We start from the raw sequence: 115343 nt of genomic DNA, 5'->3' as shown, positions 1-115343 counted from the left end.
GATCCGCCTGGCCAGCCAAATCGGCGCCGGTCTGGTTGGGGTGATGTATGTACTCGATGAACCTTCGATTGGTCTGCACCAGCGCGACAACGAGCGCCTGCTCAACACCCTCACTCACCTGCGGGACTTGGGCAACACTGTGATAGTGGTCGAACACGATGAAGACGCCATCCGCATGGCGGATCATATTATCGATATCGGCCCAGGTGCCGGGGTTCATGGCGGTGAAGTGATCTGTGACGGTGACATCAACGCCATTATGGCCTGTGAAGAGTCTGTCACCGGCCAATATATGTCCGGCAAGAAAAAGATCACTGTGGCCGGAGGTCGGGTGCCCTGTGATCCTGGCAAGATGATCAAGCTGTTCGGTGCCAGTGGCAACAACCTCAAGCAGGTGGATCTGGAGATCCCGGTCGGGCTGCTGACCTGTGTCACCGGGGTATCCGGCTCGGGTAAATCCACCCTGATCAACGACACCTTCTTCAAGATTGCCCATCGCATGCTCAACGGCGCCACCGCCGAAGAGCCGGCGCCTTATGAGCGTATCGAGGGCATGGAACTGTGCGACAAGGTGGTGGATATAGATCAAAGCCCCATAGGCCGCACGCCGCGCTCCAACCCGGCCACCTATACCGGCATATTTACCCCGATCCGCGAGCTATTTTCGGCGACTCAGGAATCCCGTACCCGCGGCTATCAGCCGGGGCGTTTCTCCTTCAACGTCAAGGGCGGCCGCTGTGAGGCCTGTCAGGGTGACGGCCTTATTAAGGTAGAGATGCACTTCCTGCCGGATGTGTACGTGCCTTGCGATGTCTGTAAGGGCAAGCGCTACAACCGTGAAACGCTGGAAGTGAAGTACAAGGGCAAGAACATTCACGAAGTGCTGCAAATGACGGTCGAGGAAGCCCGTGTGTTCTTCGATGCGGTGCCGGCCATTGCCCGTAAACTGCAAACCCTGATGGATGTTGGTCTGTCTTATATACGTTTGGGCCAGAGCGCCACTACCCTTTCCGGCGGCGAGGCTCAGCGGGTCAAACTGGCTAAAGAGCTATCGAAGCGGGATACCGGCAAGACCCTCTATATTCTGGATGAACCCACTACAGGGCTGCACTTTGCCGATATCCAGCTGCTGCTGGATGTACTGCACAGACTCAAGTCCCAGGGCAACACCATAGTGGTGATTGAACACAATCTGGATGTGATCAAAACCGCTGACTGGATAGTGGATCTGGGGCCGGAAGGCGGTTCGGGTGGCGGTACCATTCTGGTGGCCGGCACCCCGGAGCAGGTAGCCGAGCATCCAGAGTCCCATACCGCCCGCTTCCTTAAACCTATGCTGTGAGGTGACTGTGACAGGCAACAGACTGCTGTTATTGGCCCTGGTTATCTGTATGGCGGGTTTATTGCTGGCGGCTTTTGATCCCTTGGTGGGTAACTGCAAACGCTATTTGGGTGAAGTAGTGCATTCCGGCCCGGACGGCACTACGGTTGCCCTACCCGATGGCCGCACGGCGCTGGTTGAACCCAGTGCCCTGCCCCCGGCGACTCTGGTCACCATAGGCGCCAAGCGCCATTTGGTATCGGGTATTGAGGTGTTCAAGCTCAAGGGCCGAGCGGAAACCGAGACACCTTCGGCCAGCCGCGGCGGCAACACCCCACCGCCCGGCTATCAGGGCGGCATGGCACAACTCGCCAAATAAGCAGGCAAAGCCGTCTTGGGGAATGGTATAAACTGCAACATAGCTTGAGTTGATTTCCCTTGCCGGAGGCTGGATGCCGATGACACTCTCTATCCACCCGCCGCTGTGGGCACTCTCTATTCGCTCTCCGCTGTGGGCACTCCTATTGATATTGCCGATGCTTGCTGCCGGTTGCAGCAGTTCGCCCGAACGCTGCGGCGCTGAGATTCAACTGAACTGGGCCGAGACAAAGCAGCTGCAACAGGATATCGAAATGCTTGCCTCGCCCAGGCTGCAAGGTCGGCGCAGCGGCACCCAAGGCGCTGCGCTGACCCGCGAGTACCTCACAGAGCGCTTTGAACAAATCGGCCTGCAGCCGCTCACTTCGGTATTTCCGCCCCTGGCCGAGACTCTGAGCGGCTTTCAACACTCATTCAACTATGTCGATGGCTTTGCCGACGCTCGGGGCATCAACCTTTTGGGCTGGCTGCCGGCTGCCGAACCGACCACTGAGTGGCGCCTGCTGATTGCCCACTATGATCACCTGGGCGATCGCGGCCCGGGCTTTTATCCGGGAGCCGACGACAACGCCTCTGGCGTGGCGGCCTTGTTGGCCATAGCCCGAAGAGTCAAACAAGCGCCCAGTCGCTATAACCTGCTGTTTATTGCCAGTGACGCCGAAGAGCCGGGACTCTATGGCAGCAAGGCCTTGGTGAGCGCATTGCAACAAAGCGGTTTTGCCGAGCACATCTCGCTGGCGGTCAATCTGGATATGATAGGCAGACCCGGGCTTCCCTATGCCATCTACCTCGAAGGCAGCCGCTATTTCCGCCACTATGATGACTTCAGCGCCTATCTGATGGCGGGCACAGGGCTGTGCATTCGCCCCAGTCATCCGCGCCCTATTGGTCGCAGCGTGCAGCGCAGCGACTGGCTCAGGGCCTCGGATCATTATCCCTTCCACCAGGCTGGGATCCCATGGCTCTATTTCGGCGTTCCCGCCCACGCCCAGTACCATACCCGTGATGACACGCCCGACAGACTGGATTATCCTTTTATCGGCGCCGTGACCGAAGCGGCCGATCTGCTGCTGCGACTGCCATCGGAACAGCTACAAAACCGATAGTTGGCCTACTATTTGCTTTAAATTTGCCATAAAAACACCTTTAGTCGTGGAAAATAGCAGATTTCGCTGTTATAATCTGGCGTTTTCGGTGCGGGAAATCGACACGGGGTTGATTTTCTGTCTGTGAAACTTTCTGCGTCATCCAGACGCGTCCACAAGGCTACAACCCATGTCATCCAGTGAAAAAACTTTCCGAGAACTCGGCCTCTCCGAGGCATTGCTGCGTGCTCTAGATGAGCTCGGCTACGAGAACCCGACCCCAATTCAAGCCGCGAGTATCGCCCCCCTGATGGCGGGCCAGGATATTCTTGGCCAGGCACAGACAGGTACAGGTAAAACCGGTGCCTTCGCTCTGCCTCTGCTTAATGCAACAGATCATAACCTCAACGCACCGCAAATTCTGGTGCTGGCACCGACCCGCGAACTGGCGGTACAGGTAGCTGAAGCTTTCTCAAGCTATGCCAAATTCATGAAAGGTTTCCATGTACTGCCTATCTATGGCGGTCAAAGCATGCACCAACAGCTGCAGGCGCTGCGTCGCGGCCCTCAGGTAGTCGTTGGTACTCCAGGCCGGGTCATGGACCATATGCGCCGTGGCACCCTCAAGCTCGACAGCCTCAAGGCTCTGGTGCTGGATGAAGCCGATGAAATGCTGAAAATGGGCTTTATCGACGATATCGAGTGGATCTTGGATCATACTCCGGCCGAGCGTCAGCTGGCACTGTTCTCTGCCACCATGCCTGAGCAGATCAAGCGGGTTGCCAACAAGCACCTGAACAACCCTGCCACCATCAGCATTGCCGCCAGCCACACCACAGTTGACTCCATCGAGCAGCGTTTTGTACAGGTGTCTCAGCACAACAAACTGGAAGCCCTGGTACGTGTGCTCGAAGTGGAAAACACCGAAGGTATCATCATCTTTGTGCGTACCCGTAACTCCTGTGTGGAACTGGCCGAAAAGCTGGAAGCCCGCGGTTACGCCTCATCACCACTGCACGGTGATATGAACCAACAGGCCCGTGAGCGCGCCGTGGATCAACTCAAGTCCGGTAAGCTGGACATTTTGATTGCCACCGACGTTGCCGCCCGTGGTTTGGACGTTGAGCGTATCGGTCACGTGGTCAACTATGACATCCCTTACGATACCGAAGCCTATGTACACCGTATTGGTCGTACCGGCCGCGCCGGTCGTACCGGGATGGCTATTCTGTTTGTGACCCACAGAGAGATGCGCATGCTGCGCACCATTGAGCGTGCCACCAACAGCCGTATTTCCCCGATGAAGGTTCCAAGCCCCGAGACTGTGGCCGAGCGCCGTCTGTCACGCCTGGGCGAACAGGTTGCTGCCATCATAGCCAACGAAGAGCTGGACTTTATGAAAGGCGCCGTGGCTCAGCTGTGTCAGCAGTTGGAAGTGGACACAGATATTCTGGCTGCTGCACTGCTGCACCAGGTACAGCAAGAACGTCCGCTGCAGTTGCCTCCGATCCAGGAGCGTCAGCGTGATAGCCGTGATGATCGTAGCTCACGCGACGATCGTGGTTCACGGGAAGATCGTGGTTCGCGCCGTCGTGACTCTCGTCCGGTTCCCGGCGATCTCGGCAAGGCCGATTCCCTGAAGGACAACCCGGATCTGCAGATGTGCCGTTACGTGCTGGATGTGGGTCGTGAACACGGTGTAGGTGTAGGCAATATCGTGGGTGCCATCGCCAATGAAGCTAGCATAGACAGCCGTTACATAGGCCAGATCCAGTTGTTCGATACCCTGACCACAGTCGATCTGCCCGCCGGCATGCCTAAAGACGTACTGGCACACCTGAAGAAAGTACGGGTATGTGGCAAACCTATCAATATCCGTGAAGCCGGCAGCCAGAGCTTCGAAGGTGAACAGCGCCCGGCTCGTCGCCCTCGCAAGCACTCGGGCGAACGCCGTCCGGATCGTAAGCCCCGTCGTCGTGATGACCGCAGCTGATCCAGCGGATTAAATCAACTCGGTAAAAATGCCGCTCACTCATAGTGAGCGGCATTTTTCTTTATATTGATTAAGCAGTGTCGGCAGATACAACTGTGCTTGGGAATATCCCGCAGGGTCAGTTCCAGGTAACTAAAATCAGCCTTCATGCACCAGCAAAGCGCAGGATCTGTCCCGGCCGCCATGGCGCATTGGTTGGCTTGTTGACATACAGGGCAACGAGCAGCAGACTTTTCGGTCATGAAGCCTCCCTGTCAGCGGGATGATTGATGCCATCCATCACGGGAGCATCCTTGAAGGTAAAAGGATCCAAGTCGTCGATGCACCCCAGATTAACGCCATACTCCTCTGGATTCGAGCGCCTTTGATGGTGAGTATAGATACCGCAGCGACTACAGAAATAATGTTTGGCGGTATGAGTATTGAACTGATAACAGCTGAGCAGCTCTGCACCGCTAACCAGCTTGAGATTGGCCAAGGACACAGAGGCTACCGGCGCGCCGCGGCGGCGACACATGGAGCAATCACAACGGCGAACATTGTTCACTCCTTCGGGAAAAGTGAGCGCCAACTGAACCCCGCCACAATGGCAACGGGCAATATAGTGAGTCTGAGTCATGACAATCCCTGTAATCCTGATTGAACGGGCAAGCTTATGCTGAAAATTCGAGCAAAACGGCATACGGCTGAATTCATCTTGCCCCAGGGAAAAACCCTTGCCAATAGACAGAAGCTGAACTGCCAAGCTAAAGAAAGTAATCTTCCCAACAAAGAGTAAGCATTTCCCCCGATATTGCTGCAGCCAATAGCCAAGACTCCCTATCATAATGGAGCAAACTGCGGCCCACATCTACTGCGCCCCAGCTCAAGTCAATGCCGAATTCCCCCCCCCAGGAGTCAGTGATAAGGCGCGGCGACCACTGCCTCAGTATGACGCTAAGCATAGCGGCCAAGCTGCTTACCGCCCCTATAACAGCGAGGATTTGTCATCGCCGCTAGAGAGTTGCCAACGAGTGTTTCTATTCGCGAACAAATAGCCTGTCACCGGACAGAAACAACCAACCTCATTGATTAGCTGAGTTTTTAATTTATTTTTAAGGAAGCATTTTTCGGTTATAACCCTATGGATCCCATGCCACAAAATAGGTAGACTGGCCCCGGTTTACCTCCTTGGAAACAAACCAAGGGATATGATTTGGGGGCGTAAATCGGTTGCTTGAATAGCCAGTACGCGCTCTCCTCAACTTATAGAGAAGGAAATAATGGGTTTACAAGAAAAACAATGGAAGCGCTCTATCGAAGAGCAGTATGTGGTTGAGTTCAAGCAGGACATAAAAAGCATTCTGGATGCCGACCTGGACGTAACCTTTGACTGGGACAGCTTCGACAGCGCCAAAGAGATCATGTACGTGCCCACCTATGCACTGGATCGTGTCAAATCCGCGTTCAGAGAACTCGCCAACGACCAGGACGCCAAGGAAGAGATTGTTGCGCAGATCAAAACCCTGCATATAAAGAACATCAACGACAATGCCGAAGAAGCCAAGAACATGCGTATCGGCGATGGCGTTTTCGCTCTCGAAGTCGGTTTCGGCGGCAACCATGCCTGTGTCTTCAACGACACAGCTATCCGCCAGTACCTGGAAAACAACCTCTGATCATCTAAGCAGAGCGTGATACCTGGGCTCATCTCCATTTGAGGCCCATCTGTATCCAAGGCCGGTCCTCCCCCTGAGACCGGCCTTTTACTTTTTAGTGGCTTAAGCCAGTCCATTGCCAGCCCCTAGGGCTAAAGCCACAGAGTCAAGTTCCCAACCCTCTACTGCCAAACAAAAAAAGCGCGCCTGATGGCGCGCCGAATAGATTAAGGCTCTTGCCTTACTACTTCTTGGGGAAGATGGGATAAGCCTCCTGGCCCAGCAAGGTACCCTTTACCTCTTTGCCGTAGTAACCGGCATGCTTGTGATACTTGCCTTGGGTTTCCTCGAGCTTTCCTTTGAAGCGGGGATCCTGAGGACGCTCATGGGAGTTGATATAGGCAGCCACATCCCAGGCTTGCTGAGTGGTTAGCTGCATACTCTTGCCCAGCGGCATATTCTCGTGGATAAAGAAGGCCGCTGTGTTAACCCTGTGCATTCCGGCGCCCCAGTTAAAGCTCTGAGGCCCCCAAAGCGGTGGCAAGGCATATACACCGGCTATCGCTTGGCCCTGACCATCGGCGCCATGACATGCTTGGCAATGAGCCTGATAAACCTGCTCACCACGGGCAGGGTCATAGGCCTGCTCAGGTTTGGGGATTGAAGGGTAACCCCGGCCCGGCAGATTGGCGCGTTGCTCTACCGTCAATTGCTGCTTAATGGCTTCAGGAATAGGGAAGTCTTCCCGTTTGCCGCCCTTGATAAGCTCGGCATCGGCCAATTCAGGCACTTCGCCTTTGACGCCGTATTGATCCATCAAGCCACCTACCCCAAGCCAATAGGCATAGGCAGACAAGGCCACCAACTCAGGGCTGCCGCTCTCTGGCGCCTTGCCGTTCATTGAATAGGTAAAACAGCCCTGGATACGCTCTTCGAAGCTGTTGACCTTATCATTCTTCTTCCGATAAGCAGGATAAGCGAAATAGGCACCCCAGATAGGAGAAGCGTTGGGCTTACGGCCGGCATCCATGTGGCAGTTGACACAATTCAGCTCATTGCCGACGTATTTATCCCGCAGTTGCTGAGTATTGACGAACAGCTGATAGCCCTGACGTACCTTATCACCAAAAGCACCGGCCGGAATGGTATCCAGCGGTCTGGGGATAAGATATTCCTGTCCCTCCACCTTGGGAGAAGAAGGCAGTTGCGCCTGGCGATCGGGAAGATTCTCGGCCTGGGCCTGAGCTGTCATTGCGGCCACAGCACCCATGATAAACAGAGTAGATTTTTTCATGCTGCGTCCTTACTTGAGATTGGCAAAATAACTGGCGATGGCGTCGATTTCGGCGCTATTGAGCTGTTTGGCAACATGCTCCATCATGCCATCGACATCACCTTTACGGCTGCCATCCTGCCAGGCGTGCAGTTGAGTCTTGATGTAGCTGGCTTGCTGACCGGCAAGCCTTGGGAAAGTGCCGCCACCCAGACCTGACGGGCCATGGCATGTTACACAGGCGGGTAGGTTCCGGGTCCAGTCGCCCTGATACACCAGTTTTTCAGTCGGATCGGCAAATACCACTTGCTCACCTCTGAGCTTGGGTTTGACCTCGGCGACGCTCTGGGCAGAGAAGTAATCCGCCACCTGGCCGATAACCTCATCACCCTGCAGAGTCATGGCCATGGGCATCATAGTGGCGTTTTGGCGGGTCCCCGCCTGGAACAGCTTGATCTGTTGTTGAATATATTGGCTGGAAAGTCCGGCGAGCCTTGGGCCCAGCGGCTCTACGCCCTGTCCCTGAGGGCCGTGGCAACTGCCACAAAGCGCGGCCTGTGGTGGCATAGCCGGTTGTGCTGCCATAGCGTTTCCTATGGACTGAGCCAACAGCAGCAGGCCACCTGCGGCGAGCGTGATTGATTTCATCTGTTATCCCCCATTATGAGTAAGGGCTATAGCATAGATCCAAATCACATATATGAGAAGTTTGCGATAAATATCAAAAAACCAGGGTAACCGGGCACAATCCAGATGCCATAAGGTTTGCAGCTCATATGAATCCCAGGCTTTGAAATATTTGCTTACGATTTGAGTTTTATAAAAAACCCTTTTCTAACAATGTATTGGATAACGATTCTCGTTTAGAGGTAATTACTCTCCAAAGCGGGTCGCCTCAAAACTATTGAGAAAATGATGTAACAGGTAACAGGCCAGTAAAGTACCGACTATGGCCACCAGAATGCTGCTCACCCGATACAGGGCACTGAAGATCAGATCATTCCCCGGAGTCAGGTATTGGCCGAACAGTATTCCCAAAGTGGTCATGGCACCAAAGCCCACCGCCGAGCCGCTGGCCTCTTTGACATGGGCTTGGGCAAACAACAGGGTACCAAACCAGAGCATGGGTACGACCAACAAAAGCACACCGGACCAATCATACAGAAACAGCTGCACCGCCATCCCGTATACCACCCCGAGTACAGTGCCCATTGCCCGTTTGCGGGCGTAGTCGAGAGCCCCATTCCAATGCATGGGGAACAGCAACAGTAAGGTAGTTGCCTGAGCCGACATGGAGTCGCGCAGATCAAAAGCCTGGAATATCAGAAAGGACAGGGTTGCAACACTGGCCCCCATCAGCGCTTCATGGCGCATTCTGTGGGGCTGCTTGGGCCCGGGCACATAAGCGCTGCGAGGTTCAACATCCGGGATCAACACTGTCATCAAATAAGCTATCAGCACAGACAGTACACTGGCCCAAAAGTTACCGAAGATGAGATCGTTAAGATCGGTATCCGGATAGCTGGCAAAATGCAGCATGATGCTGAGGCTGATCACCCCATTGGCACCAAATAGAAACAGAGCGCCACGGGACATACAGGCAAAGCGATACAGAAACAGTACGAAGACAATCAAGGTCATCAGTGCCGGATGGCTGCCAAGCAAACCGCCTATGATGCCAACCTCAATCCCACAGATGGCCGCAGCGGCCAGCAACTGACGCGCCGCATGGCCGTTCATCACTGGCACCAGCCCCAGCAACAACATGGGGGTGACAGTGTAAAACACCCCGTAATTCCAATTCATCAGCTTACAGATCAGAAAGCCCAGGCTGGCGCCGGTGGCTATGCGCAGGCACTGGCGCAGCTCATTCTGAGTCAAGGGGTGGTGACGCAGGATCATCGGCCACCTCAATAGATGTAGTGCAGCAGGCTGATTGCCTTGATCTGCAGCTTGGCCATGAAACGGTAGAAACTATTGTCCGGCAGTAGTTGTACCGTAGCACGGGAGCCGGCGGCCAACATGGGGTGTTCTTCACCCAGGAGTTCAAAGTGCAAACGCAGACGCTGGGCATCCCGCACCCAACGATCCGACTCGGTCGGTGTCGCCAACATACCATTGGCGTCGAATTGTCCGGCGCTGACACCAGCATCGCGGCTGCTGACCCTGGCGGGGTAGAGTCTGCCTGGCTCGGCATCGAACGCCACCCAGGCTTCAGTGCCCGGTTCGACTCCCCTGAGGGTTTTCTCGCGAAAATCGGCAATGATGTCCAGCTGTTCCGACACCAGGGCTAATACAGGTTGGCCCTTGTTGGCCATGCTGCCACTGGCCAGTTGCAGATTGGTCACTATGCCTTCGTTTTCTGCCAGCACCTTGGTGTAACTCAGATCCAATTCCGCCTGAACCAAACGGCTGCGGGCCTGGCGCAACTTGAGATTCTCTGTCCCGGCTGTTCCCCGGGAAACCTTGAGTTTGGCCAACTGCGCCTTGGAGGCTGCCAACTTGGCTAGCGCCGAACTGGCATCGGTATCTGCCTGATCCTTGAGTTGGCGTGACACACCATTGCTGGCATAGAGTGCATCCAGGCGCCTGGCCTCACGTTGTTTTTGTTGCAACATGGCCTCATTGGCGCTGACATCGGCTCTGGCAGCCTCTATGGCGGCATCCAGCTCGGCGTTATCCTGCATCGCTTGCTCCAGCGCCAATTTGGCTTGCTCAAGCGCGAGCTCAAAGGGGGCCGGATCTATGGCGAAGAGCAACTGACCGGCCTCTACATGTTGATTGTTGGCCACGGCCACAGATTGCACCGGGCCGCTCACTTGAGGAGCTATCTTGACCACAGTGCGGGTCGCCATCGCCTGCGGCGTCAGCGGCATCTCCAGATCCGCCAACATGAAATAGGCAAAGACCAGCACAAAGCCTGCCATGGAAATTTTAACGAGTCTGGCAAATTGTTGATCTGGCGTCATAAAGTCTCTCTCATTTATCTTGTTCTTGCTGCAGCTGATGCTGGGCGTTATCGCAAATCCTGGTGATCACGGCTTCAAAATGGGCCAGCTCATCCGGATCTATACCCACCAGCAGCTTGGCCCTCACCTGGATGATTCTGGCTTCCATGGAGCGAATAACTTCCTCTCCTTGGGCCGTCATGGAAACGATGCGAGCCCTTTTGTCGTGCTCGCAGCTGTGGCGGGTGATCAACCCCTGCTGCTCCAACTGCCCCAGAGTACGCATCAAAGAAGGCAGCTCTATCTCCAGAGACTCGGCCAGCTGCTTCTGACTGATGTGGTCGCCCATGCGTCTCAGCTTCCACAGCGCGGTCCAGCGAGGATGGGTCAGCCCCAGAGGCGCCAACTCGTTATCGGCGACCATGCGCCACAACCTGTGTAAACGCCCCAAGCGCTCTCCCAGAGAAGTCTCGGTCAGCTGTTCTATATATCTGTGCATCTTGATTAACTGATTAATTAGCAGGCTAAGTATTTTATTTATTTAGCCTGCTAAGTAAATAGCCGATCGAAAATAAACCCGATCTGCCTCGCACATCTGTTCAGTAAGTAAACGGATCGGGACAAAAATTTGTCATACGTCGCAATCAGTTAACACAAGGGCCACTATAATTTTCCAACCTTGTTTGACCCGGTGAAGGTACAATGAGCCCAGCGCAAGGTCGGTGGCTATTACAAGGCTATTGAGATCCTGCGCCCTCGTTTTAATCACTCCCATGCCTGGAGGCTAACTTGTTCTCACATTTGAAAATCGGCACTCGAATCGTGCTGGGGATCTGCGTCGTGCTTATCGCCATGATGAGCTTTATCATGCCCTTGGTACTGTCGGAATTTTCCGGCCAAATTGACAATGCCGAGCAGCGTGAACTGCATAAGCTGTATCAAACTGCGATTGCTGAAATTGACTCTTCAGGCAAATTGGCCGAGGCGTTGGCCACAGTGGTGGCCAATACCCCGGAAATGCAACAGGAATTCGCCTTCGGCGACAGGGATTCGCTCAACAACCGCAGCCAACAACTGTTTGTCCCGTTGAAGCGGGATTTTGCCGTGCAGCAGTTTCAATTCCATCTGCCACCGGCCATCTCTTTCCTCAGGGTACATAAACCGGAAAAGTTCGGTGACGATCTCTCAGGGTTTCGCCAAACCGTAGTGCAGACCAACAACAGCAAGCAGCCGATAATGGGACTCGAGAAGGGGGTGGCCGGCCTCGGGATCCGCGGCCTGGCGCCAATGACTTATCAGGGACAGCACACAGGCTCGGTTGAATTTGGCATGTCATTCGGCCAACCTTTCTTCGATGCCTTCAAACAGAATTACCAGGCCGAAATTGCCCTGCTTACACCTGACAGCAGCGGTTACCGCCGTTTTGGCGGAACCTTTGAAACCGCGGCTTTCAAAGACACGGCGCTGCTGCAGAAAGTACAACAGGGGAAAGCTGACAAGTCTTTGATAAGTCTGAATAACAATAGTCATGTCCTCTACCTGCATCAGGTGACTGACTTTTCCGATAATCCCATTGGCGTACTGGCGATCGCCATGGATCGCAGCCACTCGGAAGCCAGCCTCTGGTATATCAAACTCAAGTTGGTGGCCATTGGTGCCATAGCGCTGTTGGCGGGCGCCGTTATCGCCTTCTTTATTGCCCGCAGCATCACCCGCCCTATCGCGCAAACCACCAGCGCCATGGAAGATATCGCTCAAGGGGAAGGCGACCTGACCAAGCGTATCGAAGTGAGCAGCAAGGATGAAATTGCCGATCTGGCGCGGGCATTCAATCTGTTTGTCGCCAAAATCCAGCAAACTATTCAGCAGGTGACTCAAGCCACAGACTCACTGGCAACCTCAGCCGAAGAGATGTCCGGCATCACCAGTGACAGCCGCCAAAGCGCCGAGCAGCAGCAAAGGGAAACCGAACAAGTGGCTACCGCCATGAACGAGATGGCTGCCACGGTTCAGGAGGTCGCCCAAAATGCCACTGTTGCCGCCGACTCGGCAGAGCAAGCCGATGCCGCCACAGATTCAGGTAAACAGGTGGTCAACAGTGTGGTTGAACTGATGGCCGGGCTGGAGTCAGAGATCCGCGGCGCCGCGGCTGCTATCGACAAGCTCGAGCAGGACAGTCAGGCGATAGACTCAGTGTTGGAAGTGATCCGCAATATTGCCGATCAGACCAATCTGCTGGCACTCAATGCCGCCATTGAAGCGGCCAGGGCCGGCGAGCAGGGGCGGGGCTTTGCCGTGGTGGCCGATGAAGTACGCACCCTGGCGAGCCGCACTCAGGCATCGACAACCGAAATTCAGCAGATGATTGAAACCCTGCAACAAGGGGCACAATCAGCCGTCGGTGTGATGCAAAGCAGTAATCAAACCATGGATAAGTGTGTTGCCGAAGTGCAAAACGCTGATGCGGCTCTCAATGAGATCCGCGCCGCGGTTTCCGCCATCACCCAGATGAATATCCAGATAGCCAGCGCCGCCAATGAGCAGTGCGCCGTCTCGGCAGAGATCAATCGCAATCTCAACAATATCAATGATGGCGTGGCTCAGGGCAGTGAAAGCGCCGCCCAGATAGCCGTCGCCGGTGAAGAGCTGGCGCAGCTGTCGGTACGCCTCAAGCAGTTGGTCAGCCAATTCAAGGTTTAACTCACTAAAGACAAGCCCACCGATTGGTGGGCTTCCTTTTATCAAAGGTTCACTGAGAGGCCATCACTTGCCTGGACGCACTCCCAGTGTATGGCAGATGGCATAGGTGAGCTCGGCGCGGTTCAGGGTATAGAAGTGGAAATCTTTCACCCCTTCACGGGAAAGCACCTTGACCATGTCGATGGCCACGTTGGCGCCCACCAACGCCCGGGTTCCGGGATCGTTATCCAAACCTTCAAACTGGCGGTGCAGCCATCCCGGCAAAGACACATTGGTCATGGCGGCGAAACGCTTGAGCTGGTTGAAGTTGCCCACAGGCAATATCCCGGGAACAATTTCCACATCAATGCCGGCGGCCACACAACGGTCGCGGAACCTGAGATAAGACTCCACATCGAAGAAAAACTGGGTGATGGCACGGCTGGCACCGGCCTCAATCTTGCGCTTCAGGTTGATAAGGTCAGCCTGGGCATTGGCCGCATCCGGGTGCACCTCAGGATAGGCAGCCACCGAAATATCAAAGTCGGCGACCGAGCGCAGCAAACGCACCAGATCTGAGGCAAAACGTGTCGGCTTGGGGCTGCCTTCCGGCAGATCGCCCCGCAGCGCCACTATGTTGCGAATGCCGCTGTTCCAGTAATGACGCGCCAACTCCAGTAACTCTTCATCACTGGCATCCACCAGCGTCAGGTGCGGCGCCGCCACCAGCTCGGTTTCCTGCTGGATCCGCTCGATCACGCTGTGAGTGCGATCCCGCACTCCTGAGTTGGCACCATAGGTGACAGAAACAAACTTGGGATTCAGTGGCTCCAGGCGCTGAATTGAGTTCCACAACAAGGTTTCCATCTCAGGCGTTGAGGGCGGAAAGAACTCGAAAGAAACATTGATGTCGCCGTTGAGCTCGGACAAGCTCTGGTTCAGCGAGTGCGCATGTTGTGCGTGATGAAAAGCCATTGAAAATTCCCTCAACTGTCTATCTGGACGTTTGGACGTCTATATGTCCACATACTAGAGAAACTGTCATTGAAGTCAAGCCCAAAGATGGCTTCAAAGGTGTATTTATCTTAATCAGTATAAAAGCCACTAATGAGTGTTTCTGCAAAGCCTCGGCTTTACACCTGGGGAGAGCTTTCGCACAGGTGATCCTGTGCCTGGAAAATAGGCGTATCTCTGCAGATATATAAGCAATTTCAAGCAACGCTATGATTGCAGAATTGCACCAATTCCCCCTTCGGAGCCGCCGCTGGCGTTGTTGCAAATTGGCGTAGCCGAGACAGGGATGTCGAGGCTCGAAGGTCGAGCAAGGATGCGAGTCCTGAGTGTAGCCAATTTGTTTCATAAGCCAGCGGGGATTTCGGCTACGTTGGGGTGTCCTTGGGGATGCAAGGGGCTTTGGACAAGCAAAGCCCCTTGCCCGGTGTGGTTTGGCGAGAGTTGCGTAGCAACGTGCTTTCGAGCGAGAGCCAGGGATGGCGAACTGGCCCTTGTGCTTGGAGGCATTTACACCACGACTTTAGGCCGCTGGAACAGCGGCTATCATAGCTTCCAGCTAAGAGTATCTAAGTTAGTATTGGTCGAGCTTCTGAACCATGATGCAGCCCATCACCTGCGGTGCGCTTTTCGCACAGGCGATCCTGTGACTCGCTGTGGACCCATCCCTGGGCGCTCGACGAAAACGTCCCTGTTTTCGACGGTCACAGTTCCGCCAGTGCCTGGAAAATAGGCATATATCTACAGTTTAAAACAACTCTGTGTGGAAAGAATTGCACCAATTCCCCCTTCGGAGCCGCCGCGGGCGTTGTTGCAAATTGGCGTAGCCGAGACAGGGATGTCGAGGCTCGAAGGTCGAGCAAGGATGCGAGTCCTGAGTGTAGCCAATGTGCTTCATAAGCCAGCGGGGATTTCGGCTACGTCGGGGGTGTCCTTGGGGATGCAAGGGGCTTTGGACAAGCAAAGCCCCTTGCCCGGTGTGGTGTGGAACACCACGACTTTACGCCGCTGGCACAGCGGCTAGCATGGCTTTAAGCCAAAGCTCACCAATGAACTTGATCTCAGCTTCCAGCTAAACCGCAGCCTATCACTTGCGGTACGGATAGGCTGAAAGCCCGAATACCGTGAAGGACAGGACGTCCGAGAACGGCCTCTAACACAGGCTTTCCTAGCCAGGAGTCAACCAACTTCAAACATGACGCTAATACCAGCCCTACTCCTGCAGCAGATCGCGACAGATCTGCACCAGATCCGACTGTACTGCCGCGGCAGTCACTTCCCTGCCGGCACCTGGGCCGCGAATGATCAGCGGATTACCCTGGTAGAAGGCCGAGCGGATGACAAACACATTATCTCCCGGGGTCAGGTTGGCGTATGGATGTTGACGCTCGACCCATTGCAGAGAGACTTCGGCGTTAACCTGGCCATCTTGCTGCTCCAGTGAAGCCACATAGCGCAGCACCTTGTTTTGCTCGGCCGCGGCGGCAAACTGCTGCGCGAGAGTGGCATCCAATTCGGGGATCCGCTGCAAGAACTCATCCAGCTGAATGTCGGCCAGCGCCTCAGGCACCAGAGAGCTTAAGCGAATATCTTCAAGCTCCAGTTCCAGACCTATTTCACGAGCCAAAATCAACAGCTTGCGCTGCATGTCACGCCCGGAAAGATCGTCCCTGGGATCCGGCTCAGTGATCCCCAGCTCTTTGGCCTGCAACACCAGCTCGGAGAAAGGTTTGATGCCATCGAAATGCTCAAACAGCCAGCAGAGCGTGCCGGAGAAGATACCGCCGACAGCCTCTACCCTGTCGCCGCTGTTGTGCAAATCATTGAGCGCGTGCTGCACCGGCAGCCCGGCGCCGCAACTGGCGTTGTAACGCCAGAACAGTCGGCGGTTACCCAACTGCTGTTTCAGCTCGCGGTAGAAAGGCAATGGCCCGGAGCCGGCCAGCTTGTTGGCACTGACCATATGAATGCCACGGGCAAAAAACTCAGGATACTGTAGTGTCAGTCCAGCGCTGGCACTGATATCCAACGCCACCAGTTCATCGGCTTGCAGCAACGCAAGCTGTTCGAACAGATGTTCATACTGCCAAGGGGTAGCTTCGGCTTCAAACCTTGCCTGCCAGTCTTCTCCAAAGATCCCTTCATTGCAGATCCAGGCGCGGCTAGAACTCGCCAAACCAAGTAGTTCAACACTGGCCTCCAGCTCACGTTTGAGGCCGTCGCGGGCTCGGCCGAACAACTCCACCCAGGCTTCGCCTATGTTACCCACCCCCAGCAGAATAACGCCTATGCGTTTGCGGGGGCCGGCGCAGCGCCTGTGCACCTTCTGGGTCAGCAGGTTCACCTGCGATTTTGGCACCAGGGTGACCAGGCTGAGTTGGTCCTGATACAGAGGCCGCGCTTCACGGCTCAGCAAGCGGGCAAAGCTGCGGCGATAACTGCCGGCGCCACTGCTTACCAGGGCCACCAGCCCAAGCTCTCTGTCCTCGGTAATGCTTTGAATTTTGAGCTCGGATGTCTGCGCTTCCAGCAACTGCCAGACTTGGCGGGATAATTCGGGAGTATAGGCCAGCTCCAGTTTGTGTTGCCCCTGAGACCAGTAGGCCAGCGGGGTCAAACCCGCCTCATTGAGCACATCGAGCGTCTGAGCCTGGGTGCCATTGAACTCCAGGCTCAAGAGGGACACCTGATTGAGATTGGTCACCACAGGGGCGCTTGCGGCATCACTCTTGGGGGCTATAAGGGTAAAGTCGGTATGAGAGGCGTAGCTAGAACGCACCGCCAGGCTGACCTCGGTATCAAACAGCGGCTGCAGGGTACGGCAATGCAGTACCGGGGAGCCGAGCCGCGCCAGGCGGTCGGCCTCAGCCAGCGACATACTGCTCAGTAGCCTGGCATCGGCAATCTTGTTGGGATCGGCATTGAACACCCCTTCGACATCTGTCCAGATAGTCACCCTGTCGATATCGGCCAGGCTGGCTATCAGAGTGGCACTGAAGTCGGAGCCGTTGCGACCGAGCAGCAGAGTTTCGCCTTGGCTATTGGCGCAGATAAAGCCGGTGATCACCAGGCGCTCATCGGGATGCTCGGCCAGCAGTCGCTGCACCCTTTCACGGGACTCATCGAGGCGAATCCTTGGTACTGCGCCCTCATCGGCAATCAACAAACTGCGGGCATCCACATGGGAAGCGGCGACACCGGACTCCCGCAGCAGCGCCGCCATCAGTCTGGCCGACCAGCGTTCGCCGAAACCCACCACCTGATTGCATTGGTATTCGCTGAGTTCAGGCAAGGACAACAAACTGGCCAGTTGCGCCTTATCTGTAGACAGACGCTCCCGCAGTTGACGCGCCTGTTCATTGCCCAGCAGCTGTTCAATCAGATTCTGCTGATAACCGACAAGCACCTGTAGCTCTTCCTGCCACAGAGCGCCAGATTCCTTCAGGTTCAGCAATTTATAGAGAAAATTGGTACTCTTGCCGGCAGCGGAAACCACTACAAGATCATCTGCATGACCATGGGTCAGCAAAATATGGGCGACCCGTCGGTAGCAATCGGCATCGGCGAGACTGGAACCGCCAAACTTATGTAGGTGACAACGTGCCATCTCAAGCTCCTTCAATTCAACAGTTTGCGGCTGCAGCCAATCCGGCGGCGATATCATCCAGCAGATCCCGGCCATCTTCTATGCCCACAGACAAGCGGATAAGCGTGTCTTTAATACCGGCTTCGGCGCGAGCATCACACGCCATGGCTCTGTGGGTCATAGTGGCGGGCACGGCCACCAGGCTCTCAACCCCTCCCAGGCTCTCGGCCACGGAAAACAGCCTGAGCGCGCCGAGGAAGGCAACCACCTGCGCCTCATCACCCTTGAGTTCAAAACTCAGCATAGCGCCAAAGCCACTCTGCTGCCTGGCGGCAATTTCATGACCTGGGTGGCTCTTAAGCCCCGGATAGTAAACTTTGTCTACCACGGGACTCTGGCTCAGTAGCGCCACTATGCGCTCGGCATTGGCCTGATGCTCGCGGATCCTCAGCGCCAGAGTACGCAGGCCACGCAGGGTCAGGTAGCTGTCGAAGGCGCCACCGCTCAGCCCGAGCGTGTTGGACCACCAGTGCAGCTGCTCTGCCAGTTCAGGATCTTTGGCAATCACGGCGCCGCCCACCACATCGCTGTGGCCATTGATGTATTTAGTGGTCGAGTGCACCACTATATCGGCCCCCAACAGTAAAGGCTGTTGCAGCGCCGGCGATAAAAAGGTGTTGTCGACCACCACCAATGCCCCCTGCTGGTGGGCCGCCTCGGCAATGGCGGCAATATCCACTACCCGCAGCAGCGGATTGGACGGCGTCTCGAGCCACACCATGCGCGGCTTTTGCGCCAGGGCAGCGGCGAGTGCTTGCGGGTCGGTTTGATCCAAAACCTGCAAACGAAACTGGCCCTTGGCGGCCAGATGGGTGAACAACCTATAGCTACCGCCATAACAGTCATGGGGCACCAACAAGAGGTCATCCGGCCCCAGCAGGTTGACCACCAGAGTAATGGCCGCCATGCCGGTCGCTGTGATTGCCGCACTGCAGCCCTGCTCCAGCTCCCCCAAGGCATCCCCCAAAATGGAGCGGGTAGGATTACCCGAGCGGCTGTAATCAAAGGCTCTTGGCTGAGTGTGACCATCAAAGGCATAGTTGGTCGACAGATAGATGGGTGGCACCACGGCCCCGTGCTGGCTGTCTGATTCGATGCCCTGCCGGACCGCTGTGGTTGCTAATCGCCGCTCTGTCATAATCGACTCCTGAATGCTGAGGTTCGACACCATAAAGATGTCTGGACGTCTAAATCTAACCAATGACCATCCAGCCGTCAATAGGCATCAAGACGTTTGGACGTCCAAATGTATGGATTTCTGTTCATATTGCACAGATTTTGCAGGCAATCATTTGACTGTATCCTGTAAGGGTTTAAAATCTGCTGCGAATTAGTGAGATCACAGGTGAATCAATGACTGAATGGAATGGCGAATACATCAGCCCTTATGCCGAACACGGCAAGAAGAATGAGCAAGTGAAAAAAATCACTGTCTCTATTCCGTTGAAGGTACTGAAAGTATTGACCGATGAGCGCACCCGGCGCCAGGTGAACAACCTGCGGCACGCCACAAACAGCGAACTGTTGTGCGAAGCCTTCCTGCATGCCTATACCGGCCAGCCACTGCCCAATGATGAGGATTTGTCCAAAGACAAACCCGACAGCATCCCGGAAGAAGCCAAACGCATGATGGATGCCATGGGCATTGAATGGGAAGACATGGAATAAGTGTCTTATTCCTCTGAATTATCTTATTGTTGAACAAGGATCGCTGCGCGATCCTTTTCTTTTGGGGGCTTGCGAATGCTGTCACTGATAGATCCCGTCACCCTGTTACTGGCATCCCTGATCATATTTACCGGCGCCCTGACCCAGTCGCTGATAGGCTTTGGCTTGGCCGTGGTAGCCACACCTTTGCTGTATATCGTCGATCCGGAACTGGTTCCCGTCCCTGTGATTGTGATGGGATTTTCTATCGCCCTGTTGACCTTGATACGCGAACGCGGCCACCTGGAATTCAACGGCTTGCAATATGCCTTGCTGGGACGACTCCCCGGCGGCCTGATTGGTGCCACCCTGCTGTTGCTGGCGCCGCAGCCTATTCTGGGCTTGACCATAGCCTTGATTGTGGCCGTAGCCGTATTCCTCAGCCTTAGAAAGTACAGCATCAAGATCAACCGCCTCAGCCTGTTTATTGCCGGGATATTTTCCGGGATCTTCGGTACCGTGGCCGCCATAGGCGGACCGCCGATGGCCCTGCTGCTGGCGGGTAAGGATGCCAGTCAGTTCCGCGCAGCGCTGTCGGCCTTCTTCATCTTCAGCTCATTGATAGCCTTGATTATTCTCGGCTGTTTTGGCCTCTTGACCTTGAGACACCTATGGCTTTCACTGTTGCTGCTGCCTTCGGTATTTCTCGGTTTTCTGGTGGCTGGCCGCTTGGTGGGCCGGGTGGATAAAGAGAAGACCCGAGTCCTGACGCTGGCGCTGTGCGCGCTGAGCGCCCTGTTGCTGACCATCAAATCAAGCCTGGCGCTCATCAACGGTTAATTTTAGAAGTGATAGCTGGTTTGCAGTACGCCGCCTATGGCGTCATCGCTGCCAAACATGCCGGTGAGATCCAGCCGGAAACTGTTGCCTATGGCGAACCCTGTCCCGAGTGAATAAAGATCGGCGGTGTGATCATTGAGATCCTGGCGATAACCGAGCCGTAAAGCAACCCAGTCAGCAGGCCGGTATTCACCGCCTAAACGCCAATAGCGGCTGCCCTCAAGCTCGGCAAACTTGTCGTTGTCGGTAAGATCCAAGTCGCTGCTGAGCGAAAAGGCCGCCCAGTCATAGGCCACCCCTGCGGTAACCATAGGTTTCACCTGATAGGTAAGCTGCACGCCGCCGGCCTCTATGCTGCTTAAGTCCCGCTTGATGAGGTTGCGACCACTGACACCGATAACCAAACCATCCAATGGCTGGAATGCCAGACCGATATCCAGGTTAAAGCCTGTGTCATCGCTTCGATAATCATCATCGTTGAAGTCATCGGCATCGAAGTTGTTGGCGCTGACGGCATAGTTAAAACTGTCCAACCGTTGCAGCTTGGGGGTAACTCCCACTGTCACCGGTATATTGACGATAGATAGCGGATAGCTCACGGCAACCCCGAGCTCGGAAACCGCCCCGGCCACCACTCGCCCCTGGGAGGTCAAATCTTGGATTTCCGGCGGATTATTGGGGTCCAGATTATCCAGGGCATCAATATCCGCGGCGGCGATTTCGGCTATTCCCAAGGCATCGAGATAACTCTTGAATACAAAGGCATAATTAAAACCATCCGAGGGCATGACCAAAGCCATATTGATACCGGCACTGACGTAAGCGCTATTGCCCTGCAGCGATTTCAAGTCACCACTGAGGCGCTTTCGGTAGTCATCGATAGCCGCTGTGTCGGCGGCGTCTATGGCATTGACCAGGGCGTCATAGTTATCCTGCAGGGCGTCAAACTTATCGATCATCTGATCTTTATCGGCGCCATCGGCGCCGATGATTGGAATGAGTAAACTGAAGTCATTGCTGCGGCGCGAAGGCAAAGCCAGCAGTGCCGGATTGGAAAAGGCCGCCGCCTCACGATTACCGGCTGCCACGGCAACCCCGCCCATGGCATCTGAGCGGGCCTCATAAACATCCTGACCTGCCAGTGCCAATGTGCTGGCAAGTCCCGTGGTAAGCAGTGTCAAAAGACTCAGTTTCATCTCATCACCCTCTTGCTTTTATCTGTAACCTGACACACGCGGTTACCTGGGTTAAAGATAGTCCAAATCTCGATGAAACTATGGCATCAAACACAAAAAAGCCCGTACCAAATGATACGGGCTGAGGCTCAAACAGGTTCAGAAGTGCTTGTTAACCAAGATAGCTCTGACCTGCATAGAGAATAAAGTGTCTAAGTGCCAGCACGCCGGTCAGGCTGCAGCAGGCTACCGCCAGCATGGCTCCCTTGGTGTGACGGGTACTCGCAGGCAGCAACAACATTGAAAGCAGTGGGATACCAAAGCCTATACCCACAACCCCAATCCAGAACACGCTGGCCCAGACGCCACTTGTCAGTGATGCCAGCGCTGCCGCCGCTGCACCGCCCTTGAAATAGAGCGCGCAGAACAGCATAAACAGGAACAGGATTTCTGCCGCCATTATGGGCAATTCCAAACCGTGCATCCGTCCCAGCTGTGGGCAGTGCTTGTCTGTCTTGAACAGCAGCAGCGCCACTACCGCATTGGCGGCCGCACCGGCCGACAAGCCGGATACCAGGAACAGCGCCGGTAATACGGCAGTGTTCAGCATGGGGTAAGCGTTCATGGCAGAGATCAGGAAGCCGGTATAGGCACCCACGACAATCGCCAGCACGAACAGCAGCACTTCCATAGTCTTGCGAAGGCCAGTCAGTGATTCTGCAATCCCTTTAAGAAAGCCCAGGCCCCAGTTACCGAGATCATCTTTCAGCACCACCAGTGCATAGGCAAAAGTCAGCGGAATATAGGCCAGCAGCGCCAACACCCCGATGGACATCACGGATGTCAGGTTGTAGTTGATCAGGATCAGCCAGAAGTGGAACGGCTTGGTCAGGTCAAACACCAGACACAGCATCCCCAGACAAATAGCCACTGGCGCTATCAAGGCTGCCGCCTTGAGAATGCCGCTGTCACCCTCTGTCTTGTTTTGCACCCAACGCAGCCCGATACCAATCAGCAGACTGCCTGCCGATAACCCAGCCAAGAAGAGGTAAACCGCAATGACCCAGTTCCAGGTTACAGGGTCGTATTGTGTCATATCGCCCCAAGTATTGTTCATGATTGGATCCCCCCTCTCTTGACAGGAATACGGTAGATTCTGGGCTTGGTACCCAGATGGGTCTTGTCCTGATAAGTCACGCGAGTGTTAAGCAGAGTCGCCACCTCGCTGCCGACCTCATTGGCATCACCGAACACCAGGGCATCGGTAGGACATACGGTCACACAGGCGGGTTGTTCGCCGCGCGCCAGTCGGGTGTCCTTACAGAAGTTGCACTTGTCGGCTACCTTGGTTTCCGGGTTCATAAAGCGCACTTTGTAGGGGCAAGCAGCCACACAGTACATACAACCGACACACTTTTCCGCCTTGATGGAGACTATGCCATCCTCGCCCACATAGGCCGCTCCGGTAGGGCAGACCTTGACGCAAGGGGCATCTTCACACTGCTGACAGGAAACCCTGTGATACTTGAAGTGCAGATGCGGCGCATCCCCGAATGGACCTTCTACCCTTACCTGCAGGCGAGTTACGCTCTCAGGTACACCGTTTTCGCTGCGGCAGGCGACGTTACAGGCCTGACAGCCGATGCACTTATTCTCGTCGTGCACCATCACATATCTTTTAGTCATCTTCGCCTCCCCTTATGCCTTTTCCAGCTTCACACCTGTGGTGTGTACGTTCATACCGCACACAGGTGCAGTCACGTTGGGCAGCAGGTTGCCGCAATGCACACCCTTGCCGGTCGCCCGTGCCAGCTCCTTGTTCTTGGAACCAAAGCCCATGTAGGCGAATACAGTGTCGGGACGTATACCCTTGGTCACCAGCGCGTGGCCCTCTTCACTGCCGACACTGGACGTGAGACGAATGGCATCCCCATTCTCAATGCCATGCTTGGCGGCGGTGTCAGGGTGGATCCAGACGGCGTTGTCGGACATCAGGTTGGCCAGCATAGGCACATTGTGAGTTGCGCCATTGGTATGCACCGCCACCTTGCCCTGAATAAAGTAGAGCTCATCCGGCTGTTTCAGGGTCACTTCGCGATAAGCGATAGTGCCGCGTCCAGGCGCCATGCCTTCCACCTTGGCGGAGGTCAGTTCAATCTTGCCGCTGGGAGTCTTGAACTTAAGCGCGCTGCCGTAGGTACCATCTTCATCCATGGCTCTGGCGTTGGGGTAGGCGGCGACAAAGTCGGCCACCATCTTGGGTTCGCGCAGCATCAGCGGTTTGCCGTAGCTGACAAAGCCCTTGTCCTTGATGTGCTGTAGCAGCTGGGCGTCTTTATTCACCTGCAGGAATTGCAGGGTTTCCATGTTTTCCCAGGGATAGTACTGCTCCAGGCCCATCTCTATGCCCAGTTCACGGAAAATTTGCCAGGAAGGCTTGGCATCGCCAATCACATCCACCACTTGCTGACGCAGGTAGTAGGCCGGGTTCTTGCCGGACTTGTCGGCCACCTCTTCATCCCGCTCCAGATAAGTACACTCAGGCAGTATGATGTCGGCCCAGGCGGCGGTTTCACTGATGTAAACATCACAGGAAACCACAAACTCCATCTTCTTCAGGCTCTCAACCACCTTGGCGCGGTCGGTCATGGTCTGCATGGGGTTGGTGCGGCTCATGACCCAGGCTCGCAGTTGGTAAGGCTTGGCTTCCAGAGTCGCATCTATGATTGATTGATAGATACCACCGCCGGACCAGGCCATGGCAAACTGCTCATCCATCTGGTCGATGCGTTTGGCTTGCGGTTTGGGCAGTTTGACGCCCGGCTTACCCAGCTCTGGGGCCACAGCCTCACCGGCAAACTTGTTGTAGCTGCCGGCCTTCTTACCCATGTAGAGGCCACCCTTACGTTCCAGGTTGCCGATCAGCACGTTGGCGGCATACAGCGCCCGGCGCATATCAAACTCTTCCGGAGTGAAAGTCGATCTGTGGCCAAAGTCGACCACGGCATGAGGCGCAGCGGCGGCATACTCATGAGCAATACGGCGGATATCTGCGGCGGGTACGTCGGAAATTTTCTCAGCCCACTCAGGGGTGTAGGCTTTAACCTCGGCGGCAAAGGCCTCAAAACCTTCAACATAGCGCTCGATAAAGGCCTTGTCATAAAGGTTGTCGGCAATCAGCACATGGCACAGCGCCAGGGCCACGGCCACATCCGAGCCGGGACGAATGGCATACCACTCATCGGCCTTATCGGCCACCACAGAGAACCTGGGTTCAAACACCACCAACTTGGCGCCTTTGTCGGCCTGGGCCTTCATCATTCCCCGGGTTTCGGACATATTGATCCCCTCATAGAGGTTATGACCGAAGTTGATGATGTACTTGGAGTTGGAGAGATCCCGCTTCACCTTGGTGCCGAACATCGCTTTGGCGGCGACCACATAACCGCCCGGGCAAGTGGTGTTGTGGGTAAAGGAGTTGGGGCTGCCGTAAGCCTGCCCCAAATAGAACAGGTGTCCGGATAGCGAACCTGACTTGGAGGAAAACGCCACGGCTTCAGGGCCATGCTCGGCCTTGATTTGATTCAGCTTACTGGCGATGGTTTGATAGGCTTCCTGCCAACTTATTTCAGCCCACTTGCCTTCGCCGCGCTCACCGACGCGCTTGAGTGGTTTGACAATCCTTTGTGGATCGTACAATAAACTAAGGCCGGCGCCGCCACGGGCACAGACCTTACCGCCGAATGATTTAGCTTCTTTATTGCCAGAAATAAAGACGTTTTTGCCATCGACTATCCGCGCCGAAATCGGGCAACGGGTCGAACACATCTCACACATACTGGCAATTTCAGTGGCACTGCCGGTCAGAGGGCTGCGCCCCAAAGCCGCCAGCGAACCGGGCAGAACTCCGGCCAGGGCACAAGTTGCCCCTCCGGCTCCAGCCCCTTTCAGAAAGGTGCGCCTATCAAGCTCTATCATGGTTACCTCCATCCTCTCCCCCTTGGGAAAAGGTCGCTCACACAGGTTATTGTTTGAATTGGATTCCGCTTGACTACAGCGGCTTGAGCTCATTGTTTACCCATTAAATTTCTGTGGGTATTGTGGTAAACCACATAGGGGGAGCGAGTGTGATCCAGCCCCCGCAAAGACGCCGGAAAGGGCGTGAAAGTGTGAAGGGAATCCTGCCCCGGATTGATGAGAAAAGAGTCTGTAGATGCACCCCAGGAGTTAACAAATGCAACTTTAGCCGCGACAAATATTCACAAACGTTAAGCTGATCACGCCTAAAAAACCGCTATAAATCCCACTCACGGCTTCTCTAACAGGTCAACAGATAAAGATTAAAAACAAAACAAATCAATATATTGCAAATATAAAACCACCCAATCCATTAGATTTATTTCAATGACGCTTTTATCAATTAGATTATTTTTATGAAGGTGATCCAGTTCAAAGCTGACGCACCTCAGGATTGCTAAATTGACAACCGCAAGGACACATAAAATAACAGCCCATTAACGGAGCGGGCGGTCACCCCAGAGGAATAGATGATGAACACCAGCAGCAAACTCGGCCTTCTGCTTTTAGCCTGTGCATTGGCCACAGGCGCCACCGCAGCCGACGGCGGCAACCCCAAGAAAGGCAAACACCTGTACAAGAAAGTCTGTAAAGAGTGTCACAGCAAAGCAGGCATAGGTGGCGAACTGACTCCCATGAGCAAGACCATGAGCCAATGGGACAGATTCTTCGCCAGAGACAAACACAAAGCCAAACCCGAGGCGTTTCAGCCTTTAACTGAGCAGGAACTCAAGGATATTCAACAGTTCCTGTACGACCATGCCGCCGACTCGGATCAACCCCAGACCTGCGGTTGATAGCGCGTAATCACTTAACTCATTAACAGTCAGTAAGCCAAGTATGGGGTTACCCCAGGGCTGCTTGCTGCCTGAAAACGACCGGCAAGGCCGGTCAGGAGAATCAACTATGCGTACTCTTATCGCACTGGCGGTGGCCCAGGCACTGGGTTTGGCTCTGCTCGGCAGCCCCCAGCTTCAGGCCGGAGAACTGGATGACAGCACCAAGATCCGCGAGCTTAAACAGCAACTGCAGGAGATCACCGAAGAGCTGGATATACTCAACAGCCGGGTGGACAAAACAGAGCGGCACACGGCGCTCGATCGACTGGAGATCAGCGGCGACTTTCGCACCCGAGCCCACTCGCTGCACTATGGCAATGTCACCTGGCATCCGGCGATCAAGATGGATTTCAACGACTTCGGCGCCAAAGCCATGGCCGGCGAACTGGGCAACCCCATGGATCCCACCTCACCCCTTGGCAAGATGATGGCCGCCAACCCTGAGCTGGCCAACGCCTTTGCCCAGGGACAACTGCAAGGCGTTATGCCCTATGTGCTGGCACCTTATAGCAGTGGCGACATAGACAATGACATCTTCTACACCACCCGGCTGCGGCTCGATCTCAAGGCCAAGGTGTGGGACAACGTCAGCTTTGCCGGACGCCTGACCATGTTCAAGGACTGGGGCGATTCCACCGGTGTGCAGGTGTTTGATTCCTGGCGCTCTTTCACCATGGACGGCACCAACTCAGGCAACCCCAGCGGCGACTGGCTGCGGGTCGAGCGCGCTTACTTTGACTGGAAAAACATCGGCGGCAGCGAGTTTTATCTGTCTGTCGGCCGTCGTCCCTCCACCTATGGCCCGCCGAGCCACTACCGGGAAAATGAAAAACGTGGCGGCACCCCTTCCGGGCACCTGGTCAACTTCAACTTTGACGGCGCCACTCTGGGCTACAAGCTTGGAGAGCTCACCGGGATAGAAGGCCAGGTGGTGCGTTTCTGTTACGGTCAGGGCTTTGAGTCCCAATGGGGCAATGGCGAGCTCTATGGCGATACCGTCAGCAAGGACACCCATCTGGGCGGTTTCAACATTGATGTGATCAACGACGGTAACCACTTCCTGCAGCTGACCCTGTTTGCCGCGCGGGACATCAACGACGGCTTCAAGGGTTCCATGGCCTTCCCCAACGAGTTGGCCGGGATTTTCGCCCCCACCCTCTACAGCGATCTGCAGAAATTCGACAACTTCAACTTTGTTACCCGGGTGCAACCCAGCGGGGTCATAGGCGACATGTACCTCGGCGGCCTGGGCTATGCCTATGAATCCGATGACGATCTCAAGCTGTTTGTCTCCTTCGGCTGGACCCGCGGCGAGAGCAACGGCAACGCCGGCATGTTCGGCGGCATGTTGACCGACGCCGTGTTCCAGGCAGAGCTCAACAGCAGTGGCGATGAACTGCTGATGGTGCCATCCAGCGCCGAGTCCGATGCCTCCCACGATGGTTACGGCATCTATATCGGCATGCAGATCCCGGCGCCTTACGGTAAGTTCGGTCTGGAATACAACTATGGCTCCAAGTACTGGACGCCCTTCACCCAGGCCCAGGACGACCCGGTCGGCAGCAAGCTGGCCACCCGCGGCCATGTGGCCGAGGCCTACTACATCTTCGATATCAACCCCAGGATGTTTATCAAGCTGGCGGGGCTCTACTACGACTATGAATACACAGGTTCGGGCACGCCCGTGGGTGCACCTGTAAAGGTGGATGAAGTGCTGGACGGCAACGCCTATTCGCTATTGCCCTTGGTGGATACGGCGCTGGATATCAACGCCTCACTGACAGTGAATTTCTAGGGAGGAACACAGATGAAAACATTTTATCTGCCATTTATAGCCACGGCACTCTGGCTCGGTCTCCTGAGCCCAGCCCAGGCCAGCGGCCCCCACAAAGAGGTGCTCAAGGGCCCTTTTAACACAGGCTCGGAAGTGACCCAGGCCTGTCTCGAGTGCCATGAAAAAGACGCCGATGACTTTATGCTGTCATCCCACTGGACCTGGGAACTGGAGCAGGAACTGCCCGGACGCACGGTCAAACGGGGCAAGAAAAACTCCATCAACAACTTCTGTGTTTCCATCGCCGGTAACGAACCGCGCTGTACCGGCTGCCATGCCGGTTACGGCTGGAAAGACAACAGCTTCGACTTCAAGGACAAGACCAAGGTGGACTGCCTGGTGTGCCATGACACCACGGGTACCTATGTCAAAGATCCCGTCGCGGCCGGAGAGGTATTCAAGACAGTGGATCTGCTGCGGGTCGCCCAGAATGTCGGCAAGCCGGTGCGGGATAACTGCGGCAGCTGCCACTTCTACGGTGGCGGCGGAGATGCGGTCAAGCATGGCGACCTCGACTCTTCCATGGCCTACCCGGACAAGGCCACGGATGTGCACATGGACAGCGATGGCAACGACTTCCAGTGTCAGGACTGCCACACCACCCAGAAGCATATGATCAGCGGTAACGCCATGGGTGTGTCCCCAGGTGGTGAAGATCATATCGGCTGTGACAATTGCCACGACGGTGCACCACATGGCAACAAACAGTTGAACAAGCACGCAGCCACTGTGGCCTGTCAGACCTGCCACATTCCCTTCTTTGCCCGCCATGAACCCACCAAGCTGCACTGGGACTGGTCAACTGCCGGTGAAGACAGGGAAGAGAGCCTGGATCAATATGGTCGTCACAGCTACGCCAAGAAAAAGGGCAGCTTCGTTTGGGGCAAGATGGTCAAGCCCAGCTACGCCTGGTACAACGGCCGTGCCGATGCCTATATGGCCGGTGACAAGATGGATCCCGAGCAGGTCACCCGTCTGACCTTCCCCCTGGGTGACATTCAGGATCCCAAGGCGAAGATCTACCCCTTCAAGGTGCACACAGGCAAGCAGGTGTACGACAAGGTCAACAAGGTGCTGCTCAATCCCAAGACCTATGGCAAGGGCGGTTTCTGGTCTGAGTTTGACTGGGATAAGGCGATTCGCTTAGGGATGGCCGCCAGCGAGCCCATGCAGGCCAAGGGTATCAGCTACAGCGGTCAGTACGGCTTTGCTCAAACCGAAATGTGGTGGCGTATCAACCACATGGTCTCGCCCAAGAGTGAAGCACTCAAGTGTGCCGACTGCCACAACGGCGGTGACCGCCTCGACTGGCAGGCGCTGGGCTATGAGGGCGATCCCATGAAACACAAAGGCGGCGCTCGCCACGCCCGCTGATCCGATTCAGGTAAGTCCTGAAGACCGGCTCCCGCATCTCCCACCTCCCGGGAGCCGGTCACTCTTAACATCCCCACCCCCAATAAAGTCATAAAATCACTGAGCCCCAAAAGACATTTAGACCCAGTTCCAGGTCAAAGTGTCCAAGCGGCGCTACACTAAATTAGACTATGGCGGTAAATTCGGGTCATTGATGATGCAACTCGCGGTAAAAAATGGCATTTTTCTTGCGTTGTCTGGGCATCCTTTTCTGTGGCAAGTGCAATGACAACAAACGGCAAGACTTTTTCCTCATTAAACCGCTCCCTGGGTGAGCTCAGCGGCGCCTTTGCCGATCTGGGAACCTTTCTTCCTCTGGTGCTTGGGCTGATCGCCCTGAATCAGTTTTCTCCCCAAGGCATTTTTCTCGGTTTCGGTCTCTTTGCCCTGGCCACCGCCCTGTTTTATCGCCGCCCCATTCCCGTGCAACCCATGAAGGTGATTGCCGCCCTGGTCATCGCCCAGGGGCTGACACCCGGCATGATGCAAGCCAGCGCCATGCTGATGGGAGTAATACTGCTGGTACTGGCAGCCTCCGGCGCCATCAGTTGGCTGTCGCGGCAAATATCCCAGGCTGTCAGTGTCGGTATCCAACTGGCCATAGGGCTGCAGCTGTTGTGGATGGGTTTCAAGATGATGGCCGACGAGCCTGTGCTGGGATTCGGCGCCTTCGCACTGATTTTCTTTGCCCGCTTTATCCCGCTGCGCTATCTGGCCATGCCCTTGGTGATTGCCCTCGGCATGCTGTGGCAATACCAGCAAGGCGGCAGCGACAGCAGCTTTGTGTTCAACAACACGCCTTGGCACTTGAGCTGGCCCGAGTTAAATGACTGGGGCGCCGCGGCGACCCTGTTGGTGCTGCCGCAACTGGCGTTGACTTTGACCAATGCCGTTATCGCCACCTCAGTAATGGCCAAAGAGAAGTTCCCCGAAGACAGCAAGCGTTTCAGCCCCAAGGCCTTTGCTACCAGCTCTGGCCTGGCCAATCTGCTGCTGAGCCCCTTCGGTGCTTCGGCCATGTGCCACGGTGCCGGTGGGTTGGCGGTGCAATACCATTTCGGTGCCCGCCACCTATGGGCGCCGCTGATCTTCGGCGGCAGTTGCCTGCTAATAGCCCTCTCCTGGGGGGAAAACGTGGCCTGGCTGCTGAGCCTTATTCCGCTGGCTATTCTCGGTAGTCTGCTATCCACCGCCGGCTTGCAGTTGGCCTGGTCCAAACGCCTCTTGGACGGCAAGCCTTTCTGTATCTTTGTTATCCTGGCGACCGCTGTGGTGAGCCTGGCCGTCAATGCCGCCGCCGGTCTGGCTGTAGGTGTGGTGCTGGAATTCGGCCGCCGTCAGTGGCAAACCCTGAGCGCACTGCGCTGATCTCAATCCACAAAGCCACCATCCCAGGTTCAAACTGAGCCCGGGATGGTGGCTTTAGAGTCGATGGAAGGCGTTATCTGCCGGGCCACTTAGCCTGCCGGGAAGCGGCGCGGCGGATTAAGCGGCACATCGTTTTGGCTCAAGGCCCACCTGGCAATCTCATCCTTACGCATAAAACCGACATCTGCATGAGACTTGGCATACTCGAGGAAGGAATTGAGTGCGCTGACGATTCCGGGGGCACCGCCTATCCTATCGTGAACACTGATGGACATCATGCGTCTGCGGTCTGCCCCTTCGAGATAGAGGCAGTCAAACTCATCCTTGAGTTCCTGCAGGAAGGCCGCGGCTGTCATGGCTGTATTGCCGCCGAAGCGGCCTATATCGTTGTTGCGCAGGCTATAGGGCACCACGGCAAACGGCTTTCCTTTGACAGGGATCAGCGACGGCTCGTCGCGGCCCAGATCATCTATGTGATAGATAAAACCGAGCTGCTGCAGTATCTCCAGCGTCTTGGGGGTATGCCGCATCCAAAAGGCGTTGAACCCCAACGGCCGCTGGCCGGTAATCCGCTCCAGAGTGGCAATACTCTGCTCATAGGAGGCGCGCTCTTCGGCTTCACTCATGCTGTACTGCGGCGTCCAACTCTGACCATGGCCGGAGATCTCATGACCATGCTCGGCCACGGCTCTGGCAAGCTCAGGAGCCAGTTCGGCAGCCCGCCCCACCATGTGCGACGTCACCTTGATACCGTGTTTGTCCCACAGCCGCAAAAGCCGGGGGATCCCCTCATTCATGCCGTAGGCGTACCAAGTCGGCGTGATGGTATCAACATAACCCGGCTCCATTGGGGGAAACGGCCCTTCGGCATTTGCCCCTTGGGCTCCCGCTTCAAACTGCATTGAGATGGAGATAACCAGGCGCTCACCATTGGGCCAGAAATGGCGCTTGCCTGCTGGGTTATTTTTGCCATCAGCGGCCGCTGCCCCTGGAAGCAACATGGGCGTGCTCATACCACCAGCGGCCACGGCGGTTTGACTTAGACCCAAACCGGCAGCCAGAGCGCCGCCGGCCATTAAAAATTGTCTGCGTGAATGCATACTCTTTGCTCCTTAAGGCTTGAGATTCATCTGGGAGAAAAGACTCTGATAGTCTTCCAGATGCCAGTTGTCTGTAATACGGCCTTGCTTAACCCGGTAGAGATCCACCGCCTGAAAATTTATCGCCTGCCCCTGACCCTGCTGTTCGCCAAATTGGCCACTGAAATGACCACGAAACCTCAGACGCACAGTGACATAGTCATCGGCCACCAGGAGATGCTCAATCTCAGCACTGAGATCCGGCACCGCCCGTCTGAAGCCCTCTGATGCCTGTAATACCCCGCCGAGTCCCTGGGATCGCCCGCTTGGCAGCGTACGATCGACAAAGTGCTCACTCAGGGCTGCACGGGCAAAGGCCGGATCGCCACTGTTCCAAAATGCGGCGTAAAGACGTGCCGCCTGGACAATCTCGGCCTCAGTTTGACTGCCATCTGTCACCAGAACCTTGGGCACAGGCAAGTTTGTTGCCAAAGCAGCCGGTCTGGCCACTACTGATGCAGCACTTAAGGCCAAAGCGCTACAGAGCAAGGCCGGCCAAATGGCGGCGCGGCTCAAGGGCCGAGACGCATTGAGCGCCGGGCTTTCCCGCTTCATTGACCCACCTCAAGAGGCTGCAACGCCGGATAATCTGTGTATCCCTCGGCGCCGCCTCCAAACAGTGGGCCAGTGCCGAGCGGCGCCAGCGGCTTACCGAGCTGTAAGCGTTTGGGCAGATCCGGGTTGGAGATAAAGGGGCGACCAAAGGCCACCAGATCGGCATAGCCTTGCTCCAATACTGTTTCGGCGCGTTCAAGATCGTAGCGACCGGCCACTATGATGCAGCCTGGAAAGGCATGACGCAGGCTGCGACGAAAGCTTTCGGGAATCTCAGGAGCATCGTCCCAATCGGCTTCAGACAAGTGCAGATAAGCGACTCCTCGCTTGTTAAGCTCGGCTGCCGCCAGGAGTATGGTGTCGACGATTTCCGGGCAAGCCATATCCTTAAAGGTGACATAGGGCGCCAGGCGAATCCCCACCCGCTCCGGGCCTATGCGTTCGACGATGGCATCTACCACCTGCAGCAGGAAACGTACTCTGTTGACCTTAGTGCCGCCGTAAGCATCGTTACGCTTATTGGAGTTGGTCCGCAGAAACTGATCGATCAGATAACCGTTGCCACCATGTACCTCAATGCCATCAAAACCCGCTTCAACGGCATTGACTGCGGCATTGGCAAAATCATTCACAACCCGGTCGATATCAGCCTGGGTCATGGCTCTGGGTTCCGGACAATCCACCATCTGGCCGCCATCACTGCCGTTTGAAACCCACACCTGAGTCGCCGTCGGTGCTATGGCCGAAGGGGCTATCGGCGCTTCTCCCTTCTGGAACACGGGATGAGACACCCTGCCAACATGCCAAAGCTGATTGAAGATTCGTCCCCCGGCGTCATGCACGGCGCGGGTAACCAAACGCCACCCCTGCAGCTGTTCTTGGGTGTAGATCCCGGGTGTAAAGGAATAGCCCTGGCTGTCGTCGGAAATCTGGGTGGCTTCTGTGATGATAAGCCCTGCCGAGGCGCGCTGACGGTAGTATTCCGCCATCATGGCATTGGGAATATTGCCCGGTTGACTGGTGCGCGAACGCGTCATGGGGGCCATGACCACCCGATTGGACAGATACAATCCCTTGAGGGAATATGGAACGAACAGTGACATATGAAACTCCTGATGACTGAATGGCGAGCTCGCCGGAACACTTCACAGGCTCATTGTCTATCTTTCGAACTTGATTGATAATTGGGCTATTACTTAACTTATTTTCAAATAATTTTTGAATGTATCATCTCAATGATCTGCAACTGGCCTTACGGGTGGCCGAACTTCAGAGCCTGTCTGCCGCCGGACGCGAGCTGGGCATGACCCCGGCCGCCGCCAGTGCCGCACTGCAGCGGCTGGAAAAGAAGCTGGGCAGCCAGTTGTTTGCCCGATCCACCCGGCGACTGCAGCTCACCGAAGAGGGACAAGTGTTTGTCGATGCCGCCCGTCAGGCGATGGGGCTTTTGGACAACGCCGCCATGGCGTTGGCGGAAAGCCGCGGTGAGCTCAAAGGGGAAGTCAGGTTGGCACTGCCTTCGGACCTGGGCCGCAGCCTGATCCGTCCCTGGCTGGACCAACTGATGGCCGGGGCGCCCGAGTTGTCACTGCAGTATTTCTTCGGCGATCAGCTGACAGATCTCATCGGCCAGAATGTTCACCTGGCGCTGAGGTACGGCCATTTGAGCGACTCAAGCCTGATGCGGCGGCATCTATTGTATGTGCACAGGGTGGCGGTGGCCTCGCCTGAGTATCTGGCCCAATATGGTCGGCCCAAGACGCCCCATGAACTGAGCCAGCATAAGGTGCTGATCCTCAATCGTGGCGGTGAACCTTGGCAACGCTGGGGCTTCACGGAAGCCGGTAACCCATTGGCCGTCGAGGTGAAAGGCAGGCGAATAGCCAATGATGGCGCCGTCATTCGCGACTGGGCCCTGGAGGGCCAGGGCATCGCCTTCAAGAGCTGGTTGGATGTCGCCGAAGATGTGCATGCCGGACGACTGATTAACCTTTTTTCGCCCCAGCAATGCGAAACTGTGCCGCTGCAAATCCTGTACCTGCATACCGACTACCCCAGCTTCAAGGTGCGGCGGGTGATAGATTTTCTGGCCGACAGGTTTCAGACATTTGAGCGGCGCTTTCCGTTGATTTGAACCGAGCCCATTCTTGCGCAACGTTGCCGGGATTAGCGCCGGGCTTTCTATTCGCTCTGGGCTTTTTTCTCGCTCTGGGCTTTCTATTCGCTCAGGGCTTTTTCTCGCTCAGGGCTGTTGCCCCCAGAGGCAGCCACACCCGCACTCGGCAGCCGCGGCACTCGCGGCGGTTTTCCAGCTCCAGATGACCATTATGCTGGGTCACCACGTCGCGGCAGATAGCCAATCCCAGCCCCAAACCATCCTCCTTGGTGGTGGCGAAAGACAGCATTAATTCCGCCGCCGAGGCACTCAACCCCGTGCCTGTATCCAAGAGTTCCAACAGCAACCACTCTCCCTTGGTCCCGGCGGCTGGGGGCGCGGCCTGATAGTCGAGTTTGAGTTGGATCTCCCGTTTACCCGATACCGCATCCAGGGCATCCATGGCATTTTTCAGCAGGTTAACCAGCATCTGACTCAGCCCCACTGCATCTCCCAGCAATGGCCGCTCCGGCCCGCGACGACTTATTTTGAGCTCGACGCCCTGCTGCTCCATCGGCCGCTGAAACAGCGCCAGTGCATCCCTGAGCAGCGACTCTATCACCACAGGCTCAGATTCGGCCCGGCGCCGACGCAACAAGCCGCGAATACGATGCACCACGGCTCCTGCGCGGATAGACTGATTATTGATCTTGGTCAGCACCTCACGCATGGCATCGGCGCGCTCACCACAGCCCTCGGCGGCGCGCTGCTCCAGCACCATCATGGCGCCTTCGCTGTATTGGGTAATGGCGGCAATCGGCTGGTTGAGTTCATGCGCCAGCCCGGCACCAATTTCGCCCAGAATAGCGGCACTCTGCATTCGTTCCAGTTGCAACTCTTTATCCCGCAGTTGTCGCTCTGTTGCCAGCAAGAATTCGCTCTTCTGGCGGAACTTGTACTCCAGCCACAGGTGGTAGAGAGTGGAGATCAGGAACAGTAACAGCAGCGCTCCGCCCCACTCTTTGTTCTTGCGTACCCAGTCAATGGCGGCTTCATACAAAGGGGGTGGGCCGCCGTGGAGATCCAGCTCCTCATACAGCTTGATCACCTTGAGCTGACTGATAGGAGCTGTCCAGCCCATGGTGTCGGCCTTGATCGCCGCTTCAGAGTCGGAAGGCAAGTCGAACAGCGCCCGGGTCACCGACTGGGTGATATGGCTGGGCACCAAGTCAGAGGCGGCAAATGACCAGTTGGGATAGAGGGCACTGCTGGTTTCACAGTCATAGCCCTCGGGCTTGACGCCGTTGATCACCCGATAGTCCTGGCGCTGCACCAAGCCGGTTTCCACCATCTCTTCCAGGGTACAGAAGGGGGTGATGGCGGCATCCACTGTGCGGTCACGCACCTGGTAAACCAGAGGCTCCAGCGGAAACCCCAGAAAACGCACCTCACCGAAAAAACGCTTGGCGGCAAAGCCACGCTTATTCAGCAAGCCTACTGTCGCCTGATATCCCCCCAGCGCCTGAGGATCGCTGGCCACCACAGTGGCGCCGCGCAGCTCCTCAATATTACGCACCGGGCTGTCGGCCCGCACTATGATCGCCGAGCTGATGGCAAAGGTGGTTCCCTGATGCTTGCGGCTACGCATGGTGGCCAGCCAGGACAGGGGCAGCTTGCTGCTGAGGCTAAGATACTGCCCTGGGTTGGTCACAATAAAGTGGATCCTGTGCTCCAGCAGTTGCTGGCTCATTTGATCAAAGGTCAGCGGCTCCACCTCGAAACGATTGCCGGGCAGCTGTTGGCTGAGATAACGCATCATGGGGCGCCATCTCTCTTTTGCCTGGGCAACCCCGTGATTGGCCAGTACCCCGACCCGGAACACAGCCTCTATGGGCTCGTCACCCATTTCGGCATCGGTCGCCGGTTCATACAGTTGCGCCGAAGCCGAAGCACACCCGGCCCCCAACAACAGTATCAAGATTAATATTCTGGCCATTCCAACTCCCCTTTCATCCATGAAGATAAGCTAATACAGACGGCGAAAAAATAACTTGATGGAGGGCAAATGTCGGCCAACACCTCAGTGATCTGGCTCTAAAAGCCAACAACCGGGTTTGAGCCCAGTCGCGACAAAGATTAGGATTGGCTTATTCACCCGAGAGAGGCAAGTATGTGACTGACACAGCGCTTTATTTGGTGGACGACGATGCCGCCGTCCGGGATTCACTCGGCTTTATGCTGAGCCAATTCGGTTACCGGCTGCAAGCCTTTGACAGCGGCCAGGCATTTCTCCAGGCCGCCGAGTTGGAGGCGCCTGGCTGCGTAATCCTCGACAGCCGCATGCCGGAACTCACCGGCCAGCAGGTACAACAGAGATTATTGGAGGCCAACAGCCCCTTGGGGATCATCTTTCTCACCGGCCATGGCGATCTGCCGATGGCCGTTGACGCCTTTCGTCAGGGAGCCTGCGACTTTTTCCAGAAACCGGTTGCCGGCAAAGCGCTGGCAGCCGCCATCGAAAAAGCCTTCGACTACAGCCTCAAGACCCATGAACAGCAGCAACTGCAGCAGAAATACGCCACCCTGACCGAGCGGGAGCAACAGGTACTGCAGCTTCTGGTGCAGGGAATGACCAATAAACAGATGTCCGAAGCTCTCTATCTGTCGCTGCGAACCATAGAAGTGCATCGCGCCAAGATCATGAAAAAGCTTGGTGTTCACAGTATTGCCGAACTGATTAAGTTCACGCCCTTGGTTTGACCCTCTCCCGGGTGCGACAGCTTGTCGCACTTTGGCTGTTTAGCTTTGCCCCATCCGCGCACAAGACCCAAAATGGGTCATTCAAAACAACCAAAATCAATAAGATATGCGCTTTTCACCTTCTCCTCTCGCTCTGGCTTTACTGCCAATAATCGGTCTGGGCTCAGCCGCCAAGGCCAGTGATTCTCCCATGGAAGTGCTGGTGGTGCGCGGCAGCGTACAGAGCAGCGTGCTGCAGACCTCGCCAGAAGCCACCGCGCCCAAGGCCGATATCAGTGGTCTGCTCAAGTCACTGCCCGGCGCCAACGTCAACAGTAACGGTCCACTAACCGGCATAGCCCAGTATCGTGGCCTCTTTGGCGATAGAGTCGAAACCCAGGTCGGCGGCATGAGCATGGCCGGTGCCGGTCCCAACGCCATGGATACCCCCTTGAGCTATGCCGTACCTGTGATCACAGAGCAGTTAGAGCTGGATCGCGGCATAGCCCCGGTCGCCAGCGGCGTCGATACCTTAGGTGGCAGCATCCGGGTAGTGGAGTCCCAGGCACGTTTCGATGAAGTCAGCGGCCTGGTCAGCGGCCAATACCAGCACAATGGCGAGCAGAGCCGCATCGGCGTCAAGAGCAACTTCGGCGGCGAGCGGCAGGCACTCATGTTGTATGGCGACTTGTTCAAGGGCAATGATGTGCCCGAGAGCGGCGATAACCACCCACTGCTGCCAGGAGTCTACGACAAGCAGGTGTTTGGTGGTGAATACAGGTTCAACCTGGCCGACAGCAACGCCGATGATGAGTCGATAGCCTTCTCGTTCCAGCATCTGGAAACCACAGATGCCGCCACCCCGGCGCTGCCGATGGATATCGACTATATCCGTACCGACAGGTTCAAGCTCAGTGGTGAGCACCTGCTGGCCGATTGGCAGACACGCTGGCATCTGGGCTACAGCGATGCCCGTCACGGCATGGACAACTTCAGCCTACGGATGAAAATGCCTACCATGGCACCGCGCTACACCATAGCCGATTCCAAGAGTTTCGACGGCCATTGGCAAATGGCGAAAGACAGCTGGGAATTTGGCTTGGATTGGCGCCATGCCGAGCACGACACTGTGGTGACAGACCCCAGCAACAGCAAGTTCCGGGTGGATAACTTCAACGGTGTCAACGACAGCGTTTACAGCCTCTACGCCCAATGGCAGCAGGATTTTGGTCGTTGGAGCTGGCAACTGGGTAGCCGGGTGAAACACTACAGGTTTGATGCCGATCCCGTGAGTCACTCTATGGCGGCCATGAAACCGGCAATCAAGACCCTGATGGACAGATTCAATCAGGCCGATCGCAGCCAAAACGATACCGGGCTGGACTTGGTGATCAACGGCCGCTTTGAAATCGACAGTGAGCTGGATGCCATAATCGGCCTGGCGCGTAAACAGGCCAGTGCCAGCTATCAACAGCGCTATCTCTGGGTGCCAATGCAGTCCACCGGTGGCCTGGCCGATGGCCGCACCTATGTAGGCCAGATGGACTTGGATCTGGAAACCGCCTGGCAACTGGAGCTGGGGCTGGATTTACACCGTCAGGATTTCAACCTGACCCCTAGGGTATTTGTCCAAAGGATAGACAACTATATTCAGGGCCTGCCCACGGATGACCCCGCCGTTATCGCCGCCGGCGATGCCAACACCTTGGTGTTCAGCAATACCGACGCCCTGCTCTACGGCATGGATGTCAACGCCCACTGGCAGTTGCATGAACAGTGGAGCCTGGATCTGCAGGCGGCCTATACCTATGGTGAGCGCCGCGACGTGGAAGACAAGCTTTACCGTATCGCCCCCCCAAACCTGACTCTGGGACTCAACTGGGATCAGGGCAGCTGGTTTGCCCGCCTGGAGACAGTAGCGGTTGCCGCCCAGGATAAGGTGTCGGCCACTCAGCTGGAGCAGGAAACTGCAGGCTATGGCTTGGTGAATCTGGCGGCCGGTTACCGCGGTGACAGCTTTATGCTCAAGGCCGGGGTCGATAATCTGCTGGACAGAGAATATGTCGATCATCTCGCCGGTTATAACCGGGTAATGGGCGGTGATATCGCCGTTGGCGAGCGCTTGCCACAACCCGGTCTCAACGCCTGGGTCATGGGCGAGTACCGTTTTTAAGGGCGCCCCGGTTGCCCGCTTAAGGGTTCATCCTCACCGTGCTCCCGCAGGCCGTTGAGATTTCCACTGCAATTGAACCTGCCCCGGCCTTTTCTCGTCTCGAAAGGCCGGGATTTTTTTAAGCAACTGGCTTCTTGGCCAGCTTGCGTTGCAGGGTGCGGCGATGCATTCCCAACTGGCGGGCGGTGGCCGAGACATTGCCCTTATTGGCATTGAGTACCTGCTGAATATGTTCCCACTCCAAGCGCTTGGGGTGCAGCGGGGTTTCATCAGGCAGGGATGAAGCCGTGTGGGATTTAGGCTCGACTTTGAGTGCCGCCAGCAGTGTTCGGGTGTCGGCCGGCTTGGCCAGATAGTTGTCTGCCCCCAGTTTCACCGCCTCCACCGCAGTGGCTATGCTGGCAAAGCCTGTTAGCAGCACAATACAGGCCTTGGGCAGGCTGGCTCGCAGCGGCACTATCAGGTTGAGGCCGTTGCTTTGCGCCAATTTCATATCCAGCAGCACATGGCTCGGTTGCCAGCTACGGGCGCTGAGCAGTGCTTGGCTGGCATCTTCGACATGGCAGCACTCGAAATCATGCCGCTGCATACGCCGCTTCAGAATGGCTGCCAGCGCCAGGTCATCTTCAACTATCAATAACCGCTTCATGCCGCATCTCCTTTACCGGCAGAAACCGGCAATAAGGGCAGACTGATACGCGCCTCACAGCCCTGTGGGCCGTTGTGCAACACCAGCTCGCCCCCCAGCTTCTCCAGGCTGGCGTGACTCAAGAGCACGGCAACCCCCATACCTGTGCGGCTCGCCACCGGCATCAGCCCAAGCTCGCCCAAGAGATGCGCCTCTATGCCGCGGCCATAATCCTTGATGTTAATTTCAAGCCGAGTGTCACCTAGGGAGTCGAAGCCAATTTCAACCTTGGGCTCGCCTGTATTGTTGAGGCTGGCCTTGGCGGCGTTATCCACCAGCGCCAGCAGCGCCGGCAATAGACTGGCATCTGTGATAATTTCACGTTCAGTCAGGCCAGCAGGCAGGGTGAGGCTGAAATCCACCTCGGGCATCAACAGCATGAGTTGCTGGCGCATATTTTGCCCCAGTGCCGCCAATGTCACGGCCTGGCGGCGACGTTCACGAATCGATTCGGTGGCGCGGCGCAGTTCATTGAGAGTGACTTCACAGCGGGACAGCGCTTGGCCCATTTGCGCCTGCGCCTCGGCATCCAGGCCCTCTTCCATGGCTTCATCCAGCAGTAATCTCAGGCTCGCCAGCGGCGTTGCCAACTGGTGTGCCATCTGCGCCGAAGCTGTGCCCAACGCCAGCAGTTGTTCCTGCCGCAGCTGATTTTCCCTCAGCCAACCAAGCTCGGTATCCTGGCGCCGCAGACGACGGCTTATCAGAGCGACACTGGTGGTCAACACCAGTGCCGATACCACAAAGTTAAGCCACATCCCCAGGAAGTGAGAGCTCATATCCATGCCGTGATGGCGCATATGCCCTTCCGGCAAGCTCAAGATCATCAGGCTGTAGGCCAGGGTCGACAGCGCCGCCAGGCTCCAACTGCCCCAGGCGGGCAAGGTGACCGCCGCCAGCGCAATCGGCACCAGCAGCAGCGAAATAAAGGCATTGGTGGCCCCACCTGAAAACCACAGCCAGGAGATCCAAAACAGGGTATCCAGCAACAGGGCGATAAAGATACCGGCACTCTGGCGATAGAGGGGATGACGCAGCCACAGGGTCAAGGCCAGATAGGCGCTTTCCAGCCCAAACACCCACCACAAGGGTTCAGGCTGCAGCGTCAGGCCAAAGGCATCGCTGCCGAGCAGGGTCAGCCCCAGTTGCAGCAGCAACCCCAAAACCCGCAGCAACGCCAGTTGATCGGCCGCCGCCAGGCCACCGGTTCGACCAAATATGCCATCCATTCCCATCCGGGTGCTTTTCATTCGTCTATTATCCGAAAACCTGCAAAGGCATTGAGGCGGCAGATATGCCAAGTTGGCTGTGGTGTCACAAGACTCAGGGATATCAATGCCTGCCGCTATCGCCTTGGCACAGCTGCTTTACATCATTAACAAGGCTTCACATTTTAGGGACTTTTCAAAGCCAAAGCACTTGTTTACCCTGTGGATTCACCTTTTTTCATACCTGAGAGGCTGCAGAACCCGCCGATGACCACTTCCTCTTCCTTGCCGCTGATCCTGGCCGGCCCGATATTGCGCCACTGCGACCGGGACCATTTCACCCTCTGGTGGGTCAGCAGCAAGCCGTTGAGCCCGCAATTGACGCTTAAGTTGAGTCACAAATCGGCGCCCTTGCCGCTGAATGAAGAACAAGTGCACAGAGTACAACTCGGTGAACATGCCTGGCAGTATCTGCTGCACCTGGAGGTTCCAGGATTGCTGCCCCAAGGGCAAGCCGTGGGTTACAGCCTGGAAGATGCCGATGGTCAGTCGCTGTTCGCCGATATCGAAGGTCTGTGTTATCCGGACAAATCCACTCCCGAACTGGTGCTGCAGCCCAGGCTGGATCGTTTGCTGCACGGCTCCTGTCGCAACCCGCATCATCACAGCGGCGACGCACTGGTGGCGGCCGATACTCAGCTGGAGCAAAACAATGCCCCGGCAGAGCGACCGGCGCTGCTGATGTTGAGCGGCGATCAGCTCTATGTCGATGATGTGGCCGGCCCCACCCTGGTGGCCATTGCCCAGGTAATAGCGCTGCTGGGACTAAAACAGGAAAGCTTTAGCGACGCCCCGCTCAAAGACTCGGCGCAGATAGATTATGGCCCAGACTCCCTCTACCTGCGGCCGAAACAGCTCTTGCCCCGTACCCAGTATCCGGCCAAGACAGCACTCTGGCGCTGGTATATCAATCACCCCATATTCACCTCCTCGATGGCAGAAAACCATCTGCTGAGCTTCGCCGAAGTCACTGCCCTGTATCTTTTAATCTGGTCGCCGGAACTGTGGCAGCAACTGGAACTGCCGCAACAGTTGCCCGGGCTGAGCGGTAAACGGGCACAGGAGTGGCAGACCCAGTGGCAACATCTGTTGGAGTTCAAGGCGGGCCTTGGCAAGGTCAGGCGCCTTTTGGCGCATCTGCCCACCTATATGATTTTCGATGATCATGACATTACCGACGACTGGAACCTGACGGCCCGCTGGGAAGAGGCCGCCTATGGTCACGCCTTCTCCAAGCGCATCATAGGCAATGCCTTGCTGGGGTACACCCTGTTTCAGGCTCTCGGCAATCAACCCAAGAGGTTTACCGACTTTTTCGAAGAGCTGAGCGGCCTCTATCTGGCCGACAGCGAGCGCCAGGATGCCCTGATAGACAAGCTGCTCAAATGTGAAAACTGGCACTACACCCTGGATACTCAACCCAGAATGGTAGTACTGGATACCCGTACCCGCCGCTGGCGCAGCGAATCCAACCTGGCCAAGCCCTCGGGGCTGATGGATTGGGAGGCGCTGATGGATCTGCAGCAGGCACTGCTGGGGCAGGATAAGGTCATCATAGTGTCGGCAGCGCCGATTTTCGGGGTCAAGCTGATTGAGGCGGTGCAGCGCACGGCCACTCTCATCGGGGCTTCGCTGCTGGTGGACGCCGAAAACTGGATGGCGCACCCTGGCGCCGCCAACGCCCTGCTGTCGATCTTCATGCACAGACGTACCCCGCAGGAGTTTGTGATCCTCTCCGGCGATGTGCACTACTCCTTTGCTTATGACATAGGGATCCGCTTTCGCCGCGCCAGTCCCAACATCTACCAAATCACTGCCAGCGGCATCAAAAATCAGTTCCCGGAAAAGCTGCTGCCTGTGTTTGATAAGCTCAACGGTTGGCTCTATGGGCATTTCTCGCCGCTCAATCTGCTGACCAAACGCAAACGTATGTCGATCCGCGGCCGCCGCCCCAATGGGGAACGCAGCAAACGCCTGGTCAACCAAAGCGGTATCGGCCTCCTGGAACTGGCAGAAAACGGCGCCCCCCAGCGGATAGCCGTACTGCATGCCGATATGAGCCTGACCGAGTTTCAAGCACCCAAAGAGAGCCGCGACTGACACTTTGTGCCAGAACAGTTCCCATTGAAGTAATGGCGCGTTGCCCGGCTTATGGCATACTCAGGCGAAACCACCTTGGGAGCCTAAGATGCATCTGTGTCACTGCCAACTTGAGCAACATGGCGAGGCGATACGCGCCATCTTCAACCATGCCATTGCCCATACCACAGCCCTTTATGAATACCAGCCAAGGAGCGAACAGCAGATCCGCGACTGGTTCGGCGCCAAACAGCAAGGCAGCTGGCCAATTCTGGGCGCCGAGGATGAGCAGGGGCAACTGTTGGGATTTGCCAGCTTAGGCCCGTTTCGCGGCTATCCGGCCAATCTCTATTCGGTGGAACACTCTGTGTATGTGCACCCTGAGCATAGAGGCAAAGGGGTGGCGCGCTTTCTGATGCAGCATTTGATAACCCAGGCCCGGGAGCGCGGCATCCACACCATGGTGGGCGCCATAGATGCCGGAAACCAGGCCAGTATTGCCCTGCACCTGAAGTTGGGGTTCAAGCACTCAGGCACCCTGCCCCAGGTGGGCTATAAGTTCGGCCGCTGGCTGGATTTGGCGTTTTATCAGCTTATGCTGCCTGGACCTGCCGAGCCCTAACCCTTTCGGGCGCGAGTCGATTTTCGTTTTATGCCCCTGAAAAAAATCATCATTCCCGGGCAATCCGCCAGCGGCCATCTACACTTATTCAAGCGTATTTACGAATAAGGGAACCCGATTAGATGACACTGGATTATATCGCGCTGGGGATGCTGATCTTTGTCGCCCTGGTGATCTTCTACGGGGTGATAGTGATCCACGACATCCCCTACGAGCTGGCCAAGAAACGCAACCACCCCCATCAGGACGCCATTCACTACGCAGGCTGGGTGAGCCTGTTTACCCTGCATGTACTGTGGCCGTTTCTGTGGATCTGGGCCACGCTCTGGCGCGAGGACAGGGGTTGGGGCTTTGACAAAATTCAACAGGAGCAGCAATCACTGCACCATGAAACCGTACTCCTGGCGCAGCAGTTGGAGCTATTGAGTGAAAAAGTCGCCGCCCTGGAAGCCCAAAAGCATGCCGCAGAGGCTCTTGCAGCGCCGAGTGCCCAAGTCCAAGTCCAAAGCCAAAACCAAGCCCCAACCCAAGTCCAAACATCTTCAGAAGAGCCCGCAGTCAATCCCAAACCCAACAGCGGCGTGAACTTGGATACGGCAGCAGACTCGACCGACATTCCAGCTACAGATAATCAGAGCCAGAGCAATAACAAGAATGAGGAGAACAGATAAATGGATCTCTTGCTTATCCTCACTTACACCGCCATCTGTGTCGCCATCTTCAAGATTTTCCGCATCCCGCTCAACAAGTGGAGCGTGCCTACCGCCGTGCTCGGCGGAGTAGTACTGATAGGCACCTTGATTTTGTTGATGAACTACAACCATCCCCATACCGCCATGGGCAGCCAGATGTATGTCACCACCCCGCTGATCCCCTCGGTGCGCGGCAAGGTCATAGAAGTGCCCGTCATCCCCAACAAACTGCTGAAGGAGGGCGAGCTGCTGTTCCGGGTCGATCCGACTCCTTATCAGACAGAAGTCACCCGGCTGGAGGCCAGCCTGGAGCAGGCCAAACAGGCGGTATTGGGGCTGGACGCCGCCTATAAGGCCGCCGAGGCCAGTCGCATCAAGGCCGAGGCCGAACGGGACAGAACCCAACTGGAATATGAGCGCTACCGCAGCGGTTTTGAAAAAGGCGCCTTTACCCGCGCCGATGTCGACAACCGTCGTCAGTATTATCTCGGCGCCCAGGCCTCAGTAGAGGCGGCCGAGGCCGAAGCCCGGCGCGCCAAGCTGGCACTGGAAGCCGAGTATCAGGGGCAAAACACCCAGGTGGCCGAAATTGCCGCCATGTTGGAAAAAGCCAGATTCAATCTGGAAGAAACCAGCATGCGCGCCCCCTCAGACGGTTATGTGACCCAGTTGACCCTGAGACCGGGAATGATGGTGGTGCCCATGCCCCTCAGGCCTGTGATGACCTTTGTCCATCAAGAGGAGCGCTTCTTTGTCGGCGCCTTTAGGCAAAACTCGCTGCTGCGGCTGAAACCCGGTTTCAAGGCCGAGCTGATCTTCCGCGCCCTGCCGGGCAAGGTGTTTCAAGCCGAAGTGGTCGAAGTGCTGCCAGCCATAGGTGAATCTCAGGTGCAGGCGCAGGGGCAGCTCTATGGCTCGTCACAGATTCGCCTCAACGGCCGGCCACTGGTCAAACTCAAGCCGCTGGATGATCTGAGTCAGTATCATTTGCCACTGGGCACCAATGTGGAGATCGCCATCTATTCCGATAGCTTTGAGCATGTATCAATCATGCGTAAAGTCTTGATAAGGATGAAAAGCTGGCAGAACTATCTCTATCTGGATCACTGATACTCCTTATCGACGCGCAAACCTTTGGCAAGAGTAAAAAGCCCCAGGAACACTCCCGGGGCTTTTTTGGTATCCCATCTCAGCCTCAGCCGATGGCGGCCTCGGGAGCCGCCTGGAAGCGCCTGGCGTGATAGAGGCAGAAGAGTGCAAACCAAGCGGCACTCACCAGGAAACCGGCCAGGGTGGAATGCAGCAGCCCCATGGCCAGATACCCCAGCGCCGCCCCGAAGGCGACGGTCAGGGCATAAGGCAACTGGGTCAGCACATGATCTATATGGTGACAGCCGGCGCCGGTGGCCGACAAAATACTGGTACTGGAGATGGGCGAGCTGTGATCGCCAAACACAGCGCCGGCCAGCACAGCCGACAACATGGGCAGCAGGAGTTGGATATCGCTGGCGGCGGCCATATCACCGGCGAGTGGCAACATGATACCAAAAGTGCCCCAGCTGGTGCCTGTGGCAAAAGCCATTGCACAGGAGAGCACAAACACCACCACAGGCAGCAGCCCTGTGGGCAGGTTGCCGTTGGCCAGGCTGGCGAGATATTTGCCGGTTTCCATGTCACGCACCACGGCGCCTATGGTCCAGGCAAACAGCAGTATGTTGATCGCCGGCAACATGGCCATAACCCCTCTGGGGGCGGCGCGCAGCCAAGTGGATATCCCAAGACCGAGACGCAGAGCCAACAGGCCGGACACCGCCAGGCTGCAAAGGGCGCCATAAACCAAAGACGAACCCACATTGGTATGTTCAAAGGCGCCCAGCACACTGAAGGCCTGACCATTGGCGGCCAATACCTGAGCCCCGGAGTCCAGCATGAAATAGATACTCGCCGCCGTCAGTGTCACTATCGGCAACACCATATCCAGCATGCCGCCGCGGCTGTCGGCCGGGGCTTCCATATCCAGCCCTATTGGCCTGCCCTTGGATTCATCCCAGAGCTTGCCTTCGAGCGCCCGCTGCTCATGCTGTCGCATCGGCCCAAGATCCAGTTGGAAGGCGATGACTACCACCACCATGATCAGGGTAAATACCGCATAGAGATTCATGGGGATCATCTGCACAAAGGCGGCGATCGGGCTCTGCTCTGTCACCCCATGGGCCACGAGTATGCCGCCCACCAGGGCGATGATATAGGCCCCCCAGGAGGAGATGGGCATCAATACGCACACGGGCGCCGCGGTTGAGTCCAGCAGATAAGCCAACTTGGCGCGGGAGATCTGGAATCTGTCGGTCACAGGGCGGCAAATGGGCCCCACCGACAAGCTGTGGAAGAAGTCGTCAATAAAGAAGGCAAACACCATCAAGCCGGTGAGCGACTTGGCGCTCTTGCGGCTCTGGCAGCGCCTGGCGGCCCATTCGGCGAAGGCCCGGGTCGCCCCCGAGGCGGTCATCAAGCTGATAAGCCCACCCAGCAGCAGCATAAACAGCAGCATATTAAGGTTATCGCTGTTGGGAGCACCATCGACCCAGAAGATTTTCAGCACACTGTCAAACAGGTAGCGCAGCGATTGCAGCGGTGAAAACTGCTGTAACATCAGGCTGCCGGCGACTATGCCTACCCCGAGGGAGAGCAGTACTCTACGGGTGATGATCGCCAGCGCAACCGCCAGCAGAGGAGGAACTATGGACCAGGGAGAGTCCGCAAAATGCATGATATTCATGATCTCTTTACACCTAAAACAACTAAGGTGGAGATCTACCGATAGGATCGAAGAAACTCAGACCAAGGAGGGCAGAAACTTCTCAGCTCCTTCAGGTAGCGCTCCATAGTGGATGACTATGGCAGTCCTGCACCTGTTAGATACAGAACCAGCAGCTAGGTTTGATGACCTGGCTACTTCGGCGCCGACTCCTTTCCCCGGGCCTCAAAGGCATCACCCTCTTCCCGGTTACTCTTAGGCAGCGCGCCTCTACTCAAAGGTATTCGACTGGCATTCTAACTATCACGGCCCCAATAGCAAGCCAGATTGTGCCTCTGGCGGTAAATATCCCGCCCGGTTGGCATTAAGCCTTTGGCAAGTGACTCATGTCTGGGCTCGCAAATGCCAGCTCCGGCTGTTGACGGCAACCACAGCTGCACCTAGGATCGCCCTCCCCTACCGCGACACTGAAATAACAATTAAAGGTGTGCAAATGACTCTGTTACAACGTTTTTGTGTGGCACTCTGTGCCTTGTTCTCCAGCCATTCCATGGCAACCCCCGCCCGGGCACCTATACTGCTGCAAGGTGCCATGGATGTCGAAGTCGACACCCTGGTTCAGGCCCTGAAAGACCCCAAACAGACAACTCTTGGTTCCTGGACTTTCTGGCAAGGCACTCTGGATGGCTATCCTGTCATAGTGTCCCGTACCGAAATAGGTATGGCCAATGCCGCCGCCTCCACCACGCTGGCAATAGAAAAATTTCAACCCGGTTTTATCATCAACCAGGGCACTTCCGGCGGCCACGACCCTGCGCTGCACCGCGGCGACATAGTGCTGGGGAAATACAGCTTCAATATGGGTTCCTATCGCAGCGATCTACACCCCAAAGGCCAGGGCATAGATCCCAAACGCTGGCATAACTTCGATGTCACCATGCGTTTGCGTCAGGATGGCAAGCTGGTGAAACACAAGCGCTTTGATGCCGATCCCAAGCTACTGGCTCTGGGACAACAACTGGCGTCAGCTTATCGCCATGGCAAGGTAGTGACCGGCGTGATCGGCAGTGCCGATGAGTGGAACCGCGAAGTCGACCGCATCGAGTGGCTGCACCAAACTTATCAAACCTCGGCCGAAGAGATGGAAACCGCTGCGGCCGCCCTGGTTGCCAAGGCATATGAGATCCCTTTTATCGGGATTCGGGTACTCTCCAATACCGACCTGCACGGCGAAGAGTTTGAGCCACAAACCGCTATCCACTGTCAGCAGTTTGTCATTGAGTACACCAAGAAGTTGATCGCAGGTTTGGAAGGTAAATAAGTTTCGAGGACTTCAAAGTAAAAGCCGGTGATATTGTCCACCGGCTTTTGTTTTTCAGGCCCTCATCTTAAGCTAGCTCGCCGGCGATAAGAAAATGGCCTCCACCTCTTTGGCCAGTGTCTGCCAGCCCAGTTTCGAATAGCCTTGCTGGTAACGGTATTCCCAAACCTTGGTTTCCGACTCGGGTGCTTGTTTTCGCTGGATAACCAAGCGGTAGTCATCCATCGTTGGTGACTCTGGCTCCGGCAATGACAGGCTGGCAAAAGTCTGCTTGCTCTCGGCACAGCTCTGGCCGCGATACCGAATAAACACCTGCAAACCCGTATCGAAATCCTTGTCATTAATTTGGGATTGGATCTCGCTGCCGGGCACAGTGTATTCCGTCTCATTCACCAGGCAGAGTCGTTGTTTGTGGGTCTTTCCGACTTGCGCTGTAACATTGGCGAATACGGTTGATGGGCTGGCGACCAGGCTGAATAAACCTATTCCCAGTAGTGTCAGACGGGTCAATTTCATCGGCACACTCCTTATGCAAGATTGATTGGCTCTGGCTCATTCAAGCATAAAAAGCGTCCAGAGACTGCCTCAAAGGAGCAACAAATTGTATCTGCTGTTTCAAAATCACCTACAACTCACCAACATCAAACAAGCGATATTGGCAGATAAAACAAACAATGCGGGCACCACCAGGGGGCCCGCATAATAACTGTCAGACAGGATAACTTGGGTTCAGTCACGCAGCTTGTAGCTGACCTCGACCCTGTCGGAGAAAGTTACCTGGCCATACTCATAGCTCTGGTTGATAGCGCCTTCAGCCATCATGGCGGCCTTGTACATCACAGGGCGCACCGGGCCTTGGTCGAAATAACGAATCGACCAGACGCCATCGAGTTTCTCGCCAAATCCGGCCGCCAACTCACTGGCCTTTTGCTTGGCATCTTCAATGGCCGCCTGCCGCGCCTGCTTGCGCATCTCGGCTTCTTTACTGGACTTAAGGTTGATCTGGTTCACCTTGTTGATCCCGCCTATTAACGCCGAGTCCAGTATGGGATTGAGCTGATCCAACTGTTTCACCAACACGGTCACACTGCGACTGGCGCGATACCCCTTGAGCTCGGGCGCCTTGTCCTTGAGGTAAACATACTCAGGTTGCAGATTCAGATTGGCGGCGGCAATCGACTCCTTGGCGACCCCGGCCTTGAGCAGGCGCTCGATAAAAGCGGCCACCGCCTTGTCGGATGCGGCCTTGGCCGCCTTGGCATCAGATTCGCTTAATGACACTTCAACATGGATTTCAGCCATATCCGGCTCAACCTGTATCTGGCTGACGCCTGTAGTTTCCAGCAGAGGTCTATCCTGAGCCAGTACTGAGTGGCTCATCAGAGTAGCGGGTAACAGTGCGCCTATCAGCGCCAGATTCAGCAGAGATTTTTTCATCTTGGTTCTCCAAAAAGTTCGCTTTCGTTGACCATAGAAACGCAGCCGGCTGACAAAAGGGTTAAAAAAATCAAAAAATTTTTCAACGACGTTTTGAAGCAGCAACCGAGATGGCAACATAGAACATAAATTAACCAGCCCAACTGTACCTTTTCGATGGCTGAGGTATAATCGCCGCCAATTTTACCGGCACCCAAGCGTGCTCCATCAGCTTTAGCATTGCGGAAAACAGCTCTTGAAGAAATCAGTCGACATTTTTGATCCCAAGCAGACCACGACTCTGGACACTCCGGCCAAGACTCTGGCACAGGAAAACAGCCCTGCCGAGGCCCAAACCAGCGGCAATCGCATCGGCTTTGTCAGCCTGGGCTGCCCCAAAAACCTGGTGGATTCCGAGCGGATCCTCACCCAACTGCGCATCGACGGCTATGAGGTTACCAACAGCTATGACAATGCCGACCTGGTAATAGTCAACACCTGTGGCTTTATTGATGCCGCGGTGGAAGAGTCGCTGGATGCCGTGCGTGAAGCGCTGGAAGAAAACGGCAAGGTTATAGTCACCGGCTGCCTGGGCGCCAAGGAAAACCAGATCCGCGAAGTGCATCCGGATGTACTGGAGATCACCGGCCCCCACAGCTATGAAGCCGTGCTGAACCATGTGCACAAATATGTGCCCAAGCCAGAGCACAACCCCTTCACCTCGCTGATCCCGCAAGCCGGCGTTAAGCTGACCCCCAAGCATTATGCCTACCTGAAGATTTCCGAAGGCTGCGACAACCGCTGTACCTTCTGCATCATTCCGGCGCTGAGGGGCGATCTGGACAGCCGCAGTGTCGGCAGCGTGCTGGATGAAGCCAAACGCCTGGTGGAAAGCGGCGTTCAGGAGATTCTGGTCGTCAGCCAGGACACCTCGGCCTACGGCAAAGACAAGGGCGGTCGCACCGACTTCTGGAACGGCATGCCGGTGAAGCAAGATATCACTACCCTGGCCCGCCATTTGGGCAAGATGGGTGTGTGGGTGCGCCTGCACTATGTCTACCCTTACCCTTGGGTCGATGAGCTGATCCCGCTGATGGCCGAAGGACTGATCCTGCCCTATCTGGATCTGCCGCTGCAGCACGCCAGCCCTCGCGTGCTCAAGATGATGAAGCGTCCCGGCCGGGTCGACCGCCAGTTGGACTCCATCAAGAAATGGCGTGAGATCTGCCCGGATCTGGTGATCCGCTCAACCTTTATCGTTGGCTTCCCCGGTGAAACCGAAGAGGATTTCGAAATCCTGCTGGACTTCCTGCGTGAAGCAAGGCTGGACCGCGTAGGCTGCTTCAAGTACTCGGAAGTCGATGGCGCCGTGGCCAATACCTTGGCAGAGCTTATCAGTGAAGAGGTCAAGCAGGACCGCTATGAGCGTTTCATGCAGGTGCAGGCCGAGATCAGTGCCGAGCGGCTGGCGCGCCTGGTAGGCCGTGAGCTGGATGTCCTTATCGATGATGTGGACGAGGAAGGCGCCATTGGCCGCTGTTATGCCGATGCGCCTGAAATCGACGGCATGGTATTCCTCAACGGGGAAGTGGAACTAAGCCCAGGGGACATGGTGCGCGCACTGATCACTCATTCTGATGAGCACGATCTGTGGGCCGAACTGGTGCAGATGCCGGAATAAACTCTCCCAACACCTTGGGGAAATCTTTCTTGAGGTGTCAGCAGGGTGAAAAGATTAGAGTCATAAAATCAAAAGGGGCAACACCCTGTTGCCCCTTTCCATTGCGTCTTTTACGACTGTATGATCCTTTGCCCTTCTTCGGCTTCTCGCTGCGACAGCGAAACAGTGAACTGGTCACCACGGCCTTGAGGGCGTTATCTTTGATCTGTCCACGACCGGATTCATGTTCCAGCAGTGCGGTCTGCTTAATATGTTTGGCCATATCGGCTCCTTATTTCAATTGGATGAGACTTGCCCGGCCATACCGGACAAAAATCGCGCAAATACTACTCCCTTTTGTACCAATAACCAAATATCTTAATCTTGGCCCAAAGTACAATGTCGCGTTTCGCCTTATTCATGTTATTAAAAACAATCACTATTCAGTCTGTTTCAGTCAATCCGGGAGGGTTTGTTCTGTGATATTCAGGTTCTGTTGTCTGGCGCTGCTGGCACTCGCTTGTTCACCACAGCAGCTTGCCGCAGAAACCTGTGAGCTGACCATGGGGTATCGCACCAATGCCAGGGCCCCCTATATTGCTGAAGCACCGGATAACAGTGGCCTCTATCTCAGCCTATATCAAGACGCAGCGGCAAGAATAGGTTGTAGTCTCAAGGTAGTGCGAGCGCCGAAAAAGCGTATTCTCTGGGAAATTGCCAAGGGCAATATCGACTTCTATCCCGGGCTGGCCTTCTCCAAAGAGCGCCACGACTACGCGCATTTCATCGCCAACGGCCTGTCTGAACGCTATATCGGCGTCAGCCGCGCCGACTTGAGTGACATCACCTCGTTGCAGCAATTGGTGGATAAGCAACTGGTGCTGCTTATCTCCCCCGGCAGCTATCAGTTGGGTGGTTTACCGGACAAATTGATAGTGCGCAAGCCACCGGACATGAGCACAGACTCGGCGATAGCCTTTCTCAAACAGCATCAGGGTGATTTCTATGTCTACGATGAATCAACCCTGAGATATTGGCTGAAAACCCATCCTCAGCACGGGCTTAAACTGCATCCCTACTGCTGCGATCACAGGCGACAAGGACACCTGGGCTTCTCACGCAAGAGCCGTTATTTCAGTGCCGGAACCAATCCAAATTATATTGCCGACAGGCCGATATCCATTGACAACAGCCCTTGGGAGTTGCAGCCGGACAGCCTGGCCTACGCACTGCAGCAGGCCTTGCAAGACATGGCCGAAAGCGGTGAAACCGAGCGGCGTTATCAATACTATATGCAGCAGGTATCACAAGCGGCGGCTGTGCCCTAATCCTCCTGTTCATACAAGGAGTATTGCCTCCTATTCCATTGATACATTTTGGATCAATTCAGCCTGAGTCCAGCATCTAATGGGTACACTGCTGCTTTTGGGTCGCAAAGAGTTGTAATATGTTTTCCCGCAAGCCGTTGACGCCACAGGCACAGCTGGACTTGGCCATGACCTTGATGGCCGAGGAGGAGCAGCGCCTGCATAACGCCCTAGAGCTGGTACTGCACAGCAGTCAGCAAGCGATAACAAAGCGCCTGCAACGGGCCAAAATCGATGCCGATATCTTCCCGCCGGTTCATCAGGACTATCTCAATGCCATGGCACTGCAACATCTGTTCACCATGCTGCATCAGGGAGACGAGCAAAGAGCCAACAGCATCTGCAATAACCTAAGAGAACTCAGCCAATGCCTACAGCCCGCCATTCAGGACAATGCCCACTGCGAAGAACAATATCGGCCGGTTTAATGCTGCTTTGTGGCTTGGCGCTACTTCCCGCTTCCAAGGCCCAGAGCAAACCGCCCCAAGTCACTCCCGACCAGAGCACATCCGAGTTGTTGTTACAACTGGATCAGCGGCTGCTCGCCAGCCGTAGCGCAACCAAAACCTTGAGCGACTGGTGTGATGAATATCAACTGGCCACAGACGCCAGCATTCGCGCCGAAGGAGAAAAGCATTTTATTCATGATGCTCCCAAGGAGGTCTACCGTCAGCTTAAAGTGGCGCCGGGAAGCCGACTAGGCCATCGCAAGGTGCGTCTTATCTGTGGCGATAGAGTGTTATCTGTCGCTGACAACTGGTATGTGCCCGAGCTCCTTACCCAGGAGATGAATCAACAGTTACAGCATACAAAAACCCCGTTCGGCACCGCCGTCAAGGCGCTGGACTTCAGGAGAGAAAACCTCCAGAGCCTGAAGCTGTGGCAAGGGAGCAAGGTGCTGCCGCCATTTGTATTGCAACACAAGGCGCTGCTTTTGCGAGCCGATGACAAGCCCTTTAGCCTGGTCATTGAACGTTACACCAGTGAACTGCTTCCCAAGTCGTCCGCAAATAAGCCGTCCGCAAAACAGCCAAGCATGGCGCAGTAATCCCTCAAAAACAGTAATCCAAGTTGATAAAAAAGCCCGCTTTAACTGCGAGCTTTCAGTCTTTGGCAGGCTCAGTTACCGGCTATCTTCATCTCATCGAGCAATATTGCCCCGGTACGGATGCTGGAGCGCAGATCCCTGTCGCTGGAAACCGCCTGCATGGAGCGGTACATCTGCTTCAGGTTACCGGCTATGGTGATCTCCTCGACCGGGAACTGGATTTCGCCATTCTCGACATAGAAACCGGCGGCGCCACGGGAATAGTCGCCGGTGACCATATTCACGCCTTGGCCCATCACCTCAGTGACTATGATCCCGCGGCTCATGGAACGCACCAACTCATCAAAACTGTGGCCGGTATCGGCCAGCGTCCAGTTATAGATGCCGCCGGCATGGCCGGTATTGACCAGTCCCAGCTTGCGCGCCGAGTAACTGGTCAGCAGATAACTCTCCAGTATGCCGTCACGGACTATGTCCCGCTCACGGGTCGCGACCCCTTCGCTGTCATAGTTGGCACTGGCCAGGGCACCCTTGAGATGCGGCTGCTCGGCAATGCTGAACCATTCAGGGAAAATCCGGGTGTGGATAGCATCCTGCAGGAAGCTGGACTTGCGATACAGGCTTGAGCCACTGATGGCGCTGACCAGATGCCCCACCAGACCTGTGGCCACTTCGGGCGCAAACAGCACGGGCATTTTGCCGGTTGCCAGTTTGCGGGCACCGAGACGGGCAACCGTCTTATCGGCGGCCTTAATCCCCACCTGCTCCGGGCTCAACAAGGCGTCGAAGCGGCGGTTGATACCATAGTCATAGTCACGCTGCATATCGCCGTTTTCTTCGGCGCCAATCACCACACAGCTGAGGCTGTAGCGCGAGCTGCAGTAGCCCTGCAGGAAACCATGGCTGTTGCCATAGACCTTGACGCTGTTGTGGGCGTTGGCACTGGCACCATCCGAATTCTTGATCCTCGGGTCTCTGTCCAGCGCTGCAGCTTCGGCGCGAATGGCCAACTCGGCCAACTCTTCCGGGCTGGTGTGACGGGGATGATAGAGAGCCAGATCGGGAAAATCTTTCGCCATCAACTCAGAGTCGGCCAAACCGCTGGCAGGGTCTTCACTGGTATAGCGGGCGATACCATCGGCGGCCTTAACCGCCTGGCGAATCGCCTCCGGCGACAGATCCGAAGTGGAAGAGCTGCCCTTGTGTCCATCGCGATACAGGGTGATTCCCAGCGCGCCATCCTTGTTGAATTCGACCGTTTCCACCTCCTTGAGGCGTGTGGAAACACTCAGACCCTGTTGCTTGCTGATGGCCACCTCGGCAGCACTGGTGCCCAGGCTATTGGCATACTCCAGCGCCATTGCCACCGCGTCTTTCAACGCACTCAGTTCACTATCAATAAAATTTGCAGACACAGGTTTACTCTTGAATTGGCTAAACTGCCCCTAGCATAACAAAAGCCGGCTTTATTCACATAACCACGACAGATCAATTTTGCTGCCGTAGAAGACGAGGCGCCAAGGGGGATGCTACAATCAGCGCCAGTATCAGAGGAAAGACTTTATGAAAATAGTTGGCGATTCAGAGCATTTTAAACAGCCTTATGATGAGGACGAGGACTATATCAGCAAGACCTCGCTCAAACGCGACAGTGAAGAGGCTCAGGATCTGGGCAAGCAGCTGGCAGCGCTGAGCAAGAGTCAGTTGGCCAAAATTGAGCTAGGTGAGTCCCTGTTTGATGCCATCATGCAAACCAAGAACATCAAGCCCAATACCGAGGCCTTCCGTCGTCAGTTGCAGTTTATCGGCAAGCTGATGCGCAACGAAGATCTCGAGGCGATTCAGACCTCGCTTGAGCGGGTACTGAACAAGAACAACGAAGCGGCCGCCAAGGCTCAGGTATTTGAGAAGTTGCGTGACCGTTTGCTCAGTGGTGGCGATGCCAAAGTGCAGTCCTTGCTGGAGGAGCACCCGCAACTGGACAGACAAAAACTCAGGCAACTGGTGCGTCAGGCCAACAAAGAGCTGGCCAAGGGGCCTCAGTCCAAGTCCTCTGCCGAGCTGTTCAAGTATTTGCGCAGCGAATTGGAAGACTGATTCAGTCTACCATACCATAAAAAACGCCGGCCTTGATGCTGGCGTTTTTTGTTGCCAAGACGTTATAATCCGGCGCGGATAACACGGAAAAGTAATACCCCACAGATATCGCATCCAATAAAGGACGGATTAATGCGTAAATTGACTCTTGCCTCACTGGCTTGTACCGGCGCACTGCTGGCAGGCTGTAGCTCAACCCCACAACCCATCATAGCCCAGGAAAAAACCGTCGAAGTGAAAGGCCAAACGCTGAAGCTCGGTGGACGCTATTTTTCCGATAAAAAGAAACTGGAACTGACAGTCAACGGTGACCCCATAATGCGCGGCACCTTCCCCCCATATACTCCAACCCAAAACCTGGGTGGTCGCTATAAAGAGATGGAGATCGACGGCAAGTGCTACTTCGGCTCCGTGCTCGGTAGTCAGGGCGGCGCCTTTGGCATTATTGCCAGCGCGGTGCAATCCTCAAAATCCAGCAACGGCGACAAGTGCGAAATCCTGGTTGACGGTAAAGCCGTCGAAAACCTCTATTTCTAACGCTCAACCCAGCTAGATGTGTCCGTGTTATCCCGCACCACATCTGTGAAATTGGCTGAAGCTGTGCCTAAGGAAGGTGCGAACAAGTCCCATGTGTGCTCTGCGTCGGCTTACAGGCCTGGATGCAAGGCGTGGTTCGCAGCAAATGGCCCTAGTCCTTTGCAAGAAGCACAACACAGCAGGCAGGCCTGTAAGCCACGCCCTTCGGGGCTTTCACAGCAACCGGCTCTCTGCGTTATCCGACTTCGACAGGCCTCGGCATGCCTTCAGTCAGATGCCTTGAACGCCAATTGCTGTGCAAGCCAGAGTGCCACGAGGACTTATTTGCACCTTCCCTAAGTCAAAAAGTCCCATGCCCCTGTTTCACCGGCTAATTTCATCATATTTCATGTAAAAACTTGTGAAATCTCAAGGCTGATCTGCTTTGGATCACAGATAGCGACAAGCCATTCCCTATAATCCCTCCGCCCTTTCCCAAGGGGTATAGCTTTTACATAAGCAATTAGAAAATAAGAATATTATCACGTAAAAAGGAACGCATTGCCATGACAGCAACCAGCTATCAGCCGGGAGAGATCCGCGGACTGATCCAGATAGATGCGCTCAAATGCAAAGGGTGTGACGCCTGCAAACAGTTCTGTCCCACCCATGCTATTGAGGGCGCATCCGGTGCCCCCCATAAGATTGATGAAGAGCGTTGCCTGAGCTGCGGCCAGTGTCTGATCAACTGCCCGTTCGGCGCCATTCATGAAACCCAGAGTGCCTTGGATACTGTGCTGACCAAGCTCAAGGATCCCGATACTCAGGTGGTCGGTATTCTGGCTCCGGCGGTACGGGTTGCCATAGGTGAAGCTTTCAACCTGCCCAAGGGACAACTGCTGACCAACAAACTCTACGGCGCCATGCACCAGGCCGGATTCAGGATCTTCGACTGTAACTTCGCCGCCGACCTGACCATTATGGAAGAAGGCTCTGAGTTCATTCACAGGCTGCATGCCAATGTGCGCCAGGAGCCAGGCGCCGGCAAGCTGCCGCAATTCACCTCCTGCTGCCCGGGCTGGGTTCGCTTCCTGGAAAACGAATACCCCAGCCTGCTGCCACATCTTTCCACCGCCAAGTCGCCGCAGCAGATGGCCGGGACTGTGGCCAAAACCTATGGCGCCAAGGTGTATGAGATGGCTCCGGAAAAGATCTTCACAGTGGCAGTTATGCCCTGCACCTCGAAAAAACTCGAGGCCTCACGCCCTGAATTCAACTCTGCCTGGCGCTTCCATCAGCAACACGGCAGTGATGCCGCCCCTTACGCCGATGTGGATGCAGTGCTGACCACCCGCGAGATGGCTGAGCTGCTCAAGCGCCTCGATATTCATCTGCCGGATGTGGCCGAATATAAGGGTGACAGCCTGTTTGCCCAATATACAGGGGCCGGCACCATTTTCGGTAACACTGGTGGCGTGATGGAAGCCGCGGTGCGTACCGCACACAAGGTGCTTACAGGTGAAGAGCTGGCCAAGCTGGAACTGGCACCTGTGCGCGGTCTGGAAGGCGTCAAGGAAGCCGAACTCACCATTCATGACCAACAGCTCAAACAAGATGTGCAGCTGAAAGTCGCCGTGGTGCACGACATGGGCCGCAATATCCGCCCCTTGCTGGAGCAGGTGATGGCCGGCACGTCCCCCTACCACTTTATCGAAGTGATGAACTGCGCCGGTGGTTGCGTCAACGGTGGCGGTCAACCTATCAACGGCTCAGGCACATCCTGGGTTGCCCAACTGTAAGGAATTGCTCATGACAGACAAGTATCAATTTACCGAAGATGGTTTTCTGTTGTCACGGCGCCGTTTCATGGCCGTGGGCGCTGCGATTCTGGCGCTACTGGCCCTGCCTGTGGGCTGGCTCGGCAACCGTATCGCCAAGCGCAACGAATACATCAAGGCCAGGGCCGATGCCCTCTATATGGATGATGCCATTGCCAAGTACCGTGTCAGCCATGCCAACCCGGCCATTGCCCGCTATTACAGCGAATTTGGCGGTGAGCCGCTGGGGCATCTGTCGCACGAGTTGCTGCACACCCATTTTGTCGATCGCACTCAACTGAAATCCTAAGGAGTCGGCTATGCATCAGGACAATCGTCCCATTCTCAAGCACCCGCTGAATGTTCGGGTGTTCCACTACATCTTGCTGCTGAGCTTCCTGCCACTGGCGGCAACCGGGCTGTTGTTGTTCTTCAAACCCTTGAGCGACAGTGCCATGGGGCTGACCTATGACATTCATATTGTTGCCGGTGTCATCATGGCGCTGGATGCGGTGGCCTTCACCCTGATGGCATTCGACCGTGTCGTACTGTTCACCAACAGAGTATTCACCTTCGGTGGCAACGATGTGGGTTGGTTCAAGGTACTTGGCGGCTATCCACAGAAGTTTCTGTTGGGCAAGAAGGTCGCCGTGCCTCCTATGCGCAAGTACAACTCTGGACAGAAGCTGTTCGGGGTTTGTGTCCTGCTCGGTGGTACTGCACTGATCATTACAGGCTTGGCGCTGTGGCTGGTTCCCTATGCAATCCCACGCGATACCGCCTGGTTGCTGGGGATGATCCACCTGGGTTGTGGCCTGCTGCTGACGGCGTTTTTGCCTGTGCATCTGTTCCTGGCGGTTTATCGCTTCGACGATTTCAAGGCGATGATGCTGCACGGCAAGGTGCCCTACCATGACGCAGCCGAGTACACGCCACTATGGGTGCAGGAGGAGGTCGTTCCGGTTGCCGCCAAACGCGCCGAGTAACGCCATAAGTTCCATTTTCCAAGGAGCGCAGTTTGACTGCGCTCCTTATCTACAGGAGAGCCACTACAGATGTCAGGCCCTTTGATATCAGACCCGCTTGTATCGGGCCATACAGAAACGATTCAAGTCAAAGACTATAACCCCGCCGTAAATTTTATCGATGATGACGCCATCTGGGGCTTGCTCAATAACAACCGGCAACCCAGCCCGGATACCGTGCGCCAGGTGCTGGAAAAAGCCCGCCGCTTGCAGGGGCTGACGCTGGAGGAAGTGGCGGTTTTACTGCAAAACCAGGATGCCTCCCTGGACGAAGAGCTATTTGCCATTGCCCGTGGCATCAAGGACGCCATCTATGGCAATCGCATAGTACTGTTCGCCCCCCTGTATGTTTCCAACTTCTGCGCCAACGCCTGCAGCTATTGCGGCTTCAGCGCCGACAACCATAACTTGCCACGCAAGACTCTGAGCGAGCAGGAGCTGATCGCCGAGGTGGAAACCCTGGAAGAGATGGGCCACAAAAGGATCCTGGCGGTCTACGGTGAACACCCGCGCAATAACGCCCGCGCCATAGTCGACTCTATCAAGACCATGTACAGCGTGCGCAAAGGCAAAGGCGGTGAGATCCGCCGCATCAATGTCAACTGCGCTCCCATGGACACAGAAGACTTCAAGCTGCTGAAGACGGCCGCCATAGGCACCTATCAGTGTTTTCAGGAAAGCTACCACAGAACGACCTACGAACAGGTGCACCTTAAGGGCCGCAAGAAGGACTTCCTCTATCGTCTCTACGCCATGCACAGAGCCATGGAAGCCGATATCGACGATGTGGGCATTGGCGTGCTGTTCGGTCTCTATGACCACAAATTCGAGCTGCTGGCCATGCTCACCCATGTACAGCAACTGGAGCAGGATTGCGGCATAGGCCCGCATACCATCTCCTTCCCGCGGATTGAGCCCGCCGATGGCTCCAGTTTGTCGGAGCGGCCACCCTATGTCGTCGATGACGCCACCTTCAAGCGCCTGGTGGCCATTACCCGCCTGGCCGTGCCCTACACAGGACTGATTATGAGCACCCGTGAAAGTGCCGAACTCAGACGTGAACTCCTGAGCCTGGGGGTATCACAGATCAGCGCCGGCTCACGTACCACCCCAGGTGGCTACAACCAGGAAGACGATGCGGCTCAATTCAGCCTGGGCGATCACCGCAGCATGGATGAAGTGGTATTGGATCTGGTCAAGCATAGCCATTCCATCCCCTCATTCTGCACCGGTTGTTACCGCAAAGGCCGCACCGGCGATCACTTTATCGGCCTGGCCAAGCAGCAGTTTATCGGCAAGTTCTGCCAACCCAACGCCCTGATCACCTTCAAGGAATATCTCAACGACTACGCCAGCGAGCAGACCCGCAAAGCCGGTGAGGCACTAATAGCCGCCGAGCTGGATAAACTCAGCCCCGCCAGAAGACGTAATATCGAGGCCTGCCTCACGCGCACAGATGCGGGCGAGAGGGATATCTATCTGTGAAAGGCAAAACTCTGGTACTGGCACCCGGCTGCCGTCTCTATGCCGGGCTGCCAAAACAACAGCTGAAATCGGCACTAAGCCGCGCCCGGCGAGTGGCCCTGCATGCCGGCCACTATGCCAATTTCAGCGAAGGGGCGATAGATCAGCTGCTGCGGCAAAGACTGCAAAGCAGTCAGCTGTCGCAGCTGTTGATAGTGACACAAGAGTTACAAAGCGAAGCCGGGCTGGCGTTTGGCAAAATGTTGCGCCCGGAATCCACCGAGGCGGAAATCCTCGAGGAATACCGGGTGTCTCAGCATTGGAGCAATCAACTCGCCGCCTCCTGGCCCGAGCAGGTGACGGCGCTCAGCAGTAAACTGGCCGCCAGCGCGCCACTGTTATTGCTCGATGATCAACTGTTTGTCGGCCACTATGCCCATAGCCCACATCTGGCGCCTTTGGGATTGTGGCTCAAGTTGGACAGCCGCGAGCTGGGGCTGCCACCAGCGGGCCTATGGCAACGGATGCAAGGCCGCACCAAGGTCGCTGCCACGCCCTGGCAACAGGCCTTGTATCGCTACGCCGATGAGCTGGCGCAGGTGTTGAAACAGGCGGGATCCCAAGCATGAAACCGGCCGAAAATCTGGGTTCAGCAGAAATCAGAGCCTTGCTCTGCGGCGAAGCCGATGACTGGCTGTTTGCCCGCGCCGATGCGGTCAAGCGCCAGTACTTTGGCAAGGAGATCTGGCTCAGAGGCATAGTGGAGTTTTCCAGCTATTGCCGCTGTGACTGTCACTACTGTGGCCTGAGAGCCGCCAATCGCGACATTGAGCGTTACCGGCTCAGCCACCAGGAAATCATCGACTCGGCCCTCAAAGTAGATAAAGCCGGCATCGGCACCCTGGTGCTGCAATCCGGTGAAGACAGCCGCTTTCGCCAGGATGGCATAAGCCGCATCCTCAGTACCATCAAACAGCAAACCCAGTTGGCCATCACGCTATCTTTGGGTGAACGCAGCCACAGTGAGCTGGCGCTCTGGCGCGAAGCCGGCGCCGACCGCTATCTGTTGAAACTGGAAACCCTGGATGCCGAGCTCTATAGCCGTCTGCGTCCGGGAAGAGTGCTGGATAACCGCCTAAGGCTACTGGAAACCCTCAAGAGCCTGGGATATGAGACCGGCAGTGGCATTATCTGTGGCCTGCCGGGCAGCAAGAACGATGACCTGGCTGACACCCTGTTGGCGCTCTCAGCCATGGAACTGGAGATGTTGGCGGTCGGTCCCTTCGTCAGTCATCCACAAACCCCGCTGGCAAACACAGCCAACGGCAAGGTGCTTGAGTGCCAGCGAGCCTGCGCCATACTCAGGCTACTCAATCCCGGTGCCAACATTCCTGCCACCAGCGCCCTGGACGCCTTGCAAAAAGGCGCCAGGCTCGAATCCCTGAGCCGCGGCTGCAACGTGCTTATGCCCTCGTTCACGCCACAGAAAGACAGCAGCAAATACCTTATTTACCCCGGCAAGAATGCCTCCGGCTGCCCGCTGGAGCAGCGTCTCGCCGATATCAGACTCAGCCTTAAAGCCCGCGGCTTGTATTGCTCTGCGGACAGAGGCAACGCCAGGAGACAAATTAATGTGTAATTCGGCCCCCAATGCAGCCCCCCGCGGGGTCAGACTGCACATAGTATTGTGTGGTCGTCGCAACGCCGGGAAATCCTCCCTGCTCAATTACTTATCCAACCAACAGAGTGCCATAGTCTCTGAGACCAAGGGCACCACCACAGATGCGGTGCGCAAGCCCTTTGAACTGCATCCGGTCGGCCCGGCTACCCTGATAGATACCGCCGGACTGGACGATACCGGCGCCCTGGGGCTTCAGCGAATAGCCGCCAGTCGCCGGGCGTTGCAACAGGCCGATATCGCCGTCTATGTGCTGGATGAACAGGGGTTGGATGAGTTTGACCGCGACTGGCTGTTACTGCTGCAAAGCTGGCAGCTGCCAATCCTGGTGGTAGCGAACAAGCAAGATCTGGCCCCGTTGCCCGCAGAGCATCAGCACTGGCTCAACGACCAGGGCATCAAGTTCTTATGCCTGTCGACCCAAGAGGCAAAACACCGGGAAGACTTGGTCGAGCAACTGGTTCAACTGGTACCGGCAGATTTTCGTTGCGACCCCGTGCTGGCCGCCGACTGTTACCGCATAGGAGAGCAACTGCTGCTGGTCGCCCCGATAGATTCGGCGGCCCCCAAGGGCAGATTGATTTTGCCCCAGGTGCAGGTTCTCAGAGAAGCGCTGGATAACGGTGCCATTGCCAGCATCTGCCGTGAGTCTGAGCTGGCCACGGCCTTGGCCGCCATGCCCACGCCACCGGCGTTGGTTGTGACCGATGCCCAGGCGGTGAGACAAGTGGCCGCTCAGGTACCCGACAGCATTCCTCTGACCACCTTCTCCACCCTGTTTGCCCGGGCCAAGGGCGATCTACCGGCCCAGCTGCAAGGCGCCGAGATGCTCGAAAGGCTCGAGGATGGCGATCGGGTACTGATCGCCGAGGCCTGTAGCCATGAGGTGCAGGATGAAGATATAGGCAGAGTGAAGATCCCGGCGGCCATCGGCAAATTGACCGGCAAACAGTTGCAGTTCAGCGTCTGTGCCGGCCATGACTTTCCGGCCGATTTGGAACGCTACAAACTGGTAGTGCACTGCGGCGCCTGTATGTTGGGGCGGGTGGAGATGCAGCGGCGCATTCTCGAATGTCGCCGCCGCGGCGTCGCCATCACCAACTATGGGCTGGTGTTGGCCAAGGCCAGTGGCGTGCTGGAAAGAGTCAGTTCGCCGCTGCTGCCAGTTGACGCCGACGCCAACTAACGCCCCAAACCGCCAGAGGGAAGAACAGCAACAATAGCCCCCAGAGCTGTAACCATTTGGGGGCAATAACCGCCCAATCGGCTCCCATCTGGTTCAGCTGCAACATTCCCATAATCGCCGGCACAGCCGGGATCACCTGCGACAGCCATACCAAGGGCTCAGGGATCAGTGCCAAGGGCCAGACAAAGCCACTGACAAACAGGATGGGCATGGATACCAGCAGCAGGATCTGGGTCGGCAACTCGCGCCTGACAAACAGGCAGCTGAGCGCTACCCCGGCGCTGGCAGTGGTCAGCAGGAAAGGCAACATCAGCAACAATACCTGACCAAGACTCGCCTGCAGACTCACCTGATAGAAGTAATAACACCAGCCAATATAGAGCGCACTGAACAAGCAATAGAGCAAGCCGAAGGCCAACACCCGGGCACTGACCAGCATCAAGGGGCTAACCCGGTTCCAATAGCCCGGCTGGCGCCACTGACCGGCGCCGAGTATGCCTGTGCCTATCAGCAAGGTCTGGTGCAAAATCAGCAGAAACAATCCTGGCACCACATAGGGGGTATAACCCAAACCTTTATTGAATGCGGGCACGGCATTGAGTTTAATCGGCGCCAGACTCTGGGCCGCGGCCTCAGGGCTCTGGCCCGAGGCCAATAGTCCCTTGAGCTGGATTTGCTTGCCGGCATCCATACCGGCACTCACCAAACCTTCAACCACAGCGGAATAGATCAGGAAGTAACTGGCATCACCGCCGAAGCTCAAAGTCGCGCCCCGTCCCAGCAACAGATCGCGGCGAAAATCAAACGGGATCACCAATAAACCATGGGCGCGGCCATCGGTGACCCAGGCCTTGGCTTCGTCGATGGAGCCGACCCGACCGACGACCTGGATACGGGCACTGGCATCGGCGTGACGGATAAGCCGCCGTGACAGCGAGGAGTTATCGTGATCCACCACCACCAACTGCTGCTCTGTGGGCACCTGATGCAGATAAGGCAAGGGATAGAGCACGGCATAGAAGAGCACGCCGCCAAACAGGGTCAAAGAGATCGCCTTGTCACGCACCAAGGCGCGTAAATCCAGCCAGATCAACTGCCATAACGAGAGGGACTTGGCTGTCATAACGTCTCCTCAAGCGGCAACTGCGACTGCAGCACCCTGGCATAACGACGGGCAAAGAACCAACTGGGGATCAACAGCAGCAGAAAGCCGAGATAACCCAGCGCCTGAGGCAGCAAGCTGGCCGGACCGGCGCCATAGCTCACCAACGCAACATGAGACTCTATATAGTGGCTTGATGGCATCAACAGACGCCACCACTGCGCCAGCAGCGGCATTTCTCCGGTCGGGAAGGTAATGCCCATAAAGGCAAAGGCGGGTGCAAACAGCGCAGTGCAAAAGCTGATCACCCTGGCACTATCGGCCAGCATAAAGAAAATCCCCTGCACCCAGAGCCAGACCGCCATCAACATTAAGATCTGCATCGGCAGCAGCCACAGGAGTTGCCCGGCTATCGGCAGCCCCAGCAGCTGATACAACAGCACCAAAATAAAGCCGCCGTGCAGCAGCATAAAGGCGCCGTTGACCATAAACTTACTCAAAAGCACTGAGGGCATACCCAGGCGGAAGCATTCGCCCAAGGTATCCTGGCGCAGCTCACGGTTGAGACTGCCGGCAAAGGCCAACATGGCCAGCAGTTGCCATAGAGCTATCAGCACAGGCGGCACCAGGAAGCCGACATAGTTGTTATTGCGGTTGAACAGTGCCGTGGTTTGGGTGCTTACAGGGCTGAGGTGCACCTCAACCTGGGACGGGTTGACACCGGCCGCCAGCTGCTTGAGCCTGGCCACCTGCTGCAAACCATCGGCCAGGGTCAGTTGCAACTGACTGGCCAGCAGTTTGCCCACCAGCAAAAACTGGCCGTTGTAGCGCAGGTCTATGGTGGGAGTGTGCCCGGTCAGCAGTTCCTGCTTCAAACCATAGGGCAAGATGACCAAGGCATAGACCTCGCCGCGGCGCATCGCCTCGACCGCCTCGTCCAGCGCCAGATAGCGCCTGGGGGCGGTGACAGGATTAGCCTCAAGATGACGCCCCAGCTCACGACTGAGGCTGGAGTTGTCCTGATCCACCAGCGCCACCGGCAACTGCCTGGGCAACCCGGCGGAAAACAACCACCAAAGACAGAGCACACCGATAAGCGGCAGATAGCTTATCAGTGCCAGCTGCCAGGGATCGCGCCAGACAGCCTGCCACTCTCGCCGAAGCAACTTCTTCATAATCAAGACTTTTCAAGTAATACTGACATGCCCACCCGCAGATCGGCCACTGGCTCCAGCGGCCTGAGCTCCACTTCAAAGGTACGCATATCAAAGTCGTGGCCACTCTCGGTCGCCCGCCAGGTGGCGAAGTCGCCCAGCACGCTGATGTGGCTGACCTCAAACTCGACACTGCGTTGCAGCGCCGGCAGTGTCAGGGTCATACGCTCGCCCTTCTTGAACTGCTTGAGTTGATCCTCACGCACCTGAAACACGGCCCAGGCATCTGTCATATCCACCAAACTGACCACAGGGAAGCCACTGGGTGCCAGCTCGCCCACCTGCAACAGCACCTCGGTGATTTCACCGCCCTTGGGCGCGCGCATCTGGCTGTCGGCGAGTATCGCACTGACCTCTTTCACCGCACCTTCCGCCATCCGGGCATTACCGGCAGCGGCGGCCTTGGTTTCTTCCCGGGCGCCCTCTTCGGTCATTTGATACATGGCATAGGCGGCCTGCTCGGTATACTTGGCGGCCTGATATTGGGTAAAGGCTTCATCACGCTTTTGCCGGGCAAGTACGCCATCGCGGAACAGGTTTTCTACCCGGTCGAAGGTGGTCTTGGCCAGCTCACTGGCGGCCTTGGCCTTGAGCCACTGCTCGCGGGAGGCGGCAACCTGCTGCTTACGGGCACCGCTGTCGGCTTCCTGCTGCATCGCCTTGGCGGCATCGCGGCCACCCTCGGCCTGCATCAGTTTGGCATTGAGCTCTGGGCTGTCGATGGCAAACAGCAGATCCCCTTCACTGACACTGTCTCCGCGGCGCACCAACACCTGCTCTACCCGGCCCGGCACCTTGGAAGACACATTGTATTCCCTGGCCTCTATCTGCCCCTGCAACAGCTGTGGCTTGGGGGAGTAAGCCAGGATCAGCCCATATACCAGCGCCGCCACTATGGTTACCAGGGCCACTATGGCCACCAAAGGATTAACCCGCATCCTGTATCTCCTGCTTGTCACTGCGTCCGATAAATTCATCCAACTGGCCACTGACCGCCATCAAGCGGGCATAGGCCTGAACATAACGATATTGAGCCGCCAACTGCTTGGTGCGTACCGCACTGAGTTTGAGCTCGGCATCCACTCTGTCGATGGAGGTAGACAGCCCTTGATTGAAAGCCAGTTCCCGCAGCTTGAGGTTTTCGTCTGCCAGCGCCAGAGAACTGTTCAAGGCATTAACCTCCTCTTCGGCCTGCAGCAGTTGGCGATAGCTCTGATCCACCAACAGACTGAGATCCTGACGGGTTTGTGCCTTGGTGTATCTGGCCTGCAGCAAGGCGCTCTTGGCCGCCTGCACCTTGCCACTGCGACCATCACGGGACAGCAGCGGCACCTTGACCCCGACGCCTACCATCCAGTCGGGTTCGACCTTGGAAAACAGGCTGTCGTCTTCATAGAGGGTGTAGTTACCGTAGAGGAAAACCGTGGGGAAGTATTTTCCCTTTTCCATATCGACCAGGCCCTGAGCCTGGGTCTCTTTCGCCTCCAACAAGCGCAAGGCTGGATGCTGCTTCAGCGTCAGCTCGGTCAATTGCGGCAATGAAGGGGAGCTTGGCGCCATAAACAGCGGCGACTTGGTGGCGATATCAGTCTGGTGCAGCAGGCGTGACAGGGCTATCAGCGCCATCTCATGGCGACGTTTGGCACTGCCGAGGTCGACCTTGGCCTGATCCAGTGCCACCTGGGCATTGAGGCGCTCGACTCTGGCGATCTGCCCCTGTTGTTCCAGTTTTTCAGCGTGGCTGTAATGCTTTTCCAGCGATGCCACCAGCTGAGCCTGGGTCTGCACCAAAGCCTGGGTCACAGTGACGGCATAGTATCTGTCTACCAGAGTGGTAAATAGCTCACGCCGCGCCAACTCCAGTTGCTGCTTCTTCTCAGCCACCTGAGCCGCCTGAATGCCTTGAGCGGCAGAGATCTGGCCACCGGTATAAATCGGCCACATCGCCTGTAAGCTGGCTCGGAACACATCCTGCTCGGTGAAAGGAGTCACAAACAGCGAGCCAGGCAAAGAACCAATAATGCCACCTATGGCTGGCGGCAGAGTGGCGGGATCCATAGAGGCGAGAGGATTGAGATCGCGCAGATCCAGCTCTATCGGTTTTTCCAGCCTGGTATAGCTGCCGTTGATGTTGAGCGATGGCAGGTTAAGGTCGCGCCCGGCCTCTTGCTGCGCCTCGGCGCGGCTGACTTCCTGGCCTTCGGCGGCCAGCTTATCGCTCACCTCCAGCAACTGTTGCCAGGCCGAGGCAAAACTATAGTCTGCGGCAAGCGCAGGCTGAGCCGCCAGCGGCCACAACAGCAACCAGGCAAATTTGGTCAATTTCATCTACACCCCTAGAGTAAAAACTCTAATTCCTGAGCAAAAAGGATATCATCCTCGCTTGTCGGCCACCAGTTAACCTTGCTGCGCGGCGGCGCGAGGCCTCCAAGGCCTGTCGAAACCTGGGTAAAAAAACAGACAAGCCACTGGATCCTAGTCTTTTTTAAGCTGTATTGAAACTAACACTAAGAGTGAAGCTTGCCGACGGTTATCTCGCCAAGTATGAGACGGGGTTATACCCACCAAGATCTTTAGCTAATCTACTGCGTATAGCAGCAGTTTCCAGACTTTATGCCGAGCAGTCGTATCGGCGAACCTGCACCGAGGAAATGGGCGTATGTCTGCACGAGTCCCTCCAGACTCCAAAATGTGACTCAACTGGCTTATCAACACCATGAATTGTTACCTCACAGCCCATCAACAAGTTAGCCTGAGACATTGACCAGACACATTGGCCCGAGAGATTATTCAAGTACATTGAGAAACTGCTTAGTTTTAAACAGAATGCTGGCCAAACAAAACCGGAAAGCTGGTCAAAAAAGGCGGACTACCGGCTCAAACACAATTCCAGGTTCAAGCTACTGTTTCACCTGTATACTCACCTCGGATTAACAAGATAGAGCGCTTATGGCTGGCGCTGCATGAAACGGTCACGCGCAATCATAGTTGCAAGACCATGCTGAAACGCCTCAGCAGGGTATGGCGATTTATGGAAACGGTTTCACCATTTCCTGGCAGCGGACACGGCACAGCGGAAATGTAGCAGTATTAGGATCAGTTGTTTAGTCGAGGGGGTGTGAAACATCAAAAAGATCTGGCTGTCTTGTCTTTCTTTACCAGCGGCTCAATTAACAGCGCAAACCCTGATGGAACCTGCTTACCTGGGATTGATTTGATCTACAAGGCCATTGCTGCACCCAAGGGGGGAGCTAAGATTTCGGGCCGAGCCCCTGCAGGCTGGAAACCATAAACAGTCGAGATGAGTAATGATATGTTAACAGAGCAACAACACAAATTTATTCTGAGTGAAGTATCACAACCCGTGATTACCATTGCCCGCGAGGTCGATTTTGCCGAGCGCTATGCCTCCATGTTGGTGCGCTTTCCTAAACTCGCTGGTGACTTTAATCCTAAGGTGCCGACAGAGCGTCGACAGGCATTGGTTGCCCAGTTCCCTTACCCGATTCGCTTTTACAAAAGCGAAGGGGGATATTACAAGCTAAATGCCAAAAAGTTTGCCTACCCCCATATGAGGCTTATGATGGAGATGCTGCAGTGGGTAGTGTTCAACTTTGACTTGTGGCGTGAAGATAAGCGAATTGGTGGCGGAACTTATCAACAGATTGCCGTGGCCGAGCGGTTAGCGCGAGGTGAAAAGATAGACTGGGATAAAGACTGGCGTACACAACACCAGCCATGGTGCTATAACGAAACGCAATTACAAACTGTGCTAACAGAAAGTTTTGCGCTATTTGATGACCTTTGCAAACAATTACCGGATTAGTCATTTGATGCGGGTTAACTGTTTGCTGGCAAGCTGATTGGCATTAATTGGTTTAAGTCTAACTGGCTGCACCTTATTACCATACCAGGCTTCTGATGGTGTTAAACCCGGCTATCATGATATGCCATTACCCGGAGGTTGTATTGAGAAAGATTTGACTGTCCTGTCTTTTGGTAGATTTAAACTTTACAGAATGTCACCAACTTCCCCCTTAGGTGTCGCCAATAGGCATTGGCCGAGCTTCCGGCTACGGTGCAGCCCATCACCTGCGGTTCGCTCTCGCACAGGCGATCCTGTGACACGGCGTGAATACGTCCCTGTAGCCTCGTCGAAAACATCCCTGTTTTCGACGGTCACAGTCCCGCCTATGCCTGGAAAATAGGTGTATGTTTGTGGAATTTCAAGTAACGCTATGATTGCAGAGTTGCACCGACTTTCCCCCTCGGTGTCGCCGACAGCCGTTGGCGCAAATAACGTGGCTGAGGCAAGGATGCCGAAGCAGCGACAGTCGAATCAGGGATGAGCGTCTGAAGCGCTAGTTATTTGCGCCATTAGGCCGAGGGGCTTTCGACACCGTGTGGGGCGGCAAGGGAGATCCAAGAGGGGATTGCTGTTGTTCCCCTCTTGGTCGGGTGTGGGGCGAAGCTCCACGACTTTATGCCGCTGGCACAGCGGCTAATATCAAATATACAAGACACCCTAAACACTTTCCGAGCTGCAAGGAAGCCCGCTGCAAAGTGTCTGAGACTCTCTGAGACGCTCACTTTCGGAGGTTCATGCAGAATTGTCCTTGCCAAGCCTGTTTCTGCAAAATCACCAACGGTTTAAGGTTAATAGGGATGCATTTGCTCCAAGACTTTCTGCCGCCACAGCGGCTATCACTTTGCCAAGAGCAATGCAGGAACCAGCGCTAAACTAAGCTGCCGAATCAGGGATTCGACAGCATTTCTCAGGCTGTGCCACCGACCGTCAGGCGGTCCAGTTTAAGCGTTGGCTGCCCAACCCCGACCGGGACACTCTGGCCGTCTTTACCGCAAACGCCGACGCCTTTGTCGAGTTCAAGATCTGTGCCCACCATGGAGATCTGCCCCATGGCTTCCGGGCCGCTGCCTATCAGGGTCGCGCCCTTCACCGGACTGGTGATCTCGCCGTTTTCAATCAGGTAGGCTTCAGAGGCCGAGAACACAAACTTACCCGAGGTGATATCCACCTGACCGCCACCGAAGTTGGGGGCGTAGAGGCCTTTTTTCACCGACTTGATAATATCGGCGGGCGTCGACTCACCGGCCAGCATATAGGTGTTGGTCATCCGCGGCATAGGCAAGTGAGCGTATGATTCGCGGCGGCCATTCCCGGTGGGCTTTTGTCCCATCAAGCGGGCATTGAGTTTGTCCTGCATATAGCCCTTGAGAATGCCGTTCTCAATCAACACTGTCTTGTGCGCCGGGGTACCTTCATCATCTATGGTCAGCGAGCCACGGCGGTTTTCCAGCGTGCCATCGTCCACCACAGTGACCAACTTGGAGGCCACCTGCTGGCCAATCTTACCGCTGAAGGCGCTGCTGCCCTTACGGTTGAAGTCACCTTCCAGACCGTGGCCAACCGCTTCATGCAACAAGACTCCAGGCCAACCTGCGCCCAGAACCACAGGCATTTCACCGGCGGGGGCGTCTATCGCCTGTAGGTTGACCTGTGCCTGACGCACGGCCTCGCGGGCAAAGGCAAAACACATAGGCAGGCCGTCATCAGCAGCAGCCATCAGGGTTTGATAGTGGTGACGACCACCGCCACCAGCGCCGCCCCGTTCACGGCGGCCGTTTTCTTCGAGGATCACAGAGCAGTTGAAGCGGACCAGCGGCCGGATATCCGCCGCCAGAGTACCATCGCTGGCAGCTACCAGTATCTCTTCATGCACTCCGGCCAGGCTGACCACCACTTGAATGATGCGGCTATCAAGGCTGCGGATATAGGCATCCGCTTCCTTGAGCAGGGCAATTTTACGGCCCTCTTCCAGTGCCGCCATCGGATCTTCACTCAGATACAGCGCCTTGGCGCCGCGGCGCTTCCAGGCCTGAGTTTGATAGCTGCCCCCAGTCTGGGCTATGCCTCTGGCGGCATCGGCGGCGGCGGCCAAGGCCTTGGGGGTTATCTCATCGGCGTAGGCGAAACCTGTCTTTTCACCACTGATGGCTCGGACACCGACACCGCGCTCAATATGAAAACTGCCTTCCTTGACTATGCCATCTTCCAGCACCCAGGTTTCATGACGGCTGCCCTGAAAATAGAGATCGGAAAAATCCACCTGGTGTTGGTGGATTCGCTCCAGGTAAGTTTGCAGATCGTCGAGGTGCAGTCCCTCTTGCAGTAAACTCTGTCCCACTTGGGTTAAAAATGGCATTGGGTCTCTCTCAATCCGGCCCTGTGGCCTTGTTGGTTATTTCCGCTTGCCGTCGCCCAGTTGCGGCGGCAAAAATCTATTGTGTGTCTCTACGGGCATGGCGCTGCGCACCCGCGCTAACTCGGCCTTGTCCAAACGCGCCTGCACCCAGCCTGTGCCTTCGGCCTTCTGCGCCAGAATGCGTCCCCAAGGGTCGACTATCATGCTCTGGCCCCAGGTCTCGCGGCTTCCTTGATTATGCTGGCCCCATTGCGCCGCCGCCAGTATAAAACACTGGGTTTCTATCGCCCTGGCTCTGAGCAACACTTCCCAGTGCGCCTCGCCTGTCACCTTGGTAAAGGCCGAGGGCAAGGCGATGATCTCGGCACCTTGCAGACGCAGCGCCCGAAACAGATCCGGGAAACGCAGATCATAACAGATAGCCAGGCCGATGCGGCCAAAAGGGGTATCCACCACGCTTATCCGCTCACCCGGGCAAAAGGTATCGCTCTCGCGGTATTGGCCTGTACCGTCGGTCACTTCCGCGTCAAACAGATGCAGCTTGTCGTAGTCTCCGAGTACCTGCCCCTGATCATTAAACAGATAACAGCGGCTGTAAACCCGGCCATCGCCACTGGCTACCGGAATAGAGCCGGCCAGCAGGAATACCTGAAATTGGGTGGCAAGTTCGGCCAGCTGCCGTTTGAGCTGGCTTTGCCCAGGCTCACCGGCCCAGGCCAACTGCATGCTCTCATGGCCGCCGAACAGCAGGCTGCACTCGGGCAGCACCACGAGTTGGGGTTCATTATCTTGGCGGGGAAGAGTCTCAAGCTGCGAGACGATAAATTGCAGGTTCTGTTCCGGCTCGCGGCAACTCTGACACTGTAGCAGACTGACTTGCATGTTCGACTTCCTGTTTCACTGGCACTTCTGTCTTGGGTTCACTCGGCGATTTGAGCGGCAGCGGCGTGACTTTATCGGCTTGAGGCAAAGGTTTTTCAGTCTCAGCGCCACCCTCTTCAACAGCCCTCTCTTGGTCGCTATTAAGCACTTTGGCTTTGTTGTCCTTGGCTTGATCGCCTTGGCCTGCATCCGAGGCCGCAGGCTCATCGTCCTGCACTTGAGTCTGTCCTTTCCCAGGCGCCGACTTGGGTTGCCGTGGCAGTACAGACTCAGGGATCTCTATCTCTTTACTCTTTCGCTCCAACTCTTCCAGCTTGGGCTCTGACATGGTGCCGGTCAAGCGGAAACGTATCTCTGAAATAATCTCAATTACGGGTTCCAGCACCTTAGTCAGGGCAAAAGCCCCCAGGCCCATGGTCCAAGCGCTGGTACTGAGCAGCACAACGGTCGGCACGCTGGAGGCCAGTTGCGGCACAAAGCGAATATCATAGTTGAGGCTCTCGGTAACCAGATCGGTATAGCCGCGCACCTTCATGTTACCGGCAATGGCGTCCATCTCGGTATTGGTGGTCTTGAGCACCCCGTTCTCCAGGGTCAGATCGCCGCCAAAGGAGTTGTAATACAGGCCCTTGCCAAACACATCGGTAAAGTCCAGTGACAACTTGCGTAAAAGCGAGTCCAGACTAAAGAGAGAGAAGATCCGCGCCCCCTTGTCACTGAGCTGTTCGATATGCCCCTTGCCGAGATCGAACCTCACTTTACCGCTGAGACTCTCCAGATTGAATTCCGATGGCGCCCCCTGCCAGTTGAGCTCGGCCTTGACCTCCAGCGGCGAGTCTTTCACGCCGGGATCCAGTCCCAAGCGAGTAGCCAACAGATCAAATTTATCTCCCTTGAGATTAAGCTCGACCTGGGTCCGGTTGTTACCATCACGGCTCAGCCAGTCACCCTTGCCCTGCAAACTGGCATCCTCGCTGCTGAGCGCCAGAGTCTGGATCTGATAGCCCGTCGCAGACGGGCTAGCTTGCAACAACAAACGCCCCAGCGCCATATCCTGATAGCGGAAATCATCCACCTCCACCGCAAGCGGCGGCAGGTCACTGCCCTGAGGCAGATTGGTTTCAGGCTCGGGCTCGGATTGCGCTTTGGAATCGGGCTCAGCCGCTGCTGCAGCTATCGGATTCAGATACAGGCGCGATGCCACCAGCTTCAATCCTTGGCTGTACCAATCCGGGTAGATCTCTACCCGACCGGAAAACTCCGGCGACAGTCCCTCTATCTGCCAGGCATGCTCTCCGGGTCGGGCACTGAGTTGCAACTCGGTAAAGCGCTGCCCCAGTAGCTCGAGCCGTTTCACTCTGGCCTCTATCCCCTTGAGCGGCGGGAAAAAAGCTTTATCTGCTGCAATGCTTGTGGTGCCGGCCGTGCTCTCGGTTTGAGTCTCAGCCTGGGTCTTAGCTTGAGTCACGGCTTGAACTGCTGTTTGGCTCTCGGCAGCAGCCTTTTTGTCATGATTGCCACCGCCGATAAAGGCGTTGATCAGCGACTGCCACTGGGCAAAATCCACCTCATCCAGGGCCAGCCGTAAGTGACCATCCTGTTTTTGCAACTGATCGCCGCTGCGATAGAGGCGCCCCAGCAGCAGGTCATAGTGTTTCAGGCCCTTACCTGAGTCTGCATCAAAGCCACCCCAGAATTCGGCCTTATCCCCCAGACGCACGCCCAGGGAGCTGGTCTTGTTGTCACCGAGCAACTCGGCCTTGAGCGTCAGCGCCTGCCCCGGGGCTTTTTGATAAGGCGGCGGCAGCAGCAACTCTGTCTGCTTGAGATCGGCATTGACATTGGCTTGAATTCGATAGCCTATCTCATCAAAGATCAGCTTCAGATTCCCCTGCCAATCCAACGCGCCCTGATAAAAATCGCTGAGAGGATTGTCCAGCTCGGACGGCAAGTTAGCGAGGTTCCATTGGCCCTTGAGCCTGGCATTGAGCCCCATATTCTGGTTGACCTTGCCGGTATCAAAACCAAACTGCAACGGCTGGCCGAACAGGCTGGCACTCAAGCCTTCGCCCTTGACCACCTCGTTATGAAAACTCACCTTGCCGCTGACCTTATCGAGCAGCACCCCGGGCTCACGGATATAAATCGGCACCCCGGCAAACTGCACTTCGCCCAGGATCTGCTCCTCTTCGCCTTCATAGAGCGGAATACTGAGATCCAGCTTGCCACTGACAGGCCCCTGAACCTGCACTACATCCAGGGTGATACCGACACTGTCTTTAAGCGGCGAGCGCTGCAACACCTCAGTAGCATCCTTGCCTTGAGTCGCCAGTTGCGCCTCGACCCGCAGCAGACTCCGGTGATCCATCTTGGGGATATAGACATGGGCGCCATCGGTCGCCACATTCAACAGTTTGCCCTTGTTGACCCAGAGATCCATCCGGGCATTTTCAAACAGCGCCTTGAGACTTAAATCTGTCACCGCCGGCCAATCCGGCTGGAAGGCATATTCGGCATGGGTCAGATTGAAACCAGCCTGAAATACCCCGGAATGATCCTGATAGGGAAATCCGGCCAACTCACCGTGCCAGACCACGGTGGCATCATCGCTGCGACCGGCCTTGATGGCGCCTTCCAGATAAGCGGCCAGCGACTCGCCCATGGCATGGCGCGGGAAATAACGCCCGGCATTGGCGGCGTTGAGCAGTTTGACCCGGGAAGACAGCGCCAGGTGTGGCTTGTCGGCCAGCAGCAAACGCATAGAGGCGTCCAGGCTGATGTCGTCATTGCCCAGATGCAATGCCGGCACCATCAGCGCCTGACTGTCGAGCGAGAAGCCCAGCTCAAAGGCATCGGCGCGAAAACTGAGCGGCGCCTTGAAACCATCGCCAAAGTCCAGTTTATAATCCTGGCTAGGCAAGACTGCACTGAGAAAGTTGTTCCGCCATCCCAGGGAGAGATCGATTGGCGTGCTGCCGGGAATGGACTCGGCAGGCTGCCAGCTAACCCGCTCCAGCGCCACTTTGGCCTGCAGTTCACCGTCCTTGGGGCGATAGATAGCCAGAGGCCCGAGCTTGCCCTGAGGCTTGAGTTGCTGCCAGCTATAAAGGCCTTCCAAAGGCATGCCAGGAATAAGCGGCAACAGCGGCAACAGGCTATCGAGTTGCAATTCATTGAGTTTGCCGTAAAGCACCCCGGCGGTTTCCATGGCGTGAAACTCCAGCTTGGGCCAGGGTTTGTCATTGGTTGCCAGTTTGAGCTCACTGCTGTCCAGGCGCCAGCCATCAGCTATGGGCTGCCAGGCAATCACACCGCCATCTATGGCAAATTTCTGCGGCTCATCTCTGAGTGACCAGCGCAGCCAGCTGGGCAACAGCTTGATCACCCCGGATTCCAGGCCGCGGTTGGCAAAGCCAACCCAGGCCTCCAGGTTGACCACCCCCTCCAGCGGCAACTTGGCCTGTGGGTTATAAGGGTTGGGTTGGCGCGAGGCCCACTTGCCGAGATCCAGCGACTGCGCCTGCAGATAGGCCTGGCCCTTGATACTATCTGGCTTGTAGCCATCGCCCTTGAGATCCAGCCTTAGAGTGAGTTGTTCGGTCGCCGTTGCCTGTTCATCCAGGTAGAGAGCGCCGCGGCCCTGGTGCAACTTGCCGCTATTGCGCCAACTGAGGTCCCGCAGATGAATGGGGCGATAATCATGGCTGCTGGACAACAGCTGCACACTGGCATCGCGGATAGAGAAACGGTCCAACTGCTCCAGCAGCAAGGCATAGAGCCAGTCGATATTGGTGGCAGGAGCCGGCTTGCTCACGGCCTCGGCTGCGCCGGTCGATTTCTGCCCCAGATGGTCCAGATCCAGCGCCAATTGCACCCCGTCGAAGATCACATCTTCCACTTGCGGGCTGGCGGTCATCAGGCTCTGCCAGAAATCCAGTTTGACATCGACCTTGTCGACCATGAGTGTCACCGGCAAACGCTCCTGCGGCGGTAACACCAAGTCCTCAACCGTCAGCGCCGGGCCGAAAGCCTGCCAACGGGCAGCCAGGCTGCCTATCTTGACCTCGACGCCATATTCGCGCTCAACATAGTCGGCCAGTTGCTGCTTGGCTTCATCCAGTTGCGGCAACAGCCCGCGGATGAGACTCACCATCAAGGCGAACAGCACCAAGGTCACGGCCAAGGTGCGCCAGCAATAGCGGCCGAAGGTTCGAGGGCAAAAAGACAGCCGCACTAGACCATCACCACATCATATTTACTCTGCACATACATGGGCTCGCAGTGAATGCGAATACGCTTGCCGATATAGACTTCGAGCTCGGCCACCAGGTGGTTCTCGTCATCGGACAGGCAGGCGTGTACCGCAGGGGCACAGTAAATCAGGAATTCATCGGCATCATAGGTGCGGTTGAGGCGGATGATCTCGCGGAAGATCTCAAAGGAGACGGTATCTACTGTTTTCATCGAGCCGGTACCACGGCAGGCAGGACACTCGCCACAAAGTACATGCTCCAGGCTCTCGCGGGTGCGCTTGCGGGTCATCTCCACCAAACCCAGGCCGGAGAAACCTGAGATATTGGTCTTGACTCTGTCATTGGCCAACGCCGTGGCCAGGCTGTTGAGCACTCTTTGTTTGTGCTCATCCTGCAGCATATCGATAAAATCGATAATGATGATGCCGCCCAGATTACGCAGCCGCAGCTGACGGGCAATCGCCTGGGTCGCTTCCAGGTTGGTGTTGAATATGGTTTCTTCGAGGTTACGGTGGCCGACAAAGGCTCCTGTGTTAATGTCCACAGTGGTCATGGCTTCTGTCTGGTCGATGATCAAATAGCCGCCGGATTTGAGTTCCACCTTACGCTCCAGCGCCCGCTGAATCTCATTCTCCACATCATAGAGATCGAAAATCGGCGCCGGGCCACTGTAGTGTTCTATCTTATCGGCAATTTCCGGCATGAACTCCTGGGCGAAATGCAGCAGCTCCTCGAAGGTGTGGCCCGAGTCCACCTGAATGCGATCGAGCTCGGCACCGACAAAGTCCCTGACAATTCGCACCGGCAAGGCCAAGTCCTGATACAACAGCGTGGCCTTGGGCCTTTTGCGCCGTTCGCTGACCTTGGCCCACACCCGCCGCAGGAAAGCAGCATCCTGCGCCAGTTCATCCTCACCTATGCCTTCGGCCGCGGTGCGAATAATAAAGCCGCCGTCATCGTCGACAAAAGGCAGGGTAATCTTCTTCAGCCGCGCCCGCTCCTCTTCGGAGTCTATTCGCTGAGAAACGCCCACATGGCTTGAGCCCGGCATAAACACCAGGTAACGGGAAGGCAGGGTAATGTCTGTGGTCAGCCGCGCGCCTTTGGTGCCCAGGGGGTCTTTGACCACCTGCACCATGATGTCCTGGCCCTGACGTACCAGCTCGGCAATATCACGCACCACGAAGTTGCCCTTTTCCACATCGGCAACACACTCTGTGTGCGGCACTATGTCCGAGGCATGCAGAAAGGCCGCCTTTTCCAGGCCGATATCGACGAATGCCGCCTGCATCCCGGGCAAAACCCGACTGATCTTGCCCTTGTAGATATTGCCCACCAGGCCGCGCTTCATACGCCGCTCGATATGCACTTCCTGCAGGACACCGTGTTCTACCAATGCGACTCGCGCTTCCGTGGGCGTCACATTGATCAGCAGTTCTGACCCCATCTTCCGCGGAGCCTTGCTATTGACTGTGCGACTGGTATTCACGATTTACCCTTGTTGGATGTTAATTCATTGATTTTATCGGCTGGCGGGCGTTAAAGCTGCTAAAAATTCGTCAGTTTGTGTAAGCGAGCTTACAAACATCCGGCCTTGTGCAACAGCGACCGGGTTTCGGCCATGGGCAGGCCCACTACCGCAGAATAACTGCCTTCAATCTTGGCGACAAAGCTGCCACCCAGCCCCTGAATGCCATAGGCTCCCGCCTTGTCCATGGGCTCGCCCGAAGCAACATAGGCCTGAATATCGGCATCGCTCAAGTCGCAGAAGTACACCTGGGTGACCACCATAGCCGCCTCTGTGTGCTTGCCATCGGTCAAGGCCACGGCAGTCATCACCTGATGACTGCGGCCACTTAGGCTCTTGAGCATGGCGCAGGCATCGGCCTTGTCCACGGGTTTACCCAAAATTCTGTCGCCCAATACCACTATAGTATCTGAGCCCAGCACTAGAGTATCAGACCCTTGCTGATGTTCAGGGTTCCCGCACCACAGGGCTAAACCTGCTGCCGCCTTCTCTTCGGCCAAACGGCTGACAAACTGCTCCGGGGTTTCCCCGGCTTGATGACTCTCGTCGATATCGGCGGGCAGGATCTCAAAACCAAAGTTCGGATTTCCCAGCGCCAGCTGTGCCAAAAGCTCGCGGCGTCTGGGGGAGGCTGAGGCCAAAATCAGCGGCATATTAACGTACCTTGTAGTGGCGCCTGATGCGGCGCAGTATCCAGAAGACCCAGGGCCAAATGACCAGGCTGGACAGGGAAGGCAGGAATAGCTCCATGGTGAAATGCGCCCCTGATACCACAAACTGGGCCCAGAAAATAATCAGATGATAGAAGCAGATCAAGCTGGCGATCACCAAAGACTGCTGCCACATGGGGAAGTTACGCAACTTCTGAAAGTGCAGTACCACCACATAGATCACCAGGGAAATGGCCAGTGCGCGGATCCCCAGGGTAGCTCCCAGTAGAATATCCAGTAGCACCCCCAACACCCAGGCGGTGAGAATATTGTATCTGTGGGGCAGCGCCACGGCCCAATAGATCATCACCAGCACCAACCAATCGGGGCGCCAGGCGCTGAACATTTCCGGTACCGGCATGATCTGCAGCAGCATACCCAGCAGCAGGGTCAGCCATACCGCCAAACGGCCATTGGCATTTTCCAGACTCATGATTCGGCTCCACTGTTGGCGTCGGTTGCAGCCGGCTCTTGTGACTCAGGCTTGGCGCCGGGATGGTCTTCAGGCCAGATAAGCAGCAGATAACGGATTCGATCCAGCGCCGCCAGCGGCTGCGCCGTGACCTTAAGGTAACTCTGGCCATCGTCCCGGGAAACCGAAATCACCCGCGCCACCGGATAACCTTCCGGGAAGCGGTTGCCCAGCCCGGAAGTCACCAGCAAATCGCCGACCTTGATGTCGGTACTCTTGGCCACGTGTCTGAGTTCTATCTCATCGAGTTCGCCTATGCCGTTGGCTATCAGGCGCACATCGTTGCGGGTAATACGCACCGGCAAGCCGTGTTTGGGGTCGGAGAGCAGCAACACCCTGGCGGTGAGTTCGCTGACCTGCACCACTTGGCCGACAACCCCCTGGGCATCCACCACGGGCTGACCAACAAACACGCCGTTGCGGCTGCCGTGGTTGATCACCACATAGTGATGGAAGGGGTCGCTGGCTACTTCCATCACCTCGGCCACCATCTTGCGCGAGTCCATATGCACCGGCGAGCCCAGCAGTTCACGCAAGCGTTGGTTTTCCTGGCGCAGGTGTTCAAAACGCTGCAGTCTTTCACTCATCAGCATTTGCTGGCGCAAGAGTTCTTTGTTTTGCTGCTCCAGCATGTCACGGGTCGCCAGACTCTGGGCAGACCAATCCAGCAGCTCACCTGGCACATTGGCCAGGTACTGTAGAGGGCTCAGTAAGGATGCCAGCGACTGTCTCGCAGGTTCGAGACGATCATTGGCAACCAGCAGGATCACCGACATGAGCACTGCCAGTGTCAACCTGAACTGATTTGAAATACCGCGAACAAAAATAGGCTTCATAGAAAAGCTAAGGCGGTAAGATACCGCCTGTGCTGGAAAGTATTAGTTTTCTTCTGAGAACAGGTCACCGCCGTGCATATCGATCATCTCCAGTGCTTTACCGCCGCCGCGGGCCACACAGGTAAGCGGATCTTCGGCGACCATTACAGGGATCCCGGTTTCCTGCATCAGCAGACGGTCCAGATCCCGCAGCAAGGCACCACCACCTGTGAGCACCATACCGCGCTCAGAGATGTCGGACGCCAACTCTGGAGGCGACTGCTCCAGTGCTACCATCACGGCACTGACAATGCCCGACAGCGGCTCTTGCAGCGCTTCGAGTATCTCATTGCTGTTCAGGGTAAAGCTTCTCGGTACCCCTTCGGCCAGATTACGGCCGCGCACTTCAATCTCCAGTACTTCATCGCCTGGATAAGCCGTGCCGATTGTGTGCTTGATGCGTTCGGCTGTGGCTTCACCAATCAGGCTGCCGTAGTTGCGGCGCACATAGTTGATGATGGCATCGTCAAACTTGTCACCACCGATACGCACGGAAGAGGAGTAAACCACGCCGTTGAGCGAGATGATGGCCACTTCAGTGGTACCACCACCGATATCCACCACCATGGAGCCAGTGGCTTCGGAAACCGGCAGGCCGGCCCCTATGGCGGCTGCCATTGGCTCTTCAATCAGGTAAACCTCACGGGCGCCGGCGCCCATCGCTGACTCCTTGATCGCGCGGCGTTCAACCTGAGTGGCACCTACAGGCACACACACGAGTACCCTGGGGCTTGGACGGAAAAAGCTGTTGTTGTGCACTTGCTTGATAAAGTGCTGCAGCATCTTCTCGGTCACGTAGAAGTCGGCGATAACCCCATCTTTCATTGGGCGGATGGCCTGAATATTACCGGGGGTACGTCCCAGCATCTGCTTCGCCTCAGTACCGACGGCGGCCACGGATTTCTGCCCAGAGCTGCTTCGTTCGCCACGGATGGCGACCACGGAAGGCTCATTCAATACAATGCCTTCTTCACGAACATAAATGAGAGTGTTAGCTGTACCCAAATCGATCGACAGATCGTTAGAAAAAATGCCACGCAGCTTCTTGAACATGTAACTAGCCTGTATTCTGTGGAGTCAGAAGAAATGAAAATCAGCTAACTTTATCAATGCCTCCGGCATTCCACAAGACTCGCGGGGTTAACATTCGCTAATCCGTGAGGGTTTTTGGCATATATCTGTAAAAGCTGTCGCAATGCGCTGAGATAAAGTTGCCAAAAGCTTGGATCATGCCAATCCCTTGACATGATTTGTGTGCTTATTAAGCAAAAAAGGTTTGCACCAACATAAAGAGCCCGGCCGACAAAACTATGGTCATAGGCAGTGTCAGTACCCAGGTCAACAGAATTTGTTTAATAGTGTTTTTCTGTACTCCGGAGCCATTGGCCACCATGGTGCCGGCCACGGCCGAAGACAGGATATGGGTGGTAGATACCGGCATGCCTGTCATACTGGCGATACCGATAGAACCGGCGGCGGTCAACTGCGCGGCGATACCCTGACTGTAGGTCATGCCACCGTTACCAATTTTCTCGCCAACCGTGTGCACAATCCGGCGCCAGCCCACCATGGTGCCGCAACCCAAAGCCAGGGCAACGGCCACTATGACCCATAGCGGCGCATATTCGGTCATGGCGTTAAGCTGACCACGCCAATGTTTTAACTGACTGACTTCTGCAGCGGGCAATGGCTGCTTGGCCAATTTGCGGGTACTGTCATCGATACAAAGGATCAGCTGCCTGGCTTGCCGGCGCTGTTCCTGAGTCAGCTGTTTAACCGTATTCCCTTGCTCAAGGAGCCTATCCAGGCTTTGCATCGAAGCGATGGCCGAGTCCTGACAGCGACTGTCGGCGGCGTGCTCACCCAGGTTAGCCACCAGTTGCGGGTTGCGCTCATACAGGGCCATGATGCGCCGGTTGGCATCCTGAGCCTTATCCATATCGAAGCTTTGACTGTTCAAGTCCAGGGCAAAATAACCCGGCGCCATGCAGATAAGCACCAACATCACCAGACCTATCCCCTTCTGACCATCGTTGGAACCATGGGCGAAACTCACCCCCATGGCCGAGGCTATCAAGGTAATCCGGGCCCAGAATGGCGGGTGCTTCTTGCCATTGACCGCCATCTGCTCTGCCGGAGTGCGATGCAGTTTGGGCTTACGCCAGATACGTTTCATCACCAACAGCAAAATCGCCGCCAGAATAAAGCCCAGGGTTGGAGACAAGAGCAAGGAGAGCATGATATCTATTGCCTTGCCGGTATTGACGCCATCCAGCGGCGATTGGCCGTTGAGCCAGGCATAGGCACCACCGACCCCCATGATGGAGCCGATCAGAGTGTGGGAGCTGGAGGCGGGAATACCGAAGAACCAGGTACCCAAATTCCAGACGATGGCCGAGAACAGCAGGGAGAACACCAGCAGCAGGCCTTGGGAGGAATCCATGTCCAACAAGAGCCCGACCGGCAGCAGATGCACTATGGCGTAAGCCACACCGAGCCCCCCCAGCAACACCCCGGCAAAGTTGAACAGCGCCGAGGCCAGCACTGCGCCTCTGGCCGGCATGGCATTGGTATAAATCACAGTGGCTACCGCATTGGCGGTGTCGTGGAAGCCATTGATGAACTCGTATGCCAACACAAAAAGTACAGCCAGGATCAGCCCCAAAGACCAGATCCACCCCAAACCCGCAAGCGCTTCCAACATAATTTAATCAGCCAAATACAGCAGAGGCTGTCGATTATGCTCAATGTGAGTTGAAGACAAAGTTAAATTATCTACATCTTGGCGCTTTAGTGATTTGCTTCACACTGTTGTTATTCGGCTTCAGTTAACTTCCCGCCAACTGATGATCCTGTCGTTGCCGCGATAGCGGCCAAAGAAGGCACTGGCTCTGGGGTCGCTAAGTGTGCCGTCATTGAGACCATTCCAATTCCAGTACCACTGCAACCATTCAGGCGTTTTGAGCGGCGCCGTCACCTTACCGCGATAGCCGGAGCTTCCGAGCGCACGCCACAAGAGTTCAAACTCGCCGCCAAAGGCAGTGACTGTGTTGCCGCCGCTGGCGAAGCGGCTAATACTCTGCCCGGCACTGAGCGCAGGTTCATAGCGGTAACCCAGGGTGAGTTGATCCTGTTGATATTCAAGCGGCGTGTTGAACACACTGCAGTTATCCAGCTCGTTCAAACGCCAGCCACTGCCATCCCAATACTCTGTCCTCGCCGCCATGCTCAAAATTTGGGTTTCCGGGCCAAAGGTATTGTCCAACAGCAAACGCCCATGGCGCATCTTTTGGCTACCAAGACGCACGGCGCTGCAGCTGCCTGCCACAGAGCAGTCACCGCTGAAATCGCTTTGCATATTGCTCCCCTGCAGCTTGGCAAGCTTGTCCGGATCCTGAATTTCCAGGCCTATATCCAAAAGCGGGAAAGGCCCGTCTGTTGCAACCGGGTCCTTACGGGCAAACTTGAGTTGCCCTTGGAACTCAGCCAGGCCATCCACCCAGGTATCTGAAGTGATCTCGCCCCCCGAAACCCGGCTGTCCAAGGCCACTCCGTCGAATTGATTGACTGCCTGATAATGACTGTAAGCCTTGGCAAAATCACCGACATAATTTTGAGTCACTTGTCTATCCAGTGCCAAAGCGCTGACTTTATAACTGACTTCAAATGGCTGATCCATGTAACTGAAACCATTACAGGCCGGCAGCAAACTGGGTTCATCGACTCGGAAAAAAGCCGGCACAAAACGCCCGACGGGCATTATGGTTTTGCCGCTCGGCCCCTGCCAATAAGCGCTGCCCACCAGACTCGGGAAGGCCACACTACCCTCGTAGGGCAAAGGCGCCGTGACGCCGAATTCAAACACCCCAACCTCACTGACCGCCTGAGCGAGCCGGTTATTCTCAGGCGTTTGCTGGCGCAGATGATCATACTGCTGCAGTTGCAGTTCACCGGGTTGACCTGAAGCCGGTGCAATCAACTTATGCCATAAAGAGAGACCCGCCTGTTGATAGGACGGAGTAGTAAGGTTTTTACAGAGATCGGCATTGCCATACTCAGACCAAGCCTTGGCGCTGATGCTAAGTGGGAAATTTTCCTGCGCTCGCCGAAAAGGCGCACAGGAGGCATCCGCGGCCTGGCAGTATTGCTCTACCTCGATACAGAATCCCAACGGGAAGCTGACAAAATCATCGGCGCCGTGCATCACCAGCCCGGCATCCCCTTCGCTGGTCGTTCCCGTATAGAGGGTGTTTAACTCGACCCGACCGGCATCGGCATAATTGATATCGATTCGGCTTTGGCCTTGACTATCGAAGGCCAAGGTCAGCGGCGTGGCGGCAGCTGGATTGCTGTCTATATCCTGCCAGCTCAGGGCGCCTGTCGGTTTCAGTTGCACCTTGGGTGAACCGACAACTGCCGACAGCGCCTCACTCCAGAACGAAAGCGTCTTGTTGGTACTGGCAAAGGCCGGTACACACTGGGCTGTGCCATCTGACTTCATAGCCTTAACAAGCACTCCTGTCTCTGGCTTGTTGGCCAGCTTATCTGCCACATCAAAAATGAAACCACTATCGGCAAAACTCAGGCGACAGGCGGCCGTATTCAAGGGACCGCTGCCTCTTCGGCAAAGGGTATCACTGCCTGGGCGGGTGGCCGGAGTCGAGGAGGAAACCCCCAGTGTCAGCGGCGTTTGATCAAACTTTTGCAGTTGAATTTGGGTACTGCCACCGTTGAAAGTCACCGAACTTGCCGGTAACCAACGGCCGTTACTGACGGGGTTAGGGCTCAGATTGGCGGTAACAGTACCTGTGAAGAGCTCTGAGCAGCTGGCATTTTTACAGGCCCTCAAGGTGATGGGTTCGGCACGACAGGTAAAAGGTGCGCTGCTGTAATCAAACTCAAAATGATGAACCTGCTCACCCACTGCCTTGGAGTCCAAAGCACAAACCTGGAAATTGTCTATCTCATGGTTGTTGTTGGAACCGCCGGTAGAGCCGGTAAGCGACAGGTAAAAATCTGTCGGAACACTCCCTTGGCCTATAAAATTCCGGGCATTAAATGGGCTCACCAGAGTTTGGTAACCGGCACCTGTATCTCGCTCAACAGACACCATGGCCATGTTGGCCTGGCGGGAATCGACAGTAATCTTATACCTGTGCCCAGGAGCGGGGTAATAGCTGCTACGCACATCTATCTTGGGATAAATATTGGCAACTGTACCTGTCAGGTATCGATAGGAACCGGCCTGAGCGCCCCGAATAGACACGGCTTGACGGCGAAACCCCGGGCCTCCGATACGCCCTTCTGTGGGGTTGGAAAAGTTGCCGTATTCATCCAGTGCCACCCCCAACCAGCCACCGGCAAAACCCGGGGTACCATCATTACGCTGGGCATAACCCAAGGCGCCACCAAAACTGCCCGGCTGTGGCGTCACGGCCGCATCAGAAAGGATCACCGCCACACCATCACCGCCGGTACCACTCTGGGGCGACCAGGCGTAATAATCAAATTCAACTGTTACCAGGTTGCCTTCGGCCGGAAATAAGCGCTGATAGGTACTGGAGGTTGCCTGATTGCCTCGGGCAGGAGTCAAACGCAGACGTCCGCCCACAATGCTGGGTGCCACTGAGTTGCCCAGCACCTTGATGGCCCAATCATCAGCCGATAGGGAAGCCGAGCTGAAGTCATCGCTGAAACACCCCAGCACTGGCGTTTGGTCATTACTGCACATGCCGCCAAAATCGGCATCATCGACTGCACCGAGATCGATATCCACATCCGAGTTACCGGTAATCACCAAAGCCCCCCCAGATGCCAGAGCGCCATCCAAGGACCCATTTTCAGCTATCTGCACTGCACCCTCGACATACAAGATCGCATTTATGGTGTCATGACCATTGATACTCAAAGAGTTACGCACATAGATGATCAGATTCTCGGCCTTTCCACCTGGGTTCAGCGTGGCATTGTTCAGCTCTAGGTCATCGAAATATAACCTGGTGGTCGTTGTTGTTGGATTCAGGAAACTGCCATGGGAGAACCTACCGCGATCAAAATCATAATCTCCCGGAGCCAGTGACTGATCACAAAAAAAAGGATCAAACCAACTTTGTCTACAAGTTAAGTTACCACGGCTAGGCGGCAGATTGGCAGGCGGCACAAAACCATCATTGAAATGGTTCCCTGTCGGAGGGTCGGTAAATATATCACTGCACTGAGGCACCGCCAGTGCCAGCGCAGGCAGGCCGCCAAGCAATATCCCGAGCAAGAGTAATATGCGACTATTCACGGGCTTCCACCTCCACAACCCGGCTCACTCTCAGGCATTGACTGTCATCTGCCGCGCCCACACCACAACTGCCGCTCTCGCATACCGCCGTGCTGCGAATACGATACAACTTGGTACTGCCCGGGCTGGTGTCCTGGCTTAAGGTATCGCAACTAAGCTGGACATTACAGCCGTGAAATCCGGTCACATCCGGCGCTGTCCAGCTTGAACCCACGGCGGCGCAGCCGGCAATGCCGCCGCTTAAGGGAAACAGCCTGGCCAGAGCCGCATCGGCGCCGCTGTTGGCGGCGTTGAGCGCCCTTAAGCCCCAGACTTCCAGGTTGACGCCCTCGTCGGCGTCGCCGCCAACCCGCAACAGAGTCACCGCCAACAGCGACATCACCAATATTACAAAGATGGCTATCACCAAGGTGCTGCCGCCCTGATGCTTTTGCGCATAACAGTGATAATTTCGACTAAGGAACATTGATCACCTGCACTTGATGTTGATACTGAAAATGCTCTCCGACGACCGAGAACTCTGGCCGCAATTGCACTATGGCGTTGTTGACCAGAGTGGCAGGCAACAGCTGCACCGCCGGGTTGGTGGCAATATCATTGCTCAAGCCTTCGGCCATCAAGGCTCCAGAGCCCATAGTATCGGGCAGAGGTTGACCGGCATGATAACCATAGTTGCTATAACGGCGAATGCTGCCATCCACTGAAGAAAAACAATAGCTGACAGGTTGCCCGGCCACATAAAAACGCTTCGCCGGTGAGGCTTCGGCAAAATTAACCGCAGCGGCAAACTGCAAGGTCAGCTGTGAGCCATTGAGCACCACCTTATCTATGGCGTGGCGCTTGTTGCTGCCACTGCCATAAATCTCCGCATTGGTCAGCGGGTATACCAACAGCTGTTCACCGGCCGAAATAGCCGTTGCCGGCGCAAACACTGTGGCATTGTCCGCCTGGACATCCGGCGCCAGTGGCAATGACAGATAACTGCCGCTGGCACTGATGGGCAGAAACTCCAAACACTGCAGCTGAGAGCTGGACTGCAACCTGAGACTGGAAGGCACGGCATTACGCAGCTCCCGGCTCAGTCGCTCCATCACGAAACGACTGCTGCCCAGCACTCTGTCGACGGCGGTAGAATCCACAAAAATACGGGTACCAAAGATAATAAAGCTGCTGACACCCACCACCAGAATCCCCAGGATAAGGATCACTGTGACCAACTCCACCAAGGTAAAGCCCTTGGCGAAACCTTGTCCTTTGATCTGTATGAATCTCTTACCCTGCCTGCTGCGCATCAGAAATTACTCCTCAGCACGTCGTAACGGATAGCCTCGCCCGCAGGGGTAGTTACCGTGACAGTCACCAACTTGCTGTTGGCTTGATACTGGGATACCTGGACGCTGAGACTGTACCCAGGGTAGTGACTCAGGTAACTCAGGCTGGAATTAAGCATCAGGCTCTGCTCGTTAAGGCCATGGTAATCGTCGATATCGTCAAACTGATCCCGACTCTCACCATCCGGGCCATAATCGCTAACCTGGGTACAACTGACACCGCCCAAACCGTCACAGGCGGGTAGACCACCGTTGGCGCCGCTATGCTCATCATAACGCTTGCCCCAGATTTCATTGATCACAGCCTGAGCCAACTCGGCGCTGCGCACTCTATGCAGGGTCTGCGCCGCGTGATCGCTTTGGGGAAACAGCACACTGGTCAACAGCACCAGGGCGATACCGAGCACCAACATGCCGATCACCAGCTCTATCAGGGTGAATCCCCGCGCTTCAGCCCTCATGGATATAGCCCTCGGACTCTATGGCGATAGTCAGGGTTTCATCGGCGACCACAGAGAGGCAGGCGCCACTGCAGGCAAGGTTGGTGCGGCCCAAAGCATCGAACTGGATCTGAAAACTGTCAGCACCGTTACTTTGAAGCAGTATCCGGGTATTACGCGGCAGACTTTCGGCGCTATTGTTGCGGATGACGCTCGTACAGTCCTGGGTCAAATGGCTGAGTTGATAAGCGCCGCTGCTGATGGAGAGCCGATAGCAACGGTCGGGATTATTGAGTGCCAACATCTGAGTCTTTTGCAACTCGGCAATCAATTCCTGTCGCAGCGTCCAGGCGCTGTAACTGCTGGAGGATACCAATTTTGGCAGCACCACGACGGAAAGTATGGCCAGCAACATGATAGTCACTACCAACTCCACCAGAGTAAATCCCCGGGTGCCTGTCCCCTTGGTCACAGCCATATGATTTCCCGCCAATTCCATACTCAGTCAAGTATGGCAAATAAGCCCAATAGTTTGAATCCTGACGTAAAAAAGGCCTGCTTGGCAGGCCTTTTCAGCTACAGGCTATTAGCAGTTGGTATCCACGATCTCATATACGGGCAATGAGTTACTGGTAGCTTCCGAATACTCAACAAAGCATTTATAGGTGTCTGAAGGCGTTGTTCCCTTGCGATAAATGATCACATCAGCAGCACTGACATTGGCTGCGCTGGGAGCTGCGATAACCCAGTCCCCGCTGGAGGTGGTATCTGCTTCCAGAATTTTGAGAATATTGGTTGCATCAGCCTTCACATACCCATATACAGCAGTGATATCCGCACTACCATCCCCTGTAAGATCAACATTGTCACCATTGCTACCGTCGTCTTTTTCTTTACCTTGAATAGCAGCTTTCGAATAGAGCAAGGAATTACCGCCCTGTAACGCTGCTTTCATACCTGAAAGAGTTGACTTGGTTGCATCAGATTGCAGATTCAAAAACTTAGGCGCTGCAGTGACAGCCAGTATCCCCAAAATGATAATCACCACCACTAATTCAATCAGCGTAAAACCCTGTTGTTTTTTCATTTTCTATTCCTTTCAAATTAGCAATCTGTACCAGTTACCACATACTGTGGCAACGAAGTTGCTGTGGCTGGGGTATAGTTAATACGACAGGCCTCACTGCCTTTCTTACCCTTAGGGACAATAATGAAAGAAGTGTCACTAACATAGATCACCCCAAAGTCTTCAGTTGCAACGGTATCTGTTCCGGTAATAGCCTCGAAAGTATTGTCCATAGCTTTTTCCAGATTGGTTTTCACTGTGGTGGAATTGGCCGCACTGTCCAAATATCCATAATCCACAGTAACACTAATATCACTGTTACCGCTCTTTCCAATGACAACACTCTCACCCGTAGTTTTACCTTGACCGGCAATAACAGCCTTGGAATACACCATGGCATTGGCCCCCTGAAGTGCCGCCTTCATTCCCTGAAGGGTAGACACCCTGGCATCGGATTGCAGATTGATAAACTTGGGCGCAGCGACCACCGCCAGAATACCGAGAATTATGATCACCACCACCAGTTCAATCAGGGTGAAACCTTGTTGCCTTTGCATAGCGCTTTCCTTTAGTTCAAAAAATTCAATTCAATCAGTTGCTGAAACTCAATACCTGGCCAGTACCCGGGTTATAGGTAATTCCCTTGGCGCCTGTGGTGTTGAGATCCGGAGCCGGTGTCGCCACCCCCGAGCTTTGATTCAGCACCAGAGATGCCACCTGATGGTAGACGCAGAGATCCAGCCCGGTTACCACAGTGCCGTCAATGGCTGTAGCGCTTGCACCTGCTCCTTCCAAGGCCCTGACGGTATAGCGTTGATCTCTGGCATCGGCACTGTAAAGCACATTCTTGGGTGCACTCTGCAGCACGGTATTGAACACTTGCTGGCAACTGGCATCATCCATGGAAGTGGCCGAGGTATTGCCAGTACCGGTCGGATAGCCGAAGCGGGTATCCAGAGACACTGTCGTACCATCGAGGATCACCGAGTTGTTACGGCGACCATCGACCTCCCATTGGGAGCGCACAAAACTGACTGCAGTGGCGAGGCCACCTGTTACACCTTCGAGACTGGCATCCTCGGCATCATCTGTCACATTCAAAAAACGCGGAATAGCGGTTGCAGCCAGCAGGCCCAGGATCACTATCACTATCACCAGCTCGATTAACGAGAAGCCTTGCATCTGTCGTTTCATCTAGGTTTCCTCCACCTGTTCGCCACTGATTTTAGCAGTTCCGTTAAGATAAAAAACCAACTCGGTCAATAATCTGTATCAGCTGTCAAAAAAATGACCCTGCCGGTGTCCATTTGATAACTCAGGCTCTCACCGGCAGGGCTCACATAGCGGCAGCTTTGATCCTGGCTGAGAAACTGCACCCGGATAACGGCCTTATCCGGCATGCCTCCCAGAAGCTGTTGCCAAAGAGCCACACAGCCGCTGTCATCCCGGCTGGGCGCCTGTGGCCAACCGGCCTTATTCATAGCCAATTGACCTGGAGGCTCTGGTCGTTCCAGCGTCTGCCAATCCAGTTGCATCTGTTCAGGGCGTCCCAGGCTCAGCCACTGGGATCTCACCATGGCCAATACATTCAGCAACCTGTGGTGTTCAAGCTGCAACCCTCTGGCCGACACCTGATCCACGGCTGAAAAATAACGTACTCCCAACACCGCCAGAATAACCAACAACAGCAGCAGTGCGGCCAGTCTGGCGAAGGTTCGCAGCAGATCTTCCTCGGCCTGATGCTGGCTTGGCATCAGCGGCCTCCCTTGACCACATTAAGCATGTCCCACATAGGCAGATAGATACCCAGGGCCAGGATCAGCACCACGATGGCCACTATGCCGATCAAAATAGGTTCCAGCCTGGCGGTGAGGTTCTTGAGGTCATAATCTACCTCACCTTCGTAAAAATCGGCGGCATCATTGAGCAGTTGATCTATACGGCCGGTTTCTTCCCCAACAGCAACCATCTGCAACACCAGGGGCGTAAACAACTGACTCTGATTGGAAACCCTCAGCATGGATTCCCCCGCTTCGACCCCACGGCGCATGTTGACGATTCTGTCGTGCATATAGCTGTTGTCTACGGCATCGGCCACCAAGCTGAGCGCCTGAGTCATTGGCACTCCGGCCCCCAACATCATGGCAAAACTGCGGCAATAACGGGCCAGAGTCGAGCGTTCGATTATGGAACCCACCGCTGGAATATGCAGTTTCCAGCGATCCCACTGTTTTTCGCCCTTCTCGGTTCTATGCCAATAACGCACCCCGAGTACAGTTACCACCAACCCCACCAGCATCAAGGGCCAGTAATTGACAAACAGGTTGGAAGTACCGATAAGCAGCCGGGTCGCCCAAGGCAATTCGGCACCGAAGCGGGAAAACATTTCAGCGAACTTGGGGATCACCATAATATTGAGGATCACCAGTGCCAGTGCCACCGCCAACAGAACAAACATGGGATAACGCATGGCAGACTTGATCCGTCTGCGGGTTTCCTGCTCCCGCTCGATATAACCGGACAACTGCAGAAAAGCATCTTCCAGTTTGCCCGTGTTCTCTCCCACATGAACCATGGAGACGAACAAGGCGTCGAACACATCCGGATGGTGGTTCATTGCCGACGACAGCGGCCGTCCGGAGGTCAACTGTTCAGAGACATCTTGCAATGCCTCTTTCATCCGCTTGGAGTGGGTGGTCTCCGCCAGCCCGGCAATGGCTCGCAGAATAGGAATGCCGGAGCGGGTCAGGGAGTACATCTGCCGGGTAAATATCTGCAGCTCATCCAGGCCAACCCTACGCTTGAGCAAACCTTTGAGACTGAGATCCGGGCCCGGCTTGAGCTCAACGAGCTCCAGCGGGATCACAGCTCTGGCCAGCAACAGATCGGCCGCCACGCTCTCTGAGGCAGCATCCAATTGTCCCTTGACCTGTTCACCGCGGGCATCCCGGCCCCGATAGGCATAGAGCGGCATAATCAGACCTCATCCCGTTCCATCATCTCGGCCGCCAACGGCACTTGAGACTCGGAGACATCTTCCACCAGCTTGGCGACCTCTTCTATGGTCGTCAGGCCGCTGCGTAAATATTCCAGAGCCGATTCAGCCAGCGGGGTAAACTGTTCGCTGGCGTAAGCGGCACGGGCAAACTCATGGGGATTACCGCTGCGCATCGCCTCTATCATGGTTTCATCCAGTTCGAGGATCTCAAACACCCCAATACGACCGCGATAACCTGTGCCGGAGCAGCTCTGACACCCTGTGCCCACTCTGAGCCTGGCATCGGAAAAGTCGCGCTTGCTGATACTCTGGAGCCAGACCCTGTCCTGCGGCGTGAGCTGATAATCGGTGGCGCAGTTCTTACACACCCGCCGCACCAGGCGCTGGGCTATGATGACCCTGAGGGCACTGGCCACCAAATAACTGGCCGCCCCCATATCAAGCAAACGCAGGGCACTGGTAATGGCATCATTGGTGTGCAGGGTCGAGAGCACGAAGTGACCTGTCAGGGCACCGCGCAAGCCGATTTCGACGGTTTCCTGATCCCGCATCTCCCCCACCATTATGATGTCGGGATCCTGGCGCAGGGTGGTGCGCAGTACATTGGAAAAATCCAGGCCTATCTTGTGATTGACCTGCACCTGGTTGATCCGCGGCAGTTGGTATTCCACCGGATCTTCCACGGTAATGATCTTACTCTCAGCCTTGTTCAGCTCACTGAGAATGCCGTAAAGAGTGGTTGTCTTACCCGAACCTGTAGGGCCTGTGACCAACAACATGCCGTGGGGGCGTTTTATCTGCCGCCGTACCCGCTCGAGAATATGCGGCGGCATTCCGGTTTCATTCAGGGTCAAGAGCCCTGCCGATTGGTCCAACAGCCGCATCACCACAGACTCGCCGTGATAGATGGGCATGGTAGACATACGCACATCTATCTGATGGCCTTTGATTTCAATATGAAAACGGCCATCCTGGGGCAAACGTTTTTCCGAGATATCCAAGCCGGCCATCAGCTTGAGCCTGAGCACCAGCGCTGCGGCAATATTGACCTCTTTGAGCACATTTTCCTGCAACAGACCATCCACCCGCTGGCGGATCCTGAGCGACTTGTCGCCGGGTTCAATGTGAATGTCCGAGGCGCGGATCTGTACCGCATCCTCGAAAATCGACTGCAACAGCTTAACCACTGTGGTTTCGTTGTCGCTGTCACCTTCGGTCAGACTGGCGAGATCGAACTGATCATCGGCGGCGTATTCTTCCTCCAGCTTGCCAGCCATCTGGGCAATGTGGCCGGTGCGGCGATAGAGGTTATCAAAAGCATCGAACAGCTGCTGTTCCTTCACCACCGCCAGTTTCAGGCGTCTTGGTGCCAATAGCACATCCAATTCATCCAGCGCCTGCAGATCGGCAGGATCGCTCATGGCCACCAGCACGGAATCCTTGTCGGCTTCAATCACCAGAGCCCGAAAACGCCGCGCCTGCACTTCGGACAAGAGGTTGACCACCTCGGCAGGAATGGGGCGTTTGCTGATATCGATAAAGGGAATATTCAACTGATGCGAGAGAAACTGCAGCAGCTGCTCCTCGCTGATAAAGTCCATGTCTATCATGGTGCGCCCCAGCTTGCGGCCGGTTTGCTTTTGTTGTGACAGCGCGTTTTGCAGCTGCACCTCGCTGATAATCTGCTCCTGTACCAGGAGATCACCGAGGCGCATTTTCAACTTGGGTTTCACTGGCGGCCTCCTATCTGGGCGAGTCGGTTTTCTATGTAATCACGGGCATCCGCGGACAAGCCCTGGCGCTTGAGTGCTTCCTGGTAACTGGCCTTGGCAGCGTCATAATCACCACTCGCATCCTGGGCATAGGCCAGCCCCAACCACCAGCGTCCCTGAGAGGCATCCTGCCGGATCAGGCTAAGATAACTTTGTTGTACCAAGGGCCAATCCTTGAGGCTTTGGCCAATTTCCGCCTGCAGCAGCCATTTCTCGCGCCCAAGCTCGCTGCCATCGGCTATCTGTTGCAAACTGGCGAGCGCCAGAGGTAACTCGCTGCGAGCCTTCTGCACCCGGGCCAGCAACAGCCAAAAGGTCGGTTGCTGCGGATAGCTTTCGGCGCCTTGACGCAGCAGTACTGCCGCCTTGTCCAATTCACCGCGGCCATAAAACAGCGCCGCCAGCTCCTGGCGGGCGTTGTGATTGGCATCATTCAAACGCAAGGCTTCGGCATAGGCCGACATTGCCTTGTCCAACTGCCCCAGTTCCTTAGCCTGTTGTCCCTGTTGCCATTTCTTTTGCGACAGCTCTGCCGGGGTCAGAGATACCTGAGTCACGCTCATTTTCGCCTGGCTTGGCTTGGCAGCCCCAGATGTGGATTGGGTTATCCTGCCGCTCTCATTGGGGCTGGGCTTCTGATCCAAGCCTGACTTTTCATTGCGACCAGGTCTTTCTATTTGCACTGACTGAGCCGGCTCTTGTCCAGCCTCCAGCCCGAGCTGCTCTTCCTTGACTGCCAAACGTTCGGCAACAGCACTGGTTTCAAGGCTGTCATCGGCCCGGCTTGATTTTAAGTTGCCTGTTTCTGAGCCATACATTTCCGGGCTTTTTGTTTCAAAGGCTGAGCCTTGAGCATTCAAGCCCGTATCAGGAACTTTGGATTGTTCACTTGGAGCCAGGCTCTTGCTGGGAAGTTGCAGCGCCGAGTTCTGCGCCTCAGGCTCCAAACTTAATCTATCGCTGCCATCGGCAGCGCTTGAGACTACTTTCGGCTGCGGTCGATTACGGCCCGTGGGCCCCGGCTCATACGGCACTGTCTGCAATGGCTCTGCTCGGTCACCACTTTGGTTTTGGATTTGAGAAGCGCTTTGACCGCCACCTCCCAAATAACCGCCCAGCCATAACCCCAGCGCCAACAGAATGATGCCAAGCAGCGTGCCACCCAGCAGCAACCACCAGGGATTGGCCGCCGCTTGACTGGCCTGCCCCGCCGGCACATGAGCTAAGTTGTGGGGCTGCTGGCGTTTATCCAGGTCCTTGAGCATCTGATTGACCACACTCATAACCAGACTCCCTTCATGGCATAAACCCCGACCGAGGCGCCTACTGAAGTAAGGAGCAGTGCCAGAGTCGGCCAAAGCCAGCGCCAGTTCGAAGTACGGGAAGCATCTTCGGTATCCTTGATGGCGCCCTTGATATGCGCCGTTTTCACTTGCTGTTTGCCTTCACCGAAACAGAGCAGCAGCGCCTTGTGCGCCAAAATATTCACCAATCTGGGGATCCCTCTGGCAGCCACGGCGATACGTTTACTGTCTGCGGCGCTGAATAACGCCGGCCCCTGATAGCCGGCCACCGCCAATCTATGGCGCAGATAGGCATAGACTTCATCCCGGGTCAGCGGCCGCAAGCGATAACTGAAGGTGATCCTCTGGCGTAACTGTCGAAACTCTTGTTGCGCCAGGCGCGAATCCAGTTCGGGCTGGCCGAAGATCACCACCTGCAGCAACTTGCGGCTCTCAGTTTCCAGATTGGTCAACAGCCGCAAGGCTTCAAGACTCTCATCCGGCAAGGCCTGGGCTTCATCGAGCAACAAAACAATATTGAGCCCCTGGGCACTGAGCGCCAACAGCTGCTGCTGGATAAGACCACTGAGTTGCTGCTGATCTTTAATATCATTCACGGCAATCCCCAGCTCCTCGGCAATCGCCAGCCTGAGTTCTGCCGGGGTCAAATAAGGATTGGGCAACCAGGCGCAGCGAAACTGCTGCGGTAACTCGTTGAGCAGTTTGCGGCACAGCAATGTTTTGCCGGTTCCCACTTCGCCGGTGACCTTGATAAAACCTTCACCGGTTTGCAGCGCCACCTGCAGCACCTGCAAGGCCTCCACATGGGGAGCCAACCCCAGGAAAAATCCTGTATTTGGGGTCAGGGCAAAAGGCATGCTCTGGATGCCAAAATGCTGCAGATACATAGAAGCAGCTATTCCTGTGGATACCAGCGGTCAAGCAAGCTCTGAGAGCGTTGCAGTTCTTTTTGCCAGGTGCCATCAACTACCACGGTCGGCTTGAGCAAAATCACCAGCTCTGTCTTGCGCTTTAACTTACTGCGGTTGGTAAAGGCTTCACCGATAAATGGTATATCGCCCAGCAGCGGCACCTTGGATACCACTTCGGTATTCTCGCTCTTCATCAGGCCGCCAATCACCACCACATCACCGGAAAGCGCCTTGATGACAGTATCAGACTCACGGATTTCACTCTGGGCCAAGGGCAGATCCAACGAAGAGTCACTTATCTTGATGCTCTTTTTCTGCTCTTTCACATCTGTGACCGAAGGATGTACATGCAGCAAGACACTGCCATCTTTGTCTATTTGGGGCGTTACATCCAGAGCGATTCCCGAGAAGAAGGGCGTCAGCTCCACCTCAGGTGATGTCACCGGTGTAGTGCTGGCCACTGTGGTAGAGGAGACATCCGTAACAAAGTATTCGTCACGGCCAACTTTGATCACCGCCTTCTGGTTGTTGGACGCTGTCACCCTGGGGCTGGAGAGCACATCGACATCGCCTTGGGTATCCAGCAGAGTGATCATGGCGGTGAAATCCGTACCCTTGAGTGATAAAGAGGTCACCCCTCCTATGGCCTCAGTGATCTGATCGCCAAACGAGCCCTCGCTGGTGCCAAAATTAACCTTGGTGTTACCGTCGGCCAAAGCGCTGCCAAGCACATCCTGCCACTGGATCCCCTGCTGGTAACCATCGGAGAGGGTCACTTCGAGGATCTTGGCTTCCAGAATAACCTGCCGCTGCAAATGGCTCTCGGCGGTGGAGAGGAAACTGCGGATCTGCCGCAGCTCGTCCGGATTGGCTCTGACGGTTACCAAGCCAGCCTGGGGAGTGACCACTACAGAGCGGCCGTCGCCACTGCTGCCGAGAATCGATTCCAGGGTCTTTTGCAGCTCGCCCCAGAAATCTGTCTTGGTGCGGGAACTGATGAAGGTGCCGTTGGTGTTATTGCTGTTCTGGTCGTTGCCGTTGTTGTTACTACGGTTATTGCTGAAATTGCTGTTATTGCCGTTGTTCAGGCCATTATTGTTGAGGTTGTTATTGCTGTTGTTGTTATTGTTGTTGTCAGAGATCCTTCCCGAGCTGACCGAAGTCAGCGACAGACCGATACGCTCCATATAGAGGTAATTGACCGGGAAAGTCTCGGTTCTCAGGCCTGCCGGATAGACCCTCAGGATCCGTCCTTCCCGGCTGATCTCATAGCCGTAAATGTCCTGTACCACCTGCAAGGCTTCACTCAGGGTCACGCCCTTGAGCGATAAAGAGATATTGCCGCTCACTTGCGGGTGCACAGCCACACTGAAGGGAGTGCCTTCCACCAGACTCGGGAAAAACACCTTGGCATCGACATCATTGGCCGAGACATCAAAACGCCGCTCGGTCTGCATAGGTGCGGCCAGCCCGGCCAGAAGACCATCGGCATTCAACTCTTGCTGCACACCGGGAGGCAAGCTGGCCGGAGGAGGCACCGCTGCCCTGGCATTTTGCTGCGCCATGGAATCGCGCAGCGCCTCTTTGGAGGCGGCTGGGTTGGGCCTATCCGTGGTTTGGCAGGCCGCCAGGCCCAGAGCCAACAACGGCAGCATATAGGCGAGTCTGGTTTTCATTAATGTTTTTCCTTGCGCTCGGTAATCGCTTGAAACAGATAGAGTCGGCGACCATCGGCCAGCAAAACACTGTCCTGATCGATACGGCTTAACACCACCCCTTGAATCCTGTCTCCCTGGCGGTAAATTTGGTTATTAATCACGGCCCGCCTGCCCTGAGGTCCGCTGAGCAGGCTGCTCAGTATCAGGCCCTGTCCTCCCTGCTCCTTGGCTGGCAAATTTACCCCCTGTGCCGGCATGGTAGGGTCCCGCAGGCTGGCTGCTGCCAGACCCTGGCTGCAGAGCATCGCCAATAAAATTAAGCACTTAGCTGGATGATGCCACACTGATAAAGTCCTCATTGATGCTGAGCGTGTATAACTCAAGTTGCACACTGGCCTTGGGATACTCAGACACCCGGTAATCCAGGCGCTTCCAATAGAGCTTGTCCGGCATGTTTTCCACCGCTTGCACAAACTTGAGCACGGCGAAATAGTCGCCTTCAAACTCCAGCACTATGCCGTGACTATAGAGATTCATCTGCTGCTCATCGTCCTTACCCACCACCAGCAAAGGTGTTGGGGCGACAGACTTGAAGCCGGTCAGCTGTATTCCTTGCACCCGTTCCAGCAAGGCGGTAAGCAATGATGGCATATAGCTGGCGGGCACCATGTCGACCATCTGGCGGTCCAGTTGTTGATCCAACGCGGCGATATCACGATTGACTTGCCCCAAGCGGGCCTTAAGCGGCGTATCAGGGTCTTCCGCTAGGCGTTGGCGATAGAGCTCCAGCTGTTGCTGACTGAGTTTGATGCTACTCTGGCCGGCATGCAGGCGTTGCAGATTGCTCTGGCGCTCCAGCCAGAAAGACTCCAGCGGCAGATACAGCAGAAACAGCAGCAATAACAGGCTGACTCCCGCCACCATGATCCTCTCTCTTTGACTCAAACCATCAAAGGCTTGGCCCAGACGCCGAAGGAAATTCATTTCTTCACCTCCCGGGCTTCACTGGTCAGGACGAAGGCCAGTGGCTGGCCTGGCTCCCGAGCCATGGTCATGGAAGCAAACGAGCGCCCTCTCAGACTCTCTGTTTGTTTGAGCTTGTCTATCCAGCGCGGCAGACTCTGCGGATATTGGCCGAAACCTTCAAACTCCAGCTTGTCTTCTTCAAGTTTGATGCGGCTCAGCCACACGCTGCCATCGGACACTTGGGCCAACTCCTGCAGCACAGGCGCAAAGCCCTTGGACGTCATGCGCTCCCGCTGCCCAAGCTCGGTCAACAATAAACCCTTGAGCTCTCGCTCCTGAGTACGACGCTCCAGCTCAATGACCAGCTCGGCACTAGGCTGACGCTTGGCCAATTCGGCTTCCAGTTGTTGTTTTTGGCTCTCCAAGGCCTGGCGCTGCGACTCGACCTCAAGCAACTGCCTGGACACTTGCGTTTGCTGCCACCATCCCAAGCCGATAAGTGAGAGTCCCAGTAACAAGAACACACCAGCAATAACCAGCAAACGAACAAAACTGAGCCTTAGCCTGGGAGGCAAGAGTGAAGACGAATAGAGATTGATCCGGGTCTTGCTCATTTGCTACCCCGCTCCAGTTCCAGATAGCTGAGCTCAGCCATTTTCATACCGACATCCATGCCATTGACCGGACGCACCTGCTGGTTAAAGTTACTGGACACAAGTTGCGCCAGGGCATCGGTTTGCCCCTGAACCATGATTTCAATCGAGGCTACCGGCGCTTGTCTGAGCTGGCTTTCAAAAAAGTCCATCGAGCGCTGGATCTCCAGGCTGAGGGTATCGGCAACGCCGAACCCCAAGGATTCGGCATCGGTCTGGTGCAGTTCGGCGAATCCGCGAATGCGCCGCTGCATGTAGAGTTCACCCTCGCGCACCACAGTGAGCAGTAACTCCTGCCCGGGAATTTGGCTGATCACCAGCCTGGCCATAGGGTCTTGGCCAAAGAGGTTAGTGGGCAGTAACTCTTCGATGCTGATCCCCACCAACTCCATACCGGCCTTGTCTATTCCCTGGGCCAAAGCAGATAGGCTGCTGCGGGAGCAAACCACCACATTGAGTTTGTCACTGCTTTTAATTGGTGATTCGAAGTAGTCCAGACGGATATCGGCCGGCGGCGTGCTGACCATGTCCTTGACCGCCCAAACCAGCGCTTGAGCCATCTCATCGGCTTCTACCTTGGGCCGGTCGGCGCTCAGGAGTTGATAATGACCAAAGCCCAACGCCAACTGCAGTTTCGAGGGGCCAAAGTCGGCATAGATAGCGGAAAACAGTGCATTCCAGTCATCTTTTTGCAGTGAATAGCTGTGGCAGAGTGCGCCTTGGCTGTCACTGCCGGGGCGAAAGACCCAGGCGTGATTGGCCGCGAGGAAGATGCCGGTAGCGATGCCGGATTCGGACGAGCCAAAGCTAAAAAGACGACTGATGAATGACTTGTTCGTCATAGGTAACCCTGAGTCCCTGTGAAAGTGGTTGGCCTGACCTCGGCCTTAAGGTTAACAACTTGCTGCAACCTTAAAAATTAAGTCAATATTTTGGCGTATCCATTCTAAACACTAATCACTTCATTTTATAGGCAAATATTCTCAAACTGAGAACTGCTCTTAAAGATAGGCTCACCCATGCTGATAAACAAGTCAAACGAATACAAGGCTTGTACTCTTGCTCAGGCGCTGGCCGGCATAGGCTCGCTGAACCAGCTGCCCTGAGCGGCGCTGACGCCGAGTATTCTCAAAGTCTGCCACTCTTCGAACAGCTCCACGCCTTCGGCGCAAACCTGTACTTCGGTGCGGTAGAGTCCACCTATCAAGCTGCGAACAAACAGCTGATTTTCGGGCCGTAAATGGATTTGCCGCACTATGGATCTGTGCAGTTTAATCAGCTCGAACCCCGTGTCCTGAATATACTGGGTGCTGATCACCTGCTGCCCCACATGATCGACACACAGGCGCGCGCCCATTTTGCGGATCATTTGCAGCCTGGAGGCTATCTTCTCCTGATTGGGCGCCGCGATATCCTCACTGACCTCGAAGATCAACCTGCCGGTCAGATCCCGGTATTCCAGCAAGGTGGTACGCAGCCAACGGATAAAGGCGCGGCTCATCAGCGAATCCAGGCTCAGGTTGATGCTGAAACAAACCTTCTTGTCCGGCTCACTCGGCAGCAACTCAAACAAGACTCTTTCCAGAGTCTGGCGCTCAATTTGCGGCATCAGCCCACATTTAACCGCCATAGGCAGAAATAGGGTCGCCCGCACCAGATTGCCCTCGGGATCTCTGGCCCGGGTGAACACCTCTCTATGGTGCAGTTTGCCGTCACAATCCATCACTGGCTGGGTATAAGCGAGAAAACGCTTGTTGACCAAGGCCATTTCCAGAAAGCTGCGCCAGCGCACCGAGCCCTTGGCAAACTCCTGATCCACCGCGCCCTTGTCATACATAAACCAGGTATTGATCCCCTGCAGCTGAGCCGCTCTCAGGGCCATTTCCGCCTCTTCCAGCAACTGTTGCTGACCATCGCCCACCTTGAAGTAAGCGCCGCCGAGATGATAGAAGTTGTCGGCGTTGTCCAGCTTGGGCAACACTTGGCTTTGGCAGACTTTCAGCAGCCGGATCGCCAGTTGATCGGCCTCCGCCAGGGAAATCTGGGTCACCACTATTGCAAACTGGTTATGGGAACGGCGGGCAAAGAAACTGTTGGGCTGAGACTGCAGTATCTGGCTGATGCCGTTGACGTTTTGTCTTAGCAGCTCCAGCGTCAGGCTGTCTCCCAGCTGTTGCTGCAGCAGATCCAGATCCTCCAGCTCCAACAGATAAAGCACCCCATGGGCTATCATGCCCTGTTCATTGCTCAGGGCATCGAGGCGGTTCTTGAGAAACAGGCGGTTACCTATGCGGGTGTCGGGATCCAGGAAAGTATTGCTGCGGATAAACTTGTCAAATCTGGCCCGCTCTTTCTGGGCATCGGCCAGCTCTTCCAGCAAGCGACTTAGGGCACGGTTAATCAATCTGGGTTTACCCTTGCCCGGCATCGCCAGCGCTTTTTCATGCTCACCCAAGAGGATTAAACGGCTGCGCTGTGCCAGCTCTTCAATCCCCTCCAGTTGCCGCGAATACCAGAGATAACCGAAACGGACAAACGCCAGCACGGCACCCACGCCGACCAGAATGATCAAGACTTCGTACCAACCTGGTCTGTGCTGGGAAAACGGCTGCGGCAGTTCCAGCTCCATGCGGATACCCGGGTTGTTCTTCAGCTGTGACTGATAACGCACCAGGTTTTCTGTGCCTATATTGCCTTTATATTCAAACAATAACTTGTCGTAATGCCAGAGCTTAAAGCTGGCGGCGTTGTAGGCAATCAACATGGGAGGCAGCCAGGACTCCAGTTCCCAATTGCTGCTGGGTTGGTACTGGTTGCTCAGCATGGTTTCCAGCTCCGTGACCTTCTGTTGCTGGAACTTGTAGGTCAGCTGCAGGAAACTCATCATGGCACAGAGCAGAAACACAAATGCCACTGTCGTCAGCGACAAGAGCCAAAAACTGGTGAGTTTTTTTGTGAGAATTCGGGTGAGTTTCATCGAGGGCGATCCTGCCAGTCTTCTTATTCTTCTAAGTATTGAGCCGCCTCACTGCGGGAACTCAGTCTGTTGATTATTCAGCAGCCATACGCAAAAGGCAACCGACAAGCTGCACAGCACGGCAAATGCCCCGTCTGCCTTGCAGAAACAACAAAGGGGCCAAACAAGGCCCCTTGGGAATAAAACTGCTATCAGACTTCCGGGTATTGCGGCAGTGTGTCTATCTGAGCAACCTGAGAGTCTATGGCTGCTTGCGCCACAGCCTTGGCGACTTTGGGCAACAATCTAGGATCCATAGGCTTGGGCAGCACATATTGCGGGCCGAAACTCAACTCGCTGACATTGGGGTAAGCCGCCAACACAGATGCTGGCACAGGCTCCTTGGCCAGTTCAGCAATGGCATAAACCGCGGCTATCTTCATCTCATCATTAATGCGGCTGGCACGCACATCCAAAGCGCCACGGAAAATGAATGGGAAACAGAGCACATTGTTGACCTGGTTGGGATAGTCGCTGCGACCGGTTCCCATGATCAAATCGCTACGTATCTCATGAGCCAGTTCAGGCTTGATCTCAGGATCCGGGTTGGAGCAAGCGAAGATCACCGGCTTCTCGGCCATCATAGCCACTTCCTCGGCGCCGAGAACATCAGGGCCAGACAGCCCCAGGAACACGTCGGCCCCCTTGATCACATCCTGCAGCGTGCGCTTGTCTGTGTTGTTGGCAAACAGTGCCTTGTACTCGTTGAGATCTTCACGACGAGTATGGATTACGCCCTTTCTATCCAGCATGTAGACATTTTCACGCTGGGCTCCACACTTGACCAGCATGCTCATACAGGCGATGGCCGCTGCGCCTGCGCCCATACAGACAAACACCGCCTCTTCCAGTTTCTTGCCCTGGATCTCGAGGGCATTGATCATCCCGGCGGCAGTAACGATTGCCGTGCCGTGCTGGTCGTCGTGAAACACAGGAACCTGGCAGCGCTCGATCAGCTCACGCTCAATTTCAAAGCACTCAGGCGCCTTGATGTCTTCCAGGTTGATACCGCCAAAAGTGTCGGCAATCGCTTCGACTGTATGAATAAACTCTTCAGCTGTGCGGTGTTTTACTTCGATATCTGTGGCGTCGATATTGGCAAAGTGCTTGAACAGCAAAGCCTTTCCTTCCATTACCGGCTTGGATGGCAAGGGGCCTAGGTTACCCAGCCCCAGAATGGCGGTACCGTTGGAAATCACGGCAACCGTGTTGCCCTTGTTGGTGTATCTGTACGCATTGGCAGGATTGGAAGCGATTTCACGTACCGGCTCTGCCACCCCCGGGCTGTACGCCAGCGCCAGATCCATACTGGTCTCGGCGGGCTTGGTCAGCGTCACTGCGGTTTTGCCTGGAACGGGGAACTCATGGTAATCGAGCGCTTTTTGACGGAAATCTGTCATTTTTAAATCCTGAAATGCGGAATGATATTAAGTAAAAACCGTACAAACACAGGTCTGGATCACTGCAGAACTTCCTCTACAGTGACTCAAATCACAAGGCGCTAAAGATACGCGAAAAGGCACTGTTTTAAAACAGTGAGATAGAAATTTTCCGCTTAAGTCAGGCATTTTGCTTCTAAGGGGGATTTTCCAAACTTATCTGTGATGGATGAGTGGCGATTATCTGCCATTTTTTGTAGGAAAAATACAACTTACCCCGCACTATAACGGCTCTTTTAAGCGAGTTCAGCGCTAAAAGGTTGCTAAAATTACCAGATCCGGCCTGAGGTATGCCGACATAGAAGTTATTATCCAGAATAAGCCACAAATACTGTCCCTTTCTTTCAAAATCTGTCACCACACCTCTGACCAGCCGATACTGATTTAAATCCTGCTGGCCGATAGCCGAAACCGCCTTGGGGGCATAGTCGTCAAACACCCACAAACCTGTACTCTGAGTTCGTGCTTGCTGCTCCAGCTTGGCAAAGCATTCCCAAAACGGATGTTCCTGATAGACCCTGGCCATGGCAAAACCCTGTTGCAGCAGTTCCTGCTGCAACAATAAACCATCCGGAGTAAAGACATAGGCCAGAGTGCGACCATAGGGATCCAGCTTGGTTGGGCCAAACATCAGCGCCAGCTCGTCCCCCGCTTTGAGCTTAGAGGCGACAAAGGCCCTGGCCTCCAGACTGTAGCGCTGAGAGAGACTGGGATACTGATGATCTATCTCGGGGGCATTGACACCTATCAAGCGTATCAGGCGGCCATCTTTGAGTGTAAGGGTATCGCCATCATTGATATAGGCGAGTGTAACCTTTTCGCTGGCAGTATAGGGAATGCACAGATTGCCGCTTGTGCTGGCCTGCGCCAATCCCAAAGACAGCAAACTGCCCAGCAGCAACAGACATTTAATTATGCATGAATGACGCCCAAAGCCAGATCCTGAGTTAGTACTGTGCCATTGAGATATCATGGCGCCTCCCTTGGCTGTAATTGCCTCTTGGCTGAGTGGAATCACGGTCAAAATCCTTTTTAACTCTTAACGTTGCCCCCTAGCCCCGGGTCAAGGTGATATCCGAAACATAACCGTGGGCACAACTTTGCAAGGCCTGACTGAGCATGGCTGCGGCTTCATCGGCAGTCATAAAGCTCGACGTATCCACCAATTTACCGCTGCTGGGCCAGAACCCGGTTGCCATTCCGCCGGGGTAGACAGCTATCAGTTTTATCTTGCTGCCCTTGAGTTCCAAGCGCAGGGACTCCAGCATGCCTCTGACGGCCCATTTTACCGCGCAGTAACTGCTCTCTCCGGCCTTGGGTTGCAGCGCCGCGGTAGACATGACAATCACCAGTGTCATGGACTCTTGCCGCCAACGGGCCAACATGGCTCTGAGCAGCAACAGAGTGGACAGCAGATTATTGTCGATAAGGGTCTTTATCTCGACCGGTGACTGAGTTTCCAGGTTACCGAAGCGGCCGCTGCCGGCACAGTGCAGCAGCATTTCGGGGGCCTCGCCCAAGGTATCGAGCAGAGCCTCAATCGCTTGCGGATTGGTTAAATCTGTGGCTTGGCAACTGACACCAGGCAACTCTGCCGCCAATTGTTGCAGCCTCTGTTCGCTGCGGCCGGTTAACAACAAGGACGCACCTTCAGCATGATAATGCCTCGCCAGCGCTGCCCCCAAGCCACTGCTGGCCCCGGTGATCAATTTCATTTGCTTTGTTCTCCGACTTCAGATGGGGACTGTGACAGAGGCCGATAGGTTTGGCTTTGCCAGTCAAATTGATAGGTTTTGCCCTGCCATTGATACAAGGTGCGATTACCCTGTTGTATCACCCTGGCATTGGCCGGTAGGCTGGCACGACTCCCTGTATCGGCCAAGGTTTCAAAGTGAGTCGTTACTCGCTGCGGTGGCGCCACTACCACAGGCTCCGGCTTGGGTTGCCTGCGATATACATAGGGGCGCTGCCAGCGATCTCTGTACCAAGGATCATCCCACTGCCAACGATTCCACGGGTCGTAGCGCCAGGGCGATAGCCAGGGATTGTTAACGCCCCAATACAGGCCCCAATGACTTCGTGAGCCATGGTTATGCCGGCGGTTGTCATCTCCTCTATGAATATCACCCTGATAGTGGCGCTCGGCATGGGAGTTATCCCTGGCAGCAGCCACCAGTGGCAAACTCATCAGTATCAGACTCAGGAAAAATGCTCGTTTCATATAGCCTCCAGGCTTCAAGGCCCGCAGCTTTCATGCTACTACGGCTGGCGCCCGGATTCATCAGTGAATCGCAGGAGAAATAAAGATGACTCAGCGTGCATTCAGCCAAGGGGCGCCTGTTTGTCTCTGCTCCCCCATGCGACAGCAGTTAACCGCTGCCGGGATTAATGCTATAGTGCGCGCCATTAATGCATTCGGCAGCGAGGCTATTTCCACATGAGTTTTAAGGATTTACGCAGTTTTATCGATCACCTCGAGAGTCAGGGTGAGCTCAAGCGTATCAGCTATCCGGTTGATCCTTATCTTGAAATGACCGAAATAGCCGATCGGGTGCTGCGTGCCGGTGGCCCGGCCCTGTTGTTTGAAAATCCCAAGGGCAAACAGATGCCCGTGCTGGTGAACCTCTTCGGTACTCCGAAGCGGGTCGCCATGGCGTTGGGCAAGGATGATCCCATGGCACTGCGGGACGTGGGCGAACTGCTGGCGTTTCTCAAGGAGCCCGAGCCCCCCAGGGGCTTCAAGGATGCCATTGCCAAGATCCCCATGTTCAAGCAAGCGCTGAACATGCCGCCCAAGACAGTGCGTAACGCCCCTTGCCAAGAGGTGGTGTTGCAAGGCGATCAGGTCGACCTGACCGCCTTGCCCATTCAGCACTGCTGGCCCGGCGATGTTGCACCACTGGTGACCTGGGGTTTGACCATCACCAAAGGGCCGAGACAGAAACGCCAGAATCTGGGGATCTACCGCCAGCAACTGCTGGGCAAAAACAAGCTGATCATGCGCTGGCTGTCACACAGAGGCGGGGCGTTGGACTTTGCCGACTTCAAGCAGCAGCACCCAGGTGAAAAATATCCTGTTGTAGTGGCTCTGGGCAGCGACCCTGTCACTATTCTCGGCGCCGTCACGCCAGTGCCCGATGCCATGAGTGAATATGCTTTTGCCGGACTGCTGCGCGGTGAGCGCACCGAAGTGGTCAAGGCCTTGAGTTGCGATCTGGAAGTGCCGGCCACCAGTGAGATCATTCTCGAAGGTTATATCGATCCCGAAGAGATGGCGGTGGAAGGCCCCTACGGTGACCACACAGGTTATTACAATGAAACCGACAGTTTCCCTGTGTTTACCGTGACCCATATCAGTCACAGAAAAGACGCCATCTACCACAGCACCTACACGGGAAGACCACCGGATGAACCGGCCATGCTCGGGGTTGCCCTCAATGAGGTCTTCGTTCCTATCCTGCGCAAGCAGTATCCGGAAATCGTCGACTTTTACCTGCCACCGGAGGGTTGTTCCTACCGGATGGCGGTGATCTCCATCCGCAAACAATATCCCGGCCATGCCAAGCGGGTGATGATGGGGGCCTGGTCTTTCCTGCGTCAGTTTATGTATACCAAGTTTATTGTCATAGTTGACGAAGACGTGAATTGCCGCGACTGGCAGGACGTTATCTGGGCCATAACCACTCGGATGGATCCCAGCCGCGACACTGTGATGATAGACAACACACCCATTGACTATCTGGATTTCGCGTCACCCGTGGCGGGACTGGGATCCAAGATGGGCCTGGATGCCACCAATAAGTGGGAAGGTGAGACCAACCGCGAATGGGGCACCCCAATAGTGATGGACCAAGAGGTTAAACAGCGAGTGGACGAGATTTGGGAGCAGTTGGGCATAGAAGACCAAGCTACCCTATAATCCGCAATAACTGCTTTAGCCATTATTAAAATAAGCCTTCAACAGAGAGGTAAAAAGGAAGTTCGATGAATAGCATCCGCTGTAAGATAGAGAAAGTTGCCCCATTCAATGACGCTGTGTACCAAGTATTGCTGCGCCCCGAAAAACCGCTGGAGTTCAAGGCCGGTCAATACCTGTGTGTGGTAATGGGTGAGAAAGACAAGCGTCCCTTCTCCATAGCTTCGGCTCCCGGCAGCGAACTCATAGAACTTCACATAGGCGCAGCCGTCAGCGAGAGCTATCCCATGCAAGTGGTCGAGCGGCTGAGAAATAACAGCCATATCGATATCGAAGCTCCGGGCGGCGAAGCCTTCCTCAGACACCAGAGTATCAGGCCCAGACTGCTGGTTGCCGGTGGTACAGGCTTCTCCTATATCAAGAGCCTGGTAGAGCAGCAAATCGCCCTGGGGCAAAAGGTTGAAACCCTGCTCTATTGGGGCTGCCGCAATCCTGAAGCCATGTACTACGAAGCCATCGCCAGAGAGTGGCATCAAGCGCACCCTTGGTTGCACTTCGTGCCGGTAGTAGAACAGGCCGAGGCCGACTGGCAAGGGAAACAGGCCAATCTGCTGGCGCAGATACGCTCGGACTTTGTCAGCCTGGTGGGCTATGACATCTATATTGCCGGTCGTTTCGACATGGTCGGTGCCGCGCGGGAGCTGTTCCGCGAGATGGGACTGGATGAAGCCCACCTCTACGGCGATGCCTTCGCCTTTATCAAATAACTGTCTTCATCATTATCCAATAATGGCCGCTGCCAGCGGCCGCTATTTTTTGCCACCATTAATGTGTGTCAGCTCTCATCCACCGGGGTGCACAGTCCCAGCGCTCTGACATAGAATAAACAGATACACAGAAACCCCGGACACAATGGAGTTCCCATGAGTCATCCTCAAGTCACATCACTGAAACTGAAGCGTAAATCCAAACTGCTCGAGATAGGCTTCGATGATGGCAGTCAGTATCAGCTGAGCTGCGAATTTCTGCGGGTTCATTCTCCATCGGCCGAAGTACACGGCCATGGCAACCCCAAGCTGGTGACTCACAAGAAAGAGGTCAACATCAGCGCCATTGAGCCGGTCGGCAATTATGCGGTGAAGCTGGTCTTCGACGACGGCCATGATACCGGCCTCTATTCCTGGCAGATACTGCACCAGCTCTGCACCCAACACACCGAACTCTGGGAACAATATCTGGCTAGGCTGCGTGCCGAAAAGGGCAGCCGTGAAGCCCTGATCAGCATGAATATCAAATATAACTGAGGAAGGTGCGAACAAATTCCACGAGGACTTATTCGTACCTTTGCTAGCGGATCAGCGAGCCCAGAGGCAGCCCGCTGAGCGCCCTGGCATCCTGCTTGGAAAACCAGGTGTCGGGTAATGTCACCTGCTGCCACAGCTCCCGGCACAGCGATTGGCTGTCCTGCCAATTGCCGGCCAACAGCCAAGGCACCAGCAGATCGCCCACATCCGGGTAGTTAATCGGCTCAGGGCTACCCCGTTTGAGCCAACGTTTCACTGTTTGCGGCTCCAGCGTCATCATGCTGTCGGCCGCTGCCAGCAGCTCCAGCGCGGCCACATTCGACAGCTGTTCAAACTGCCCAAGCAAGGGTTTAACCAAGAGCTTTTTACCCAGGGTCAGGGCTTCACTGGCCAGTTCAAATCCGGCATTGGCTATCACCCCACCGCAGCTGGCGAGATCGGCCTTGAAACCTTCACGATCAAAACCATGCCACAGAATATGCTCAGGTAAAGCAACTGGCGCCGCCTGGCTGTGATACACCATAAAACGGTAGTCATGGAAAGGGTGCAATAATTCAGCGATAGCTTGTGGGCTCTCAAACGGCAGATACACCAAAATATCGTGCGAATGTTCCACGGCGCAGCGGCTAACATCGACAAAGGGCGGCAATATCGGATAACCAAAGTGATGCCAGTGACACCCCAATGCCTGATCCACGGGAGCGAAGTTTTCCAGTAACCAGTCGTTGAACCAGGAGTTTCCTACTTTGGGCACAGGGTATTTGAGGGAAGCCTGATGACTAATGCCTATGCTGGGCACCCCCTGACGCCTGGCGGCCCAGGCCGAAACCGGCTCAAAGTCATTGAGCAAGAGATCATAGCCACTGAGATCCAACTCGCGAATGTCTCGCCAAAGCTCAATGGCGGAATTGTGCATCAGTGTCTTGGGGATGCTGACCCGTCCCTTTTGAGTCACAAAGGTCAGCCCGGCACAGACCCGGTAATCGCCGAAGGCCTGCATATCAAAAAACTGCTCCGGCTGGCGACCACTGAAGAAATAATCAACCTGAATATCGTGCTTTGCCAAGGCTTTGGCTACTACTCTGGCGCGACTCAAATGGCCATTCCCTGTGCCCTGAACGCCGTAAAGTATCCGCATTGATAGTCCTTATATCCAAACTACTGCTATGAGAGTGGCACTGCAGCCCAAAAGGGCACCGGCCAAGATATCGAGAGGGTAGTGAACACCGAGAAACACTCTGGAAACCCCAACCAGGCCAGCCCAGATAAATGCTGGCACTGCCAGCTGCGGGTAAATTTGCCATACCGCACTGGCAAACACGAAGGCACCCGCCGTATGGCCGGACGGCAGACTGAATTTGTCAGAGGGCTCAAAGCTGGCCCTGAAGCCCACCAGAACCTGATGACATGGGCGTTTACGGCGAATGGCATTTTTGAGTAACAGGTACAAAGGCAATTCCACTGCATACGCCAACAGCAACAAAGCGAAGAAGCGCTGTCCATCCTGCTCCAGCAACATAAGCAGCGCCAGACACAGGTAGAGCGGACCATTACCCGATGCAGAAAACTTGAGGGCGCTGGCTTCCAGATCATGTTTGCGGCCAAATTGTGTCAGCGCGCGAAAGGTTCGAAGATCGAGTTCAGCAAGGTAGGTAAACATGGCTGAGGCTCCTTCTGTGGACAGTAAGGAGCCGGGTCAAGGGCTCCAATCTGTGTAGCAGTAAAGAGCCTAGTCAAGGGGTGTGACGGACAGGTGACACCTGCCCTAAGCTTTTATGACATCAGGCAGTGACAGTAGCCCGGCCACGATAGATTTTGATCAAATGATAGATGTTGATACAAGCCACAAAAGCGTTCATCCCCGCTACCGGCCAGGCAGAAATAGCTGCACCGTAAATCACAAACAGGGTACAACCGGTAAAGTTGATCCAACGCAGCCAGATAATGTCCTTCATCATCAGTGAAATGGCCACCATGATGGAGGCAAAATAGCCAACGATTTCAACTGTATTAAGAGCTTCCATAAGGCACCTCATTAAGGCCCTCTGCCGTCCATAAGCCTGACGGGGGATCCGTGCCCCTAAAGCAGGTTAAAGTTAAGTAAGTTTGAATGGTGCCAATGCTAACAAAAGTCACAACAGAGTTGTAATAAAAATACGTTATTTAATGAGCCGCATCAAAAAACGCTGCATATATAGACAGGAGTTACGAAATATTACCACGCAAATGTTAACGGAGAGAAAATCCAGCAATACCGTGATTGATAACACTTTTCTTTTCAAGAATCCCTTATATACTGGCACTTAGTGCGTTATCCCGCGGTCTTGTCAGACCCCGCGGTTCAACAGGAGTGTAAATATGGAATACAACACCTCAGAACTTTGTGACATGTACCTGGATGTTGTCGATGTCGTCGAGCCCATGTTCAGCAACTACGGTGGCTGTAGTTCATTTGGCGGCTCCATTAGCACCATCAAGTGTTTCGAAGACAACGGCCTCATTCTCGATGTATTGCAGGACGATGGCGAAGGAAAGGTTCTGCTGGTAGACGGTGGTGGTTCTCTGCGCCGGGCGCTGATCGATGCCTCGATTGCCGAGGTTGCGGTCAACAACAACTGGGAAGGCATTATCGTTTACGGTAGCGTGCGCGATGTCGATGCCCTCGAAGAGCTGGATATAGGTATCCAGGCTTTGGCCTCCATTCCTGTTGGTGCCGATGGTAATGCCATTGGTGAAGTGGACATTCCGGTGAACTTCGGTGGTGTCACCTTCCTGCCGGGCGATCATATCTATGCCGATAACACTGGGGTGATTCTTTCTCCCGAACCTTTGGATATCGACTGATAACGACCTCTGCACAAAAGCCGGCCTCTGCCGGCTTTTTTGTTGCCTTTTGCTCAGCCTCGGCCAGAATAGAGGCTATTCTTGCCCCGTCAGAGAAAGGGATATTCTATGGAACTGCCGCTCTCCCCCATCACGCAAGCCAAGCTGGCTCAATCTTTCAGCCCCAGAGAAGGTGAAACCCGTCTGGGTCAGAAAGTGCGCCTGCTGCCAGGCGCGGCAAGCTATATGGAAGCGCTGACTCAGGCCAAAGCCGCAGGCGCCCGTTTTGCCATTATCGGAATCAAGGAGGACCTTGGGCCCAGGGCTAATCTAGGGCAAGGCGGTGCCAACCAGGCCTTTGACGCCATGTTGCCGGCGCTGCTTAATCTGCAGTCCAACCGCTTTTTAAGTGGTGAAGAATGCCTGCTGCTGGGGGAAATCACCCCGGTTGCCAATGCTGCCAATGATTGTCAGCAACTCAGACAAGAGGTGGAGTCTCTGGATCAGCAGGTCATCGAAGCCCTGACTCCGGTTTTTGCCGCCGGGCTTGAGCCCATCGTCATCGGCGGTGGCCACAACAACGCCTTTGGCTTACTCAGCGCCGCCCGGGCGGCATTATCCAAGCCGCTGGCGGCGGTCAATCTGGATCCTCATTCAGACTTCAGGTTGCGTGAAGGCCGCCACAGTGGCAATGGTTTCAGTTATGCCGCGGCCAACGGCGCCCTGGGGCATTATCACGTGCTCGGGCTGCATGAACTGAAAAACAGTGAAGCCAATCTGGAACAACTTACGGCATTTGGAGGCAGTTGGCACAGCCTGCAGCAGATTTGGGTACGTCGCGAGCTGAGTTTAGAACAGGCACTGAGCGACATTGCCCGCCAGCTGCGTCATACAGGTCTACCGGTCGCCATAGAGCTGGATCTGGATGCCATAACCCAGATGCCATCCAGTGCCTCAACCGTTGCCGGTATTCCGTTGTTGGATGCGGCACATTACGTCAGCCATATGGCGCGCCACACCCCAAGTGTTTATCTGCATCTGGCCGAAGGCGCCCCGGCATGCCACGACGCAGGTTTAGCCGCCGGCTACAAGGCCGTCGGTCAGTGCCTTGCCGAACTGATTTACGCCTATCTACAGGCCAAACAGGTCTGAACACTGCCACACTCTTTTCGCTTTAGCACCGCCAAGCTTGCCCGTGCTCAAATAGGCAGGACGGCTTAGCGAAGTTCAGCCGCAATAGGGAATACTATGGCGGCTGGGGCTATTCACCCCCGGCGGATATTGTGGTCTAATGCGCAGTCTGGCCTGGGGGCCAACAGCATTTTTTACTGCGGCGATCACAGCTTGGCCGCGCAAAGATTCAGCAAGCTGTACCAATAGCTTACACTCGCTGCACTACGAGCTAGTCATAGGAATACACTGATGTCTGAAGACTCACCAAAGAGTACACATTTCGGGTATAAAACTGTCGAAGCCGATAAGAAGGCCGACCTGGTAGCCGGAGTCTTCCATTCCGTTGCCACTAAATACGACATCATGAACGATGTTGCTTCTTTTGGTATCCATAGATTCTGGAAACGCTTCACCATTGAGTGCGCCGGTGCCCGTCCGGGAATGAAGGTGTTGGATCTGG

104 protein-coding genes, 2 pseudogenes and 1 riboswitch (2 of these 107 only partly in view) are annotated in these 115343 nt (G+C 55.5%); of the genes and pseudogenes, 42 read left to right on the top strand and 64 right to left on the bottom strand.

The genetic code is table 11. The features are described 5' to 3' along the window. The 4 genes from uvrA to ACSHSR_RS02940 all read left to right on the top strand — a co-directional run. Nucleotides 1–1342, top strand: the end of a protein-coding gene (uvrA, locus tag ACSHSR_RS02955) for an excinuclease ABC subunit UvrA (protein WP_101058423.1). 1481 nt of this gene lie to the left of the window's left edge; the window shows 1342 of its 2823 coding nt (coding positions 1482–2823); its start codon lies off the left edge, out of view; it ends in the stop codon at nt 1340–1342. A gap of 7 nt (nt 1343–1349) precedes the next feature. Then, entirely contained in the window at nt 1350–1700 is a 351-nt protein-coding gene (locus ACSHSR_RS02950; protein WP_129586019.1) for a hypothetical protein, read from the top strand. Between the two features lie 73 nt (nt 1701–1773). Continuing rightward, nucleotides 1774–2805 (top strand): M28 family peptidase, encoded by a 1032-nt coding sequence (locus ACSHSR_RS02945; protein WP_229839754.1) that lies wholly within the window; start codon nt 1774–1776, stop codon nt 2803–2805. A 169-nt stretch (nt 2806–2974) separates the two neighbouring features. Continuing rightward, nucleotides 2975–4777, top strand: a complete 1803-nt coding sequence (locus ACSHSR_RS02940) for a DEAD/DEAH box helicase (protein WP_115389722.1) — start codon at nt 2975–2977, stop codon at nt 4775–4777. Nucleotides 4778–4812: 35 nt separating this feature from the next. Here ACSHSR_RS02940 and ACSHSR_RS02935 read toward each other — a convergent pair whose 3' ends face one another. Both ACSHSR_RS02935 and ACSHSR_RS02930 read right to left on the bottom strand, forming a co-directional pair. Continuing rightward, the gene (locus ACSHSR_RS02935) at nt 4813–5019 is read right to left on the bottom strand and encodes a cysteine-rich CWC family protein (protein WP_062793687.1); all 207 of its coding nucleotides are present in this window, start codon (nt 5017–5019) and stop codon (nt 4813–4815) included. Then, a complete protein-coding gene (locus ACSHSR_RS02930) occupies nt 5016–5396 on the bottom strand; it encodes a GFA family protein (RefSeq protein WP_037436873.1) in 381 nt (126 codons plus the stop codon). The genes ACSHSR_RS02935 and ACSHSR_RS02930 overlap by 4 nt, the downstream gene beginning before the upstream one ends. Nucleotides 5397–6039: 643 nt before the next feature. Here ACSHSR_RS02930 and ACSHSR_RS02925 point away from each other — a divergent pair. After that, nucleotides 6040–6435: a hypothetical protein gene (locus ACSHSR_RS02925; protein WP_025010187.1), complete on the top strand. Its 396-nt coding sequence runs from the start codon at nt 6040–6042 to the stop codon at nt 6433–6435. 223 nt (nt 6436–6658) lie between these two features. On the opposite strand, the gene ACSHSR_RS02920 is transcribed toward ACSHSR_RS02925, so the two are convergent. The 5 genes from ACSHSR_RS02920 to slyA all read right to left on the bottom strand — a co-directional run bounded on the left by ACSHSR_RS02920 (nt 6659) and on the right by slyA (nt 11134). Beyond that, entirely contained in the window at nt 6659–7708 is a 1050-nt protein-coding gene (locus ACSHSR_RS02920) for a c-type cytochrome (RefSeq protein WP_159352793.1), read from the bottom strand. 9 nt (nt 7709–7717) lie between these two features. Further along, nucleotides 7718–8272, bottom strand: a complete 555-nt coding sequence (locus tag ACSHSR_RS02915) for a c-type cytochrome (RefSeq protein WP_240517154.1) — start codon at nt 8270–8272, stop codon at nt 7718–7720. Nucleotides 8273–8560: 288 nt separating this feature from the next. Beyond that, nucleotides 8561–9589, bottom strand: coding sequence for a DUF2955 domain-containing protein (locus ACSHSR_RS02910; RefSeq protein ID WP_025010188.1), 1029 nt, complete (start codon nt 9587–9589; stop codon nt 8561–8563). A gap of 8 nt (nt 9590–9597) precedes the next feature. Continuing rightward, nucleotides 9598–10656: an HlyD family secretion protein gene (locus tag ACSHSR_RS02905; protein WP_479631227.1), complete on the bottom strand. Its 1059-nt coding sequence runs from the start codon at nt 10654–10656 to the stop codon at nt 9598–9600. A gap of 10 nt (nt 10657–10666) precedes the next feature. Further along, nucleotides 10667–11134: a transcriptional regulator SlyA gene (gene slyA / locus ACSHSR_RS02900; RefSeq protein WP_025010189.1), complete on the bottom strand. Its 468-nt coding sequence runs from the start codon at nt 11132–11134 to the stop codon at nt 10667–10669. A 353-nt stretch (nt 11135–11487) separates the two neighbouring features. Between slyA and ACSHSR_RS02895 the strand changes: the two genes are divergently transcribed. Further along, entirely contained in the window at nt 11488–13335 is a 1848-nt protein-coding gene (locus ACSHSR_RS02895) for a methyl-accepting chemotaxis protein (RefSeq protein WP_479631502.1), read from the top strand. Between the two features lie 63 nt (nt 13336–13398). Here the strand turns inward: ACSHSR_RS02895 and metF are convergent, their stop codons facing one another. The 3 genes from metF to metB all read right to left on the bottom strand — a co-directional run bounded on the left by metF (nt 13399) and on the right by metB (nt 19109). Further along, nucleotides 13399–14289, bottom strand: coding sequence for a methylenetetrahydrofolate reductase (gene metF / locus ACSHSR_RS02890; protein ID WP_025887953.1), 891 nt, complete (start codon nt 14287–14289; stop codon nt 13399–13401). A 1249-nt stretch (nt 14290–15538) separates the two neighbouring features. Next, nucleotides 15539–17932 (bottom strand): bifunctional aspartate kinase/homoserine dehydrogenase II, encoded by a 2394-nt coding sequence (locus ACSHSR_RS02885; protein ID WP_144168577.1) that lies wholly within the window; start codon nt 17930–17932, stop codon nt 15539–15541. Nucleotides 17933–17948: 16 nt separating this feature from the next. Further along, entirely contained in the window at nt 17949–19109 is a 1161-nt protein-coding gene (metB, locus tag ACSHSR_RS02880) for a cystathionine gamma-synthase (RefSeq protein WP_101058416.1), read from the bottom strand. Nucleotides 19110–19324: 215 nt separating this feature from the next. On the opposite strand from metB, the gene metJ reads away from it, so the two are divergent. Then, nucleotides 19325–19639, top strand: coding sequence for a met regulon transcriptional regulator MetJ (metJ, locus tag ACSHSR_RS02875; protein WP_039033538.1), 315 nt, complete (start codon nt 19325–19327; stop codon nt 19637–19639). A gap of 75 nt (nt 19640–19714) precedes the next feature. After that, nucleotides 19715–20458 carry a sulfite exporter TauE/SafE family protein gene (locus tag ACSHSR_RS02870; RefSeq protein ID WP_101058415.1) on the top strand — a complete coding sequence of 248 codons (744 nt, stop codon included), beginning with the start codon at nt 19715–19717 and terminating at the stop codon, nt 20456–20458. 2 nt (nt 20459–20460) lie between these two features. Here the strand turns inward: ACSHSR_RS02870 and ACSHSR_RS02865 are convergent, their stop codons facing one another. The 4 genes from ACSHSR_RS02865 to phsA form a co-directional block, all read right to left on the bottom strand. Then, the gene (locus tag ACSHSR_RS02865; protein WP_101058414.1) at nt 20461–21654 is read right to left on the bottom strand and encodes a conjugal transfer protein TraF; all 1194 of its coding nucleotides are present in this window, start codon (nt 21652–21654) and stop codon (nt 20461–20463) included. 151 nt (nt 21655–21805) lie between these two features. Further along, on the bottom strand, nt 21806–22750 hold the full coding sequence (gene nrfD / locus ACSHSR_RS02860) for an NrfD/PsrC family molybdoenzyme membrane anchor subunit (RefSeq protein ID WP_479631226.1): 945 nt from the start codon (nt 22748–22750) through the stop codon (nt 21806–21808). Continuing rightward, nucleotides 22747–23319, bottom strand: a complete 573-nt coding sequence (locus tag ACSHSR_RS02855) for a 4Fe-4S dicluster domain-containing protein (protein WP_101058412.1) — start codon at nt 23317–23319, stop codon at nt 22747–22749. The genes nrfD and ACSHSR_RS02855 overlap by 4 nt, the downstream gene beginning before the upstream one ends. Before the next feature lie 12 nt (nt 23320–23331). Next, on the bottom strand, nt 23332–25611 hold the full coding sequence (gene phsA / locus ACSHSR_RS02850; protein WP_101058638.1) for a thiosulfate reductase PhsA: 2280 nt from the start codon (nt 25609–25611) through the stop codon (nt 23332–23334). Nucleotides 25612–26180: 569 nt separating this feature from the next. Between phsA and ACSHSR_RS02845 the strand changes: the two genes are divergently transcribed. The 4 genes from ACSHSR_RS02845 (at nt 26181) to ACSHSR_RS02830 (ending at nt 31164) form a co-directional block, all read left to right on the top strand. Then, nucleotides 26181–26507, top strand: a complete 327-nt coding sequence (locus ACSHSR_RS02845) for a c-type cytochrome (RefSeq protein WP_025010197.1) — start codon at nt 26181–26183, stop codon at nt 26505–26507. Between the two features lie 109 nt (nt 26508–26616). Continuing rightward, nucleotides 26617–28344, top strand: a complete 1728-nt coding sequence (locus tag ACSHSR_RS02840) for a DUF3373 domain-containing protein (protein WP_479631225.1) — start codon at nt 26617–26619, stop codon at nt 28342–28344. A 12-nt stretch (nt 28345–28356) separates the two neighbouring features. Further along, nucleotides 28357–29757 carry a tetrathionate reductase family octaheme c-type cytochrome gene (locus tag ACSHSR_RS02835; protein WP_101058411.1) on the top strand — a complete coding sequence of 467 codons (1401 nt, stop codon included), beginning with the start codon at nt 28357–28359 and terminating at the stop codon, nt 29755–29757. Between the two features lie 264 nt (nt 29758–30021). Continuing rightward, a complete protein-coding gene (locus ACSHSR_RS02830) occupies nt 30022–31164 on the top strand; it encodes a putative sulfate/molybdate transporter (protein WP_144163975.1) in 1143 nt (380 codons plus the stop codon). Between the two features lie 89 nt (nt 31165–31253). Here ACSHSR_RS02830 and ACSHSR_RS02825 read toward each other — a convergent pair whose 3' ends face one another. Genes ACSHSR_RS02825 through ACSHSR_RS02815 form a run of 3 tightly spaced genes read right to left on the bottom strand, consistent with a single transcriptional unit; the run spans nt 31254 to nt 33961 of the window. Continuing rightward, complete coding sequence (locus ACSHSR_RS02825) at nt 31254–32264, bottom strand: polysaccharide deacetylase family protein (RefSeq protein WP_107110427.1); 1011 nt, start codon at nt 32262–32264, stop codon at nt 31254–31256. Nucleotides 32265–32276: 12 nt separating this feature from the next. Continuing rightward, complete coding sequence (locus ACSHSR_RS02820) at nt 32277–32858, bottom strand: ester cyclase (protein WP_082052728.1); 582 nt, start codon at nt 32856–32858, stop codon at nt 32277–32279. Continuing rightward, the gene (locus ACSHSR_RS02815; protein ID WP_479631224.1) at nt 32855–33961 is read right to left on the bottom strand and encodes an alkene reductase; all 1107 of its coding nucleotides are present in this window, start codon (nt 33959–33961) and stop codon (nt 32855–32857) included. Before ACSHSR_RS02815 ends, ACSHSR_RS02820 begins: the two co-directional genes overlap by 4 nt. A gap of 119 nt (nt 33962–34080) precedes the next feature. On the opposite strand from ACSHSR_RS02815, the gene ACSHSR_RS02810 reads away from it, so the two are divergent. Beyond that, entirely contained in the window at nt 34081–34992 is a 912-nt protein-coding gene (locus ACSHSR_RS02810) for a LysR family transcriptional regulator (RefSeq protein ID WP_025010203.1), read from the top strand. A 91-nt stretch (nt 34993–35083) separates the two neighbouring features. Here ACSHSR_RS02810 and ACSHSR_RS02805 read toward each other — a convergent pair whose 3' ends face one another. Next, nucleotides 35084–36859 (bottom strand): sensor histidine kinase, encoded by a 1776-nt coding sequence (locus ACSHSR_RS02805; RefSeq protein WP_107005280.1) that lies wholly within the window; start codon nt 36857–36859, stop codon nt 35084–35086. A gap of 236 nt (nt 36860–37095) precedes the next feature. On the opposite strand from ACSHSR_RS02805, the gene ACSHSR_RS02800 reads away from it, so the two are divergent. Together ACSHSR_RS02800 and ACSHSR_RS02795 are read left to right on the top strand one after the other, a co-directional pair. After that, complete coding sequence (locus tag ACSHSR_RS02800; protein ID WP_256873022.1) at nt 37096–37713, top strand: response regulator transcription factor; 618 nt, start codon at nt 37096–37098, stop codon at nt 37711–37713. A 106-nt stretch (nt 37714–37819) separates the two neighbouring features. Continuing rightward, nucleotides 37820–39865: a TonB-dependent receptor gene (locus ACSHSR_RS02795; RefSeq protein ID WP_144216061.1), complete on the top strand. Its 2046-nt coding sequence runs from the start codon at nt 37820–37822 to the stop codon at nt 39863–39865. A 118-nt stretch (nt 39866–39983) separates the two neighbouring features. Here ACSHSR_RS02795 and ACSHSR_RS02790 read toward each other — a convergent pair whose 3' ends face one another. Both ACSHSR_RS02790 and ACSHSR_RS02785 read right to left on the bottom strand, forming a co-directional pair. Further along, the gene (locus ACSHSR_RS02790) at nt 39984–40514 is read right to left on the bottom strand and encodes a response regulator transcription factor (RefSeq protein WP_144191004.1); all 531 of its coding nucleotides are present in this window, start codon (nt 40512–40514) and stop codon (nt 39984–39986) included. After that, a complete protein-coding gene (locus tag ACSHSR_RS02785; RefSeq protein WP_371873755.1) occupies nt 40511–41803 on the bottom strand; it encodes an ATP-binding protein in 1293 nt (430 codons plus the stop codon). The genes ACSHSR_RS02790 and ACSHSR_RS02785 overlap by 4 nt, the downstream gene beginning before the upstream one ends. 225 nt (nt 41804–42028) lie before the next feature. On the opposite strand from ACSHSR_RS02785, the gene ACSHSR_RS02780 reads away from it, so the two are divergent. The 4 genes and pseudogenes from ACSHSR_RS02780 (at nt 42029) to ACSHSR_RS02765 (ending at nt 46324) form a co-directional block, all read left to right on the top strand. Continuing rightward, nucleotides 42029–43921 (top strand): alkaline phosphatase D family protein, encoded by a 1893-nt coding sequence (locus ACSHSR_RS02780; RefSeq protein WP_208150104.1) that lies wholly within the window; start codon nt 42029–42031, stop codon nt 43919–43921. 88 nt (nt 43922–44009) lie between these two features. Next, a complete protein-coding gene (locus tag ACSHSR_RS02775) occupies nt 44010–44522 on the top strand; it encodes a GNAT family N-acetyltransferase (RefSeq protein ID WP_101058403.1) in 513 nt (170 codons plus the stop codon). 122 nt (nt 44523–44644) lie between these two features. Then, a pseudogene (locus tag ACSHSR_RS02770) lies at nt 44645–44879 on the top strand (DUF3302 domain-containing protein); the annotation flags it as partial. Nucleotides 44880–45193: 314 nt separating this feature from the next. Further along, the gene (locus ACSHSR_RS02765) at nt 45194–46324 is read left to right on the top strand and encodes an HlyD family secretion protein (protein WP_062793878.1); all 1131 of its coding nucleotides are present in this window, start codon (nt 45194–45196) and stop codon (nt 46322–46324) included. Between the two features lie 85 nt (nt 46325–46409). Here the strand turns inward: ACSHSR_RS02765 and ACSHSR_RS02760 are convergent, their stop codons facing one another. Further along, nucleotides 46410–47990, bottom strand: coding sequence for a Na+/H+ antiporter NhaC family protein (locus ACSHSR_RS02760; RefSeq protein WP_025889604.1), 1581 nt, complete (start codon nt 47988–47990; stop codon nt 46410–46412). An 88-nt stretch (nt 47991–48078) separates the two neighbouring features. Continuing rightward, nucleotides 48079–48250, bottom strand: a riboswitch (Lysine riboswitch). Between the two features lie 212 nt (nt 48251–48462). On the opposite strand from ACSHSR_RS02760, the gene ACSHSR_RS02755 reads away from it, so the two are divergent. Next, nucleotides 48463–49290, top strand: coding sequence for a 5'-methylthioadenosine/S-adenosylhomocysteine nucleosidase (locus ACSHSR_RS02755; protein WP_025889602.1), 828 nt, complete (start codon nt 48463–48465; stop codon nt 49288–49290). 72 nt (nt 49291–49362) lie between these two features. On the opposite strand, the gene ACSHSR_RS02750 is transcribed toward ACSHSR_RS02755, so the two are convergent. Both ACSHSR_RS02750 and ACSHSR_RS02745 read right to left on the bottom strand, forming a co-directional pair. Then, a complete protein-coding gene (locus ACSHSR_RS02750) occupies nt 49363–49806 on the bottom strand; it encodes a hypothetical protein (protein ID WP_025889600.1) in 444 nt (147 codons plus the stop codon). Nucleotides 49807–50019: 213 nt separating this feature from the next. Next, nucleotides 50020–50727, bottom strand: a complete 708-nt coding sequence (locus ACSHSR_RS02745) for an oxidative stress defense protein (RefSeq protein WP_025010213.1) — start codon at nt 50725–50727, stop codon at nt 50020–50022. Between the two features lie 235 nt (nt 50728–50962). Here ACSHSR_RS02745 and rimO point away from each other — a divergent pair, with 235 nt between their 5' ends. Beyond that, nucleotides 50963–52387, top strand: a complete 1425-nt coding sequence (gene rimO, locus ACSHSR_RS02740; protein ID WP_208150107.1) for a 30S ribosomal protein S12 methylthiotransferase RimO — start codon at nt 50963–50965, stop codon at nt 52385–52387. A 37-nt stretch (nt 52388–52424) separates the two neighbouring features. Here rimO and ACSHSR_RS02735 read toward each other — a convergent pair whose 3' ends face one another. Further along, on the bottom strand, nt 52425–52649 hold the full coding sequence (locus tag ACSHSR_RS02735) for a ribosome alternative rescue factor ArfA (RefSeq protein ID WP_045283412.1): 225 nt from the start codon (nt 52647–52649) through the stop codon (nt 52425–52427). Between the two features lie 196 nt (nt 52650–52845). On the opposite strand from ACSHSR_RS02735, the gene ACSHSR_RS02730 reads away from it, so the two are divergent. The 3 genes from ACSHSR_RS02730 to ACSHSR_RS02720 all read left to right on the top strand — a co-directional run bounded on the left by ACSHSR_RS02730 (nt 52846) and on the right by ACSHSR_RS02720 (nt 54781). Continuing rightward, entirely contained in the window at nt 52846–53694 is an 849-nt protein-coding gene (locus tag ACSHSR_RS02730) for a substrate-binding periplasmic protein (protein ID WP_164489488.1), read from the top strand. Between the two features lie 119 nt (nt 53695–53813). Then, nucleotides 53814–54161 carry a hypothetical protein gene (locus ACSHSR_RS02725; protein ID WP_025010217.1) on the top strand — a complete coding sequence of 116 codons (348 nt, stop codon included), beginning with the start codon at nt 53814–53816 and terminating at the stop codon, nt 54159–54161. Next, entirely contained in the window at nt 54161–54781 is a 621-nt protein-coding gene (locus ACSHSR_RS02720; RefSeq protein WP_025010218.1) for a hypothetical protein, read from the top strand. Before ACSHSR_RS02725 ends, ACSHSR_RS02720 begins: the two co-directional genes overlap by 1 nt. Nucleotides 54782–54852: 71 nt before the next feature. Here the strand turns inward: ACSHSR_RS02720 and pmbA are convergent, their stop codons facing one another. Next, nucleotides 54853–56196 carry a metalloprotease PmbA gene (gene pmbA / locus ACSHSR_RS02715; RefSeq protein WP_413734617.1) on the bottom strand — a complete coding sequence of 448 codons (1344 nt, stop codon included), beginning with the start codon at nt 56194–56196 and terminating at the stop codon, nt 54853–54855. 148 nt (nt 56197–56344) lie between these two features. Here pmbA and yjgA point away from each other — a divergent pair, with 148 nt between their 5' ends. The 9 genes from yjgA (at nt 56345) to hydF (ending at nt 64564) form a co-directional block, all read left to right on the top strand. Then, nucleotides 56345–56878 carry a ribosome biogenesis factor YjgA gene (gene yjgA, locus ACSHSR_RS02710; protein WP_413734619.1) on the top strand — a complete coding sequence of 178 codons (534 nt, stop codon included), beginning with the start codon at nt 56345–56347 and terminating at the stop codon, nt 56876–56878. A 132-nt stretch (nt 56879–57010) separates the two neighbouring features. After that, on the top strand, nt 57011–57415 hold the full coding sequence (locus ACSHSR_RS02705; protein ID WP_025010220.1) for a putative periplasmic lipoprotein: 405 nt from the start codon (nt 57011–57013) through the stop codon (nt 57413–57415). Between the two features lie 545 nt (nt 57416–57960). Next, nucleotides 57961–59193, top strand: coding sequence for a [FeFe] hydrogenase, group A (locus tag ACSHSR_RS02700; protein WP_025888294.1), 1233 nt, complete (start codon nt 57961–57963; stop codon nt 59191–59193). Between the two features lie 10 nt (nt 59194–59203). After that, a complete protein-coding gene (locus ACSHSR_RS02695; protein WP_025010221.1) occupies nt 59204–59521 on the top strand; it encodes an iron hydrogenase small subunit in 318 nt (105 codons plus the stop codon). Nucleotides 59522–59531: 10 nt separating this feature from the next. After that, nucleotides 59532–60197 carry a cytochrome b/b6 domain-containing protein gene (locus tag ACSHSR_RS02690; protein WP_025010222.1) on the top strand — a complete coding sequence of 222 codons (666 nt, stop codon included), beginning with the start codon at nt 59532–59534 and terminating at the stop codon, nt 60195–60197. Between the two features lie 69 nt (nt 60198–60266). After that, nucleotides 60267–61721: a [FeFe] hydrogenase H-cluster radical SAM maturase HydG gene (hydG, locus tag ACSHSR_RS02685; RefSeq protein ID WP_479631223.1), complete on the top strand. Its 1455-nt coding sequence runs from the start codon at nt 60267–60269 to the stop codon at nt 61719–61721. Then, complete coding sequence (locus tag ACSHSR_RS02680) at nt 61718–62329, top strand: hypothetical protein (RefSeq protein ID WP_025010224.1); 612 nt, start codon at nt 61718–61720, stop codon at nt 62327–62329. The genes hydG and ACSHSR_RS02680 overlap by 4 nt, the downstream gene beginning before the upstream one ends. Then, the gene (gene hydE, locus ACSHSR_RS02675; RefSeq protein WP_479631222.1) at nt 62326–63339 is read left to right on the top strand and encodes a [FeFe] hydrogenase H-cluster radical SAM maturase HydE; all 1014 of its coding nucleotides are present in this window, start codon (nt 62326–62328) and stop codon (nt 63337–63339) included. Before ACSHSR_RS02680 ends, hydE begins: the two co-directional genes overlap by 4 nt. Continuing rightward, complete coding sequence (gene hydF, locus ACSHSR_RS02670; protein WP_413734625.1) at nt 63332–64564, top strand: [FeFe] hydrogenase H-cluster maturation GTPase HydF; 1233 nt, start codon at nt 63332–63334, stop codon at nt 64562–64564. The genes hydE and hydF overlap by 8 nt, the downstream gene beginning before the upstream one ends. Here the strand turns inward: hydF and ACSHSR_RS02665 are convergent. Genes ACSHSR_RS02665 through ACSHSR_RS02650 form a run of 4 tightly spaced genes read right to left on the bottom strand, consistent with a single transcriptional unit; the run spans nt 64524 to nt 69208 of the window. Beyond that, a complete protein-coding gene (locus ACSHSR_RS02665) occupies nt 64524–65687 on the bottom strand; it encodes an ABC transporter permease (protein ID WP_071238673.1) in 1164 nt (387 codons plus the stop codon). The genes hydF and ACSHSR_RS02665 overlap by 41 nt on opposite strands. Beyond that, nucleotides 65684–66841: an ABC transporter permease gene (locus ACSHSR_RS02660; RefSeq protein WP_101058394.1), complete on the bottom strand. Its 1158-nt coding sequence runs from the start codon at nt 66839–66841 to the stop codon at nt 65684–65686. The genes ACSHSR_RS02665 and ACSHSR_RS02660 overlap by 4 nt, the downstream gene beginning before the upstream one ends. A 2-nt stretch (nt 66842–66843) precedes the next feature. Further along, nucleotides 66844–67818, bottom strand: coding sequence for an HlyD family secretion protein (locus ACSHSR_RS02655; protein ID WP_028781331.1), 975 nt, complete (start codon nt 67816–67818; stop codon nt 66844–66846). Next, entirely contained in the window at nt 67808–69208 is a 1401-nt protein-coding gene (locus ACSHSR_RS02650) for a TolC family protein (RefSeq protein ID WP_144220650.1), read from the bottom strand. The genes ACSHSR_RS02655 and ACSHSR_RS02650 overlap by 11 nt, the downstream gene beginning before the upstream one ends. A 548-nt stretch (nt 69209–69756) precedes the next feature. On the opposite strand from ACSHSR_RS02650, the pseudogene ACSHSR_RS02645 reads away from it, so the two are divergent. Both ACSHSR_RS02645 and ACSHSR_RS02640 read left to right on the top strand, forming a co-directional pair. Further along, nucleotides 69757–69965 (top strand): annotated as a pseudogene (locus ACSHSR_RS02645) (IS630 family transposase); the annotation flags it as partial. 216 nt (nt 69966–70181) lie between these two features. Further along, nucleotides 70182–70706, top strand: a complete 525-nt coding sequence (locus tag ACSHSR_RS02640) for a hypothetical protein (RefSeq protein WP_243757051.1) — start codon at nt 70182–70184, stop codon at nt 70704–70706. Nucleotides 70707–71655: 949 nt separating this feature from the next. Here ACSHSR_RS02640 and tldD read toward each other — a convergent pair. The 32 genes from tldD to ACSHSR_RS02480 all read right to left on the bottom strand — a co-directional run bounded on the left by tldD (nt 71656) and on the right by ACSHSR_RS02480 (nt 107888). After that, nucleotides 71656–73104 (bottom strand): metalloprotease TldD, encoded by a 1449-nt coding sequence (tldD, locus tag ACSHSR_RS02635; RefSeq protein WP_479631221.1) that lies wholly within the window; start codon nt 73102–73104, stop codon nt 71656–71658. Between the two features lie 36 nt (nt 73105–73140). Further along, nucleotides 73141–73986 carry a carbon-nitrogen hydrolase family protein gene (locus ACSHSR_RS02630; protein ID WP_413734630.1) on the bottom strand — a complete coding sequence of 282 codons (846 nt, stop codon included), beginning with the start codon at nt 73984–73986 and terminating at the stop codon, nt 73141–73143. Next, nucleotides 73910–78220, bottom strand: coding sequence for a YhdP family protein (locus ACSHSR_RS02625; RefSeq protein WP_413734632.1), 4311 nt, complete (start codon nt 78218–78220; stop codon nt 73910–73912). The genes ACSHSR_RS02630 and ACSHSR_RS02625 overlap by 77 nt, the downstream gene beginning before the upstream one ends. After that, the gene (gene rng, locus ACSHSR_RS02620) at nt 78220–79686 is read right to left on the bottom strand and encodes a ribonuclease G (protein WP_044735291.1); all 1467 of its coding nucleotides are present in this window, start codon (nt 79684–79686) and stop codon (nt 78220–78222) included. The genes ACSHSR_RS02625 and rng overlap by 1 nt, the downstream gene beginning before the upstream one ends. A gap of 131 nt (nt 79687–79817) precedes the next feature. After that, a complete protein-coding gene (locus ACSHSR_RS02615; RefSeq protein WP_045282606.1) occupies nt 79818–80420 on the bottom strand; it encodes a Maf family protein in 603 nt (200 codons plus the stop codon). Between the two features lies 1 nt (nt 80421). Then, a complete protein-coding gene (gene mreD, locus ACSHSR_RS02610) occupies nt 80422–80910 on the bottom strand; it encodes a rod shape-determining protein MreD (RefSeq protein WP_025011856.1) in 489 nt (162 codons plus the stop codon). Continuing rightward, nucleotides 80907–81785, bottom strand: coding sequence for a rod shape-determining protein MreC (gene mreC, locus ACSHSR_RS02605; RefSeq protein ID WP_345852347.1), 879 nt, complete (start codon nt 81783–81785; stop codon nt 80907–80909). The genes mreD and mreC overlap by 4 nt, the downstream gene beginning before the upstream one ends. A gap of 42 nt (nt 81786–81827) precedes the next feature. Continuing rightward, on the bottom strand, nt 81828–82877 hold the full coding sequence (locus tag ACSHSR_RS02600; protein WP_025011854.1) for a rod shape-determining protein: 1050 nt from the start codon (nt 82875–82877) through the stop codon (nt 81828–81830). A 208-nt stretch (nt 82878–83085) separates the two neighbouring features. Beyond that, nucleotides 83086–84528, bottom strand: coding sequence for an inorganic phosphate transporter (locus ACSHSR_RS02595; protein ID WP_208185121.1), 1443 nt, complete (start codon nt 84526–84528; stop codon nt 83086–83088). A gap of 120 nt (nt 84529–84648) precedes the next feature. Beyond that, nucleotides 84649–88113, bottom strand: coding sequence for a DUF6701 domain-containing protein (locus ACSHSR_RS02590; protein WP_208185122.1), 3465 nt, complete (start codon nt 88111–88113; stop codon nt 84649–84651). Then, a complete protein-coding gene (locus tag ACSHSR_RS02585; protein WP_109247112.1) occupies nt 88106–88579 on the bottom strand; it encodes an MSHA biogenesis protein MshP in 474 nt (157 codons plus the stop codon). Before ACSHSR_RS02585 ends, ACSHSR_RS02590 begins: the two co-directional genes overlap by 8 nt. Then, nucleotides 88569–89405, bottom strand: coding sequence for a PilW family protein (locus ACSHSR_RS02580; protein WP_096141121.1), 837 nt, complete (start codon nt 89403–89405; stop codon nt 88569–88571). Before ACSHSR_RS02580 ends, ACSHSR_RS02585 begins: the two co-directional genes overlap by 11 nt. Next, a complete protein-coding gene (locus ACSHSR_RS02575) occupies nt 89405–89905 on the bottom strand; it encodes a type IV pilus modification PilV family protein (protein ID WP_045282604.1) in 501 nt (166 codons plus the stop codon). The genes ACSHSR_RS02580 and ACSHSR_RS02575 overlap by 1 nt, the downstream gene beginning before the upstream one ends. Then, on the bottom strand, nt 89895–90362 hold the full coding sequence (locus tag ACSHSR_RS02570; protein WP_044735296.1) for a pilus assembly FimT family protein: 468 nt from the start codon (nt 90360–90362) through the stop codon (nt 89895–89897). Before ACSHSR_RS02570 ends, ACSHSR_RS02575 begins: the two co-directional genes overlap by 11 nt. Before the next feature lie 108 nt (nt 90363–90470). Continuing rightward, the gene (locus ACSHSR_RS02565; RefSeq protein ID WP_045282603.1) at nt 90471–90971 is read right to left on the bottom strand and encodes a type II secretion system protein; all 501 of its coding nucleotides are present in this window, start codon (nt 90969–90971) and stop codon (nt 90471–90473) included. A 17-nt stretch (nt 90972–90988) separates the two neighbouring features. Then, nucleotides 90989–91507, bottom strand: a complete 519-nt coding sequence (locus ACSHSR_RS02560; RefSeq protein WP_025011848.1) for a type II secretion system protein — start codon at nt 91505–91507, stop codon at nt 90989–90991. A gap of 34 nt (nt 91508–91541) precedes the next feature. Then, entirely contained in the window at nt 91542–92144 is a 603-nt protein-coding gene (locus tag ACSHSR_RS02555) for a pilus assembly FimT family protein (RefSeq protein ID WP_044735297.1), read from the bottom strand. Between the two features lie 65 nt (nt 92145–92209). Beyond that, on the bottom strand, nt 92210–92704 hold the full coding sequence (locus tag ACSHSR_RS02550) for an MSHA biogenesis protein MshF (protein WP_107352863.1): 495 nt from the start codon (nt 92702–92704) through the stop codon (nt 92210–92212). Next, a complete protein-coding gene (locus tag ACSHSR_RS02545) occupies nt 92704–93924 on the bottom strand; it encodes a type II secretion system F family protein (RefSeq protein ID WP_479631220.1) in 1221 nt (406 codons plus the stop codon). Before ACSHSR_RS02545 ends, ACSHSR_RS02550 begins: the two co-directional genes overlap by 1 nt. Nucleotides 93925–93926: 2 nt before the next feature. Continuing rightward, the gene (locus ACSHSR_RS02540) at nt 93927–95681 is read right to left on the bottom strand and encodes a GspE/PulE family protein (RefSeq protein WP_479631219.1); all 1755 of its coding nucleotides are present in this window, start codon (nt 95679–95681) and stop codon (nt 93927–93929) included. Continuing rightward, a complete protein-coding gene (locus tag ACSHSR_RS02535) occupies nt 95678–97003 on the bottom strand; it encodes a tetratricopeptide repeat protein (protein WP_479631218.1) in 1326 nt (441 codons plus the stop codon). Before ACSHSR_RS02535 ends, ACSHSR_RS02540 begins: the two co-directional genes overlap by 4 nt. Then, nucleotides 97000–97911 (bottom strand): ExeA family protein, encoded by a 912-nt coding sequence (locus ACSHSR_RS02530; RefSeq protein WP_167717167.1) that lies wholly within the window; start codon nt 97909–97911, stop codon nt 97000–97002. The genes ACSHSR_RS02535 and ACSHSR_RS02530 overlap by 4 nt, the downstream gene beginning before the upstream one ends. An 8-nt stretch (nt 97912–97919) precedes the next feature. Next, entirely contained in the window at nt 97920–99611 is a 1692-nt protein-coding gene (gene mshL / locus ACSHSR_RS02525; protein WP_186265060.1) for a pilus (MSHA type) biogenesis protein MshL, read from the bottom strand. After that, nucleotides 99611–99829: a general secretion pathway protein GspB gene (locus ACSHSR_RS02520; protein ID WP_223828866.1), complete on the bottom strand. Its 219-nt coding sequence runs from the start codon at nt 99827–99829 to the stop codon at nt 99611–99613. The genes mshL and ACSHSR_RS02520 overlap by 1 nt, the downstream gene beginning before the upstream one ends. Nucleotides 99830–99917: 88 nt before the next feature. Next, nucleotides 99918–100577: an MSHA biogenesis protein MshJ gene (locus tag ACSHSR_RS02515; RefSeq protein ID WP_317058750.1), complete on the bottom strand. Its 660-nt coding sequence runs from the start codon at nt 100575–100577 to the stop codon at nt 99918–99920. After that, nucleotides 100574–101173: a PilN domain-containing protein gene (locus tag ACSHSR_RS02510; RefSeq protein WP_129979912.1), complete on the bottom strand. Its 600-nt coding sequence runs from the start codon at nt 101171–101173 to the stop codon at nt 100574–100576. Before ACSHSR_RS02510 ends, ACSHSR_RS02515 begins: the two co-directional genes overlap by 4 nt. Then, nucleotides 101170–102054, bottom strand: coding sequence for an MSHA biogenesis protein MshI (locus ACSHSR_RS02505; protein WP_479631217.1), 885 nt, complete (start codon nt 102052–102054; stop codon nt 101170–101172). The genes ACSHSR_RS02510 and ACSHSR_RS02505 overlap by 4 nt, the downstream gene beginning before the upstream one ends. 221 nt (nt 102055–102275) lie before the next feature. Continuing rightward, nucleotides 102276–104189, bottom strand: a complete 1914-nt coding sequence (csrD, locus tag ACSHSR_RS02500) for an RNase E specificity factor CsrD (protein ID WP_044735305.1) — start codon at nt 104187–104189, stop codon at nt 102276–102278. Between the two features lie 191 nt (nt 104190–104380). Continuing rightward, the gene (locus ACSHSR_RS02495) at nt 104381–105628 is read right to left on the bottom strand and encodes a malic enzyme-like NAD(P)-binding protein (RefSeq protein WP_025011583.1); all 1248 of its coding nucleotides are present in this window, start codon (nt 105626–105628) and stop codon (nt 104381–104383) included. Between the two features lie 175 nt (nt 105629–105803). Continuing rightward, nucleotides 105804–106640 (bottom strand): thermonuclease family protein, encoded by an 837-nt coding sequence (locus ACSHSR_RS02490; RefSeq protein WP_260851828.1) that lies wholly within the window; start codon nt 106638–106640, stop codon nt 105804–105806. A gap of 79 nt (nt 106641–106719) precedes the next feature. Further along, nucleotides 106720–107382 (bottom strand): SDR family NAD(P)-dependent oxidoreductase, encoded by a 663-nt coding sequence (locus ACSHSR_RS02485; RefSeq protein WP_071238652.1) that lies wholly within the window; start codon nt 107380–107382, stop codon nt 106720–106722. Then, the gene (locus tag ACSHSR_RS02480; protein WP_129979909.1) at nt 107379–107888 is read right to left on the bottom strand and encodes a hypothetical protein; all 510 of its coding nucleotides are present in this window, start codon (nt 107886–107888) and stop codon (nt 107379–107381) included. The genes ACSHSR_RS02485 and ACSHSR_RS02480 overlap by 4 nt, the downstream gene beginning before the upstream one ends. Before the next feature lie 85 nt (nt 107889–107973). Between ACSHSR_RS02480 and ACSHSR_RS02475 the strand changes: the two genes are divergently transcribed. From ACSHSR_RS02475 to ACSHSR_RS02460, 4 genes are all read left to right on the top strand, one after another. Then, nucleotides 107974–108108, top strand: a complete 135-nt coding sequence (locus tag ACSHSR_RS02475; RefSeq protein ID WP_256873028.1) for a hypothetical protein — start codon at nt 107974–107976, stop codon at nt 108106–108108. After that, entirely contained in the window at nt 108105–109586 is a 1482-nt protein-coding gene (gene ubiD / locus ACSHSR_RS02470) for a 4-hydroxy-3-polyprenylbenzoate decarboxylase (protein WP_054744491.1), read from the top strand. The genes ACSHSR_RS02475 and ubiD overlap by 4 nt, the downstream gene beginning before the upstream one ends. A gap of 65 nt (nt 109587–109651) precedes the next feature. Continuing rightward, nucleotides 109652–110350 (top strand): NAD(P)H-flavin reductase, encoded by a 699-nt coding sequence (gene fre / locus ACSHSR_RS02465; RefSeq protein WP_025011578.1) that lies wholly within the window; start codon nt 109652–109654, stop codon nt 110348–110350. 156 nt (nt 110351–110506) lie between these two features. Continuing rightward, entirely contained in the window at nt 110507–110887 is a 381-nt protein-coding gene (locus ACSHSR_RS02460) for a gamma-butyrobetaine hydroxylase family protein (protein ID WP_025011577.1), read from the top strand. Nucleotides 110888–110930: 43 nt separating this feature from the next. On the opposite strand, the gene ACSHSR_RS02455 is transcribed toward ACSHSR_RS02460, so the two are convergent. From ACSHSR_RS02455 to ACSHSR_RS02445, 3 genes are all read right to left on the bottom strand, one after another. Beyond that, nucleotides 110931–112025, bottom strand: coding sequence for an MJ1255/VC2487 family glycosyltransferase (locus ACSHSR_RS02455; RefSeq protein ID WP_025011576.1), 1095 nt, complete (start codon nt 112023–112025; stop codon nt 110931–110933). 9 nt (nt 112026–112034) lie between these two features. After that, nucleotides 112035–112547 (bottom strand): phosphatase PAP2 family protein, encoded by a 513-nt coding sequence (locus ACSHSR_RS02450; RefSeq protein WP_025011575.1) that lies wholly within the window; start codon nt 112545–112547, stop codon nt 112035–112037. Between the two features lie 121 nt (nt 112548–112668). Then, the gene (locus ACSHSR_RS02445; protein WP_028781361.1) at nt 112669–112911 is read right to left on the bottom strand and encodes a YgjV family protein; all 243 of its coding nucleotides are present in this window, start codon (nt 112909–112911) and stop codon (nt 112669–112671) included. A 334-nt stretch (nt 112912–113245) separates the two neighbouring features. Here ACSHSR_RS02445 and rraA point away from each other — a divergent pair, with 334 nt between their 5' ends. From rraA to ubiE, 3 genes are all read left to right on the top strand, one after another. Continuing rightward, nucleotides 113246–113731 carry a ribonuclease E activity regulator RraA gene (rraA, locus tag ACSHSR_RS02440; protein ID WP_025011574.1) on the top strand — a complete coding sequence of 162 codons (486 nt, stop codon included), beginning with the start codon at nt 113246–113248 and terminating at the stop codon, nt 113729–113731. A gap of 108 nt (nt 113732–113839) precedes the next feature. Continuing rightward, on the top strand, nt 113840–114862 hold the full coding sequence (locus tag ACSHSR_RS02435; protein ID WP_479631216.1) for a formimidoylglutamase: 1023 nt from the start codon (nt 113840–113842) through the stop codon (nt 114860–114862). A 270-nt stretch (nt 114863–115132) separates the two neighbouring features. Next, nucleotides 115133–115343 carry the beginning of a bifunctional demethylmenaquinone methyltransferase/2-methoxy-6-polyprenyl-1,4-benzoquinol methylase UbiE gene (gene ubiE, locus ACSHSR_RS02430; protein WP_025011572.1) on the top strand. 545 nt of this gene lie beyond the right edge of the window, so 211 of the gene's 756 nt are visible here — the first part of the coding sequence; it begins with the start codon at nt 115133–115135; the stop codon falls past the right edge of the window.

Source organism: Shewanella sp. VK101 (assembly GCF_056497865.1).
Note: the sequence above shows the minus strand (reverse complement) of the source record. Positions and strands in the feature narration are given on the sequence as shown.

Coding starts and splice junctions, on each gene's coding strand:
- ACSHSR_RS02945 (WP_229839754.1), top strand. CDS start 1,774: ATGCCGATGACACTCTCTATCCACCCGCCGCTGTGGGCACTCTCTATT.
- ACSHSR_RS02940 (WP_115389722.1), top strand. CDS start 2,975: ATGTCATCCAGTGAAAAAACTTTCCGAGAACTCGGCCTCTCCGAGGCA.
- ACSHSR_RS02935 (WP_062793687.1), bottom strand. CDS start 5,019: ATGACCGAAAAGTCTGCTGCTCGTTGCCCTGTATGTCAACAAGCCAAC.
- ACSHSR_RS02930 (WP_037436873.1), bottom strand. CDS start 5,396: ATGACTCAGACTCACTATATTGCCCGTTGCCATTGTGGCGGGGTTCAG.
- ACSHSR_RS02925 (WP_025010187.1), top strand. CDS start 6,040: ATGGGTTTACAAGAAAAACAATGGAAGCGCTCTATCGAAGAGCAGTAT.
- ACSHSR_RS02920 (WP_159352793.1), bottom strand. CDS start 7,708: ATGAAAAAATCTACTCTGTTTATCATGGGTGCTGTGGCCGCAATGACA.
- ACSHSR_RS02915 (WP_240517154.1), bottom strand. CDS start 8,272: ATGGCAGCACAACCGGCTATGCCACCACAGGCCGCGCTTTGTGGCAGT.
- ACSHSR_RS02910 (WP_025010188.1), bottom strand. CDS start 9,589: ATGATCCTGCGTCACCACCCCTTGACTCAGAATGAGCTGCGCCAGTGC.
- ACSHSR_RS02905 (WP_479631227.1), bottom strand. CDS start 10,656: ATGACGCCAGATCAACAATTTGCCAGACTCGTTAAAATTTCCATGGCA.
- slyA (WP_025010189.1), bottom strand. CDS start 11,134: ATGCACAGATATATAGAACAGCTGACCGAGACTTCTCTGGGAGAGCGC.
- ACSHSR_RS02895 (WP_479631502.1), top strand. CDS start 11,488: ATGATGAGCTTTATCATGCCCTTGGTACTGTCGGAATTTTCCGGCCAA.
- metF (WP_025887953.1), bottom strand. CDS start 14,289: ATGGCTTTTCATCACGCACAACATGCGCACTCGCTGAACCAGAGCTTG.
- ACSHSR_RS02885 (WP_144168577.1), bottom strand. CDS start 17,932: ATGGCACGTTGTCACCTACATAAGTTTGGCGGTTCCAGTCTCGCCGAT.
- metB (WP_101058416.1), bottom strand. CDS start 19,109: ATGACAGAGCGGCGATTAGCAACCACAGCGGTCCGGCAGGGCATCGAA.
- metJ (WP_039033538.1), top strand. CDS start 19,325: ATGACTGAATGGAATGGCGAATACATCAGCCCTTATGCCGAACACGGC.
- ACSHSR_RS02870 (WP_101058415.1), top strand. CDS start 19,715: ATGCTGTCACTGATAGATCCCGTCACCCTGTTACTGGCATCCCTGATC.
- ACSHSR_RS02865 (WP_101058414.1), bottom strand. CDS start 21,654: ATGAAACTGAGTCTTTTGACACTGCTTACCACGGGACTTGCCAGCACA.
- nrfD (WP_479631226.1), bottom strand. CDS start 22,750: ATGAACAATACTTGGGGCGATATGACACAATACGACCCTGTAACCTGG.
- ACSHSR_RS02855 (WP_101058412.1), bottom strand. CDS start 23,319: ATGACTAAAAGATATGTGATGGTGCACGACGAGAATAAGTGCATCGGC.
- phsA (WP_101058638.1), bottom strand. CDS start 25,611: ATGATAGAGCTTGATAGGCGCACCTTTCTGAAAGGGGCTGGAGCCGGA.
- ACSHSR_RS02845 (WP_025010197.1), top strand. CDS start 26,181: ATGATGAACACCAGCAGCAAACTCGGCCTTCTGCTTTTAGCCTGTGCA.
- ACSHSR_RS02840 (WP_479631225.1), top strand. CDS start 26,617: ATGCGTACTCTTATCGCACTGGCGGTGGCCCAGGCACTGGGTTTGGCT.
- ACSHSR_RS02835 (WP_101058411.1), top strand. CDS start 28,357: ATGAAAACATTTTATCTGCCATTTATAGCCACGGCACTCTGGCTCGGT.
- ACSHSR_RS02830 (WP_144163975.1), top strand. CDS start 30,022: ATGACAACAAACGGCAAGACTTTTTCCTCATTAAACCGCTCCCTGGGT.
- ACSHSR_RS02825 (WP_107110427.1), bottom strand. CDS start 32,264: ATGCATTCACGCAGACAATTTTTAATGGCCGGCGGCGCTCTGGCTGCC.
- ACSHSR_RS02820 (WP_082052728.1), bottom strand. CDS start 32,858: ATGAAGCGGGAAAGCCCGGCGCTCAATGCGTCTCGGCCCTTGAGCCGC.
- ACSHSR_RS02815 (WP_479631224.1), bottom strand. CDS start 33,961: ATGTCACTGTTCGTTCCATATTCCCTCAAGGGATTGTATCTGTCCAAT.
- ACSHSR_RS02810 (WP_025010203.1), top strand. CDS start 34,081: ATGTATCATCTCAATGATCTGCAACTGGCCTTACGGGTGGCCGAACTT.
- ACSHSR_RS02805 (WP_107005280.1), bottom strand. CDS start 36,859: ATGGGTGACGAGCCCATAGAGGCTGTGTTCCGGGTCGGGGTACTGGCC.
- ACSHSR_RS02795 (WP_144216061.1), top strand. CDS start 37,820: ATGCGCTTTTCACCTTCTCCTCTCGCTCTGGCTTTACTGCCAATAATC.
- ACSHSR_RS02790 (WP_144191004.1), bottom strand. CDS start 40,514: ATGAAGCGGTTATTGATAGTTGAAGATGACCTGGCGCTGGCAGCCATT.
- ACSHSR_RS02785 (WP_371873755.1), bottom strand. CDS start 41,803: ATGAAAAGCACCCGGATGGGAATGGATGGCATATTTGGTCGAACCGGT.
- ACSHSR_RS02780 (WP_208150104.1), top strand. CDS start 42,029: ATGACCACTTCCTCTTCCTTGCCGCTGATCCTGGCCGGCCCGATATTG.
- ACSHSR_RS02775 (WP_101058403.1), top strand. CDS start 44,010: ATGCATCTGTGTCACTGCCAACTTGAGCAACATGGCGAGGCGATACGC.
- ACSHSR_RS02765 (WP_062793878.1), top strand. CDS start 45,194: ATGGATCTCTTGCTTATCCTCACTTACACCGCCATCTGTGTCGCCATC.
- ACSHSR_RS02760 (WP_025889604.1), bottom strand. CDS start 47,990: ATGAATATCATGCATTTTGCGGACTCTCCCTGGTCCATAGTTCCTCCT.
- ACSHSR_RS02755 (WP_025889602.1), top strand. CDS start 48,463: ATGACTCTGTTACAACGTTTTTGTGTGGCACTCTGTGCCTTGTTCTCC.
- ACSHSR_RS02750 (WP_025889600.1), bottom strand. CDS start 49,806: ATGAAATTGACCCGTCTGACACTACTGGGAATAGGTTTATTCAGCCTG.
- ACSHSR_RS02745 (WP_025010213.1), bottom strand. CDS start 50,727: ATGAAAAAATCTCTGCTGAATCTGGCGCTGATAGGCGCACTGTTACCC.
- ACSHSR_RS02735 (WP_045283412.1), bottom strand. CDS start 52,649: ATGGCCAAACATATTAAGCAGACCGCACTGCTGGAACATGAATCCGGT.
- ACSHSR_RS02725 (WP_025010217.1), top strand. CDS start 53,814: ATGTTTTCCCGCAAGCCGTTGACGCCACAGGCACAGCTGGACTTGGCC.
- ACSHSR_RS02720 (WP_025010218.1), top strand. CDS start 54,161: ATGCTGCTTTGTGGCTTGGCGCTACTTCCCGCTTCCAAGGCCCAGAGC.
- yjgA (WP_413734619.1), top strand. CDS start 56,345: ATGAAAATAGTTGGCGATTCAGAGCATTTTAAACAGCCTTATGATGAG.
- ACSHSR_RS02705 (WP_025010220.1), top strand. CDS start 57,011: ATGCGTAAATTGACTCTTGCCTCACTGGCTTGTACCGGCGCACTGCTG.
- ACSHSR_RS02700 (WP_025888294.1), top strand. CDS start 57,961: ATGACAGCAACCAGCTATCAGCCGGGAGAGATCCGCGGACTGATCCAG.
- ACSHSR_RS02695 (WP_025010221.1), top strand. CDS start 59,204: ATGACAGACAAGTATCAATTTACCGAAGATGGTTTTCTGTTGTCACGG.
- ACSHSR_RS02690 (WP_025010222.1), top strand. CDS start 59,532: ATGCATCAGGACAATCGTCCCATTCTCAAGCACCCGCTGAATGTTCGG.
- hydG (WP_479631223.1), top strand. CDS start 60,267: ATGTCAGGCCCTTTGATATCAGACCCGCTTGTATCGGGCCATACAGAA.
- hydE (WP_479631222.1), top strand. CDS start 62,326: ATGAAACCGGCCGAAAATCTGGGTTCAGCAGAAATCAGAGCCTTGCTC.
- hydF (WP_413734625.1), top strand. CDS start 63,332: ATGTGTAATTCGGCCCCCAATGCAGCCCCCCGCGGGGTCAGACTGCAC.
- ACSHSR_RS02665 (WP_071238673.1), bottom strand. CDS start 65,687: ATGACAGCCAAGTCCCTCTCGTTATGGCAGTTGATCTGGCTGGATTTA.
- ACSHSR_RS02660 (WP_101058394.1), bottom strand. CDS start 66,841: ATGAAGAAGTTGCTTCGGCGAGAGTGGCAGGCTGTCTGGCGCGATCCC.
- ACSHSR_RS02655 (WP_028781331.1), bottom strand. CDS start 67,818: ATGCGGGTTAATCCTTTGGTGGCCATAGTGGCCCTGGTAACCATAGTG.
- ACSHSR_RS02650 (WP_144220650.1), bottom strand. CDS start 69,208: ATGAAATTGACCAAATTTGCCTGGTTGCTGTTGTGGCCGCTGGCGGCT.
- ACSHSR_RS02640 (WP_243757051.1), top strand. CDS start 70,182: ATGAGTAATGATATGTTAACAGAGCAACAACACAAATTTATTCTGAGT.
- tldD (WP_479631221.1), bottom strand. CDS start 73,104: ATGCCATTTTTAACCCAAGTGGGACAGAGTTTACTGCAAGAGGGACTG.
- ACSHSR_RS02630 (WP_413734630.1), bottom strand. CDS start 73,986: ATGCAAGTCAGTCTGCTACAGTGTCAGAGTTGCCGCGAGCCGGAACAG.
- rng (WP_044735291.1), bottom strand. CDS start 79,686: ATGGGGTCAGAACTGCTGATCAATGTGACGCCCACGGAAGCGCGAGTC.
- ACSHSR_RS02615 (WP_045282606.1), bottom strand. CDS start 80,420: ATGCCGCTGATTTTGGCCTCAGCCTCCCCCAGACGCCGCGAGCTTTTG.
- mreD (WP_025011856.1), bottom strand. CDS start 80,910: ATGAGTCTGGAAAATGCCAATGGCCGTTTGGCGGTATGGCTGACCCTG.
- mreC (WP_345852347.1), bottom strand. CDS start 81,785: ATGAAGCCTATTTTTGTTCGCGGTATTTCAAATCAGTTCAGGTTGACA.
- ACSHSR_RS02600 (WP_025011854.1), bottom strand. CDS start 82,877: ATGTTCAAGAAGCTGCGTGGCATTTTTTCTAACGATCTGTCGATCGAT.
- ACSHSR_RS02595 (WP_208185121.1), bottom strand. CDS start 84,528: ATGTTGGAAGCGCTTGCGGGTTTGGGGTGGATCTGGTCTTTGGGGCTG.
- ACSHSR_RS02585 (WP_109247112.1), bottom strand. CDS start 88,579: ATGTTCCTTAGTCGAAATTATCACTGTTATGCGCAAAAGCATCAGGGC.
- ACSHSR_RS02580 (WP_096141121.1), bottom strand. CDS start 89,405: ATGCGCAGCAGGCAGGGTAAGAGATTCATACAGATCAAAGGACAAGGT.
- ACSHSR_RS02575 (WP_045282604.1), bottom strand. CDS start 89,905: ATGAGGGCTGAAGCGCGGGGATTCACCCTGATAGAGCTGGTGATCGGC.
- ACSHSR_RS02570 (WP_044735296.1), bottom strand. CDS start 90,362: ATGGCTGTGACCAAGGGGACAGGCACCCGGGGATTTACTCTGGTGGAG.
- ACSHSR_RS02565 (WP_045282603.1), bottom strand. CDS start 90,971: ATGAAAAAACAACAGGGTTTTACGCTGATTGAATTAGTGGTGGTGATT.
- ACSHSR_RS02560 (WP_025011848.1), bottom strand. CDS start 91,507: ATGCAAAGGCAACAAGGTTTCACCCTGATTGAACTGGTGGTGGTGATC.
- ACSHSR_RS02555 (WP_044735297.1), bottom strand. CDS start 92,144: ATGAAACGACAGATGCAAGGCTTCTCGTTAATCGAGCTGGTGATAGTG.
- ACSHSR_RS02550 (WP_107352863.1), bottom strand. CDS start 92,704: ATGCCAAGCCAGCATCAGGCCGAGGAAGATCTGCTGCGAACCTTCGCC.
- ACSHSR_RS02545 (WP_479631220.1), bottom strand. CDS start 93,924: ATGCCGCTCTATGCCTATCGGGGCCGGGATGCCCGCGGTGAACAGGTC.
- ACSHSR_RS02535 (WP_479631218.1), bottom strand. CDS start 97,003: ATGAGTGTGGTCAATCAGATGCTCAAGGACCTGGATAAACGCCAGCAG.
- ACSHSR_RS02530 (WP_167717167.1), bottom strand. CDS start 97,911: ATGTATCTGCAGCATTTTGGCATCCAGAGCATGCCTTTTGCCCTGACC.
- mshL (WP_186265060.1), bottom strand. CDS start 99,611: ATGAAAACCAGACTCGCCTATATGCTGCCGTTGTTGGCTCTGGGCCTG.
- ACSHSR_RS02515 (WP_317058750.1), bottom strand. CDS start 100,577: ATGAATTTCCTTCGGCGTCTGGGCCAAGCCTTTGATGGTTTGAGTCAA.
- ACSHSR_RS02510 (WP_129979912.1), bottom strand. CDS start 101,173: ATGAGCAAGACCCGGATCAATCTCTATTCGTCTTCACTCTTGCCTCCC.
- ACSHSR_RS02505 (WP_479631217.1), bottom strand. CDS start 102,054: ATGACGAACAAGTCATTCATCAGTCGTCTTTTTAGCTTTGGCTCGTCC.
- csrD (WP_044735305.1), bottom strand. CDS start 104,189: ATGAAACTCACCCGAATTCTCACAAAAAAACTCACCAGTTTTTGGCTC.
- ACSHSR_RS02495 (WP_025011583.1), bottom strand. CDS start 105,628: ATGACAGATTTCCGTCAAAAAGCGCTCGATTACCATGAGTTCCCCGTT.
- ACSHSR_RS02490 (WP_260851828.1), bottom strand. CDS start 106,640: ATGATATCTCAATGGCACAGTACTAACTCAGGATCTGGCTTTGGGCGT.
- ACSHSR_RS02485 (WP_071238652.1), bottom strand. CDS start 107,382: ATGAAATTGATCACCGGGGCCAGCAGTGGCTTGGGGGCAGCGCTGGCG.
- ACSHSR_RS02480 (WP_129979909.1), bottom strand. CDS start 107,888: ATGAAACGAGCATTTTTCCTGAGTCTGATACTGATGAGTTTGCCACTG.
- ACSHSR_RS02475 (WP_256873028.1), top strand. CDS start 107,974: ATGACTCAGCGTGCATTCAGCCAAGGGGCGCCTGTTTGTCTCTGCTCC.
- ubiD (WP_054744491.1), top strand. CDS start 108,105: ATGAGTTTTAAGGATTTACGCAGTTTTATCGATCACCTCGAGAGTCAG.
- fre (WP_025011578.1), top strand. CDS start 109,652: ATGAATAGCATCCGCTGTAAGATAGAGAAAGTTGCCCCATTCAATGAC.
- ACSHSR_RS02460 (WP_025011577.1), top strand. CDS start 110,507: ATGAGTCATCCTCAAGTCACATCACTGAAACTGAAGCGTAAATCCAAA.
- ACSHSR_RS02455 (WP_025011576.1), bottom strand. CDS start 112,025: ATGCGGATACTTTACGGCGTTCAGGGCACAGGGAATGGCCATTTGAGT.
- ACSHSR_RS02450 (WP_025011575.1), bottom strand. CDS start 112,547: ATGTTTACCTACCTTGCTGAACTCGATCTTCGAACCTTTCGCGCGCTG.
- ACSHSR_RS02445 (WP_028781361.1), bottom strand. CDS start 112,911: ATGGAAGCTCTTAATACAGTTGAAATCGTTGGCTATTTTGCCTCCATC.
- rraA (WP_025011574.1), top strand. CDS start 113,246: ATGGAATACAACACCTCAGAACTTTGTGACATGTACCTGGATGTTGTC.
- ACSHSR_RS02435 (WP_479631216.1), top strand. CDS start 113,840: ATGGAACTGCCGCTCTCCCCCATCACGCAAGCCAAGCTGGCTCAATCT.